A 115,343-nucleotide genomic window follows, 5' to 3' on the forward strand; every position below is an offset into this window, starting at 1 on the left:
TGGTGGCGGGCTCGCGGTTTCCCTACGCCTGGACGCTGCACGACTACTCGCCGGTGTGCCACCGCAACCACCTCGTGCAGCCGGACGGGCGCTATTGCGGTCTGGCGGCGGTGTCCGAGTGCCGGGGCTGCCTGGCGCGGGACGCGGACGGGTTCGAGGAGCCGGATCCGGGGGAGCGGCGGGCCACGTTCGGGCGGTTCCTGGGCGGGGCGGCGCGGGTGTTTGCGCCGTCCGCCGACACGGCGGGGCGGATCGCGGGGGTGTACCGGGATCTGGGTATCACGGTGCGGCCGCACGCCGAGCCGGAGCGGGCGGTGCGCTCCACTGCGCTGTACCGGCCCGGCCGCATCCGGCGCGTGGCCGTGCTGGGCGGCATCAGCATGCCCGAAGGCGGGCTGGTGCTGCAGGCCCTGGCGACCGATGCGCGCGCGCGCGGTCTGCCGGTGCGCTTCACGATCGCGGGCTTCTGCGACCCGGCGCTGGAAGGCGGGCTCGAACGCGCCGGCGTCACGCAGTCCGGTCGTTACGCCGCCGACGATCCGACCCTCGATCGCGAGGCGCGGGCGGCCCTTCAGATCGCCCGGACCGACCGGCACTGGGAGGATGACGAAATCCTCGACACGGTCACGCAGGTCGCGGCGGACCTGATCCTGCTGCCGGCGATCTGGCCGGAGACCTATTCCTCCACGCTGACCCTGGCCCTGCGCACCGGACTGCCGGTGGCGGCCTTCGACCTCGGCGCCCCGGCCGACCGGCTGCGCGCCGATCCGGACAGCCACCTGCTGCCCGTCGCCCTGGCCGACGACCCGTCCGCCTGCAACGATCGCCTGCTGGCGATCCCGCTCCCGCCGCCGGGTCACGGGCGCACCACCATCGAGGCCGCCGTCTATGACGACCTGATGGCCGATTATTACGGCCTCCCGGCATGACGCGGCCGGCCCACCGGGCCAACCTACTTTGGCCCATTTTGTCGTGGAGTCAGGCGCGGCAACGCAGAGGTCGCGCCGATGTTCGCTGTCCCGACGGCTCAGACGCAGAAGAGCCCGATCGAGTCCTACCTTCACGTCCTGTACGCGCTGATCCTGCGCGACATCCGCACGCGATTCGGGGCCTCGCTCTGGGGCTACGGCGTGATCGTGCTCTGGCCATGCGTGCACGTCTTCGTGCTGATCGCGATATACACGTTCCAAAAGTTGCCGGCACCGTTGGGCGACGAGCGGGCTCTGTTCTTCGCCACCGGCGCGGTTCCAGTCCTGGTTTTTCAGTACATCTCTCGCGAGGTGATGAAATCGGTGATGATTAATCGACCATTAACTTATTACCCTCAGGTAAAAATGTTTGACCTGATTTTCTCAAGAATTCTCGTCGAAATTGTTACAGGGTTCCTCGCTCTTTTAGTCGTTAGCTCCGTACTGATGGCTATCGGCGTCAATCTTATTCCAGCTCAGCCACTGACGGCCGTAACTGGGTACTTGGCAGCAATTATTCTAGGCATAGGTGTTGGAACGATCAACGTCGCAATTATTGGCTTTTTTCCCGGATGGTTGATCGGCTACGCTCTCTTTAGCATCATCCTATACATTTCGAGCGGGGTGATGTTTTTGCCGAGCTATATGCCTGAGCAGATCTATTATTGGATGAAATTCAATCCGGCTATGCAATTAGCGGAGTGGGTGCGGTCCGCTTATTATCCCTATGCTAACATTCAAGTCGATTACCTGTATGTCGTCATGTTCGGCCTGACGTCCGCGAGCATCGGCCTGTTCCTGATCAAGCACATCGTCAGCAAGATGCAGGCGTAACCGAACCTAGGATCCGTCATTCCTGGCTCTTGAGCACCCTGTCCGATCGCCATACGGTCGGACAGGGTGTACCGCCTTTGCCGGAACACGCCCGTTCGGCCCGAAGCAACCCTCGGTTGCCAAGGTGCCGAGGTGCGACGTAAGGGTTGCTCAGCCATCGACACTGGCCGCTGCCCGAACCGTTTCCGCCCGGGGTCAGAGCGTTCCCATGACGAGACAAGCTGCGACGCGCGCTGCGGCACAGGCCGTCGACACGAAATACATCCGCCTGATCCAGCAGCAGCAGATCGCATTGGCGCTCGTCCGGGCCGAGCGCGACGCGGCCCTGCGCGAGCGCGACCTGGCCCGGGCCCGGTCGAGCGCCGCGGCGACGCTCCTCGACGCCGTCGTCGAGAGCCTGCGCCCCTATGGATTCGGTCGGAAGCGCTTCCTGGCCAGGATCCGCAGGGCCGCCCGCCTGATCCCCGATCAAGGTCCCGACGCGGTTCAGCACGTTCTTCTGTACGAGGGATCGAACCGCATCCTGGGCCGGCAGACCTTACAGCCGACGCCCACCGGGCCCGCCTAACGGCCGCGATCGAACCGCCCGCCCAACCGAGCCCGTCACGAGGTGGATCAGCGCACGATGGATGTGGAACTCCTCACGGTGTTCAATGCCGTGATCAATCTCCGGGACAATCTCGAGGTCCGGCCGCACATCCTGACCGGGGAACTCGATTTCCTGTCCTTCGCCACACGAATGGCCCCCTATTCCAACGCGCAGCTGCTGCAGGATCTCTGGGTTCTCTACGAGCTGAAGGAAAAGCGCGCCGGCTACTTCGTCGAGTTCGGCGCCTGCAACGGCATCAGCCTCAGCAACACGCTTCTGCTGGAGAAGGCCTTTGGCTGGCAGGGCGTCCTCGCCGAGCCGGCCAGGGCCTGGCACGTGGCCCTATACAAGAACCGCGCCTGCTACATCAGCGAGAAGTGCGTCTACAAGACCGACGGGATCGAGGTTCTGTTCAATGAGGTCGATATCGGCGAGTTGTCCGGCATCGATGACTTGGTCGCGGGCGATTTCCACGCGGATTTCCGCCAGGAGGCGCGGCAATATCCCGTCGCCACCATCTCGCTGAACCGGCTCCTGTCCGAAGCGCGGGCGCCCCGGCGGATCGATTATCTCAGCATCGATGTCGAGGGCGGCGAGTTCGACGTCCTGCAGAGCTTCGACTTCTCGGCCCACGACGTCGCCCTCATCAGCGTCGAGCACAATTTTTCGGACAACCGACACAAGATCTACGACCTGCTGACCCATCTCGGCTATCGTCAGAGATTCAAGCAGCTGTCCCTGTTCGACGATTGGTACGCGCGGCCCGATCTCGTCGCCTCGCAGGATTCCGCGCCGTGAGGGGCCTGCAGTGTCGCGCACCGAAGCGGCCTCCGCTTCGGCTGCACGCGTTCCGGTAGGGGCCCCATGTCCGCGCACGCCGCGATCGAAACCCTCGACTCGCTGTTCGACATCTTCAAGCAGATGGGCGGGGGCATCGCCCTCGACCTGCACTGGCTGGCGATCTCCAGACGCCTGCAGCAGGTTCGCGCGGAGGCCGACTGGTCCGCGGATCTCGATTTCGTCGCCGTGCGGCTGAAGGCGCAGGCCGCGTTCTACGTGATGAACTACCGCCCGAGCGACGGAACGGCGCCGATCCGCCCCGCCGACGCGGCAAGGCTTGAGAAGGTCGTCGAGCAATATGCGCTGCTGCGCGCGCACCTTGAGCAGCAGGTGGGTGCGCGATGACCGCATCGTCCGGCCGATCGGGGCGGCCTCACGGGCGAGCCTCGTCATCCGGACCGGCCGCCAGTTCGGCGGCGTAGCGCTGCCGGACGTACTGCTCGAAATTCCAATCGTCCTTCGAGGCCCGGAACACGAAGCGCTCCGACATTTCCGTCAGCACGAGGTCCGGACGCACGCGCTCGACGTGATCGTAATCGAGCTGGGTGCTCCAGACGAAATGCAATTCGCGGAACGTTTCGGCCAGCATGATCGTCAGGCCGATCGGCGCGAAGTTGGCATAGCTGTCGCCGAACAGCAGGACGCGCCGGGGGTCGGCGGCGCGCGCGTTCCGATAGATCACGTGCGCCCCGGTATGCAGCGTCCCCGACTGCCCGCGCCGCTCCCGGTGTTCGACGATCGGGCTCGCATAGACGCGGACCGCGTCACGCTGCAGCGCGTGCAGCATCGTCCCTTCGTAGCGCGGGGGATCGAAGGCCGTCCCCAGATCCCCGACCCAGCCGGCGTGATAGAGGGCCGGGCGCTCGCCGAAATCCCGCACCGGCTCGGCCCCGACCGCCCGGCAGATCTCGCGATAGGCCAGCAGCCGGCCGGCGAACGACAGGTGGCTGTCCGTCCGATGGAAGAGATCCTGCAGGTCCCGCTGCTGCCGCATGGGCGCGATCAGGTCGACCAGCGTGGACCGCCACCGCAGGTTCCGGCGGACATATTTGACGATGTTGAGGCGCCGGAGCGGAAACAGCCTGTAGTACTCGTCCTCGTGCAGGAGCCTGTACGCCGGCGACAACCGCCAATCGATGTGCAAACCGTCCAGCAGATGATCGTAGATCGTGATCTTCTCCGGCATCAGGACATGCTTGTAGGGGATGCCCAGCGCCCGCAAGCGCCGCTCGCGCTGGGCGATGATCAGGCGCCAATGGATCAGCAGAAACTGCGCTTCCGGCGACCTGACATATTGCGAACTGACGTTGTTGGTCCCCTGCAGCAGGAAGAGCCAATCGTGCTTCCCGATATGGACCTCGTCTGACGTCGCCATAAACCCGTGCTTGCTCGCGATCGAAGCGGGCCTCACAACCCGGACGAGGAACGCCCCTGAAAGGCCCTGAGACCGGCTCCGGAGTCACGCCTCGAACGAACGGACGTCGCGTGCGCGCAACTTTTCACCGCCCAATCGTCCTCTAGAACCGTTCCGGATCGCGTTGCAATCGGAGCCGGCCGGGCGCCTTTTGCGCTCGGCTTGGCGAAATGGTAGGGCGGCCGGGCCTGGAGGGGTTCGAGGAACAGCGGCGACCCGCCGAACCGTCGTCGACGATTCGAACGGCGTGCGCCGAGCCGGATTGCGACCTGAGAGACGATCAGAGCCTCACGTGCGTTTCTTCATCGATCACGACGACGGCCACTCGATCCGTGGCTGGATCGTTCCCGACAACCAGCTCGCGATCAGCCGCGTCGTCGTCTCCGTCGCGGGGCGCCGCGTCGCCGAGGTCGCGGCCAGCCATATCGATGCGACGTTCCAGAAGAACGGCTGGCACGCGACCGGTCAGTGCATCTTCCTCGTCACCGAGGCCGAGGTGCCGGGCCTCGCGGCGCTGGAGCAGCTGGAGCTGTACGACGCGGACACCAACGTGCTGGTGCACCGGCGCATCCCGTCCGACGGGACGGTTCAGTGCCGCGCCTGCCTGATCAACACCGGCATCGAACCCGAGACGGTCCTGCAGAGCACCCTGTTCCCCCATTTCGGGCGCAGCTACTTCGGCATGCACCGGATGTCGGACGAGATCCTGACCAGCATCTTCCTGAACCCCGCGCGCTCCCTCCTGCTCTCGGGCTCCGTGGTAATTCCGCGCTACGAGAATTACCTGACGCCGGACCTGATGATCACGGCGCTCCTCGTGCAGGATCCCTATCTCGAGATGGCGACGCGCATGCACTGGCTGCAGGCGCGGGCCGACGATGCCGCCGATCCTGCGCGCAGCTGGCGCCTCGGCGCGCTGGCCGAAGCCGCGGCCTTCAGCAAGGATTACGATCTCACGGACGCGAAGAGCCTCAAGCGCTTCTTCCGCATGATGCCGGAACCCGCCTACCGCCTGCTGTACAATCCTCTGACCCGCCAATTGGGGACCCGCATGCCGGAGGATCGGCTGCACCCGGGCAATTCGATCGCGGCGATCGAGGTCCTGTCGCGGGTCGGCATCGTCGGGCACCGTTCCCGGTTCCAGGCGTTCGCGCGCACGCTGTTCGATCAGCTCTACCTCGACATCCCGCTCCCGACGATCCGCGAGCCGTCCGCCGCGGTGCGCGATCTGGCCCAGCAGCTGCGCAATCTCCGCCCGGTCGACGAGATGCTGGTGTTCGACGTCGCCATCTCGGATGCCGTCCAGGACATCGTCGACAAGCATTGGAATGCGTAGGCGGGCAACACGCGCCGCTCTCGCCCCCGCGGCAATCCACAAGGCTCGCACACCTGCGCCGACGCGCGCAGCCCCCGACCCGTGTCGTGACGCGCTCTCCGAAGTCCACCGCGGCGATGCGCGAACCTGCATGACCTCGGGCCGGGGCATTGAGATCACCTGGATTTCGCGGCATCAGTCGCACGAGATCGACCTGATCCGAGACGTGGAATCGCCGTGAGCAGCCTCAAATTCGGAACCAGCGGCCTGCGCGGTCTCGTGACGGATCTCGTCGGCGGGCCGAGCTACGCCTATGCCCAGGCCTTCTTCCGTTCGATCGCGGCGGGTGACGACCGCCGCGCGGTGGTGATCGGGCGCGACCTGCGCGACAGCAGCCCGGAGATCGCCGCGACGGTGGCGAGTGCCGCGGCCGCGACGGGCTTCACGGCGATCGATTGCGGCGCGCTGCCGACGCCGGCGCTGGCCCTCGAAGCGCTGCGGCGCGGCGCCTGCGCCGTCATGGTCACGGGCAGCCACATCCCGGAGGATCGCAACGGCCTCAAATTCTACCGGGCCGAGGGGGAGATCACCAAGGCCGACGAGGCGGCGATCCTGGCGGCGCTCGGCGATGTCGCGGCATCCGGCGCGGTACCCGAGTCCCCGCCGGCCTCGCCCGAACCCGACGCCATCGCCCGTTATCGCCAGCGCTACGGCGCGGCCTTCGCGCCCGATCTCCTGCAGGGCCTGCGCGTGGCGGTGTACCAGCAGAGCTCGGTCGCCCGCGACCTGCTGACCGACCTGCTCGCCGGGTTCGGCGCACGGGTGACGCCGATCGGCCGGTCCGACAGCTTCGTGCCGATCGACACCGAGGCGCACCGCCCGGAGGACGTCGCGTTCGTCGCCGAAACCATGGCGTCCGGCGCCTACGACGCCCTCGTGACCACGGACGGCGACGCCGACCGGCCCCTGATCGCCGATGGCGCGGGGCGGATCCTGCGGGGGGACGTGCTCGGCCTGATCACGGCCCGGTTCCTCGGGGCCGAGACGGTGGTGGTTCCGGTCACGGCCGGCTCGGCGCTGGAACAGGCGGGCGGCTTCCGGCAGGTCCTGCGCACCAAGGTCGGCTCGCCCTTCGTCATCGCCGGCATGGAGCAGGCGAAGGCCGCCGGGGCGAAGATCGTCGTCGGGTTCGAGGCGAATGGCGGATTCCTGCTCGGGTCGGACGTCACCCGCGACGGCCGGACCCTGCCCGCCCTCCCGACCCGGGACGCGATGCTGCCGATCCTGGCCACCCTCGCGGCGGCCCGCGCGGCCGGCACATCCCTGTCGGACCTCGTGACCTCCCTCGACGCCGGCGAGATGGCGAGCGACCGCCTCCCCAACACACCCTCCGAGCGAAGCGGCGCCTTTCTCGCACGGCTGGGCGAGGCCGGCTTCCGGAGCGATTTCCTGAAGCCGGTCGGCGTGCCGCAGGATGTCGACCAGCAGGACGGGGTCCGGATCGGGCTCGACGGCGGACGCGCGATCCATTTCCGCGCCTCGGGGAACGCGCCGGAGCTGCGCTGCTATGCCGAGGCGAAATCGGCGCGCGAAGCCCAGGACCTCGTCCGGTGGGGCCTCGGGGCCGCCGCCGCCGCCATGGCGGACTAGCCGGGACGATCGGGGTTTTCAAAGGGCTCGCCCTTTGGCGGGGTGTCGGGGCGGAGCCTCGACGATCGGGTTCCGCCCGACGATCGGGCTCTGCCCTGCACCCGCAAAAAGTCCCGGACCTGTTGAAACCGGGACTTCCGGATCGGTCACCGTTGACTAGGACACTCCGGGTCCGGTCTCCGCCCCGGCCTCGCTCGACCGGTAGACCTGCTTCAGGAAGGCGATGAACGCCCGGGTCTTGGCCGGCACGAAGGCCCGGCTCGGATAGACCGCGAAGATGCCGGCCGAGGCCGCCGCCGCATAGGCGGGCAGCACCACCTCCAGCGAGCCGTCGCGCAGCTCCGCGTGGACGTCCCAGGTCGAGCGCAGGGCGATCCCGAGGCCGCCGAGCACCGCCTCGCGTACCACCTCGTTGGAATGGGTCCGCAGCGGCCCGGACGCGCTCACCGTGCAGGGCCCCTCCGGCCCGACGAGCCGCCAGGGATTCTGGTTCTCCGTGGCGAGGCAGACATGGCCGCGCAGGTCGTCGAGGGTCTGCGGCCGCCCCGCCGCGTCGAGATAGCCCGGCCGCGCGCACAGGACCCGCCGCACCGGGGCGAGGCGCACCGCCGTGAGCCCGGAACTCTCCAGGGCGCCGACCCGGATCGCGAGGTCGTAGCCGCGCTCCACGATCGATTCGAAATCGTCGCTCAGCTCCAGATTGAGCACGAGGTCGGGATGCAGGGCGAAGAAGGCCCGCAGATGCGGGACGATGTGCAGCCGCCCGAAGGAACTCGGTGCCGTCACCCGCAGGGTCCCCCGGGCGCGGGTCGCGTTCTGCGAGACGAGGCTCTCGGCCTCCGCGATCGCGTCGACGATCGGGGCGATCCGCTGGAAGAATGCCTCGCCGACATCGGTCGGCGCGACGCGGCGGGTGGTCCGGTGCAGCAGGCGCACGGCCAGCCGCTCCTCCAACCGCTTCAGCCGCTTCGACACCACCGCCACCGACAGGCCGAGTTCCGACCCGGCCTGGGTCAGGCTGCCGGTGCGGACCACCCGGGCGAAGATCTCCAGATCGCTCTGATCGTACATTCTCAACGCTGCGGAAAGAATCAAATCCCTTTTGCGACCTTTTTCGAGGGTGCCAGACAAGCTACATCCGGAGACATCAAAAAAATTTCACCCGCCGTTCGATTTTTTCTGACGGCCGCATCTCACGCTCAGGAGATCGCCATGTCGACGCTCGTCATCGCCGAAGACCTTCGCACCTTCCTGGCCGAGGAGGCGCTGCCCGGGACGGGCGTCTCGGCAGACGCCTTCTGGTCGGGGTTCGAGGCCATCGTGCGGGACCTCGCCCCGCGCAACCGGGCGCTGCTCGACCGGCGCGACGGCCTCCAGGCCGACATCGATTCCTGGCACCGCGACCATCGCGGCCAGCCGCACGACCCGGCGGCCTACGCGACCTATCTGACCCGGATCGGCTATCTCGAGCCGGAGCCCGGCGCCGTCCGGGTGACCACCGAGAACGTGGACGCGGAGATCGCCGAGATCGCCGGCCCGCAGCTCGTGGTGCCGATCTCGAACGCCCGCTACGCGCTCAACGCCGCCAATGCCCGCTGGGGCAGCCTCTACGATGCCCTCTACGGCACCGATGCGATCCCGCAGGACGGCGACCTCGCCCCCGGCAAAGGCTTCAACCCGGCGCGCGGCGCCGCCGTGGTGGCCAAGACCAAGGCGTTCCTCGACGCGACCGCGCCGCTCAGCGTCGGCTCCTGGGCGGATGCCGTCGGCTTCTCGGTGACGGGCGGGCGCCTCGCCGTCGATCTCGGTGCCGGCCGCAGCGCCGGCCTGACCGGCACGGCCGCCTTCGCGGGTTACACCGGTGACGCCGCGGCGCCGACCGCGCTGCTCCTGCGCCACAACGGCCTGCACGTCGAGATCGTCATCGACCGGACGAGCCCGATCGGTCGCACCGACCCGGCCGGCATCGCCGACGTGGTGCTGGAATCTGCCCTCTCGACCATCATGGACATGGAGGATTCGGTCGCCGCCGTGGATTCGGCCGACAAGGTCGCGGTCTACCGGAGCTGGCTCGGCCTGATGCGCGGCGACCTCGTGGCCAGCCTGTCGAAGGGCGGCCGCACGATCGAGCGCCGCCTTGCCGCGGACCGGACCTACACGGCCGCCGACGGCGGCAGCCTGACCCTGCCGGGGCGCTCGCTGATGCTGGTCCGGCATGTCGGCCACCACATGGTTACCGACGCCGTCACCCTCGACGGCGCCGAGATTCCCGAGACGATCCTCGACGCGGCGGTGACCGCGCTGATCGCCCGGCACGACCTCGACGGCGCCCGGCGCAACAGCCGGACCGGCTCGGCCTACATGGTCAAGCCGAAGCTGCACGGGCCGGAGGAGGTGGCCTTCGCGGTGGAGCTGTTCGGCCGGGTCGAGGCCCTGGTCGGCCTCGCGCCGCGGACCCTCAAGATCGGCGTGATGGACGAGGAGCGGCGCACGACGCTCAACCTCAAGGCGGCGATCGCGGCGGCCTCCGACCGGCTGTTCTTCATCAACACCGGCTTCCTCGACCGGACCGGCGACGAGATCCACACCTCGCTGGAGGCCGGGCCGGTGGTCCGCAAGGATGCCATGAAGGCGACCGCCTGGATCAAGGCCTACGAGGACGGCAACGTCGATGCCGGCCTCGCCTGCGGATTGCCGGGCCACGCGCAGATCGGCAAGGGCATGTGGGCCGCCCCCGGCCGGATGGCCGCCATGCTGGAGGCCAAGGGCGGCCATCCGGAGGCCGGCGCCAACACCGCCTGGGTTCCGTCCCCGACGGCCGCGACGCTGCACGCGCTGCACTACCATCAGGTCGATGTCCGCGCCCGCCAGGCGGAACTCCGCGGCCGGACGCCCGCCACCCGCGCCGCCATGCTGACCCTGCCGCTCGCCGATGGTCCCTTCGCGCCGGAGGCGGTGCGGGAGGAGCTCGATAACAACTGCCAGGGGATCCTGGGCTACGTGGTCCGCTGGATCGACCAGGGCGTCGGCTGCTCGAAGGTGCCCGACATCCACGAGGTCGGCCTGATGGAGGACCGCGCCACCCTGCGGATCTCCAGCCAGCACATCGCCAACTGGCTGCGCCACGGGATCGTGGACCGCGATCAGGTCGAGGCGGCGCTCCGGCGCATGGCCGGCGTGGTCGACCGCCAGAACGCGGGCGATCCGGTTTACCGGCCGATGGCACCGGCCTTCGACGGCCCGGCCTTCCGGGCCGCGCAGGCCCTGATCTTCGAGGGGGCGCAGCAGCCGAACGGTTACACCGAGTTCGTGCTGCACCGCTTCCGGCGGGAGGCCAAGCGCCAGGGCGCTTGAACCGCACCCGCCGCGGGCCCAGGGGAGCCCGCGGCCGGGACGTCGCCTCCGGGCCAGCCTATGCCCGGGCCGGGGCGCCGGTCCGGAGATACGCAAACATGTGCGGCACGTAATCGGCCTTGCCGATCGCGATGCCCTGGCTCCGCAGGATCGCGTAGGCGCTGATCACGTGGAAGTAGAACTGGGGCAAGGCCCAGTCCCGCGCATACTGCTCCCCCGTCAGGTCGAAGGCGAGGCCGTCCGGGAGATTGAGGGCGATGGCCAGCCCGGCTCCGGCATCGAGGGCATCGGGCGCCAAGCCGTCGAGACAGGCGAGGGCCTCGTCGAGCCGCCCCCTGGCCTGCGCGATCGTGCCGGGATTCGCGCCCGCGTCGCGGCCCTCGGCGGCGACCCGGTGCAGGCTGTCGGGCCACGCGGCGTCCGTCAGCCGGTACACCGCCTCCTGGGCCTGAAACGCCGCGAACCGGATCTGCGAAGCGAGCGGATACATGTCCGGCGCGAGCCGGGCGGCCAGCAGGTCCTCGGCCGGGCCGTCCGGCCGCTGCGCCTCGGCCTTGTCGAGCAGGCCCGCGAGGGTTCGCAGCATCTGCGTGTAGGTCGGCACCAGCAGGGACGTCAGCGACATGGTGGTTTTCGCGTCTTGGGCAGAGCGCCCGACAGGATCCCGGTTCGAACAGGCCGAGCCGGTCAGCGGCGCTTGCGCGTCATGACGTAGACGAGGAGATTGGCCACCGCGCGGTAGAATTCCGCCGGGATGGTCTGGTTGATCTCCACGTGGTCGTACATCGCCCGCGTCAGGGCCTTGTCGATCACGACCTCGATCCGGTTCTTCTCGGCGATCTCCCGGATGCGCAGGGCGATCAGGTCCGTGCCCTTGGCCAGCACCATCGGGGCGTCGTTCTCGTTCTGATCGTAGCGTAGCGCGATGGCATAGTGCGTCGGGTTGGCCAGGATCATCGTGGCGCGGGGCACCGCGGCCATCATCTGCTTGCGCATCCGATCCCTGGCGATCGAGCGCATCTTCGCCTTGACGGCCGGATCGCCTTCGGTCTGCTTGAACTCGTCCTTCAGCTCCTGCTTCGACATCCGCAGGTCGCGCTGCCATCGCACCCGGGTCCAGACCAGATCGCCCGCCACCAACGCGATCGTCGCCACGCTCACCGCCGAGACGAGGCGAACCGACAGGGTCAGCAGGAATTCGGGCAGCCCGATCGGATCCATAAACATGACATTCACGATCTCGTGCCGGTCGGCACTCAGCACCATGAACGACATGCTGCTGATCGCCAGGAATTTGAACAGACTTTTCCCGAACTCAACGACAGCTTGCAAACTGAACATCCGGCCCCACCCGCTGAAGGGTGAGATTCGGGACCATTGCGGCTGGATGCGATCAAACACGATCTGAGGCACGTTCTGAAAGACGGAGGCCGCGATCCCGGCGACGAGCAGCATCAGCAGGACCGGCAGCAGGAAACGCCCCATCTCCAGCGACAGCGCGTAGATCAAGTGCGTGGCATCCCGGCTGGTCTCCACCCGGAAATTGCGCGGCTGCTCGAGGATCAGGGCGAGCCGCTGCAGGAGTGGGACACCCTGATCCCGCGCCACGAACACCAGAAACAGCAGCAGGCCCAGGATCGAGGCGAAAACCGGCGCCTCCCGGGAGAACGGAATGTTGCCCTGCGCGATCGCCTCGCTGATCTTCTTGTCGCTCGCGGCCTCGGTTTTGCTCTCCTTGTCGTCGGCCATCGCGGCAGCTCGGTCTCATGCGCCCGCCACGGAGGTGGCGGCCGCTTCGGCGGGGGAGGGTGTGGGCCGGCCTGGGCGCAGGGCCGGCCCCGGCGGCAGGGCGATCGCGCACGGCACTAGCGGATGTAGGTGTCTTCCGTATCGGACGCGTTGAGTTCGATCTCGCCGCGGGCCGCCATTTCCAGGGCCTGGTCGGTGATCGCGCGCCGGGCCTCGAGCACGTCCCGCTGGGAGGCGGGCTCGCCGCCGTCGAGTTCGTGCTCGACGAGGCGCCGGGCGCGGGCGGTCAGGCCGCTGAGCACCACACCGCGCAGCTGGGGATTCGTGCCCTTCAGCGCCAGAATGACCTTCTCGTGCGGAATCTGATCGAACAGGGCCGTGCGCGCCCGCGGGGTCATGTTGATGATGTCGTCGAACGTGAACAACAGGCTTTTCAGGATCTCGGCCGACTTCGGTCGCGACTGCGAGAGGTTGTCGAGAACCTCCTCCATGTTCTGGCGCTCCATCTTGTTGATGATGTCCGCCATCCGCGAGTGCGTATCCGCCGCGGCGTTGCGCGCGAGGTTGATCATGAACTCCTCGTGGATCGTCTGCTCGATCATCTTCATCGTCGCCTCGACGATCGGCTTGAAGGTCAGCATCCGCCGCATGACCCCGTTGCGCAGGCCGGCCGGGAATTGCGCCATCACCTTGGCGGCACAGGCCGGCTTGACCTTCGACAAGACGAGCGCAACCGTCTGCGGATGCTCCTTCATCAGGTAGGACGCCAAAGCGGTCTCCGACCCGTTCGAGATCCGGTCCCAGATCGAGCGCTCGCCCGCCCCGAGGACGTCGGACATGAGTTCGGCGATCTGCTCCGGCGGCAGGACCCCGTCCAGGAGCTTCTCCATCTCCCGGGCCGTCCCGATCAGATTGGCGCCGTCGGCGAACAGGGAGGCGACCTGCTCGATGAGCACTTCGAGCTGATCGCGCGGCACCGGACCCAGCTGCGCCACGGCACGCGTGATCTGCTTCAGCTCCGTGGCGTCGAAGTATTTGACCAGCCGGCTGGAGGTGCTCTTGTTCATCGCGATGAGGACGGCGGCGACCTCCTCGGACGGCGTCAGGACCCTGACGGCGGACTTGGACACGGGACCTGCGGCCATGAAGGTGCGTCCTGTCAGCCGGCGGCTTCGGCCGGGGCGGAGCCGACGATCTCGGTGAGGGATACGCCGAAGCGCGAATTGTCGTCCTCGACCACGACAACCTCGCCCCGGGCGATGACGCGCCCGTTCACGACGACATCGACGGGCTCGCCGACCCGGTGATCGAGCGGGACGATCGCGCCCCGCCCCAGCTTCATCAGGTTGGCGACCGGCATCGTGGCCGAGCCCAGGACCACCTGCATCAGCACCGGGATCCGCAGGATCGAATCGAGGTTGCGGCCGCTGCCCAGGCGCTCGTCCTTCGCCTGCTGCTCAACGGCATGGGCCTCGATCTTCGCGAACAGGCTGTCGCTATGGCCGGATCCGGAATCGGCAGCGGGCTGGTCTGGGGGCGGTGACATCGGGCACTCCTTGAGAGGGGGACGGCCGCGCGGCCGAGGGGAGGGCCCCCGGGGCAGGGGAGCCGCCGGGGCGCTGGTCTCAGGCGCCGGTCAGGCCGGTGCCAACCGCCGGCCCCTGGGCCGGCGCGGCGGGCTGCGCAGCGCTCGTCAACCTGAGCCGCTCCGCCCTGAGCTCGTCGAGGGCCGCCTTCGCGGACTCGATCTCGCGGCTCAGGTCCTCCAGGACCATCCGCCCATCCTGGGCGAAGGACTGCACGGCATTGCTCGCCCCGACCAGGGCGGTGGCGCTCCAGTCGACCATGTCGCGATACTGGGCATGGTAGCGATCCAGGCGCTTCAGCCGCATGTACATGGGCACGAGGCAGGCGGTCGTCGCCACCAGCGCGGCGAAGAGCAGGGCCTCAGCGGGCGAGAACATCGTCGATAAACTCCTGGTCCTGATCGATGTAGCGGTCCACGCGCAGGACGATGCCGCCATCCGACTGTCCGACGTCGCACCAGAACAGGTCGCGGTCGTTGCCCACGAGCTTGGCGCGGCTGCGCGGCGTGGCCCGCAGTTCCAGCACCTGCCCGACCTTCAGATCGGTGATCTCACCCAGGGTCAGGGGCCGCTCCTCCAGGATCGCCTTCAGCGTCACCGGGGTCTTCTGCACCTCGGTGGCGATCTGCTTGGTCCACTTGGAATCCCGGGCCGAGGTCTCGCCGACCAGGATCCGCGCCAGGCTCTGGCGCATCGGGTTCAGGACGGATTGCGGGATGATGATGAACATCTCGCCGCCGCGGTTGAGCGCTTGCAGGAGGAAGCTCGCCGCCACCGCCTGGTTGTTCCGGCGGCCGATGACCGCGAAATCCATCCGCAGTTCGGTCCGCTCCAGCTTGAACGGCGTGTCGGCCACCAGCGAGAAGGCCGTCTGCATCGCCTTGCCGATCTGCTCGAACAGGCGTTGGGCAATCCGCATCTCGATGCTCGAGAACGACCGCTCCTCGTTCAGCGGCGGCTCGGACCCGTCGGAGCCGAGCAGGACCTCCACCATCGTGAAGATGAAGTCCCGGTCGAAGCCGACCAGCACGTGGCTGTCCCATTCCGCCGCGTGGAAGATGCCGGCGATGGCGTTCGACTCGTAGGGTTCGAGGATGTCGCCGAAGCGCTGGGTGTCGACGTTGCTCAGCGAAAAGTAGATCGGGGACGCGGCGAAGTGCCGGAGCTGGTCGGCGCAGGCGGTCGCGACCCGGTCCAGGATCACGTGCAGCATCGGCAGGCGTTCGAGGGAGAGGCCGGCTGCGTCCAGCAGCCGGTCCCGAATGTCGGCCGCGGCGGCCTGTTGCTTGTCCATGATCAGGCCGCCTCGCGCGCGGCGTCGCCGCCGCGCGATCCGCCCGTGATCGTGGCCTGCTCGACCTCGTCGATCGTCGGCCGGTAGGCGGCCGTGATCGCCTTGCGGCCGTGCTCGACGGCGATCTGCGGCAGGGCGCCGTTCATATAGGCCAGCAGGGTCTGCTTCACGATGATGTAGACCCGCGCCTGCGTCTCGCGGACGACCTTGATCTTGGTGGCGACCGGCCCGATCAGGCCGTAGGACACGAAGATGCCGGTGAAGGTGCCCACCAGGGCCGAGCCGATCAGGCCGCCCAGCAGGGCCGGGGACTGATCGAGGGCGCCCATCGCCTTCACGATGCCGAGGATCGCCGCGACGATGCCCAGCGCCGGCAGCCCGTCGGCCATGCCGGTCAGCGCGCTGTAGACCTTCAGCTTGTCGCTGCGGTGGATGGCGATCTCCTCCTCCATCAGCGCCTCGATCTCGTAGGAGCGCGCGTTGCCGATGAGGATGAGGCGCACGTAGTCGCAGATGAACAGCTGCAGTTCCGGATCGCGGGTCACCTTCGGATAGGCCTTGAAGATCTCGGAATTCGCCGGATCCTCCAGATGCGCCTCCACCTCGTTGCGCGGCTTGGAGCGCAGCTCCCGGGTCAGCGCGAACATGAGGCCGAGCAGCTGGAGGTAATCCTCCTTCTTGGGGATCCGGTTGAGCGCGCCGTCCATGATCGCGTTGCCCGTACCCAGGACCACCTTGGTCGAATTGGCGACCACGTAGGACCCGACGGACGCCCCCCCGAGGATGATGAACTCGAAGGGCTGCCAGATCACCGTGAGGTGGCCGCCCATGGCGGCGAAACCGCCGCCCACGCAGACGACCGCGATCAGCAGGCCGATGATGATACTCACACGTGGTGTCCTCAAACCCGGGCCGACAGGATCCGGCTCCTAGAGCGCCATGCTTGCGCAAGGCTGGAGCAGCTTTTCAGGGCAAGCGCACATTCTGACTTCCGGTTTGTGCAAGGTTCTGTCAGGATGGGCCACAGAAAATCCAGCCCATACCTCCAGTTGAAGGACCCACACCATGTTCTCGACCTTCACTGATTACAGAATTTTAACTTCGAATTTCTCAGCATCCGTCACAAAAAAAGCCTCAGAACCTGCAACCAAGAAGGACATTCAGTATTTTCAGGACAACATCGGCAAGGTCAAGACGATCGACGATTTCCTCGGCAATCAGCGCCTCTATACCTTTGCCATGAAGGCCTACGGGCTGGACGACATGATCCCCAACAAGGGCTTCATACGGAAGGTCTTGCTGGGCGAAGCCGACGCCAACGGGCGCATCCTGGTCAACCGGCTGCAGGATTCCCGCTATCAGGACTTCGCGGCGGCGTTCAACTTCCGAGAATACGGCGATGACCCGGCCAAGCCGATGAAGCTGGACGACGAAACACGGGCGCTGATCGACCAGTTCGGCGGGCTCAAGACCGTACAGCAAAAGCGCGGCGAATACGACATTGAGACTGAAAATACGGTTGATTACGTCTATAAATTGGCTGAATATACCAAAACTCCGGAAGACATTGCCGCAGACTCTAAGCTGTCGGCCTTCGTCCGTACGGCCGTCGGCCTGCCTCCGGCCTCGGCGGACGACGACGCCTGGACGCAGGCCCGGCAGATCGAGAGCAAGTTCGACGCGACGACGTTCCAAGATCCTGGACTGATGGTCGACGTGATCGACCACTACCGGGCGGCCCGCCAGGCGGGCCGCAAGGCCATCATCGATCCGTATTACCGGCCGGTCGGCACCTATGCGGCGTCGGGCGCGGAGATCGGGAAGTTGAAGGATTATGTCCGGGTCAAGCTCACGGCCGCGCATTCCGCGCAGGACATCGTCAACGACCCCATCGTGACCAACGTCCTTGCGAACGTCCTCGGTCTTCCCGCCGATATGACATCACGCAAGACCGAGGATCAGGCCAAGCTGATCGGCCAGAAGCTCGACGTCGCAAGCCTACAGGACCCGAAGAAACTCAACGGCCTCCTCGACAAGTTCACGGCCCTGCGCGACGACGCGCGTACCGCGACGGTCAACAGCTATATCCAGCAGTCGATGGAGGACGATGCCGGCGCCGAGAACGAGGGCACTCGGCTCGCGCTGTATTTCCGGCGCAAGGTCGGGACCGTCAAGTCGGCCTACGGTCTGCTGGCTGATCCGGCCCTGGCCGAAGTCGTGCGGACGGCGATCGGCCTGCCGGCGGAAGCCGCCAAGAGCAGCATCGAAACCCAGGCCCGGCTGGTCGAGCGCAAGATCGACCTGAGCAGCCTCAAGGATCCGGCCAAGCTCGATCAGTTCATCAAGCGCTTCACCCTCCTGTGGGATTCCAAGCAAAACGCGTCCCCGGCACCGGCCTTCGCGTTGCTGACGAACTCCGTTTCCGCGCTCGATTCGGACGTACTGCTCAGCCTGCAGAACATCCGCGGAGGCTTCTGAGATGCAGTCGTCGCTCTATGTCTCGCTGTCGGCCCAGCTGGCGCTCGAACAGCGCCTGAATACGGTGGCGACCAACGTCGCCAATCTGGGGACGGCGGGCTACCGCGCCGAGGAGGTGAAGTTCGGGACGATCCTGTCGCAGGCGGGCAAGCGCGAGGTCGCATTCGCCACGCCGGGGGACACGTTCCTGTCGCGCCGGGGCGGCCCCCTGACCAAGACCGATTCGCCCCTCGATGTCGGGCTCAACGGCGACGGCTGGCTGGCGGTACGGGGGGGCCAGGGCACGGTCTACACCCGTGACGGCCGCATGCAGATCTCGGCCGCCGGCGATCTGCAGGATCTCAGCGGGCGCCCGATCCTGGACCCGGGCGGGTCGCCGCTCACGGTGGATCCGGAGGGGCCGCCGATCACGATCGGCCTGGACGGGATCATCACCCAGGGCGTCAACCAGATCGGCGCGCTCGGCGTGTTCCGCCTCGATCCGGCCGCGACGCTGACCCGCGTCAACGGCGGCGCGGTGGCGTCCGACCGGCCGGGGGTGCCGATCCTCGACTTCAATCAGCGCGGCGAGACCACGGTCCGGGTGCAGCAGGGTTTTCAGGAGGGCGCCAACGTCAATCCCGTGATGGAGATGGCACGGCTGATCGAACTCACCCGCACCTTCCAGAGCGCGGCTGCGGCGGTCTCGGAATCGGAATCCTCGCTGCAGGACGCGATCCGCGGGCTCGTCGGATCGGCCGCGTAGGCGGCCGGATCGGCGCCGGGGGCCTTTGGGGATCGCGATGAACGCGCTGGATCGCCTCGCCGACGGGCTGGAGGATCGGGACGAGCATCCCCTCGTCCGGGTCGGCGGCACCGTGCGGGAGATCGGGTTCGGCCATTGCCGGATCCGCATCGCCACGCCGCTGCTGCGGCTCGGCGACCGCATGCGGATCGAGGCGGCGGGGCGTCCGCTGGACGGCGAGGTGGTGCGGATCGACGAGGATGGCGTGATCCTCAAACCGTTCGAGGGCCGGATCGAGGCCGGCCTCGGATCGCCGGCCTACCGGGTGGCGACCGTGGCACCCCGGCCCTGCGAGGGCTGGAAGGATCGTGTGATCAACGCCCTCGGGCAGCCGATCGACGGGATGGGGCCGCTGCCCCGGGGCGAGCGCGCCATGCCGCTCGACGCCGACCCGCCCCCGGCGATGCGCCGGGGGCGGGTGGACCAGCCGCTGCGCACCGGGGTCCGGGCGATCGACCTGTTCACGCCCCTCTGCGCGGCCCAGCGCATGGGGATCTTCGCGGGCTCGGGCGTCGGCAAGTCGACACTGCTGTCGATGCTCGCCCGGTGCACCGGCTTCGACGCCGTGGTGGTCGCCCTGGTGGGCGAGCGCGGGCGCGAGGTTCGGGAATTCCTGGAGGGGCCGATCCTGGAGAGCCGCCCCCGCTCGGTGGTGGTGGTGGCGACCGGCGACGAGAGCCCGATGATGCGCCGGCAGGCCCCGAAGCTCGCGGTCGCGGTCGCGGAGTATTTCCGGGATCAGGGCCAGTCGGTGCTGCTCATGGTCGATTCGGTGACCCGATTCGCCCACGCGGCCCGGGAGGTCGCCCTGGCGGCGGGCGAGCCGCCGGTGGCGCGGGGCTACCCGCCGAGCGTGTTCGGCGACCTGCCGCGCCTGCTGGAGCGGGCGGGGCCGGGCCTGGAAGGCGGGGGCACGATCACCGGCATCTTCTCGGTGCTGATCGACGGCGACGACCACAACGATCCCGTGGCCGACAGTATCCGCGGGACGCTGGACGGGCACATCGTCCTCGACCGGGCGATCGCCGACCAGGGCCGCTACCCGGCGATCAACCTGCTCGGCTCGATCTCGCGCCTCGCCGAACTGGTCTGGACGCCGCAGCAGCGGGAGCTGGTCCGCACGCTCAAGGGCATGATCGCCCGGTACGAGGATTCCCGGGACCTGCGCCTGATGGGCGGCTACCACGCGGGGACCGACCCCGAGCTCGATCAAGCGGTCGCGCTGATCCCCAAGATCTACGCCGCCCTGCGGCAGGACCCGACCGAGCCGGAGAGCTACGACGCCTTCCTGGACCTCGCCAACGCCCTGCGGGGTTGACGCGCCTCGGTGGGGAAAGCCTCGCGCAAGCGAACCCTGTTCTGAGTTCAAGCAAGTTTTTCGACGAGGAGTTCTGACCATGGGTCTGTACGGGGTGCTGAACGCCGGCGTGTCCGGAATGAACGCACAGACGAACCGTCTGGGCGTTGTGGCGGACAACATCCAGAATCAGAACACGGTCGGCTACAAGCGGGGGAACACGCAGTTCTCGTCCATGCTGACCGATTCGAACGCGGGCTCGTACAATGCCGGCTCTGTCAGCACGACCGTGCGGTATGGGATCGGCGGCCCCAACAATCAGGGCACGACACAGCAGACGACCTCCAGCACCGATCTGGCGATCCAGGGGGAGGGGTTCTTCATCGTCAAGGATCGGGGTGGCACCCCCCACCTCACCCGGGCGGGCAATTACGTCATCGACGGCCCGACGGGTAACCTCATCAACGCGGCCGGCATGTCGCTGCAGGGCTATAGTCTAGCCAACGGCGATCCGAAGGTGTCGCTGAACAGCTATGACGGGCTCGTTCCGGTCAACATCTCGAACCTTGCGGGTAAGACGACGCCTTCGACGGCCGGAACGCTGGCAGGCAATCTCAATATCGACACCCCGATCGGCGGGGCGGTCAGCGACAAAAATTACGCGAAGACCTATTCACTTACGACTTACGACAATGCCGGTCGATCATCCATGGTCGACCTCTATTTCCAAAAGTCGGCTGACGGCGCGTGGCAGGCGGCAGCTTACGACCGCACCACCGGCAAGCAGCTCGGCAATACGGCGACGATGACCTTCGACAGCTTCGGCAAACCAACCAGCAGCCAGAAACTGAGCTGGACCGTTACCAACGGCCAGCCCTTCACCCTCGACCTGTCGTCGATCACGCAGAACGCCGGCAAGTACAGCATGGAGACGACCGCCATCGACGGCAACGCGCCGAGCGCCGTGAAGAGCGTGGATGTGGCCGCGGACGGAACGGTCTACGCGGTCTACGAGGACAGCTCGCGCTACGCGGCTTACAAGATACCGCTGGCGACGGTTGCGAGCCCGGACAACCTCACCCCGCGCGCGGGCAACGTTTACGATGTCAGCAGCACGTCCGGACTTGCGCGCACGGGCTTCCCCAATATCGGCGGCCGCGGTTCGATCCTCGGCAGCAGGCTCGAGCAATCCACGGTCGACCTGGGCGACGAGCTCGCGACCATGATCGCCTCGCAGACCAGCTACGGCGCCAACTCGAAGGTGTTCCAGACCGGCACCGAGATGCTCGAAACCCTGGTCAACCTGAAGCGCTGAGCCGAGGATCGAGAGGACGCGCGAGATGAGTCTCTCCGTTGCCCTGAACACCGCACGCGGCTCCCTGTCGGCGAACGGGCTGCAGACCGACACCGTGTCCCGCAACGTCGCGGGGGTCGGCGACGCGGCCTATTCGCGCAAGGTCGCGTCGCTGGTCACGACGGACGGGCCCGTCCGGGTCGTCGTCAACCGGGTCAGCAACACGGCCCTGTTCGACAAGATGATCAACAGCACGTCGGATCTGGCCGGGCGCAAGGCGATCCTCGACGCCCTGAAGAGCCTGGAGCAGACGGTCGGCGACACGGAGGCGGACGGCTCCATGGCCGCCAAGCTCAGCGCCCTGAACCAGGCGCTGAGCAATGCCGCGAATCAGCCCAACGACCAGAACCTCGCCAAGGCCGCGGTCGCCGCCGCGAAGGATCTGGCCCGGGCGATGAACGAGGCCAGCACCACGGTCCAGTCCGTGCGCAAGAACGCGGACGATGAAATCAACGATTCCGTCGTGACGATCAATGACCTGCTGACGCAGTTCGACAAGGCCAACCGGGCGGTGATGACCGGGACGGTCACCGGGGCCGACATCAGCGACGCGCTGGACAACCGCGACAAGATCCTCGCGCAGCTGTCGCAGGAACTCGGTATCACCACGGTGGTCCGGGCCAACAACGATATGGCGATCTACGCCGACAACGGCTCGCCGCTGTTCGACAAGACCGCCCGGTCGGTGACGTTCCAGCCGACCTCTGTCTTCGCGCCGGGGACGACGGGCAACGCGGTGTTCATCGACGGCGTGCAGGTCACCGGCAGCAAGTCGCTGATGCCGCTCCAGACCGGGCGCATCGTCGGGCAGATGACGGTGCGCGACGAGGTCACGATCACCTACCAGAAGCAGCTCGATGCGATCGCCGGCGGGGTCATCAGCGCTTTCGCCGAGACGAACATCGACGCGACCAAGCCATCCCTGGCGGGCCTTCTGACCTATACGGGCGGGCCGACCCTGCCGACGGCGGGCGCGGTGGGACTTGCTGCCAGCATCCGGGTGAACGCGAAGGCGGATCCCGAGCAGGGTGGGAACCCGTTCACCGTGCGGGACGGCGGCATGAACGGGGCGGGTTACACGTACAACACCTCGGGCGACGCGGCCTTCTCGGACCACCTGCGCGCGCTCCAGGCGACATTCCGGGCGGATCAATCGTTTCCGACCGATTCGGAACTGCCGACCACGGCCTCGGTGATGACGGCCGCCCAGGCTTCGGCCAGCTGGCTTGAGGCGGCCCGTAAGGCCGCGTCGGCGCAGGTGGATACCGAATCGGCCGTCCTGAGCCGCACCTCCACGGCCCTCTCGAACGCCACCGGCGTGAACCGGGACGACGAGGTCGCCACGATGCTCCAGCTGGAGAAGTCCTACGCGGCCTCCGCCAAGCTCATCGCGACGGTCAACGCGATGCTTCAATCCCTCCTCGATGCGGTGAGGTAGCGCCATGCAGACGACCTTCATCTCGACGGTCAACTTCCTGAATACGCCGCGGTCGACCATGAACCGCCTGCAGGCGGATCTGGACAAGGCCAATTCCGAGAGCACGCATGATGGCCGGTACGCCGATGTCGGTCTCGAGCTGGGATATCGGACCGGGCTCACCCTCGATCTGCGCCAGGGTCTCGACGAGATCGAGGCGCAGGTGACGCGCAACGGGCTGACCGCCACCCGGGTCAACAGCGGCTATCAGGCCCTCGACCGGGCCCGGTCGGACGGGGAGGCCTTCATGGCGACCCTGACGCCCGGCAAGCTGAACGACGCCAGTGCGACCACGATCGCGCAGGCTGCATCCTCCAAGCTCACGGCGTTGATCGGCGAGCTGAATACGCAGACCGGCGGCCAGTACCTCTTCGGCGGAATCAATACCGCCCAGGTGCCGGTCAAGGATTACGAGACGACCTCGGGGACGTCGGACGCCAAGCAGGCCTTCGTGGATGCGTTCAAGGCCGAGTTCGGCTTCGAGCCCGGCACGCAGCCGGGATCGAGCACCATCACCCCGACGCAGATGCAGGAGTTTCTCGCGGATGGCGGCCCGTTCGCGACGCTCTTCTCCGACACGGCGTGGCAGAAGAACTGGTCCCGCGCGTCCGACAGGCCGGTCCGCAGCGAGATCGCCCGCAACGAGACGGTGAACACCTCCGTCAGCGCCAACGTCCAGCCCCTGCGGCAGCTGGCGATGCTGTACTCGCTGGGCTCCTCGATCGGCCTGTCGAGCCTGTCCTCCACCACGCAGGCGGTCGTCTACGATAAGCTGCGTAGTCTCGCCGGCACGGCGACCTGGGGGGTCACGGGGATCCAGGCGGATGTGGGTGCCGTACAGGCCCGCATCACGACCATCGGGACGCAGATGGATATTCAGAAGACCATCCTGAAGGAAGGCGTCAGGAATCTGGAGTACGGCGATCCCGTCGAGGCTGCGGGGCGCGTCAAAAATCTGACCACGCAGCTGGAGATTTCCTATTCCCTGACGAATCAGGTCAATAAACTGAGCCTGATGGATTACGTTCGATAGATTAGATTTCTTCTGAACCGATAGAGCGCGGACGAGACTTTGTCCGTGCCGAGCCGACACACAGATTAGACACAAGAGGCATTCCTGCGATGTACGGCGCGTCTTACGCGGAGATGATGGATGAATCGCCCGCGCTCGCCCGGGAACGGGAACGGGAGGCCTTCGATCGGGCCATCGAACTGATGAAGCAGGCCGCAGGGGCCAACACGCCGCTGGAGGTCCGCCAGGAGGCGACCAGTTTCCTGCAGCGCCTGTGGAGCCTGCTCATCGAGGATCTGGCCAATCCCGAGAACGCTCTGCCGATGGAACTGCGGGCGGATCTGATCTCTATCGGCCTGTGGAACATGAGCCGCGCCGATCAGATCCTGCAGGGCGATGCCAGCGGCTTCGAAGCCCTGATCTACGTGAACACGCTCGTTCGGGACGGTCTGCAATGAGCCGCTCGATCAACCTCAGCCTGCGCGGCAACGAGCGGATCTTCATCAACGGCGCCGTCCTGCGGGTGGACCGCAAGGTCACGATCGAGTTGCTCAACGACGCCACGTTCCTCATGGAAGCGCATGTGCTGCAGGCGGAGCAGGCGACCACGCCGATCCGCCAGCTCTACTTCATCGCGCAGGCGATGCTGATCGATCCGAGCAATGCCGACCAGGTCCGGCACGCCTACGCCGAAGTCGACAACGCCATCGTGGCGAGCGATCCCGGCGCAGAGGTCACTTCCGCCCTCGCGGCGGCCCGGAACTTCCTGACGGCCGGCCGGCCCTTCGAGGTCCTGCGGATCCTGCGGGGTCTTTTCGGATCGGACGGTTCACAGCCCTCCCAGGGCGCGGGCGCGATCACCCATCAGGTCGCCTGAGGGCGCGGCCTTGTTTTGACCCGCTCTCCGCCGGGCCGGCGTTCATCGCGGCGGAGAGCGACCAGCGGCCCGAGCAACCCCACAGGAGGGAGATCAAGTCATGTCCTCGTCAGCAGCCATCAACACCGGATCCTCCGACGCGGCCGCAGACGCAGCGAAGGCCGCCGCAGCCAAGGCGGCCGCCGAAAAGAAGGCGGCCGCGGCGAAGCAGACGACGCTGAACTACGACAACTTCCTCAAGTTGCTCATGGCTCAGATGAAGAATCAGAACCCGACCGACCCGATGAAATCGACGGAGTACATGGGGCAATTGGCGACGTTCTCGCAGGTCGAGCAGAGCGTCAACACCAACAGCAAGCTCGACGCGCTGCTCGCCTCCTCGGCCATGTCCCAGGCCGGAAACCTCGTCGGCCGCAGCGTCACCTCCGCCGACCGGACGACCACCGGAACGGTCACCTCGGTCGAGATGACCAAGGACGGGCTGGTCGCGCATCTCGATAGCGGCAAGGATGTGCCGTACGAGGTCGGGATGACCGTGTCGTAGCGGTTCTCGCCGCCATGAACGAGATCGATGCCCTGGAACTCGTCCGCACCGCCATCTGGACGATCATCGTCGCCTCCGGGCCGGCGGTCGGAGCCGCCATGCTGGTGGGGATCCTGATCGCCCTGTTCCAGGCGCTGACCCAGATCCAGGAGGTGACCCTCACCTTCGTGCCGAAGATCGTGGCCGTCCTGGTCGTCATGATCCTCACCGGCTCCTTCGTCGGGGGTCAGATCTACGCCTTCACCGAGATGGTCTACGGCCGGATCGTCTCCGGTTTCTGAGACGCCGCGCGAACCGGACCCCGCGCCGGGCGGGGCCGGCGCAACCCAGGCGCAAGCTTGCTGAGCCAGAAGCGGCCTTCATACGGAGAGGGGCGAGAGCGTGGCAGCGGGCGTTGAAGCGCTGGCGCCGGAGAGCAAGGTCCGGCGGGATGTGTGGTTCGCGATCGGGATCATCGCGATCCTCGCGGTCCTGTTCCTGCCTGTCCCGGCGGTCCTGATCGATATCGGGCTGGCGCTCTCCATCGCCTTCTCGGTCCTGATCCTGATGGTGGCGCTCTGGATCCGGAAGCCGCTCGAATTCTCGTCCTTCCCGACCATCCTCCTGATCGCGACCCTCCTGCGCCTCGCGCTCGGGATCGCGACCACGCGCCTGATCCTGTCCAACGGCGATGCCGGCGTCGACGCGGCCGGTCACGTGATCCAGGGCTTCTCGCAGTTCGTCATGGGCGGCGATTTCGTGATCGGCCTCGTGGTGTTCGCCATCCTGATCACGGTGAACTTCCTGGTGATCACCAAGGGCGCCACCCGCATCGCCGAGGTCGGAGCGCGCTTCACCCTCGACGCGATTCCCGGCAAGCAGATGGCGATCGACGCCGATCTCTCGGCGGGCCTCATCGACGACAAGGAGGCGCAGCGGCGGCGGCAGGAGATGGAGGAGGAGAGCGCCTTCTTCGGCTCCATGGACGGAGCGTCGAAATTCGTGCGCGGCGAGGCGGTCGCGAGCCTGATCGTCATCGCGGTCAACATCTTCGGCGGGATCATCATCGGCGTCACCCGCCACGGCCTGCCGCTGGCGAAGGCGGCCGACGTCTTCACCAAGCTGTCCGTCGGTGACGGCCTCGTTGCGCAGATCCCGGCCCTGATCGTGTCGCTGGCGGCGGGCCTGCTGGTCTCGAAGGGCGGCACGAAGGGCACCGCCGAGCAGGCGATCGTGGGCCAGCTCGGCGCCTATCCGCGGGCGCTGTTCGTCTCCGCCGGCATGATGGGCCTCTTCGCGGTCATGCCGGGGATGCCGTTCGTGCCCTTCGCGCTCCTGGGCGCGCTGATGGCCACCATCGCCTACCTGATCCCGCGCCGGATCGCCGACGCGCGATCGAAGGTCGAGGCCGAGGCGCAGGCCCAGGAGGAGCAGCGCCTGCTGGAGAGCCGCGAGAGCGAGGCCGTCAAGGACTCGCTCAGGACCGCCGAGATCGAGCTCCGGCTCGGCAAGCACCTCGCCGTGCAGATCCAGGGCGCCCGGCAGGAGCTGGCCCACCGGGTCGGCCGGATGCGCCGGAAATTCGCGCAGCAATACGGATTCGTGGTGCCGGACATCAAGCTGGTCGAATCGCACACCGTCGGCAGCAAGACCTACGAGATCGCCATCCACGGAACCGTGATCGCCGCGCAGCAGGTGCGCCCCGGCGAGATGCTGATCGTGGTGGGCGACGGGCCGCTGCCCACCATTGCCGGCGAGGAGGTGCGCGAGCCGGCCTTCGGCATGCGGGCCGTCTGGGTCCCGGAGGGCTACGCCCAGGAGGCCAAGCGCGAGGGCTTCAGCCCGATCGACTGCAACTCGGTCATGCTGACCCATGTCAGCGAGGTCATCCGCAACAACCTGCCGCAGCTCCTGTCCTACAAGGACCTGCGGATGCTCATGGACCGGCTGGACTCCGAGTACAAGCGCTTGGTCGACGACATCTGCCCGTCGCAGATCTCGTATTCGGGCCTGCAGGCGGTGCTCAAGCTGCTGCTCGCCGAGCGGGTGTCGATCCGCAACCTGCACCTGATCATCGAGGCCATCGCCGAGATCGTCCCCCATGCCCGCCGCGCCGAGCAGATCGCCGAGCATGTCCGGCTGCGCGTCGCGCAGCAGATCTGCGGCGACATCGCCGAGAACGGCGTCCTCAACGTCCTGCGCCTCGGGACGCGCTGGGATCTCAGCTTCCACCAGGCCCTGAAGCGCGATGCGAAGGGCGACGTGGCGGAGATCGACATGGATCCGCGGCTGATCGAGCAGTTCGGCGTGGAGGCCTCGGAGGCGATCCGGGCCCATATGAAGACGTCCCACAAATTCGCCCTGGTCACCGCGCCGGAGGTGCGCGGCTACGTGCGGATGATCATCGAACGCCTCTTCCCGACGATCCCCGTGCTGTCGCATGTCGAGATCGCCCGGGGGGTCGAGATCAAGTCCCTCGGCACGATCTCCTGATCCGGATGATCCCCGAGACGCTGCTGGGCGTATTCATGATCTTCTGCCGGATCGGCGGCTGCCTGATGATCACCCCGGGCCTGTCGAGCCAGCGGGTGGCGCAGCGCGTCCGCCTGTTCGTCGCCCTGACGGTGACCCTGGCGGTGTCGCCGCTGCTCCTGCCGAAGTTCGGCGCGCAGCTGCGCGATGCGGCGCCGGCCGACACGCTGTGGTGGATCGGCTGCGAGACGCTCACCGGGCTCGCCATCGGCTTCTTCGGCCGGGCCTTCTTCTTCGCCCTCGAGACGCTGGCGACCGCCGTGGCGACGATGATCGGCCTCGGGGGCATCCCGGGCAATCCGGTGGCCGAGACCGAGGGGGCCTCGCTGGCCGGCTCGCTGATCTCGATGGGCGCGACGATGCTGGTCTTCGCCATGGATCTGCACTGGGAGTTGTTCCGCGGCCTGATCGCCTCCTACGACCGCATCCCGCCCGGAGTCCCGTTCGGAGCGGGGCCGATGCTGGCGGGGTACGTCGACCGGATCTCCGAGGCCTTCGTCATGGCCGTGCGGGTGACGAGCCCGTTCGTCATCTACTCGGTGATGGTGAACCTCGCAATGGGACTCGCTAACAAGTTGACGCCGCAGATCCCGGTCTTCTTCATCGCGACGCCGTTCGTCCTGTTCGGCGGCATGCTGCTGCTGATGGTCCTCTACAAGGACATGCTCGCGCAGTTCATCCTCGCCTACGAGCACTGGCTGCGGTTGGGTTGAGGGGAGGCCGGGATGCAGTCGCGACTCGATCGGGCGACGCGGCTCCTCCGCGTGCAGGACCGGATGCGCCAGCTCGCCGAGCGGGAGCTCGCCAACGTGGAGCGCCGGGTGCAGGCGGCCGACACCGCCCAGGCGGACCTGATTCGCGCGCTCAACGAGGCCTCGGCGTTTCACGAGCCGCTCCGCGCCACGGCGCTCCACCGCCTGAAGAACCTCGCGGTCACCGCGCAGGAAGCGCGCGCCGAGCGGGAGGTCCGGGCGCGGCAGCTCCTCGACCGGGCCACGCAGCACAAGCGGACCGAGCACTGGGTCGGCCGGCTCGAAGTCGAACAGCAGCGGGCGCGGGAGAAGCGGGACTGGGCCGAACGGCTCGACCTCCTGTCCCGCGCCCCCGCCGAGGCAAGCCTCCCGCCAGCCAAACCGGTTAGTGCGGCGGATGAGCCCGATGTTTCCGCGGCCGCGCCGGGACCGGCCGGTCCCGAGGACCGGACCGGCCGCGGCCCCACCCATCCGGATACGAGCACGCCGTGAGCGTCCAACCGCCCTCCGATATCGTCCTCGACGTGGCGCGCGCCGCCGATCCGGCCCGCTATCAGGCCGCCGTGACCAAGCTGTCGCAGGGTTCGCCCGCGACCTTCACCGACGCGCTCGGCGCGGCTGCGGCCGGACGGGCGGGTCTCCCCGCCGTGGCGCAGCCGAGCGCCGACACCGTGCTGACCCGCTTCCGGACCGCCGCGACGCTGGCGGCCCCCGGCCCCAAGGGAACGCCGGCGCAGCAATTCGAAGCCTTCGTCCTGCAGAGCTTCGTTGAATCGATGCTGCCCCAGGGGGCCTCGGCGGTGTTCGGCAAGGGCAATGCCGGGTCGATCTGGCGGTCGATGCTGGCCGAGCAGCTCGGCGCCCAGCTCGCCAAGTCGGGTGGGGTCGGCATCGCCCGGATGATCGACGCCGCGCATCCCGGCGCGGCAAATCCCGAAGCCGCCGCGCGCACGAAGGTCTAGAGCCGTGCCCGACCGCGTTGCGCGCGCGAACGGCTCTCAGGCCTTGGTTTGACGCGCCCGCGCGCGCCGAGCCGGTATCCACCTCGGCGGAGAGCGCTTTGAGCCCCGCCAACGGACGCGAATCATGCTGCTGTCATCCCTGGGCCGCCTCGAAGCGATCATCGATGCCGAGACCGCCGCGCTCACGGCGCATGACCTGCAGGATCAGGACGATTTCAACCGCCGCAAGAGCCAGAGCCTGGTGGAACTCGCGCGGCTCGGCCGGGCGGTCGATCCGGCGCAGCTCAGCGCCGATGAGATCGACTGCCTGGAACGGGTCCGCGCCAAGCTCCGGCGCAACCACGAACTCCTCGGCATCCACCTGCGCGCCATGCAGGAGGTCTCGGACATCGTCTCCACCATGATCCAGAGCGCGGAATCCGACGGCACCTACTCCGCCGCCCTGCGCTATCAGGAGTGATCGCCCATGGCCCGGATCGTCATCACCGGACTCTGGATCTGCGCGATCACCGTCCTGTCCAGCTTCGCGGTGATCACCTGGATGCCGGCCTTTCCGAAGCCGAAGGCGGAGGAATATCTGGAGGGCCTCACCTACCAGAAGCTGAAGCCCCTCAATATCCCGATCATCGCGGAGGGCAGCGTTCAGGGCTACATCATGGCCACGATGATCTTCACGGCCGATTCGCACCTGATCAAGGGCATGGGCGTCACGCCGGCGCCGTTCGTCATGGACGAGTCGTTCCGGCAGATCTACGGCGACGGCGACCTCGATTTTCGCAATCTCAAGAAATACGACATCACCAAGCGCCTGGAAGAGATCAAGCGGCGGGTGAATGAACGGCTGGGCTCCGAGGTCGTCAAGGACGTGATGATCGAGAACTTCAACTTCGTCACGAAGAAGGACATTCGAAGCTAGGGCGCCGCGCAACGGGACGCCGGTTCGGCGCGCGGGAACACAGGCTTGGAGCCGCGCACGGCGGCGCCCAGGCAGAGCCCTGGCGCGGCCCCGCGAGATCAGCCTGCCAAGGCGCGCCGGACCGGCTCCCCCTCGACCGCGCCCAGCAGCCGAGCCAGGCCCTCCGCGGACGTGGCGATCAGCAGGCCGCCGGCCACGCACCGCACGCCCGAGAACCCGTACCGTAGCACGGTGCCGGCCTGCCCGCACCGCACCGCGAGGTCTCCGAACTGGCCGGCGACCGCGTGCGCCACGATATGCAGCCGCCGCTCCCCGTGCAGGGCGAAGACGCGCCGGGAGGCGTCGAGGGCGACCGCCACGGCGGCGTCGAAGTGCAGGAACCCCTCCGTCGAGAGGGGGCGGTCCCCGGCCACGAACCGATCGAGGACGGCGACGCCGGAGAGATCCTCCAGCAGCACGAAGGCCCGGACATGCCGGTAATCGGGCCCGTGAACGCTGGTCTCGATGCGGTGCAGGACTCCGTCGCCCAGGCTGACCGGCGCGTGGGCGAACCCCGCGCCCGCGCCGGGCTCGCGGCCATCCGGAATCACGACGTTGTGCGCCCGCGCCGCCGGCAGATGCCGCCCTTCCCCCTCCGTGATCCAGCGGAAGCCCCCCGCCGCGAAGGTGAAGGCGGTGCAATCCCGATGGTCCTGCGGATGGACCTGCTCGGAGAAATCCGCCGTGAAGGCGGCCCATCCGGTTCCGTCATCCGGCCGGCGCAGGCTGAGGACATTGGGCCGCCCCGGCCGCGGGTCGCGCCCGCGAGGCCGCCAGCCGTTTCAGCCAGCCGACCCGGTCGGGATGGTCCGGCGCATCGTCGAACGGGGGCAGGGCGCCGTCCGGCTCGAACAGGGCGGCGAGGCCGGCCCAGGCCCCCGGGACCCGCTCGTCCAGGAGGGTGCCCAGGGCGGCCAGATCGGGCCGGGCATTCAGGGTGGGCAGGAGCACGAGGGCGAGGGTGAGGATCTCGAGGCGGCGGTGATACGAGGGCTCGACGATGCCCCCCAGGGGATCGATCAGCGCCTCGAAGCCGCGCCGCAGGGCGATCATCGCGAGGCCGGTCCAATGTCGTGCCATCGGGAAGGACGGGAGGGCGAGGCCCGCCGCCAGCAGGGCGGAGGCGACCTGGACCTCCAGCGGCGAGCCCGCCACCGTGTGCTGAGCCAGGATCTCCGCCAGCGCCGCGGCATGCCGGACGACCTCGCCACCCAGGATCCCGACGGCTGCCTCGTCCCCCGCATCCTGCACGGCGGCGGCGAGCAGGCCGAGCAGGGCTTCCAGGCGCAGCGCCATGCAGGCGGGGTGCAGGCTGAGGCCATCCGCGGGCCGGCCCCAGGGATTCGCCCGCGACCACGAGACCGCCGTCGCCACCGCCCGGTCGCGGATCGCGCGGTCCGGGCTCTCGGCGCCGCCGCAGGCCCAGGCCAGGGACTGGAAGGCGAGGCGCCACGCCCGCGACCGGTACGGATCGGCCGCCCAATCCGGCGCGTCCGGCAGCGCCCAGGCCGGATGGGGCGCGATCCGGATCGCGCCCTCGGCGAGGATGCAGGCATCGGGTCCGTCGCGCAGGCGCGTGACGTCGCGCAGCGGGGAGGGCCGTTCCGCCAGGGCGGCGGGATCGAGATAGGGCCGGATCGACGGCGCGCCGGGGCCGCCCTTCGCGGGGGAACCGCCGATGCGGCCGAGCAGCCGGGCCAGGAAGGCCGCGGCCCCCGGATCCGTGTCGTCCGCCAGGTCCGCCAGGCGCAGATCGTCGTCGAGCAGGACGTCCGGCACGCCCGCCAGGGCGAGGTCCGAGCCCGCGTCCCAGGCGGCGAACCCGATCGCCACCGTCGCAGCCCCGGGCGGCGGCGCCAGCTTCAGGGTGAAGCGATAGGCCTGCCGATGCACCGGGATGTCCAGGAAGGCGGGCATCGTCAGGGTGGCCAGGGTGCCGGGGTAGGGGGGCGGGATCGGGCTGCCGGCCGCGTCCCGATAGGCGATCCGGGCGAGGGCGCCTTCCGTCCCACCCCGCGCGATCACCTGCCCCTTGAACACCAGGGGGCGGCCCGGAATCAGGCCGTGCCGGAACCAGACCGGCTTCGCCGTGAGGGCGATCCGGCCGTCGCGCCCCAGCCGACCCTGGGGCGCCACCCCGGCCCCCGGGATGGCCGCGCCGGGTCCGATGGGCCGGATCGACGGATCGACGATCCGGAACGGCTGCGCGTTGCGCCAGCTCCGGATGACGACGGTCACCTCCGCGGCGGGCACCGGGAGGAAGAAGCGGCGCCGGAACAGGAGGGCGCGGGCGTCGGCGCCGGGACCGGGCCGGGCGGGGCCGGCAATCCAGTCGCCGTGCGCATCCATGGAGGTTCGGGCCAGACCCGGGACATGGGCGAAATCGACCTCGGACCGGTCCTGCGCCAGGAACGCGAAGCCGATCGCCGCGAAGTCCTTGGCGGCGGCGGCCGTCTCCGCGGCCGCGCAGATCATGCATGCGCCGAACTCATACCATTGCCCGGGGGCGAGGCCGGTGAACACGAGGACCGCCCGGGACCACCGATTCCTGTTGCCGACGATCGGGTCCCCCGCGGGAGGCGCAGCCCCAGGGTCCGCCCGCACCGATGCGGGCGGCATGGCGTGTTGTTCGTGCATCGGATCTGGCAATTCTCGAAGGACCAGCGTCGGCTGAGCAGCGCGCGGTCGCCTGAGCGGTACCGCAGCATGGCAAAATTGTTTTGTCCATGGGCGATGAAGATCTGTAAAATTTGCTTCAAACCGCCTCATAGATCCCGATCAATTTTCAATATTCTGACCTCATGCACCCGGACGTGAACTAGGCTGCGACCTGACAAATTGTTGACCCAATCCTCGACTTAGGTCACCGTGAACCTGCAGTTAAGATTTCTATCGTTCACAGAACTATCAGGTCGCTATACACGGACGCAGCGGAAGGAGCTTGGTGACAATGTACGTCATTGTCGACGATAGATCGATCGTCACGGAAGGATACGTCGCCAATTTTACTAGAGAAGGTGTTTCATCGGTCGGATTACTGTCTTCTGAATTCGAAGACTGGCTGCAAACGGCCCCTTCGGCCGATCTCGACGCGGTCCAGGGCTTCCTGCTGGGCGACGGTGAGCAGCGGTCCGACTGGCCGGATCTGATCCAGCGGCGGTCCCGCGCGCCGATCATCGCGATGATCGAGACCCGCTGCCTGACCGAGACGCTGCAGCTCTTCAGGGCCGGCATCGACGATGTCGTTCGCAAGCCCGTCCATGTCCGGGAAATCCTCGCCCGGACCGAGGCCGTGTGGCGGCGCGCGCAGCGCGAGGCCGCCAAGGACACGGCCGTGGTGGACCGGACCGCGCGGCTGAAGGTGTATTTCGACGGCCGCGACCCGGACATCGACGGGGAGAAGATCGTGCTGCCGCGCCGCGAGCGTCAGATCCTCGAGTTCCTGGTCCGCAACCGCGGGCGACGGATGACGAAGGAGCAGGTGTTCAACGCGGTCTACGGCGCCTTCACGGACGACGTCGACGAGAGCGTGATCGAGGGCCACATCAGCAAGCTTCGCAAGAAGCTGCGGCAGAAGCTGAGCTTCGATCCGATCGAGGTGCGGCGCTACCTCGGCTACGCGTTCGTGAACTGACGCGCGACCTGAGGCGGCGGGGCCGTCGCGACCGGCAGGCCAAGCGGCCGGCGGCACGCCTCCGCAAGCTTCGGACAAGACAGTCCGCGCAAAGATCGGCGGCCAAGCAACTGCCACGCTGTAGCGGACCGTCCCTTCAACGCGGCGGCCAGGGTCAGGTTTCCGGGATCCGGGGCCTCCCCGCCGCCGTCCTTGCCAAGCCGGAAAGCCGACAGGTCATGAACCCGATCTTCCTCTTCAATCTCGCCTCCCGGCAATTGCACCACCTCACGGCCCGCCAGGCCGTGATCGCCGGCAACGTCGCGAACGCCAACACCCCGGGCTATCAGGCCCGGGACCTGACCCCGTTCCGGGATGTGCTGAACAAGACGGCGCTGTCCATGGCGGCGACCCATGCCGGCCATCTGGGGATCGACGGGCCGAGCGCGCGGCCCGCCCGGGCGGCGGCGTCCGACGGCTGGGACGTCGTGCACTCCGGCAACTCGGTGAACCTGGAGGAGCAGCTGATGAAAGCCGGCGAGGTGAGCCGGGATCAGGCCCTCAACAGCGGCATCGTGAAGTCCTTCAACCGCATGCTGGCCATGAGCGTGAAGTCCGGCCAATGATCGATCCCCTCGTCGCCTCCTCGCGAATCGCCGGCTCCGGCATGGGTGCGCAATCCGAGCGGATGCGCGTCATCGCGGAGAACATCGCCAACGCCCAGTCGACCGGGCAGACGGCGGGCTCGGATCCCTACATCCGCAAGACGATCACGTTCCGCACGGCCCTCGACCGGGCTTCGGGAACCGCGGCCGTGGCAGTCCGCCAGATCGGCGAGGACAAGGCGCCGTTCAAGGTCGAGTACGACCCCGGCAATCCTGCGGCGGATCAGAACGGCAACGTCAAGCTGCCGAACGTGAACATGCTGATCGAGATGGCCGACATGCGGGAAGCCAACCGCTCGTACGAGGCCAATCTGCAGATGATCAAGCAGACCCGCTCGATGGTCTCCAGCATCATCGAACTCCTGAGGTCGTGATGATCCAGTCCCTCGCAGCCCTTGCGGGTACCTCCGACAAGACTTCGGTCTTCGGGCCGGGCGAGCTCGGCCTGGCGATGCCGGGGGTCCGGCAGACCACCCCCTCGGCGGGCGCCGCCTCCTTCGGCGATCTCATGTCCCAGGTCGCCGGCCAGATGCGCGACACCGTGAAGACCGGTGAGGCGACCGCGATCGCCGGGATCCAGGGCAAGGCTTCGACCCAATCGGTGGTCGAGGCCGTGATGTCGGCCGAGCAGACGCTCCAGACCGCGGTGGCGATCCGCGACAAGGTCGTCTCGGCCTACCTCGAGATCGTCCGCATGGCGATCTGACGCGGCCGCCGGGGCGCCGCCCGATTCGGGGCTGCGCGCCGCCGGCACCCAGACACGGATCTCCCCTTCTTTCCGGCAAGGACCTGATCATGAGAGCGCTCGCCATCGCGGCCACGGGCATGAACGCCCAGCAGTTGAACGTCGAAGTCATCGCCAACAACATCGCGAATCTGAACACGACGGCGTTCAAGGCGGCGCGGGCGGAGTTCAAGGACCTGATCTACCAGGCCGAGCGGCCCGCGGGCGTGCCGATCCAGGCCGGCGAATCGGGGATCCCGGAAGGGGCGATGCTGGGGCTCGGCGTCCGCAACACGGCGATCCGGAACCTGCATCGGCAGGGGCCGCTGACCAACACGACGAACCCCCTGGATCTGGCGATCAACGGCCGGGGCTGGTTCCAGGTCACGATGCCGAACGGCGAGATCAACTACACGCGCGCCGGCTCCTTCAACAAGAACGCAGACGGCCGCCTGGTCACGGCCGAGGGCTACAGCGTCGATCCCGCGATCATCATCCCGCAGAACGCCGTCGACGTGATGATCAACGAGACCGGGCAGGTCATGGTCAAGGTGGACGGCCAGCAGCTGCCGCAGACGATCGGCCAGCTGCAGCTCGCCAACTTCACCAACGATGCCGGGCTCGAGCCCCTGGGCAACGGCCTGTACCGCGAGACGGCGGCCTCCGGCCTGCCGGTGACGGGCTTCGCCGCCGACCCGGGCTTCGGCAAGGTTCAGCAGGGCTATCTGGAGCTGTCCAACGTCGATCCGGTCAAGGAGATCACCACGCTGATCTCGGCGCAGCGGGCGTTCGAGATGAACTCGAAGGTGATCCAGGCGGCCGATGAGATGGCCGGCACGATCTCGAAGGGCATCCGCTAAGATCATGACCCGAGACGCTCGCCCCGTGCGGATCGCGGCGCGGATGATCCGGGCCCTGGGGGCCGGCCGCATGGTCGGGGCCTGGGCGCTCGGCCTCGCCGCCTGCCCCGCCGCCGCCGCGGATCAGGTGCTGCCGGTGCCGGTGGCGACGATCTACGCGGGCGACGTCATCAAGCCGACGATGCTGCGCGACCAGACGTTCCCGGAGAATTACAGGCCGCGCCTGCCCGTCGTCGATTCGGCGGCGCGGGCGGTCGGCAAGATCGCGCGGCGGACCTTGCTGCCCGGCGAGACGATACCGTCGATCGCGCTGGAGGAGGCGAAGCTCGTGACCCGCGGCGCGCCGACCACCATCGTGTTCGAGGAACACGGCGTCGCGATCTCGACGCTGGGCACCGCCCTGGCGAACGCCACGGTGAACGAGGCCGTGAGCGTCCGCAACACCGCCACGGGGCGGGTGATCCAGGGCATCGTCCAGCCGGATGGCCGCGTCCGGACGGGGCAGCCGTGATGCGCAGGCCGATTCTCCTGCTGGCCGGGCTGGTCCTGGCGGGGCTCGCCCTCTGGCCGGCCCCCGCGGCGGCGACGCGGATCAAGGACATCGCCGCGCTGCAGGGGGTGCGCGACAACCAGATCGTCGGCTACGGACTGGTCACCGGCCTGCAGAGCACCGGCGACACCCTGCGCAACTCGCAGTTCACTGAGCAATCCCTGCAATCGATGCTGGACCGGTTGGGCATCAACGTGCGCGACCAGCGGCTGCGGACCCGCAACGTCGCGGCCGTGATGGTGACGGCGAATCTCCCCGCCTATATCGAGCCGGGCTCGCGGGTCGACGTGTCGGTCAACTCCCTGGGTGACGCGACCTCCCTGCGCGGCGGCACCCTGCTGATGACGCCGCTCGCGGGGGGCGACGGGCAGGTCTACGCCGTCGCCCAGGGTGCCCTCGTGGTCTCGGGCTTCAGCGCCACCGGCCAGGCCGAATCGCTGATCTCGGGCGTGGCGACGGCCGCGCGGATCCCCAACGGCGCGCTGGTGGAGCGGTCCGTGGCCGGCACGTTCCGCGACCTGCCGGGCATGTCCCTCGAACTGAAGAACCCGGATTACCGCACCGCCGTCCTGATCGCGGACGCGATCAACGCGTACACGCTGCAGAAATACGGCCACCTTGCCGCGAGCCCGCGCGACTACCGCACCGTGGTCCTGTCCCGCCCCGGCCATGTCGGGCGGACGCGGTTCATGGCCGAGATCGGCGAGTTGCAGGTCCAGCCCGACATCCCCGCCAAGGTGGTGATCGACCAGCGGACCGGCACGGTCGTGATCGGCCGGAACGTTCAGATCTCCACCGTGGCGGTGACGCACGGCGATCTGACGGTGCGCATCACCGAGACGCCGCAGGTGTCCCAGCCCGCCCCGTTCTCGGACGGCCAGACCACCGTGGTGCCGCGGACCGACATCCAGGCGGGCGAGCAGACGGGCCGGCTGGCCATCGTGTCGGGTCCCGACCTCCAGACCCTGATCCGCGGCCTGAACAATGTCGGGATGAAGCCGACGGACGTGATCGCGATCCTCCAGGCGGTGAAGACAGCGGGCGCCCTGCAGGCGGAGCTGGTGATCCAATGACCGGTCCGGTCCTGGGGCGCCGCTGGCTCGGCCTTGCCCTCGCGGTGGCCGCAAACCTGGCGGCCGCACCGACGATCGCCCAGCAGAAGCCGGCCGATGCCAAGCCGGCGGAGCAGGGGCAGCCGTCGCAATATTGCACGGGCATCGCCAACGCCGCCGCCGATGCCCGCTTCACGTGGCAGAAGGAGACGCTCGCGGCGCTGGCCAAGGATGTCGAGGCGCGGATCGGCTAGCTGGAGGCCAAGCGCGCCGAGTACGAGACCTGGCTCAAGCGCCGGCAGGCCTTCCTCGCCAAGGCGGACGAGAGTGTCACGGCGATCTACGCCAAGATGCGCCCCGAGGCCGCCTCCCAGCAGCTGACCGCCATGGACAGTGAGGCGGCGGCCGCGATCCTGACCCGCCTCGAACCGCGTGTCGCCAGCGCGATCATGAACGAGATGGATCCCGGCCGGGCCGCGCGCCTGGCCAACGTCATCACCAACACCCCCCCGAAGGAGCCGGTGCCGTTCCGGCCCGATGAGGGCCTCAAGCCGCCCCCGGAGCCGCGTTCGGAGACGGGGAACGGCCGCCCGCAGAACAGCGAGAAATCAGGATGACGCGGCTCGTGTGCACCCCGCCGCAGGGCAACCCGAACGCATGCCGGCGCGCCGCGCGCGCGGGATCGACGACGATCCGGCTGGCGGCGCGGTCGGGCGCGGTGCTCGCCGCCGTCGCGGCGCTGACGGCGCTCGGCGCCTGCGCGACGCCGATCCAGGAGATCGGCCGGGCACCGGCCCTGAGCCCCGTGGGCTACGGCATCGATCCGAGTCACAACGCGGTGCCGCCGCTCGCCGTCGCATCGGCGGCGCCTGGCTACCACTCGACCTGGGCCCAGCAGAGCGCCGACCTGTTCCAGGACCCGCGCGCCAAGAACGTCGGCGACGTCCTCACCGTGATGATCGCGATGAACGACAAGGCGCAGTTTGACAATTCCACGGACCGGTCGCGCGATTCGCGGGCCAAATCGAGCCTCGATTTCCAGTTCGACCTATTCGGTCTCTCGCCGGAATCGAAGAACCACTACGAGGTCAACGGCAACACCTCGACCAAGGGGCAGGGCACGATCGACCGCAAGGAGCAGCTCCGGCTGTCCGTCGCGGCCGTGGTCACGCACGTCTTCCCCAACGGCAATCTGATGATCAGCGGCTCCCAGGAGGTGCGCGTCAACTACGAGGTGCGCGTGCTGAACATCGCCGGCATCGTGCGGCCGCGGGACATCTCGCGCACCAACACGATCGACTACAACAAGATCGCCGAGGCGCGCGTCTCCTACGGTGGCCGGGGACGCCTCATGGAGGTGCAGCAGCCGGCCGTGGTCCAACAGGTCTACGACCTCGTCGCCCCGTTCTAGGCCCAGCCCGCAGAGGCGAGTGCCGGTTCGGCGCCCGGGGGCGCGCCAGATCCAGAGGGGGCGCTTCGCCCGATCGCGGCGTGATCGGGCGAAGCGCCCGGACCGCGTCCTGTCGGTCCGGGCACAGGCGCTTCGGTCACAACACAGGCGGAGAGAGCCTCCTCGCCGAGGCGGAGACGATCGATGGCGTCCGATTCCGAAGCCCCGCGCAAGGGCCGCTGGCTGTTGCTCCTCGCGGTCCTCACGGTCCTGGCGATCGGGGTCGGGGCGGCGAGCGGCATCTACATGATCACCAGGGTCGAGAAGGCCGTGGACGAGCGGAAGAAGGCCGAGGAGGAGAGCGTCCAGCGGGTGATCACCTATGATGCGGGCTTCACCGTGAAGAGCATCGGGACCGTGGTGACCAATCTCGCCAACCCGAGCGACGTCTGGGTCCGCCTCGAATCGTCGATCGTCGTGAAGAGCGGGGCCTTCGCCAATCCCGAGGCCGTGGCGGTCGAGATCCGACAGGATCTCCTCGCCTACATGCGCACGGTCTCGCTCTCGCAGATCGAGGGGCCGAGCGGCCTCAGCCACCTGCGGGAGGACCTGGCCGAACGGGTCCAGGTCCGCAGCAAGGGCCAGATCCGCGACTTCTTCATCGAAACGCTCGTCGTCCAGTAGGGCGACCGGCCGGCCCCCTGGCCCGGCCGAGCATCATCAGGACCGGTCTCGCCATGCTGCGTCGCGTCTCTCTGGCGGGCCTGCTGCTCCTCGTCGCCACGGCCGCGAGCGCCCAGGGCTTCAGCCTCGATCAGGTGCTGCCCCCCGGGAACGGGTCGATCAGCGGGCGGATGATCCAGCTCATCGCGCTGATGACGGTGCTGTCGATCGCGCCGGGCCTGCTCGTGATGGTGACGAGCTTCACCCGATTCGTCGTCGCCCTCTCGTTCCTGCGCTCGGGCCTCGGCCTGCAGAGTTCCCCGGCCAACCTCGTGCTGATCAGCCTGTCGCTGTTCATGACCTTCTACGTCATGGGGCCGACCTTCGACCGCGCGTGGCAGGACGGCGTCCGCCCGCTGACCGAGAACAAGATCACCGAAGAAGAGGCCTTCGCCAAGGTGACGGCGCCGTTCCGGGACTTCATGCTGGCCCATGTGCGCCCCAAGGACCTCGACACCTTCGCCGACATCGCGGCGGCGAACCTCCCCAACGCCCCGGACGGGGGCCGGACCGACCTGCGCGTCCTGATCCCGGCCTTCATGATCTCCGAATTGCGCCGGGGGTTCGAGATCGGCTTCCTGATCGCGCTGCCGTTCCTGGTCATCGACATGATTATCGGCATCATCGTCATGTCGATGGGCATGATGATGCTGCCTCCGACCGTCATTTCGCTCCCATTCAAGGTCCTGTTCTTCGTTCTCATCGATGGTTGGAACATGATCATCAGCGGACTCGTAAAATCTTATTTCTGATTTCTCAAAATCCCGACCTGACTCGATTCAAAAATTCATACCCAGCGAACCAAATCCCCAGACGCAGGTTGACTTGTGCTTTGAAATTCTCCATGTGACGCACGTCAGAGCGCAGAAATCGAAACACCGGCAACAGGTGCCCCGATGTTCTGCTTGTCTGACCCATAGCAGATTGACTCCCGTGCTTTGCATGTCGGGTCAAAGGCATGATGCCGCTCTGCTATGCCGGTGAAAACCCGGCATGTCCCACTTCCATGACTGATGAAGGGACATCCTTATGTCGAGCCTATTGACCAACACCGCCGCGATGACGGCGCTCACCACCCTCAAGACCACCAACCAAGACCTCGAGAAGTCCAGCAACCGCATCGCCACCGGCCAGAAGGTGGCGACCGCCGCCGACAACGCCGCCTACTGGTCGATCGCCACCACAATCCGCGCCGATAACGGCTCGCTGGGCGCCGTGAAGGACGCCATCGGCCTCGGCCTCGCGACCGTAAACGCGGCCGTCTCGGGCCTCGAGAACGTCAAGAACTCGTTCCTCGAGATCAAGAACCGCTTGACCGCGGCCCTGAACCCGAACGTCGACCGCAACAAGCTCCAGACCGAAATCGCCGCCCGCCAGAACGACCTCCGGACGGTCGCCTCCAGCGCCGCGACGAACGGTGAAAACTGGCTCGCCGTCGATTCGGGCTCGGGCAACTACGTGGCCGAGCGCAAGATCGTCGCCTCGTTCAGCCGCGTCCAGGGCCAGATCGCGGTCGGCACCGTGACGGTCAACGCCGACGAGACGAAGCTGTACGACGCCAAGTACTCGGCGGGCTCGACCGGTACCGGTGCATCCGATGCCGGAAACACGGCCAGCGGCATCGTCAAGACCTACACCGACGCCAAGACGGCCTACGACACGGCGACGACCACGTTCAACGCCAGCGACAAGGGAACGTCCGCGCTCGCGACCTACGAGACGGCGCAGAAGACCTGGAACACAGCGCAAAAGACCTTCTCCGACAACGTCGTGGCTCAGAACAAGACTGCGGCGACCGGCGGCACGGCTACGGCGGGCAAGGACGGCACGGGCGGTATCCTCAACAAGGAATACGCCGTCTTCGGTGCCGACGAGAACGGCCTCTACAAGAGCTATTCGCTGAGCGTCGACAAGATCGACATCTCGGCGATCCAGAACCAGGACCTGTCCAAGCTGCGCGCCTACGTCAACCTGGCCGACAAGGTGCTGAGCAACATCACCGACGTCGCCACCAAGCTCGGCGCCGTGCAGGCGCAGATCCAGACGCAGTCGAACTTCGTCGACGTCCTGATGAAGGGCAACGACAAGAGCGTCGGCATCCTGGTGGACGCGGACATGGAAGACGAGTCGACCAAGCTGAAGGCCCTCCAGGTCCAGCAGCAGCTCGGCGTCCAGTCCCTGTCGATCGCCAACCAGAGCACGCAGCAGATCCTCAGCCTGTTCCGCGGCTAAGGTCTTCCGCTCACCAAACCGCATCCGCCCCCGGGCGGATGCCGGCCGCGCGCTTCCGGGCGCGCGGCCTTTTGCGTGGCACCGGGCCGCCGGCACCACCATCCCCACACAAGATTGATGCGCCACCCTGGCGTCCCGCTCCCGCGGTGGAGGTCTGAGTCCCGTCGATGCCCGGTCGCGCGCATTTCGAGAAGCTTTGGCAGAACATCCTCGAGCTCGGCCCCCGGCGCCTGATCGCCCTGGGGCTGGTCGGGCTGACCGTGTTCCTGGCCGTGGGCCTGGGCGCCTATTATCTGAGCCGCCCCCTGCGGGAGACCCTCTATGCCGGCCTGAACCGCGACGACGTCACCCGGATGGGCGCCGTGCTCAAGGATGCCGGCATCCCGTTCGACGTCAGCTCGGACGGCACCGCCCTGCTGGTCAGCTACGGGCAGACCGCCCAGGCGCGCATGCTGCTCGCCGAGAAGGGCCTGCCCCAGAGCAGCAAGGCGGGCTACGAGCTGTTCAACGACCTGGGCTCCCTGGGCCTGACCTCGTTCATGCAGGACATCACCCGGGTCCGTGCCCTGGAGGGCGAGATCGCCCGCACGATCCAGACGCTCAAGGGCGTCAAGGCGGCCCGCGTCCACATCGTGATGCCCGATCCCGGCTCGTTCCGCCGGGAGCAGCAGCCCGCCACGGCCTCGGTGGTGGTGCACACGGAGCCGGCCAACGATCCCACGGTCGCCCCGGCGATCCGGCAGCTCGTGGCCGCCGCCATCCCCGGCATGAAGCCCGACAAGGTCACCGTGCTCAACACCGACGGGACCGTCCTGCTCGCGGGCGACGACGCCACCACCGCGCCCGCCGGCCGGCTGGCAGGGCTCGAGCAGACGATCAACCGGGAGATCCAGGACAATATCCGCCGGACGCTCACGCCCTATCTCGGCCCGAACAACTTCGAGGTCAGCGTCGTCGCGCGGCTGAACACCGACAAGACCAAGACCGACGAAACGATCTACAATCCCGATCAGAAGGTCGAGCGCGCGCAGCGGACCATCAAGGAATCCGAGAGCTCGCAGAACCGCGCGCCGCAGAAGCCGACCACGGCGCAGCAGAACGTGCCCGGCCAGAACGTCCAGGCCTCCGGGAACGAGAGTTCGAATTCCGAGAGCCAGCGCCGTGAGGAGCAGTCCAACTTCGAGATCTCCACGAAGAAGGTGGAGACGATCAGCGACGGCTACTCGGTCAAGAACCTGTCGGTCGCCGTTCTGGTGAACCGGACGCGGCTCGAATCCCTCGCCGGCGGGGCCAAGGATGCGCCGAAGGACGGCGCGAAGGACGCCGCCAAGATCGAGATCGAGCCGCAGATCACCGAGATCGAGCAGCTCGTGGCCTCGGCCTCGGGCTTCAACAAGGCGCGGGGCGACCAGATCAAGGTGGCGGCGGTCAGCTTCGTGAATGACGGCCAGCCGCTCACCCCCGTCCCGGCCCTCAGCTTCAGCGAGGTGCTGATGCGCCAGTCCGGCACCCTGATCAACGCGGCGACGATCCTGATCGTCGGGTGTCTGCTGATCTGGTTCGGCCTGCGCCCGGCGGTGAACGCGATCCTGGCACGCTCGCCGGAGATGGAAACCGAACTCGCGCTGGCGACGCCGGACGAGGAGGCCGCCCTCGCGGCCCTGCAGGCCGAGCAGGCGACGGCGGCGGCGGAGCCGCCCAACCTCATCGAGGACCTGACGGATCAGATGGCCCGCTCGCCGATCCGCCGGCTGGAGCAGCTGGTCGAGCTCGATGAGGAGCAGGTCGCCAACATCCTGAAGCAGTGGCTCACCCGCGAAGAGGCCGCGTGATGGCGGTCTCGCCCCCGGTCTGGACGGTCTTCTCGGGCACCGGCCAACGCAGATCCTCCACCTTCGCGGCGCTGACGCCCAAGCGCGCCGATGCGGAAACGTCCCCGTCCCCGCCCCCGTCACCGCCGCCGGATCTCGACGCCATCGCGGCGGCGGCCCGGGCGGAGGGCCGCCGGGAGGGCGAGGCGGCGGTCCGCGAGGCCGTGGAGGCCGCCGTCGCGGCGGAGCGGGAGACCGCAGCGGCCGCGCTCGCCGCGGCCCGGCAGCAATGGGTCGAGGCGGAATCGACGGTTCTGGCAGATGCGATCGCCGAGCAGGCGCGCGGGCTTGAAGAGCGCTTGGCGCAGAGTCTGGCGCGCGTCCTCCGCCCGTTCCTGTCGGAGGCCCTCCGGCAGGAGGCGATCCGCGACCTGCACGCGACGCTCGCATCCCTCGTGGCGGATGATCAGGCCGCGACGCTCGCGGTGACCGGACCGTCCGATCTCGTCGAGGCGCTGGTGCGCCGCCTCGACCTGCCGTCGGAGCGCGTCACCGTCACCGCCGAGGGGGGTCCCGACTTGCGGATCCGGTTGAACGGAACCCGGGTCGAGACGCGGCTCGGAGCCTGGGGTGAGCGCGTCGCAGCCCTGATCGAGGAGGGCTGAGCATGTCTGAAGGTGGAGAGATCATCATCGTCCGTCGGGTCGCCGACGAGGAGCACGAACATCACGGCGGCGTCTGGAAGATCGCCCTCGCCGACTTCATGACGACCCTGATGGCGCTCTTCCTCGTCCTGTGGCTCATCAAAGCCTCGAACGAGGAGACGAAGACCAGCATCGCCAACTACTTCAACCCGATCAGCCTGTCCGAGGCCCTGCCGGCCAAGAAGGGCGTGAACGATCCGAAGCCCGCCTCGGTGGATCCGAGCTCCGGCAACCTCGCGACCGATCCGGTGCGGAGCCAAGCCCCCACCACGTCCGAGGCCGAGGCGCGGGACAAGAACAGGACCCTGCCGCCGGGCTCGGTGGCGCGGGAACGGGAGCTGTTCCAGGATCCCTATTCCGTCCTGGCGACGCTCGCCACCGAGGTTGATCCGGACAGGCCGCAGAGCGCCACGATCGGCGACATCGGCGAGACGGGCCGGCGCGGCGGTGACGCGCCGCGCGATCCGTTCGATCCGCTCTATTGGCAGGTGACCAACCTCGCGCCCGCGAAGACCGACCGGCCCGCGCCCAGCGGAATCACGCCGCCGCCGGAGCAGACCCAGCCCGATGCCCGCGCCGCCGGGGTCACAGGGCCCAAGGACACCGACGCCAAGGACACTGCCGCCAAGGACACCGCCGCCAAGGCCACGGCGACCAAGACCACCGACGCCAAGGCCGCGGCGAAGGCGGGCGAGAGCCAGTCCGGAGACGGCAAGGAGGCCAAGGCCGCGGCGGCCGCCACCGGGACCGGACAGGGCCCGGATTCCGCGGCCGGCCAGGCGGCCCTGAAGGCCGAGATCGCCAAGATCTTTCCGCCCAGTGCAGTGGGCCCGCATGTCGAGGTTCAGGGGACGCCGGACGGCCTCTTGATCAACGTGACGGACGACCTGAACTTCAGCATGTTCGCGGTGGGCTCGGCGGAGCCCCGGCCGGAGATGGTGCGGGCCATGGAGCGCCTCGCCAAGGCGCTCGCCTCGCGCCCGGGACGGATCATCGTCCGCGGCCATACCGACAGCCGGCCGTTCCGCTCGGAGGTCTACGACAATTGGCGGCTCTCGACCGCGCGCGCCCATATGGCCTCCTACATGCTGACCCGGGCCGGCATCGGCGAAGGCCGGATCTGGCGCGTCGAGGGGGCCGCCGATCGGATGCCGCGCAACGCGGCGGATCCCAAGGCGCCCGAGAACCGGCGGATCGAGATCCTCCTTCAGGGGGCGCCGGGATGAGGCCGATGCTGCGCACGCCCCGGGCCGCCCGCCTCGGCGTTCTCGTCGGCCTGCTCGCCCTGGGATTCCCGGAACCGGGCGCCGCGGAACCGGGCGCCGCACCGGCGGCGCAGGCGGACCATCCCGCGCATGCGGATCCTGCGCCGGCCGATTCCGCCCCGATCCCGGAGATCCAGCCCCGCAAGGACGGCCCGGTCACGTGGGTGCGCACGCTGCAATTGCTGCAGGACCGGATCGCCGCCGGCTCCCTCGCCGCCCATGAGGGCCAGCTCGTGTTGATCGGCCGGATCAACGGCGATCTCCTCAATGCGGCTCCCGAGGTCTGGACCGACCCGAGCAACGTGCGGGCCGCGGTCGTGTTCGCTCTGAGCGGCGGCGGCCCCGCCATCCTGCGCCGTCTGGTCAAGCAGGATGGGCTCGGCGAGCCGGAGGTGACGCTGGCGCGCGGAGCCCTCGCCTATGTCGAAGGGCGGGAGGCCGAGGCGAGCCGGCTGCTCAAGGATATCGACATCGCCACCCTGCCGCCGACGCTGGCCGGCGCGATCGGCCTGACGCAGGCCTCGCTCGCCGTGACCGATACCCCGGTCCGGGCGATCAGCCTGCTCGATCAGGTCCGCCTACTCCTGCCGGGGACCCTGGCGGAGGAGGGCGCCCTGCGCCGGGAGATCTTCACCCTCGGGCAGACGGGCGTCCTGAGCAAGTTCAAGACCCTGGCGGTCCAGTATCTCCGCCGCTTCCCGCACTCGATCTACGCTGGCAACTTTCGTCAGCGCCTCGCTTATCAATTGACGAAGCTGGATGTCGGCCAGGATGGCGGGCGCTTCTCGGCGATCAGCGGGATCCTGGACGAACTCGACGGCGACAGCCGGAAGACCCTGTACCTGCTGATCGCCCGGACGGCGATCGAAGAGGGCAAGGCGGGCTCGGCCTCCAAGGCCGCCGACCGGGCGCTCGCCCTCTCCGCCCCCGGGAGCCCGGAGGCGACCCAGGCGCGGCTTTACCGGGCCGCGGCCGAGATCGTGAACCTGGCGACGTTCCAGTCCGGGCTGCGGACGCTGAGGGCCCTCGACCGGACCCATCTGCCGCCGCGCGACAGCCGCCTGCTCGAGACGGCGCTGGCGACCGCCGAGGAGATCCGGCGGGGGCTCACCAGCAAGCCCGGCCTGCCGGAGGCCGACACCCCCGTGCCGAAACCGGCAGAGACTACGGCGAACGCCGCCGATGAACCCGCCAAGCTGATCCCCCAGGCCCAGGCCATGATCGATCGGATCGATCTGCTTCTCAGGAAGACGAACCCGTGACCGCGATCTCTGCCACGCTTCCGAAGCCGACCCCGCAGCCCGACCGGGATGTCGCGCCCCAGTCGGAGGCCGAGGGATCGAATCAGTCAGGCACCGGCGCCAGGGGCGGCTTTGCAGATGCCCTGCGGGCGGCCTCGGGGAGGCCCACCAAGTCCGGCGGCGCGGCCGATGAACGCCAGAAGGCCGGGTCGGACGATGCGGCGGCCGGGACGAGCGACGCCGCGCAAGCGGCCCCGGCTATCCCTGTCGACGCGCCGGTCGCGGCCGATCCGACCAACGCAGCCGCGGCGATCCTGGCCAGCATCCTGAATGCGGCCTCCCCGTCGATCCACACGGCGGCAAACCTGCCGGCTGTTACGGTGACGGTCGCGAGCGATGTCGTCGCCGAGGACGGGGCGTCCGCGCCGGCCTCGACCGGCGGATCCGGTTCGCTCGCGCCGGGTGGAACCGAACTCGCGATGACGAACGCGGCCCGCCAAGCGGCATCACGGGCTGACGGGACCGATCCGGCCGGAACATCCGCGGGCAACCTGCCCAAGGTCGCGGTGCTGGGCAGTGCGGTTCACTTCAAGCCGGTGCTCCCGCAGGCGCCACGCGAACCGACGCTCGCCGCCGCTGCGGCATCAGCACCGGTTCCGGTGCCCCCCGCAGCCGCCGAATCGCCGTCCGTCCAGGCCGGTCTGCCGAACCCGAGCGGCGCCGCGCTTCGACTGGACCGGACCGGGTTGCCGAAGCCGGCCGCCGCGACGCTGAGCGCGCCTGCCACCGGTCAGCCTCAGCCGTCTCCGGACCCGGCGGGCGCGGCAGCCCGCGCGGCCGGCGCCGGGCTGGAGAAGGCGGACGTCACCGCCCTGGCCGACACCCGCGCGGTCACGGGGATCGCCCGGGCGGTCCTCGCCTCCGCCGGGACGCCCGAGGCGGCGCAATCCTCCGGTTCGGAGGAGCCGGCCGGGGCCGTGCCGGGCCTGCCCGCCGGCACCCTGCCGACGATCGCGGCCTCCATCAGGGACGAGCTCGATCGGGCGGCCGGCACCGAGGCGGCGGCCCGGACGTCCCAGGCCGATCAGGCGGCCCAGACCGCGCCGGACGGGCCGCTGCGCGTCCTCAGGATCCAGCTCAAGCCGGAGGATCTCGGGACCGTCACGGTGGAGTTGCGGCTCGTGAACGGTCAGCTCGAAACGCATCTGCGCGCCTCGCAACCCGAGACCGCGGCCCTCCTGCACAGGGACGCCGTGATCCTCGGCGACCTGCTGAAGCAGGCCAACTACCAGGCGCAGGTCACCGTCACTGAGGCCCGCCCGTCCGATTCGGGCGGCTTCTCCGGCAACGCCCCGTCGCAGCAGGGGCAGTCCGGCTTCTCCGAAGGGGGCGCCCGCCCGGGCCAGGGCGGGGACAGGCAGCGACAGGCGGAGCAGGGCCCGGCCGCCGGCAGACGGGAGGGAGAGCGGGGGGATGAGACGACACGTCCTCGCGACGGCGGCGTTTATCTGTAGCGCGGTCCCGGCCGCGGCGAATGTCTGCGAGGCCGAGATGGGCCGCGCCTCCGCACGCTACGGCGTGCCCCTCGGCGTGCTCTACGCCGTCGGTCTCACGGAGACGGGAAAGCGCGGCTCGCTTCAGCCCTATGCTATGAACATCGCGGGCAAGGCCTATTTCGGGACCGGGCCGGGGGACGTGATCGCCCACTTCCGGGAGGCGCACCGCAAGGGCGTCCGCCTGATCGATCTCGGCTGCATGCAGATCAACCACCTCTACCATGGCGGGAAGTTCGGCTCGATCGAGGCCATGATCGACCCGCACGCGAATGTCGAATACGCGACTCAGTTCCTGAAGGAGCTGAAGCAGCGGGAGGGCAGCTGGACCCTGGCGGTGGCCCGCTACCACGCCGGGCCGAACAACAACGCGGCCCAGAAGGTCTATATCTGCCGGGTGATGACCAACATGGTGGCGACGGGCTTCGGGCAGTGGACACCGGCCGCGGCCCGGTTCTGCCGATAGGCCGGGCGCCGCGACGGACCAGCCCGGATCACAGGCCCCGACAACTTCCGGAACTGACCTTGATCTCCGTCCGATCCTCCGGGTTCAGCTGCGCCTCGACGAAGTTCAGCTTGTTGAGATCGATCAACAGGAAGTAGACGCCGTTCTGGCACTTGACCGTGTTGCGCGGCGAACGCTCGTTCAGCCGCGGCGATGCGGGCTGGCACTCGTAGTAATCCGAGCGCCCGGCCGAGATCACGGTGAGCAGGCCGCCGCTGGTGACCAGTGAGAAGGTGCGGGCCTTCTGCGGCTTCGCGCCCTCGGGCAGGCTGGGGGTTGCGAGACCGACCGAGGCCTCCTCGGTGCACGTCAGGGGGCGACGCAGCTGGGCCGCCGCGGGTGCGACGCTCAGCAGGAGAAGCGCACCGGCGAGCGCGACCCGATCGGCCATCATCGGTGCGGCCTCCGTGACTCGTGGGTAGTTTCTACCGGCAAGCTAGACCGTTGGCGCGCCGTGTAAATGCGGCACGTTCGGCTGAGCGGCTCAATCAACAGTTTCACTGGACCCTGCCACCGGCTCGACCCGGCGCCGGGTCGTCAATTCGGGCTTTCGGGTGGGATTCTGTCGGGCAACGCGGTCTTCGTCAGCCGGATGCTTGCCGGAAGCGGGCGATGCGGCTGAGCGCAGCTCAATCCTCGGCCTCGTCGGGATTGTCGTTGGCCGGGCGATCCCCGTCCTGGCGCGCCGCGATCTCGAACCCGATCTCCATCATCAGCAGCCGCGACAGCAGTTGCATCGCCGGCGTGCCGTGGGAAGCCACCAGTTGATGGGTGCGGATGGCGGCTCTCACCATGCGGTCAAAACCGGCGTCGTCTGGCATGGCGATGCCATACCCCGATCGAATGTCGGGATACAACCTCAGCTTTATATATTGCTTCAACGTCCCCCGCAGAAGCGGAGGGAACCGAGCGACATCCACCGGTGCGCATCCGCCCGGGGAGAGCCCGGCGGCGTGCCGGGCCGGATCGCCGCGGCGGGCTACGGCGCGGGCGTCAGCGAGGCCGCCGCGAAGGTCGGGACGGAGACGGGGGCGACCGTGTCGGGCTTGGTCTCGGTCTTGCTCCCGGACTTGCTCTCGGACTTGCCCGCGCGGGTATCGCGCTTCTCGTAGAAGGCGTTGCCGCCCGCGACGGCCACGTAATGCATGTTGTTGTAGGGGTAGTGCCGTCCGGCGGTGTGGAAGTACATCGCCTTGCCGACCTGCGGGTGGCGCTCGCCCGCCAGGACGGCGTCGGCGGCGTCGGCGACCTTCTGCAGATCCTTCTCCTGCATCGGCTTGGTCAGGACCCCCGCGGCGAACTGGCCGGGCTGGCCGACCACGGCGCAGATGCCGCCGGGGAAGATCGCGTTTTCCAGCCGGTTCATCACCACGGTGCCGACCGCGATCAGCCCGCCCTCATCGCTCCGGTTCGATTCGAAATACATGGCCCGGCCCAGGCAGTCCCGCTCGGTCTCGCTGACGACCATCGGCGGCGCGCGGCCGGCGATCGATCCTGTCGTGAGCACCGGGGTGGACGTGTTGCACGCGCCCAGGCCGCAGGCCGCGGCCGCCGCCATCAGAACAGGACCGATTCGCGTCCGCTCGCTACCCTGCATGCAGATCTGCTCCGTGCTGTTCCAGCCGCATCGTGCCGTCCGGCGGGCCGCCCGCTCCCGGCCGGCGCCCGCCGCGATCGGGCGTTCGGCAAGCGTGACCGTACGTTCGCGGCGAGGATGTGGCAGGCGGGCCCGGAGCGGTCATCCGGGGTGGACGCGGAACGTTGCCGCACAATCACAGGGGCGGAGAACCGGTCCGGGCGTGTTGACGCCGACCGAGCGTCCGGTCGATCCTGAACAGGACGGTTCCCTTCGGGGATCAAAAGGGAACGCGGTGAGGGGCTCGCCCCGAAGCCGCGGCTGCCCCCGCAACTGTAAGCGGTGAGCCTTCTCGTCACCACGTCACTGGGCGGCCTCGCCCGGGAAGACGACGGGAGGGCGGCGACCCGCGAGCCAGGAGACCTGCCGTCAGCCGTGGTCACACGCGAGGTCCATCGGGCGGGGTGTTCCGGGGGATGCCAAGACGGCCGCTGCGGCGGCCGGCGCGGCCTCGTTCGCGGTGACGTGCCACTGCCGCCGCCCGAGGTAACGTGTTCCGTCAACCTGCGCGCACCGCGCTGCCCCTCCTCGCCGCCGCCGCGTCGGCGGCCCTGATCGCGACCGCTTCGGCCCAGGCGCGGGGCGGTCCGGAGCCGGCCGCCGAGGCGCGGCTCGACGAGATCTCGGTCACGGCCGAAGGCGCCGCGCCGATCCCGGCCGCCGGTCCGGTGGCCAGTGCCGGCTTCGTCGGCGGCGTGACCGGAATCGGCGGCCCGCTGCTCAGCGTGGACGCGGCCAGCGCCGGGATCCTCACCGGGGCGCAGATCAACAACCGACCGGTGACCCGCCCCGGCGAGGTGCTGGAGGCGGTGCCGGGCCTGATCGTCACGCAGCACAGCGGGGAGGGGAAGGCCAACCAGTTCTTCCTGCGCGGCTTCAACCTCGACCACGGCACCGACATCGCCCTGTTCCTGGACGGGATGCCGCTCAACATGCGCACCCATGCCCACGGCCAGGGCTACGCCGACATCAACTTCCTGATCCCCGAACTCGTCGGCGCGGTGGAGTTCCACAAGGGGCCGTACTTCGTGCGGGACGGCGACTTCGCCTCGGCGGGCTCGGTGCGGATCGACTACCTCGACAGCGTGCAGAGGAACCTCGCGCTGACCTCGATCGGGTCGTTCGGCTACAAGCGCGCGCTCAGCATCGCCTCCGCGCCGCTGGCCGAGGGCACCCTCCTGGTGGCCGGCGAGGCGCAGGTCTACGACGGTCCCTGGGTGGTCCCGGACGCGCTGCGCAAGATCAACGGCGTCGCCCGCTACAGCCAGGGCACGGCGCTCGACGGATTCTCGGTGACCGGCATGGCCTACGCGGCCCGCTGGACCGCCACCAATCAGATCCCCGAGCGCGCCGTCGTCTCCGGGCTGATCGGCCGCTACGGCACGCTGAACCCGACCGATGGCGGGGACACGTCGCGCTTCTCCCTGTCGGGCCGGTTCAGCAGCACCGACGACACCGGCGTGACCCGGGCCTCGGCCTACGTGATCCGCTCGCAGCTCAACCTGTTCAACGACTTCACCTACTTTCTCAACGATCCGGTGAACGGCGACCAGTTCCATCAGCTCGACCAGCGGATCATCGGCGGCGGCGAGGCCCTGCACATCTTCCAGGGCGACCTGTTCGGGCGCCCGATGGAAACCGAGATCGGCGTGCAGACCCGCACCGATTCGATCCGCGTCGGCCTGTTCAACACGACGCGCCGGCAATACCGCTCCGGCGTGCTCGACGACCGGGTGCTGGAGACGAGCGGCGCCGTCTATCTCGACACCCGCGTGCGCTGGACCGAGTGGCTGCGCACCAGCGTCGGCGTCCGGGCCGACGGCTACTCCGCGAGCGTCGTCTCGGACAATCCGGCCAATTCCGGCCGGGCGCGCGACGGGATCGTCAACCCGAAGCTCGGCCTGACGCTCGGGCCGTGGTTCGACACCGAACTCTACGTGAATTATGGCGGCGGCTTCCACTCGAACGACGTGCGCGGGGTGACCGCCACGGTCGATCCGACGTCGTCGCTGTTCAACACCACGCGCTCGCCCTTCCTCGTGCCGTCCACCGGCTACGAGATCGGGCTGCGCAACCGGTCGATCGCGGGGCTGGAGACGAGCCTCGCCCTGTTCCGGCTCGACTTCGCCTCCGAGAACCTGTTCCAGGGCGACACCGGCACCACGGAGCCGAGCCGCCCGACCCGGCGCTTCGGCGTGGAATGGACCAACCGCTACGCGCTGACCCCCGTCCTGTCGCTGGAGGGGGATCTGACGATCACCAACGCCCGCTTCTCGGATATCGACCCGGTGGGCAACCGTGTGCCGGAGGCCCCCACCACCATCGCGTCGGCGGGCGTCACCTTCGGGGAGCCGCTGGGCTGGTTCGGGTCGCTCCGCTTCCGCTACTTCGGCCCGCGCCCGCTGATCGAGGACAATTCGATCCGCTCGCGCCCGACGGCGCTGTTCAACGGCCGCGTCGGCTACAACTTCGAGAACGGCGTCAGCGTCTCCCTCGACGTGCTGAACCTGACGAACAGCAAGTCCGACCAGATCACCTACGCCTACGTGTCCCGGTTGCCGGGCGAACCCGCCGAGGGGCTGATCGACCGGGTGTTCCATCCGGTCGAGCCCACGGCCGTCCGGCTCACCATCGCCGGGCGGTTCTGAACCGCGGCCCGGCCCTCGGAACGGCCCCAGAGGCCCGGCGGCACGCGAAGCTCGCCCGAGGCCGCGTCAATCGACCTTGTACAGGGCCACCTGCCCGATGCCGTCGAGGCCGATCCGCCGGGCGCTCGCCCGGGACAGGTCGATCGCGTAAGGGCGCTTCATCTTGGTGCGTTCATTGGTGCGGTCGGTGATCCGGACGACGACCGATCGGCCATTGGCCTTGTTGACGACCTTGACCAAGGTGCCGAACGGCAACGCGTGATGCGCCGCCGTCAGCGTGTCGGGATTGTAGATCTCACCGCTCGCGGTCCTGCCCGAATGCTGATACCAGCTGGCCCGGCCGCTCCCGATCAGCTTGGCCTTGCCGGGATTGACCTGCCGCTCGCTGACCGGTCCGGTTCGGCGCTGCTCGTCCGCGCCCGCCGGGGCAGGATCGGCCTTCGGACCGGTGCTGCCCGTCCGGTCCGCCCGATCCTGGCCGGCCACCGCGTCCGAAGCCGGCGAGGATGGATCCGATGAGGCGGCTTCACCGCGGTCCGCGACGTCGGATGCCGGTGCCAGCGGTGGCAGCTGCGACGTGAACTGGCGGTACGTGAAGACCGGTGCCTCGCGCTGCAGGCCGGCGGCTTGAGCGAAGACATCCTGGCCCTGCGTCTCCGCTGCCTCGGCCATGCCGATCCCAAGGTTGGGCACGAGAACCGCGGAGGCGGCGACCAGCGCGTGAGCCAGCCGATATCGTTTTGAACCAGCCGACGCAATCATGGCGTTCACCGAAGATTATCCATACCCATCGCGGGCATAAATCATCTCGGGCGACTCAGTTCCCGATGATTGATAAAGGCACCGAATTCCAGAGTTTTGAGCTTCGAGATCGGTCCTTCAAGCCAAGCCTGGCCGCTGTTTACACGGCACTACGCCGCAACCAGCCGTGCGGTCTTCGATTCATTTGCGCCGCGCCTCGCGGGCCGGATCCCGGATCGCCCTGCACCCGCGGTCCTGGCCTCGGGCGGGCGCGCATGGGGCGCAGGGCCGAATGGGGCTCACGGCTGCCCCTGGCCGGCGGCCAGGATGGTCACGCCGACGGTGATCACCCCGATCCCCACCAGCATCGTCGGGTTCACGGCTTCGCCGTAGAGCCACGCGCCGCCGATCGCGGCCCCGATCATGCCGATTCCGGACCAGATCGCGTAGACGACCCCGATCGGCAGCATGTCCATGCTGCTCGACATCAGCCACAGGGCGGTCCCGTAGCCCACGGCCACGATCAGCGTCGGGATCGGTCGGCTCAGGCCGTCGGAGGCCTTCAACGCCAGGGTGGCGGTGACCTCCGCGCCGATGGCGAGCCCGAGGATCAGGAACGGATTCATGACGGGGTGAACATCCTGGGCAAGTCGGTTTCGTGAATGCGAGCCGGAATCGGTGTAGAGATCTGCCTGGGATCAGAAAGCTCCGGCCCATGGCGGGTCGAACCCCGCAGGCTAGTCTGCTTCGGTCCGTCCGCAGGACTTCGCGGGTCCCGGCTTGCGACCGTTCCATGGAATCCATGAACATTTCCGAACCGGCGCCCTGACGGGAAACCTTCGCGGATCGATTCCTCATCGACGGCGTGGAGCTTTCCTTAAGTCCTCCCGATCATGGTGGCGCCCAGCGCGACGCCGACTCCGCGACCCTGACGATCCAGAGCGACTCAAACCCGACATGACCGCGTCCTCCGCGATCCCGGACGATCCGGCGCGCCCGCACCGGCGGCGCCGTTGGGGCACGATCGCGGCGGCCGGCACCGCCGCCATCGCGGGCTGCGCCTGGGCGGCCTGCGCGTTGCTGAACGTCCCCAATCCCGTCACCCTCGCGGCGCTCGCCGTGATCGAGCCGTCGTCGGTGGGGCCGTGGTTCCCGAGCCGAGTGGTGAAGGCCCCCGATCAGGCCCGCGACCTGCCGTCCCGGCCGCGCGCGATCCTCGACCGGGTCCCCTGGAAGGGGCGGACCGTGCCGCTCATGGACGTGCTGGCCGCGACCCACACCAACGCGTTCCTGGTGGTGCAGGACGGGACGTTGATCCACGAGTGGCAGCGGCCCGGCACCGGGCCGGCGACGCTGTTCCCGTCCTGGTCGGTGGCGAAGTCGATCGTCTCGCTGCTGGTCGGCGCCGCGGTGGTGCGCGGCCAGCTCGCGGAGACCGACCGGGTCTCCGCCCTGCTGCCCGAGCTGAAGAACGCCGCGGTCTTCAGCCAGATCACCGTGCGCAACCTCCTCGACATGGCGAGCGGGATCGCCGTGCCAGAGAATTACGATCCCAGCCGCCCCCTGACCGGCACCGCCGGGATGTACCTGACACGGGACATCACGGGCTTCGTGCGCGACCACGCGCACCTCGCGTTCAAGCCCGGCAGCGAGGGCCGCTACCGCAGCATCGACACCGAGCTGCTCGGCCTGATCCTCGCCCGGACCGAGGGCCGGCCGCTCGCCGACATCCTCTCGGAGCGGATCTGGAAGCCGATGGGCGCCCAGGCCGACGCCACCTGGAACCTCGACCGGCCCGGGGGGATCGAGAAGGCGTTCTGCTGCATCAACGCCACCGCCCGCGACTTCGCCCGCCTCGGATTGCTCGTGGCCGATCAGGGCCGGGCCGGGGGCAACCGCATCATCCCGGCGCGCTGGATCGAGCGCATCATGACCCCGGCCCGGCGCGCGGTCGACGGCTGGCCGTACTCGGCCCAGTGGTGGCACGCGCCGGGGGGCGACGACGACGACATCTCGGCGATCGGCGTCTACGGGCAGTACGTCTACGTCAACCGCCGGACCGGCACCGTGATCGTCAAGCTCAGCGACCACGGGGCCGAGCAGGACGAGCTCGACACCCTCGCGGTGATGCAGGCCATCGCGGCAAGCCAGGGGCACTGAGCGTGTCCGGTCCCCCCTCCGGCGGACCGGGATCGGGCGCTGACCCCGTCGTAGTTTCCAAAGGACGCGTCCTTTGGCGGGTGCAGGGCAGAGCCCTGCTGTACGGATCCCGAGCCCCGGAAGGGGCCCAGGATCCGGAGGCCGGGGCTTCACCCCGACATCCCGCCCAAGGGACTCGTCCCTTGGGAAACCCGTCTCATTCAAGACGACGTGCGGTCGGTCAGGCCTCTCTCGCCCCGGCATCCGGCAGGGGCGGGCGCCCGGTGAGCTGGTGCAGCCGGGCGAGGGACCGCGCCCGCCAGGTGCGGACGAGACGCCAGCCCACGCGCCGCCACGCGATGGTCGGCACCGGCGAGGCCGGATCGATCAGGGCGCTGAGCGCCCGCGCGTAGTCGAGCACGAGGCCCGGGGTCCAGGTCATCGACCGGGCGCCGGTGCGCATCAGGGCGGCCGCCCAGAATTCCGGGGTGGTCAGCGCCGCGAGCAGCTGGCGCCAGGGATGGCCGCCCCGGCCGAACGCGCCCTCGACCGCGACGTCGAGCGCCTGGGCCGTCGTGGTCGAGCAATTGCGGCTGATGAAGTTGTAGGTGGTGTCCTGGCGGTAATCCGCCCAGAACGCCCGCAGCCGGGCCGCATCGACACCGTTCAGGGTGACGGCGACGGTGGGCGGACACCAATCGGCGACCTCCGCCGCGTGGGAGGGCAGGAAACGCCCGGGCACGTCGTTCTCCGGCCCGGCGCGCAGGCTTGACCGCAGGTTGTCAGGCGAGCGGTCGATCTCCACCGCGGGATAGTGGCTGATGTAGAGGTCGTCCCCCTGTCCCAGGGCCGCGTGGCCGGTCGAGAACCGGCCGGCCTGATCGACCGAGGCGACGTAGCGCCGGATCAGGCGCTGGCTGGCCGGCGTGGTCGCCTGCCCGGTCGGGGTCCAGACATAGACCGTCAGGCTGCCGGGCTCGGCCGCCAGCGGCGGCGGCGCGGCGCGGCGCATGTGCCGCGCCCGGAGGCCGATCAGCGTCAGGTTGGCACCGCTCAGGATCAGGAACATCCCGATGCAGTAGCCGACCGTGCCGGCATACCAGGTCGGCCAGGGCTGGAGGTGGAACAGACCGAACGCGACGCTGAGCGCGCCGAGCGCCACAGAGATCCGCCAGCCGGTGAACGTCAGGAGGCTCGCGATCGTGATCCGGACGAGGCCGTCGACCGTGAAGGCGATCCCGAAGATCATGGCGAGCAGGAAGTTGCTGTGCCGCGTGGCCATCAGGATCAGGACGGCCATGAGGGTCAGGAGCAGGCCCTGGAGCAGGCGCATCCGGCGCGCGGTCCCGGTGACGGTCGCGCCGACCGCCAGCGAGATCAGGCCGTCGAGCAGGAGGATCACGCCGAACCACCGGTCCGGGACGTGGATCGCCCCGTCGAGGGAATCCACCAGCACGACGACGCCGGCGAGCGCCCACAGGAGGCCGACCGACAGGAGGCGGCGCCAGTGCCGGCCCACCTCCGCGCGGCCCACGAGCAGCAGCCAGAGGGGCGCCGTCCGGCCGCCCACCGGATCCGTGACCCCGGCCCCGGTCGGCGCCGCGGGGGGGCGCGGAAGAGACGTCGAACACGGTCCGGACATGAAGGGTCGCCTTCGAGAGTGCGCAACCAAGAACCTCTCGCACAGACGCGACCGCACCGGAATAGCGGACCGCAAGCCGGCACGATGATCAGAGGTTTCGCGAGTTTCTCATGATACAACTTCCACAGGGATGCTGAGGGCTTTCTTAATCGAACGCCGCCCCGGGAGCCTCCGGGCCGTTTCGAACGCGATAGTCTTTACGGGATCTGAAGAGTCGCCCCGTCGCCGGATCCGAACCGCCGGACATCTTCGCGCTCGCCGGCGGCCGACGCCGCGCATCACGCCTGAACCGTCCGCGATGCTGAACGGCTGGCCGGGCCCCTGTCCGGCGCGCGAGGCGTGACGCGAATAAATTAGAATAGCTCCAGATAGCCGCAGGATCGAAGCAGCCTCAGCGCACCGCCATCCCGGGCCCGATACGGATCACCGCAGCCCATCTCCATGACTGATTCGCGCGTTCACAGCCGGTCATCGCTTACCCATTTGAAGTCATTTTTTTCCTGAAGCCGCTCAATCGCGAGACGTGCACAATATTTGTTTCAATCTTCACGAGGGCAACCTCATGTTGACAAAGAGGATCAAAATCTGTTCAAAGATAATCCTTAGATAAACTCTAGACATTTAGTCCACTTTTTGTATCATTAGGTGCCAATGTTGGCGGGTTCGAAGCAGTTCGGCGAGGGTAGGGTGGGGGAAATTCGATTGCATCATCGGTTTCCGCTCCTCGCCGGATTGCTTTGCTCCATTTTTTGACTGGGGGGACCATCATGAACACGATTGATCTTTATGAGAAATCTTCAGATCTCAATACAGATCTGATCAAGTGCACGGCTTCTTTGGTCGCGGCCTACGTCTCGCGGAATGCAGTCGGTGTCGGGGAACTGCCGGTTCTGATCGATCAGGTCCACACGGCCATCACGGTTCTCCAGAACGGCACGTCGGGCGCTGGCTGGACCGGCCCGAGCGCGGCTCAGATCGAGGCGTCGATCCAGCACGACGGCCTGATCAGCTTCATCGATGGCCGGCCCTACAAGACCCTGAAGCGCCACCTCACCGCGCATGGCCTGACGCCCGAGCGCTATCGGGCGAAGTACGGCCTGCCGGCCGACTATCCGATGGTCGCCCCGGGCTACGCCGCCAAGCGGTCCGAGATCGCCAAGGCGATCCAGCTCGGCCACAAGGCCGCCTGAGGGCAGCGGAAGCCCACGCGCTCGCGACGCGACCGGCCCAGGGCTCGATCCGGCGGCCGGCGCGTCGAACGCGGGCGGCCCGCGACGGGACAGAGCGGCCAAGACCAACGCCGCTTTGATCCGGACTTCGAACGGACCCAATCCTTCGGCCGGCGCTCAGGGTGCCCCCCCGAGACCGCGCCCCCGGACTTCAGCCTGGACACGCGGACGGCCCCGGTCTTTCGAGACCACGACGTGAGCCACCCACGCGATGCGCAATGCCGCGTGCGTCCGTCGAACATGCGATCAGCCGGGTCGCAGATCTTGGCCGCGAAACCGGAGCGACGCCCGCGAGCGCCGCTCAGACCCGGCCGACCGACACGGCCACGGCTCCATCGTCCAGGACGATGAAGCGTATGCCGGCGCGGCGCAGGGCCTCCACCGCCTGGAGACGCGAGCGGCTGCCGCGATGCTCGCTGTCATCCTCCAGGCGACGGACCGTGGAATGCGACAGGCCGCTCGCCTGGGCCAGATCCATCATCGACCAGTCAAGCATGGCCCGCGCGGCGCGCAGATGGTGGCCGGTCACGGACTGCTCGAGGCCGGTGCGCACGGGCGCCGGCAACAGGAGACCGGCAGCGACCGGATACTTGAGCCCGCATCGCCCGAGATAGGCCCCTTCGGGATCCCAGACCGGGAAGGTGAGGATCCGGAAATGCTCAAGTTCCCCGTCGGCGAGGCGCTCGTGGGCACTTCTCTGGAACAGCGTCTGCTGCCTGATGTGCTCCTCGGCCATCGCCTGGAAGGCCGCACGCTCCTCGGGCACGATCATGAGGTAGGGATCGACGCAAATCTCCTCGAACGGCAGGCCGTGAACCTCGGCCATCTCGAACGGCAGCTCGCGGACGCCGTCGAGGCCCATCCAGAAGCTGGCGACGCGCTTCGTCAGGTAGAGCGCCCCCCGCCGCCGCCGCTCGTTGTGCCGCGCATGGGCCATTTGCTCGCGGTCGCTCACGTCGAGGGCCGTGCCGCTGACCGCCACGGGACGTCCTTCGGCCGAGAACCGCGCCTCCATCGTCAACGACAGGGTGCGCTGCGTCCCGTTCGGGCGAATCACCCGGACGACCACCTCCCGCGGGACCCGACCCTCCCGGACCTCGGCCAGGGTCGGGAGCCGGTGCCGGTCATCCGGATGGACCAGGGAGAGCAGCAGATCGTAGCTCGCCTTCGTGGCGTTGGGCACGAGACCGAGCAGGCGGTAGAAGCCCGGCGACCAGATCTGCTCCCCACCGGCGAAAACCCAGCTCCAGGCGCCGCTGACGCCCCGGCCTTCGGTGATGGTGAGGAACTCCCCCGACGAAAATGTCAGGGCGTTCAAGGCTGAATGAAACATACCAGAATGCCTGGATCGTTCGAGCGACCGACCCGACGGGATCGGATCGGCTCAGGGATGGAACGCCGACACGACACGTTCCCGATGTCGATCGACGTCGAGGCGAAGGCTATCGAAGAGCGCTCCCTACGATCGACCAACCTACGCCACCGCGCAGGTCAGTGGCGTTCCGATCCGCACCAGCCAACCAAGGCTGCGCGCCTCCGAAATGCAGAGACCACTCTCGATCCCTCCGCCCCTTCGACGGGCCGAACATCGGATCGGGCCGCATCGGCGGAACGCCGGGCGGACCGCGACGGACCGTCTATAACGCATACAAATGCGCCTGACACATCCGGGATCCCTCTCTACGAAACAGATTCATAATTCTTCGATGCCGTCTCGGCCCGTCGGCGCGGCATTGGCATGGTGTATCTCGATTTGCTTATGCCAAAGGGCGTTTTTCAGGATGCATTTGATCGAACGCTCGCCGACCGCGAGGCACAGACTGCGCCCCCGCGCCGCGACGGGCGCGCCGTGCACAGGCGAACGGGCGGTTGACAGGCCCGTCCGGACGGTGGGGATGGGGATGGCCAATCGGGGAGTAGCCGCATGAGCGTCGCCTGCGTCGGCGAGTGCATGGTCGAATTGTCCGAGCAATCGGATGGGAGCCTCGTCCGCGGCTTCGGCGGCGACACGCTGAACACCGCGCTCTACCTCGCGCGCCTCGGCGTCGCGGTCGACTACGTGACGGCGCTGGGGGACGATGTCTGGAGCGACGAGATGGCGGCGGCCTGGGGCCGCGAGGGGATCGGGCTCGATCAGGTGCGGCGCCTGTCCGGCCGGATGCCGGGCCTCTACATCATCCGGACCGACGAAGCCGGCGAGCGCAGCTTCCACTACTGGCGCGATCAGGCGGCGGCCCGGGACCTGTTCGCCGAGCCCGGCGGGGCCGCCACGCGGGCAGCGCTCGCGGCCTACGACCTCGTCTACGTCTCCGGCATCAGCCTCTCGCTCTACGGCGAGACCGGCCGCGCGGCCCTGTTCGAGACCCTGGCGGCCCTGCGGGACCGGGGCGGGCGCGTCGCCTTCGACACCAATTACCGGCCCCGCGGCTGGCCCGTCTGGGAGGTCGCCCAGGATGCGTTCCGGGCGGCCCTGGCGCAGGCCGACCTGATCTTCGCCTCGGTCGAGGATCTGGACTGGCTGTTCGGCGCGGCGGGCGAGGCGGAGGTGCTGCGCCACCGGGGCCGGGCCGAGATCGTGCTCAAGGCCTCGAACGGGTCCGTGCCCGTCGCCCGGGTGCTGCACGGGACGTCCGACACGGTGGTGCCGGCCGAGCCGGTCGCCCGGGTCGTCGACACGACGGCCGCGGGGGACAGCTTCGCGGCGGGCTATCTCGCCGCCCGCCTCGCCGGCCTGGATCCGGAGGCGGCTGCGGCCCGGGCGCATCGCCTCGCCGGCGCCGTGATCGGGCATCGCGGCGCCGTGATCCCCCGGGCGGCGATGCCGGCCCTCGATCGGCCCGGCTCGGGTGCCTGACCGGCGCGGAGGACGGTCCACTCGAGAGAGCCGCCCGAGCGAACCGCCCTTGAGACCGGCAAGCGCAGCCGCTACCTGTGCCATTGCGGGATGTCCCCCGCAGCAGGATCGCCGCACGCCGTGCGGCCGAGAGGGCACCCGTGGCGTCGAGTCCCCCGCCCATCCAGGTCCCCGAGCCCGACGCCCCCGCGCCCGGCAGCGCGACGCCCAAAACCCGGGTCAGCGCCCGGGGCCGCCTGCGCACCTACTTCCTCACCGGCATCATCGTGGCCGGGCCGCTCGCGATCACCGCCTACATCACGTGGTGGTTCATCGCGCTGATCGATTCGTTCGTGAAGCCGCTGGTGCCGGCGAGCTACCTGCCGGACCATTACCTGCCCTTCTCGATTCCCGGCCTCGGCCTCGTCATCGCGTTCCTGGCGGTGACGCTGCTCGGCTTCCTGACGGCCAACCTCGTGGGCCGCTCGGTGATCGAGTTCGGCGAGGTGCTGCTCGCCCGGACGCCGGTGATCTCCGGCCTCTACAAGGGCCTGCGGCAGATCTTCGAGACCCTGTTCTCGGCCAACGGCACCTCGTTCCGCACGGTCGGGCTGGTGGAGTTCCCCGTGAAGGGGACGTGGTCGGTGGTGTTCCTGTCGGCCCCCGCGGCGCCCGAGGTCGAGGGCGCGCTCCGGGCCCGGGGCGCCCCCGCGGACGAGATGGTCGGGGTGTTCCTGCCCTGCGCGCCCAACCCGACGACGGGCTTCTTCTTCTACCTGCCCCGGGCCGAGGTGGTGGAACTCGCCATCAGCGTCGATGACGCCGCCAAGCTGGTGATGTCGGCGGGCGTGATCCAGCCGGAGGACCCGCAGGGCCGGCTCAACGCCATGGCGGCCTCCCTGCGGACCGCGCACCACGCAGGCGCCGCGCATCGGGAACCGCAGGACGCCTGACGACGATTCCGGGTTTCCAAGGGGCCGAAGCCCTGAGACGTTCCAGGGCTCTGCCCTGGACCCGCGAAAGGGCTCGCCCCAGCCCTTTTAAGGTGTTTGAAGCTGTACTATCGCGTAGGAGCGCTGCCCCCCAGGCGCAGCGCTCTACCCGAAAACACTTTCCTGTGCAGTGGCTTGGTCGCTCCTCGACGATGCTGTTTCGGAGCGCGCCGTCCGGGATCAGCCGCTCGGGCGTAGAACGGCCGCGCTAAAGGCTCAGCCGCGCGCGTTGAAGCAGGCAAGAGAGAAGGGCCTGATTTCGTTCACAAGAAGCGCTCGCCCCTGCCCCGACTAAACACCTTAAAAGGGCTGGGGCTCGCCCTTTCGAAACGCTGACGCGCGACGCGACGATCAGCCGGCTATCGCCAGCCAGAGGCCGAGCAGCGCCAGCACAAGCCCGCCCTGGAGCCAGCAGGCCGTGCGGTAGAGGACCAGCGCCCGGGCGATGTCGTCGGCCGTGGCGTCGGCCCGGCCGTCGCCCATATGGGCGTCGGGCACCAGGGTGCCGTCGTAGACCCGCGGCCCTGCGAGCTTCAGGCCGAGCGCCCCCGCCATGGCGGATTCCGGCCAGCCGGCATTCGGCGAGCGGTGATGGCCGGCGTCCCGGGCCATCGCCTTGAACGCGCCCCGGGCGTCGGCGCCGCGCAGGAGCGCCGCCCCGGCGATCAGCAGGCCGGCGAGCCGCGAGGCCGGCAGGTTCACGCCGTCGTCGAGCCGGGCCGCCGCCCAGCCGAAGGCCTCGTAGCGGGGTGTGCGGTGGCCGATCATGCTGTCGGCGGTGTTGATGGCCTTGTAGAGCGCGCCGCCCGGCAGGCCGAGGCCGCCGATCCAGAAGGCCGGCGCCACGATCCCGTCGGAAAAGTTCTCCGCCAAGCTCTCGATCGCGGCACGGCAGACCGCCGGCTCGTCGAGGCGCTCGGGATCGCGGCCCACGATCATCGCCACGGCCCGGCGCCCGGCCTCCAGGCCGCCGCCGCGCAGGGCCCGCTCCACCGCGGCCACGTGGTCGTGCAGGCTGCGCTGGGCCGGCAGGCTCGCGCAGGCGAGGCCCAGCAGGGCCAGGGCGGGGAGGGGGCCGGCGAGGCCCGCGAGGGCCGTCAGGATCAGCGCCGGCAGCCCGACGGCGACGAGCAGCAGCGCCAAGGCGAGGCAGCCCGCCAGCCGGCGGCGCCGCGCGGAGCCGCGGTTCAAGCCGCGCTCCAGGGTGGCGATCAGCCGGCCGATCCAGGTGACAGGGTGGCCGGCCGCCCTGTAGAGCGCGTCCGGATAGCCGGCCGCGGCCTCGATCCCGAGGGCGAGGGCCAGCACGGCGAGCGTTTCGGGCGGATGGACCATTCGGTGTGGCGTTTTTCCGCGCGCGAGCCCGCCGGGATCGCCCATGGCGGCGATCTCGGCGGGCTCCGCAAAGCCTGTCCCGACGCGCCGAAGCCCTGGCTCGACCTCTCGACGGGGATCAACCCGATCCCGTATCCCGTACCGCCCGTGGAGGCCAGCGCCTGGATGCGGCTCCCCGAGGCCGCCGAGGTTCACGCGCTGCGGGCGGCCGCCGCGACCGCCTACGGCGCGCCGAGTGACGCCCATGTCGTGCCCGCCCCCGGCACCCAGATCCTGATCGAGACTCTGCCCCGGCTCCTGGCGCCGACCCGCGTCGCGGTCCTGGGCCCAACCTATGCCGAGCACGCGGCCGCCTGGACCCGGGCCGGGCACGCGGTCACGGAGGTCCCGAGCCTCGACGCGATCGGCGACGCCCCGGTGGCGGTGATCGTCGATCCCAACAACCCGGACGGGCGGACCTTTCCCCTGGCCGAGCGCCGCGCCCTGGCCGCAACGCTCGAAGCCCGCGGCGGCCTTCTGGTCGCCGACGAGGCGTTTGCGGATCTCGAGCCCGTGGCGAGCCTGTGCCCGCAGGTCGGGCCGGGCCTCGTGGTGCTGCGCTCCTTCGGCAAGACCTACGGGCTCGCCGGCCTGCGCCTCGGCTTCGCGGTCGCCGAGCCCGGGATCGCGGCGCGGATCGCGGAGGCGCTGGGACCCTGGGCGGTGTCGGGACCGGCCCTGGCGATCGGGACCGCCGCCCTGTCGGATGGGGACTGGCGCGCAAAGGCAGCCGAGGCGCGGGCCGCGGATGCGACCCGGCTCGACCGGATGATCGTACGGGGCGGCGGGCAGGTCGTCGGCGGCACGTGCCTGTTCCGGACCGCGGAGTTTCCGGACGGGCCCGGGCTCTACCGGCGCCTGGCAGAGGCCGGGATCGCGGTGCGCCGCTTCGCCGAGCGCCCGGAGCGCCTGCGCTTCGGGTTGCCGCCCGACAGGACGGGCTGGTGCCGGCTGTCGCGGGTGCTCAAATAGGCTGGAACAACCCCAACGATCTCAATATTTTGGACGGATATCCCAAGACATCGCGTCAAGTCGTCCCGCACCGGCCCTTTCCTGGGCGCATGCAGCGTCGGCGGAATGCGACCCGGGAGCCAGCATACGAGGCCGCGAAGCGTCCGTCTGGATCAACCCGTGCCGCTCCCGCGGCGCTTCTTGTGCAGGGTCCCGGATCAGGTTCCGCTTTCGCTACACCTGTCCGGGAAAGGGCGCGCGCTGAGCCTGGGCGCCGATCCCGCACTGCGCTCACAGCCAGTCACCTCGAAAGGGCCGGGAAGCCTGCCGGTTCTACGGGCCGCGCCCGTGCGGATCGCGCGCCGCCACGATCACCGCCAGCGCCGAGAACACGAGCCCTACGGCACAGACCCCCGGCCAGCCGATCAGCAGGAACGCCTGCGAGCCGGCATAGGCGCCGAGCGCGCCGAACACGAACAGGGTCGTGAACAGCACGGTGTTGATCCGCCCCCGCGCCCCCGGGACCAGGGCGTAGGCCCGGGTCTGGTTGGCGATCAGCGCGCCGTTGATGCCGATGTCGATCAGCAGCACGCCGAGCGCCACGGCGATCAGCGACCACGTGCCCCCGGCCCACAGCACCACGAAGGACAGGGCGACCATCAGGCTGCCGCCGAGCACCACGGGCTTGGCGCCCTTCCGATCGGTGAACCGTCCCGAGAGCGGCGCCACGAAAGCCCCGCAGACGCCGATCACCCCGAACAGCCCGGCCCCCGCCGCGGTGAGCCCGAAGGGCGGCCCCTCGACGAGCAAGGCCAGCGTCGCCCAGAAGGCGTTGAAGGCCGCAAACAGCAGCGCCTGGGACAGGCTCGCCGTGCGCAGCACCGGCTGGCTCCGGGCGAGGTGGAGGATCGACAGCATCAGCGCCCGGTAGCGCAGGGGATGCGTCTGCGGCGTGTGGGGCAGGGTCGCCCGGGCGATGCCCGCCATGGCCAGCGCCAGCACGGACGCGACGAGGAAGACCGGCCGCCAGCCGAGATGCGCCCCTAGGAACCCGCTCACCGTCCGGGCGAGCAGGATGCCGGTCAGGAGCCCGGTCATCACCTGCCCGACCACCCGCCCGCGACTGGCATCCGGCGCGAGCTCGGCCGCGAACGGCACCGCCTGCTGGGCCGCGCAGGCGAGCACGCCGACCACGAGATGGGCAAGCGCGAGGCTCGCGAGGTTCGGGGCGAGGCCGACCGCGAGCAGCGCGACGGCGAGGCCGAGGCATTGCCACACGATCAGGGCGCGCCGCGGCAGCGCGTCGCCCAGCGGCACGAGCCCGACGATGCCGAGCCCGTAGCCGACCAGCGCCGTGGTCGGCACCCAGAGGGCCGCCCGGTCGCCGAACTCGGCCACGATCAGGCCGAGCAGCGGCTGGTTGTAGTAGATGTTGGCCACCGCCCCGCCGGCGATCAGCGTCAGGCCGAGGCGGGCCTTCGCGTCGAGGGAGGTGGTCACGGCCGGGTCGAGGGCAGGTCGGTTCGCCGCCGCGGAAGAGCCATGGTTCAGTCCGGATCGTCGGGAGGCAGGGAAAGTCCGAGGCGCCAGCCTGTACGGGCAGAGGGCGCCGGGCAGCAAGCTGCGGCGATGCATCCCTGCCGGCACGCGCCGCGCCCCTTCACGGGTGTCCCCGGAGCCCCATATGCGATCGACACGGTTCGCGGCGACCGCCTGCAGTCCCGTGCTGCGGGCCGGTGTCGCGCAGCACGGAAATCCGGACCCCGGCTTGATAGCCGTCAGAATCGGATACGGGCGAAAGGTCGGTTTCGTTCCGTGCAGGCGGGCCGAAAGCCGCCGGAACAGGGAGTACGGAATGCCGAATTACCGCGTCGACTTCGCCAAGGAGATCCTCGGGGTGCCGTTCACGGTCGGCTCCGTCGAGATCATGCGGGCCCGCGATCCCGAGCGCGCCCGCCGCGCGGCCGAGCTCCGCTTCGCCCGCCAGCACGGCGTCGGCGACTGGCGCGAGCGGGCCGACCTCGCCACCGTGGCCGAGCGCGCCTGACGCCGGACGCCGCCGTCCGTCACACGCGTTTTGCACGGCTTCCGCAAGGTCGTTCTTCGCACTCCGCCACCGGTCAAGCTCTGGTCGCGGCAGCCACGTCGCCGTAAGATGCCCCGCAGGATCGGGGTGCCGATCCGGGCTCGCCAGGCGGGCACGGCGGCACCGCAACCGGTCGCACGCGTCCGAACGGCGAGCCGGCGTCGCGGGGCGGGACGCGCTTCGAATCCGGGTCGGCAGGGGTCAGTGCGAAGGTCATGGCGGCGATCTCCTTCTTCGGCGACCTGCTTCAGACCATCAGCGAGCGCGGTCGCGACCTGATCGGCATCGGCCGCGGCGACCTCGCGTCCCGGGCCAATGCGGGCGATCTCGTCAAGTTGTGCGAGGACCTGATCTCCCGGCGCGGCGAGGCCTCCGGCGTGGCCCTGGCCCGCCTGATTCTCGACCGCTACGCGAGCTTCGGGCCGACCGAGCGGCACGCCTTCCTGCGGGCCATCGCGCTCGATTTCGATGCCGACCATGCCGCCGTCGACGAGGCGATCGCCGCCTACCGGGCCGCCCCGTCACGCGCCAAGCTCGGCACCCTGCATGAGGCGGCCGAGCCGCGCAGCCAGGAGCTGATCCGCCGCCTCAACCTCGCCCGGGGCGGCACGCTCAGCCTCGTGCGGATGCGGGAGGATCTGTTCGACCTGCGCCACGCCCTGCGCTCCGGCGAGGCGTCGGATCCCGCCCTGCTGGATGCGGTCGACAGCCTGGATTCCGACTTCGAGCACCTGTTCGCCTCGTGGTTCAACCGGGGCTTCCTCGTGCTGCGCCACGTCGACTGGACCACGCCGGCCCACATCCTGGAAAAGATCATCCGCTACGAGGCGGTGCACGCCATCGCCGATTGGGACGACCTGCGCGCCCGGATCGAGCCGCCGGACCGGCGCTGCTTCGCGTTCTTCCACCCGGCGCTCGCCGACGAGCCGCTGATCTTCGTCGAGGTGGCGCTCACCGAGCAGATCGCGCCCGCCATCGCGCCGATCCTGTCGCGGGAGCGCAAGCCGCTCCAGCCGCAGGCGGCGACGACCGCGATGTTCTACTCGATCTCGAACTGCCAGAAGGGGCTCGCGGGCGTCACCTTCGGCAACTTCCTGATCAAGCAGGTGGTCGAGGACCTGACCCGCGAGGTCCCGACGCTCAAGACCTTCGTGACGCTCTCGCCGGTGCCGGGCTTCGCCGCGTGGCTCGCCCGCGAGCGCAGGGCCGACAGCCCGCAGGGGCTGCTCCCCGAGGATGTCGAGACCCTGCGGGCGCTGGACGATCCCGACTGGCACACCGACAAGGCGAAGGCCGAGGCGGTGCGCAAGGCGCTGATCCCGGCCGCCGCCGCCTATTTCCTGCGCGCCAAGAACGCCCGGGGGCGGCCCCTCGACCCGGTGGCCCGGTTCCACCTCGGCAACGGTGCGCGGCTCGACCGGATCAACTTCCTCGGCGACACCTCGAAGAAAGGCCTGTCGCAGGCCCACGGCCTGATGGTGAACTACCTCTACGACCTCGCCGCGATCGAGCGGAACCACGAGACCTACGCCAATCTCGGCACGGTGGTGGCGTCGCCCGCGGTGAGCCGGGAGCTGCGCGCCAAGCTGCCGCCGCCGCGCGCCGTGGTGCTGGCCGAGGCGTGAGCGTCAGTCACCCGCCGCCAGCCGGGCGAAGGCCAGGGTGATCCGCTGGGCCGTGTCCTGCGCGGCCTCGCCCTCCAGGGGCACCCGGCGGTCGAGGATCAGTGCGGCGAGACCGTGCACCAGGGACCAAGCGGCGAGGGTCAGATCCGCGGCCGCCATTCCCGAGCCCGCCAGGGCGGCCGCCCGCCGCTCCAGGATCGCGTAGGCCCGGGACCTGTCCGATGCGCAGCCCGGCCCCATGAACATGAGCCGGAACAGGGCCGGGTGCCGGCAGGCGAAGGTCACGTAGGCCGCCCCCTGTGCGGCCAGGGCTTCGGCGCCCTCCGCGGAGGCGTCGGCCGCCTCCAGGGTCACTGCGAGCGCCTCGAAGCCGCTGGCCGCCACCGCCTCCAGAAGCTCCTCCTTGCCGGCGAAGTGGCGGTAGGGCGCCATCGCGGAGACGCCGCAGGCCCGCGCCACCGCGCGCAGGGAGAGGGCCGCCGCGCCGCCGGCCTCCAGCTGCTCCAGGGCCGCCGCCACGAGGGCCGCCCGCAGGTCGCCGTGGTGGTAGCTCTTCTCCGCCTCCGATGTTGACACCGTACACAACCCGTCGCATGTTTACGCTGCATACAAAGCGTAGGAGACGGCGTCATGCAAGCTGCCCCCGTCCGCCGATCCGTGGATCTCTCCGCCTATCCCGACCTCGTGGTGGTCTATCTCGGTTTCCGGGTCACCCGCTGGCGCGGCCTGCTGGCGCTGGTGGGTCTCGGACGCGGCATCAGTGCGGCGGTCCGGTCGCGGCCGGACGGGCTGCTGGCGCATGAAAACCTGTTCTTCGGGCTGAGCCATGTCGGCATGCGCCAGTACTGGCGCGATCTGGAGAGCCTGGAGCGCTTCACCCGCTCCGAGCCGCACCGCACGTGGTGGCGGGCGTTCTCCCGGGATTCCAAGGGCTCCGGCTTCTGGCACGAGGCCTATGGCCGGGGCGGCATGGAGGCGATCTATGTCGGCATGCCGGCGCCCACCGGCCTCGGCCTGTTCGCCCCCGAACGGGCACCGGAGGGGGCCTTCCTGTCATCGCGGCAGCGACTCGCCGCCTGAAAGGGCTCGCCGGGAGGCCCCTGAGGCGGCTATGGGTGCGGGAGACACGAAGGCCCGCAACAGCCCAAGCCGCCACAGCCCAAGCCGCCCGATGACCAACCATCTCTTCTCCCTGATCCGCGACGGCGTCCCCGATCCCGCCAAGACCGTGATCGAGACGCCGGAGGGCCGCCGCTACACGTACGCGGATCTGATCGCCCGCGCCGGCGCCTACGCGGCGGCCCTGCGGGCGGCGGGTGTCGCGCCCGGCGACCGGGTGGCCGTGCAGGTCGAGAAGAGCCCGGAGGTCATCTTCCTGTACCTCGGCGTGGTCCGGGCCGGCGGCGTGTTCCTGCCGCTCAACACCGCCTACACCCCCGCCGAGATCGGCTACTTCCTGGGCGACGCGGAACCCGCCGTCTTCGTCTGCGACCCGGGCCGGCGCGAGGCGCTGAGCGCGGCGGCCTCCGGTGTCCGCACGATCTGGACGCTGGATGCGGCGGGCGTCGGCAGCGCCGCCGAGGCCGCCGACCGCCAGGACGGCGATGTCGCCGACGTCCCCCGCGGGCCGGAGGATCTGGCGGCGATCCTCTACACCTCGGGCACGACCGGGCGCTCCAAGGGCGCCATGCTGACCCACGACAACCTCGCCTCGAACGCCCGGACGCTGGTCGATACCTGGCGCTTCACCGCCGACGACGTGCTGATCCACGCCCTGCCGGTGTTCCACACCCACGGGTTGTTCGTGGCCACCAACACGGTGCTGGCGAGCGGCGGCTCGATGCTGTTCCTGCCGCGGCTCGATCCCAAGCTGATCCTGAGCCTGATGCCCCGGGCCACCGTCCTGATGGGCGTGCCGACCTTCTACACACGCCTCCTCAAGGAGCCGGGCCTGACGCCGGAGGCGGCCAGGGGCATGCGCCTGTTCGTGTCGGGCTCGGCGCCGCTGCTCGCCGAGACCCACCGGGACTGGCAGGCCCGCACGGGCCACGCCATCCTCGAACGCTACGGCATGACCGAGACCAACATGAGCACCTCGAACCCCTATGACGGCGACCGGGTCGCCGGCACGGTCGGGTTCCCGCTGCCGGGCGTGTCCCTGCGGGTGGTCGAGCCGGAGGGCGGTGCGGCCCTCGGCCCCGATACGGTCGGGATGATTGAGGTGAAGGGCCCGAACGTATTCCAGGGCTACTGGCGCATGCCGGAGAAGACGGCGGCCGAGTTCCGGGCCGACGGCTTCTTCATCACGGGCGATCTCGGCAAGGTCGACCCGCGGGGCTACGTCCACATCGTCGGGCGCGGCAAGGACCTGATCATCTCAGGGGGCTTCAACGTCTACCCGAAGGAGGTCGAGACCGAGATCGACGCGCTGCCGGGCGTGGTCGAATCGGCGGTGATCGGCCTGAGCCATCCGGATTTCGGCGAGGCCGTGACGGCCGTGGTGGTGGGCGGCCCGGGCTGCCCGGACGAGGCGGGCGTGCAGGCCGCCCTGGAGGGCCGTCTCGCCAAGTTCAAATGCCCCAAGCGCGTCCTGTTCGCGGACGAGCTGCCGCGCAACACCATGGGCAAGGTGCAGAAGAACCTGCTCCGCGAGGCGCATGCGGGGTTGTATCGCGATTGATCCGGACGCTCGGTTCGGTCCGCCTGAACGAGCACGTTTCCAGTTCGTCTGAGTGAGCGAAGCAATCCAACGGCGCCACGGGTCTAGGTGTGGCCGCGGCCCTGGGTCACTTCGCTCTACTCGTGATGACGGTGCAGTTTCGACCCGCACCGTAGGCCTGAACCCGAATCAGAGCGTGTGCTCTTTCCGCTCGCCTTCCGGCGGCTTGTGCCCGTCCGGATCCACCACCTTGCGGGCGGCGGCGTTGAGATTGTCCGGATCAAGGGCGGATTCGACGAACTCGCGGCCGATACTGGTCACCTCGCGGGCGTAGCGCAGGCCCTGATCGCGCATCTCGTCGGCCCAGGGGCCGATGTTGCGGTCCTCCTGGCGGGTCCGCGGCAGCAGGGCGCCGAGCAGCAGGCCGGCGGCGACGCCCACCACGCCCACGAGGAGCGGGTTGTCGTCCACGAAACGCTCGACCGCGGTGCGGCCGCGATGCAGCCCGTCGATGCCCTGGCTGGTCAGGTCGTCGAGCGCCCGCATGTTGCGCCGGTGAAGCCCCTCCGCACGCCCCCGCACGTCGTCATAGGCCGCGGAGGCGCGGTCGCGGGCCTGATCGGCCGCGCCGCCCAGGCGGTTGCCGATATCGTCGGCGAAGCTGGAGACGGTCTGGCTGGCCTGACCGGCGAGGTCGGCGGCGCGGTCGCCCGCCGCGCGGACACCGTCCTTCACGGTGGAGGCCGGATCGGAGGCATGCGAAGCGCCCCCCGAGATCCCACCGGAGGAGAGCGGCGTGCCGCCATGTGGAAGCGGGTCGTGCAGGCCGCGGGGATCGGGCCGCAGGGTGAAGTCGCCCGCCGCCGTGCCGGGCGCGCCCGGATCGCCGAGGCCGGCCGGATCCGGGCGCAGGCCGGTACCGCCGGACCCGTGCGGCATGCCCGCCTCGGCGGCGATCTGCTCGGGGGTGCGGGAGGAGGTGGAGGGGGTGCCCGGCTTGTCGGTCATGGCGGTGTCCTCGGATGTCCGTCTCGGCTGCGCGGCCTCAGAAGGCAGCGCCGTTCCCTCCGGCCTGCCGGCCGGCTTGGTGCGTTCGCGTCCGGTTTGAGCAGGTCTTCAGATCTCGGTCTTGTCCAGCGGATCGTGTACCGGGCGGGCGGTGGGCAGATCGGGGTCGTAGGTACGCGCCGCGCCGGTGTTGAGGGTGGGCACGCGCGCAGCCGCGACCTCGGTGCGACGGCGCTGGGCATCCTTCGCCATCCGGTTGAACAGCAGGCCGACGCCGGCCGCGATCAGCAGGACCGGCACGGGGTTGCGGCGCACCGCCTCCAGGGCCGAATCGTAGGTCGTGTTCAGGGCCGGCACGCGCCGGGCATTGCCCAGCATCTCGTCCACCAAGTTCGGCACCGAGAGCCGCCCCTGGATGCGGTCGATCGTGTCGTCGAGCCGGGCGCGGCTCTCCTCGATCTCCTTCTCGAGGTCGTTCATCGAACTCATCCGGACACGCGCTCCGACAGGGCCTGGGCATCCTGGCGGACTTGGCGCGTAGTGCGCTTCGGAGCCAGGGTGGAGAGGGAGAGGACGCTGCGCGCCCACAGGGCCATGCCGAGGGCCAGCACCAGCAGCACGCCGCCGACGATCAGGGCCGAGAGCCACTCGGAGCCCACGATCGTGGCGAGCCATTTCACGAAGGCGCCGATCAGCACAAGCAGGGCGACCACGGCGAAGACCGCCGAGCCGACCATGCAGGCGAGGCCGACGATGAGCTGGCGGATATTGCCCGCCATCTCGGCGCGGAACAGCGCGATCTCCTTGCGGGCGAGCTCGTTGGTCTCGCGCAGCGCATCGCCGATCAGGCTCTGGATGCTCGAAGCACCGGTGGCACCGGCAGACGGGCCGGCAGATGGGCCCGCTTGGCGCGGATCAGTCCCCTGGGCCATGGCGTCAGGCCCGGAAGCTGTCGCGGGCGTCGCCATCCGGCGCCTCCGGCGGCAGGCTCGACGACTTGATGAACCGGGCGGCGATCAGGCCGGCCACGAAGGTGCCCACCGCAACCGCGACCGGGGCCCGGCGGGCGAGGGACTCGGCCTCGCTGTAGAAATCCCCGAGGCTGCGGCGCTCGATCGAGGAGCCGAGCTGCTCCAGACCATCGGCGGCGCTGTCGAAGAAGGCGCGCACGTTCGGCTTGTCGCCCAGATCACGGCCGGAATTGCGGATCGTCTGAGCGAGATCGTGGACCGACTGCGCGGCGTCGCCCTTGCGCTGCTCGACGTAGCTCTGCGCCTGGAGGCGCGCCGCATCGAGGAGGCCGCGTCCGCGCTCCGCCGCCACGTCGGCCAGACCCTCGACATCGCCCTGCAGGGCCCGCCACTGTGCGCGCTCGTCGGCGGCCGCATGGGAAGCGCCCTGCGGGGCCTCATGCGCGGCCCCGTGGAGCGCGTCCTTGAGCGTATCCTGGGGTAACTCGTTGCCGGCCATCTCGAAATTACTCCTCGCGCCGCGGGGTGGGTACCGCTCACGACGGCCGCGGCCCCCGCGATGGCTGAGTAACCGACTCAGCTGTGCCCGGTTCCGGTGCCGCATGCTGCGAACCCGATTCAGGTTCACCGGATCCCCCGAACGGTGCGACTCGGCGCAGCGGTCAGTTCCTGTTCAGCCAAGGTCTGTCAGAACCGCCACGCTTCGACAACGGCCATCGCTCGGCCCTCGCCGACTCGTGCACGCGGGGTCGGCTGGTGCGCCGCACGGTGCCGGGACGGAGTGGCCGCCCTGTCCCGGAACGGTACGGGAACGACTTGACCCGCGCCCGGCTTCACGCTTGGGTCGTGCCACCTTGGGTCGCCCCAACTCGGGTCGATCAAGACCAACAAAGGATCGCGCAGGGTTCCCGCGCGTTCTGACATATAGTTGATGTCCCGATGCAGGCGCGGCGAGATCCTCGACCCGACCCGCGCCCCTGATCCGGAGCCGACCCGCGTGGCACGCCTTGTGATCGTATCGAACCGCGTCGCCGTCCCGGAGGAGGGCGGCAAGGCGGTGGCGGCGGGCGGCCTCGCGGTCGCCGTGAAGGAGGCCTTCACCGCCTATGAGGGGCTGTGGTTCGGCTGGAGCGGCACCATCACCGAGGAGCCCTCCGAGGAGCCGACCCTGATCGACCGGGGCCGCGTCCAGTACGCGGTGGTCGATCTCTCGCCCCAGGACCACCTCGAATATTACGCCGGCTTCGCGAATCGAGCCCTGTGGCCGATCATGCATTACCGGCTCGGGCTCGGCGCCTTCTCGCGCTCGGATTATGCCGGCTACAGCCGGGTGAACCGCACCTTCGCCCGGGCGCTCGCCAAGCTGGTCGAGCCCGACGACATCATCTGGGTGCACGATTACCACCTGCTGCCGCTCGCCGCCGAGTTGCGCGGCCTGGGGCTCGACAACCCGATCGGCTATTTCCACCACATCCCCTGGCCGGCCGCCGACGTGTTCAACTCGCTGCCGGCGAGCACCGAATTGCTGCGCGCGATCGTGGATTACGACCTGATCGGCCTGCAGACCGAGGCGGATGTCCAGAACCTGCAGCGCAACCTCGTCGACACCCAGCGGGCGATCCCGCTCGGCGGCGGCTCGCTGATGGTTGATGGCCGCCGGACCCGGATCCGCGCCTTCCCGATCGGCATCGACGTGGCGGGCTTCAAGGAGGCGGCCGAGAAGGCCGGCGCCAACAAGGTCGTGCGCGAGACCATGGCGGGCCTGCGCACCCGCAAGCTGCTGATCGGCGTCGACCGGCTCGATTATTCCAAGGGCGTGCCTGAGCGGATGGAGGCGGTGGAGAGCTTCTTCGCCTCGAACCCCGACCAGCGCGGCAACGTCACCTACATCCAGATCACGCCGAAATCCCGCAGCGAGGTGCCGGAATACGAGCAGCTCGCCCGCGACGTGAACGAGAAGGTCGGCGAGATCAACGGCTCCCTCGGCGACCCGGCCTGGACGCCGATCCAGTACATCACCAAGGCCTATCCGCGGCCCGTGCTCGCCGGCCTCTACCGGGCGGCCCGGGTCGGCCTCGTGACGCCGATGCGCGACGGCATGAACCTCGTCGCCAAGGAATACGTGGTCGCGCAGTCCGAGGACGATCCGGGGGTGCTGGTCCTATCGAAATTCGCCGGCGCCGCCCGCCAGCTGCCCGAGGCGCTGCTGATCAACCCCTACGACAAGTTCGAGGTGGCGGAGGCGATCCGCGCGGCGCTCTACATGCCGAAGGCCGAGCGGCTGGCCCGCTGGAAGCCGATGGTCGAGCGCATGACCCGCGAGGATGTCGACTGGTGGGCGCGCAACTTCCTGGCGGAGCTCGAGAACTTCCGCACGATCGAGCGCGAGCCGCCCACCAAGACCGCCGCCGCGGCCGAATAACGTCATGGTTTCAAAAGGTCGGGACCTTTTGCGGGTGCAGGGCAGAGCCCTGCTGTCGGGCGGCGCCCGAATGTCGGGCTTCGCCCTGACGACCCACCAAAGGGCACGGCCCTTTGGAAACCCATGATCGCCGTCGATGACGGGGTGCCGGCGCCGCTCGGCGCGCATTTCGACGGGCGGGGGGTCAACTTCGCCCTGTTCTCCGAGCACGCGACGGCGGTCGATATCTGCCTGTTCGAGCCCGGGGAGCGGCACGAGACCCGCACGGTGCGGCTGCCCTGCCGGACCGACGACGTCTGGCACGGCTACCTGCGCGGCGTCCTGCCGGGCCAGCTCTACGGCTACCGGGTGCACGGCCCCTGGGATCCGGCGAACGGCCACCGGTTCAATCCCTCGAAGCTGGTGCTCGACCCCTACGCCCGGGAGATCCGCGGGAAGATCCGCTGGCACGACGCGCTCTACGGGCACCGTCGCGGTGGGCGCGAGGACCGGATCGACCGACGCGACAGCGCGGTCTACATGCCGCGCTGCGTGGTCACGGCCCCCGAGGTGCCCGACCTCGCCCTCGATCCGGTGCGCCGGCCGCTCGCCGACACGGTGGTGTACGAGGCGCATGTCAAGGCGCTGACCCGCACCCATCCCGCGATCCCCGAACCCGAGCGCGGCACCTACGCGGCCCTCGCCCATCCGGCGATCATCGAGCACCTCGTCAAGCTCGGCGTCACGGCGCTCGAACTCCTGCCGATCCAGGGCTTCGTCGATGACCGCTTCCTGGTGGACAAGGGCCTCGTCAATTTCTGGGGCTATCAGCCCCTGAGCTACTTCGCCCCGGATCCGCGCTACCTGGGGGAGGGCGGCCTCGGCAGCCTGAAGGCGGCGATCCGGGAGCTCAACGCCGCCGGGATCGAGACCTGGCTCGACGTGGTCTACAACCACACCGCGGAGGGCGACCATACCGGCCCGACGCTGGCGTTCCGCGGCATCGACAACGCCAGCTACTACAAGCTCGACCCCGCCGACCGGCGCCGCACCATCGACTGCACCGGCTGCGGCAACACCTTCGACGTGAGCCACCCGCGGGTGATGCAGCTGGTGCTGGATTCCCTGCGCCACTGGGTGACCGCCTACGGGATCGCGGGCTTCCGGTTCGACCTCGCGTCGAGCCTCGGGCGCGCGCCCCTCGCCTTCACCCCGCAGGCGGCCTTCTTCCAGGCGGTGGCGCAGGATCCGGTCCTCGCCCGGGTCAAGATGGTGGCCGAGCCCTGGGATATCGGGGAGGGGGGCTATCAGCTCGGCGGCTATCCGCGCGGCTGGAGCGAGTGGAACGACCAGTTCCGCGACGCCACGCGCGGCTTCTGGAAGGGCGATTCCGGAACCCTCGCCAAGGTCACGCAGGGGCTGACCGGCTCCCGGGAGGTGTTCGCGCCCTCCCGGCGCTCGCCCCTCGCGAGCGTCAACTTCATCGCGAGCCACGACGGCTTCACGCTCGCCGACACGGTGGCGTACGAGGCGAAGCACAACGCGGCCAACGGCGAGGACAACCGCGACGGCCACGGCCACAACGTCAGCCGGAATTACGGCGTCGAGGGCGATACCGACGATCCGGCCATCCTGGCGGTCCGGGCCCGGCAGAAGCGCAACATGCTGGCCACCGTGATGCTGGCCCAGGGCGTGCCGATGCTGCTGATGGGCGACGAGCGCTCCCGCAGCCAGGGCGGCAACAACAACGCCTACGCCCAGGACAACCCGACGAGCTGGATGGACTGGAGCGTCGATCCGGACCCCGCGCTGACGGGCTTCGTCGCCAACCTGCTGGCCCTGCGGCAGGCTCAGCCGGCCCTGCGGCGGCGGCGCTTCTTCACCGGCGCCCTGATCGATCCGGACCAGCCCCTGCGCGACGTCCACTGGCTGGCGCCCGAGGGCACCGAGATGGGCGACCGGCACTGGTCCGACGACGGGCTCCAGGCGTTCGGGATGCAGATCGGCAATGACGGCGGCCCGGGCGACCGCCTGCTGATGCTGTTCAACGCCGGGGAGGGGGCTCTGACCTTCCACCTCGCCCCGGCGATCGGCGGCCCGTGGCGGCCGGTCTTCGACACGGGCGAGGCGGAGGGGGTGCTGCTACCGGATGCCGCGACCTACGAAGCCGGTGCCGCGGTGCCGTTGCCGGGGCGGGCGGTTCTGGTGCTCACTGCCCCGAAGGCGGAGGCCGGGAGTCGGGGTGGCTGGGTGCCGGGGGCGTAGCGGTCAGCGCTCGTTTGTGGTCGTGCATCGGTCACGCCGCGAGGCGTGAAGGTTCCGGCTTTAGGGCAGCCATGACCATGGATCGACCGCGGAGAGATCAGGTGACGCGAGAAGCACCCAATCCGGTTGCACCCTCGGCGGCTGATGCGGAATTCGTAAAGGTCTTTCGCAGCCTGCGGGGCTCGGTGGATCCAGAGCTCAACCTCGATTTCCGGCGTGGGGACGGCGATGAGCGTTCTGGTCCGGGACGGCAAACAGCTTCGAAGCTCGTTCAGGAATAAGGGTGCCAGCTCGGTCCGAGGCTCCGCACATGGTGGGCTCTGGATTTACATATCGAGCGTGGCGGTTGCAGCGACAGAACAAGGCGCTGGTCCCCTCTGACGCTCGGGCTAACGGATTCACACTTCTCTTCCGGACGCCAAGGGCCTGAGAAACAAGCGCGTTTCCCCTCCCCCTTGCGGGGAGGGGGCAGGGGTGGGGGTGGCGCAGAAGGCACCGCGCCGCCCGATCCTGAACCACCCCCACCTCCAACTCCTCCCCGCAAGGGGGAGGAGAGCGCCCCGGCCCGCGAAGTTTAATATCGTAGCCCGAGCGGGAGAGGGACATAGTGAGGGATGAGAACTGTCCGAAAGAAGCACGACCCGAAAGCGCTTCGCTGGCGTGCTCAATCCTGAGACTTGTCGACCCTCACCCCAACCCTCTCCCGCACGGGCTTGCGGAGTCACACATCGCGAGCGGCGACACGGCTGCAGGACGAAGCGCAGGTCCCCTCTCCCGTGCGGGAGAGGGACAGGGTGAGGGATCAGGTCCTTCCGGACGAGGCGCGCAGTGACCGCGCGTCGAGGGCGTGCCTCCTCCTGAAAGTTCTCATCCCTCACCCCAGCCCTCTCCCGCACGGGAGAGGGGGTGCGTCGCGCTCGGCCGCCGGCGTCGGTGTCCGAGCGAGATGTGTGCATCCGGTAGCCCGCACGGGAGAGGGGCAGGTTGCGCCTCGACCGTGCCGATGTGCGAACGTCGTAGCCCCTCGGCGCGGGGGAAATACGGACGCTGCGTCCCCCCATTGCCACACACCCACTGCGCCATAGCTGCGCTGCGGGAACCGGATCGACCCCGGGGCCTTCTCCCACGACGGATGATCTGCAGCGCTTGCGCCCTTGGCGCGCGGCCAATGACGAGGAATGTGGCCCGATGCGGCGCGCCCACAGCATGGATTTCGGGGCCGAGATGGTCGGGGGCGGCGTCCGCTTCGCCCTCTGGGCGCCCACCGCGCAGAGCGTCGACCTCGTCGTCGACGGTATCGATCACCCGCTGCCCGAATCCGGCGGCGGCTGGCGGCGCACCGCCCTGCCCGGGGTGAAGCCCGGCGCCCGCTACGGCTTCCGCATCGACGGCGACCTGATCGCCCCCGATCCCGCCTCGCGCTTCCAGCCGGAGGACGTGTCGGGCCTCAGCGAGGTGATCGACCCGCGCGGCTTCGAATGGTCCGACGAGGCCTGGACCGGGCGGCCGTTCGAGGAGGCGGTGATCTACGAGTGCCATGTCGGCACCGCGACGCCGGAGGGCACCTATGCCGGCCTTCAGGCCCGGCTGCCCGACCTCAAGGCGCTCGGCGTCACCGCCATCGAGCTGCTGCCGCTCGCCGACTTCAAGGGCTCGCGCAACTGGGGCTACGACGGCGTGCTGCCGTACGCCCCCGATGGCGCCTATGGTCGCCCGGACGACCTCAAGCGCCTGATCGATGCCGCCCACGGGCTCGGCCTGATGGTCTACCTCGACGCGGTCTACAACCACTTCGGCCCGGCCGGAAACTACCTCCACGCCTACGCCAAGACCTTCTTCACCGAGCGCCACCAGACCCCCTGGGGCGCCGGCATCAACTTCGACGGCAAGGAGAGCGGCGCCACGGTGCGCCAGTACTTCATCCAGAACGCCCTGTACTGGCTGGAGGAATATCATTTCGACGGCCTGCGCTTCGACGCCGTCCACGCGATCCTCGACGATTCGCCCCGCCACTTCCTGGCCGAGCTCGGCGAGACGATCCGGAAGTTTTTTCCGGACCGCCAGATCCACCTGATGCTGGAGAACGAGGCCAACCAGGCCCGCTGGCTGGAGCGCGACGCCGCCGGGCGCCCGAAGATGCACGACGCCCAGTGGGCCGACGACCTGCACCATTGCTGGCACGTCCTGCTCACCGGCGAGGATGCCGGCTATTATAAAAGCTTTGCCGACAAACCCGTCGCGCACCTCGCCCGCTGCCTCGCGGAGGGGTTCGCCTATCAGGGCGAGCCGTTCTCGACCCTCGACAACCATCCCCGCGGCGAGCCCTCCGGGCACCTGCCGCCCTCTTCCTTCGTGACCTTCCTCCAGAACCACGATCAGGTCGGCAACCGGGCGCTCGGCGAGCGGCTCAACCATCTGGCCGACCCGAGGAAGCTCGACCTCGCCCGGGCCGGGCTCCTGCTGGCACCGCAGATCCCGATGCTCTGGATGGGCGAGGAATGGTCGGCCTCGGCGCCGTTCCTGTTCTTCGTCGACTTCGCGCCGGACGAGGAGCTGAACAAGGCGGTGCGCGACGGCCGCCGCCGGGAATTCAAGAGCTTTGCCGCCTTCGCGGACGACACCGGGAAGATCCCCGATCCCACGGAGCGCGAGACTTTCGAGGCCTCGAAGCTCGACTGGTCCGAGCGGGAGCGTTCGCCCCACCGCGAGGTGCTGGCCGAGACGACCCGGCTCCTCGGCCTGCGCCGCGACGTGGTCGTGCCCCTGGCGAAGTCGGGCTACGCGGGCGCCGCCGCCACGCTGCCGCGGGCGGATGTGGTCGATTGCACGTGGCGCTTCGGCGCCGGCACCCTGCGCTTCGTCGCCAATGTCGGGACCGAGCCCTTCGCGCTGGATCCGGGCGGCGCCAAGCTGGTCTGGACCAATGCCCCGGACGGGGCCGGACGCGATCTTCCCTCCTGGACCGGCGTGTTCCTGACGGAGTCCCGCTCGTGAGCGCCGTGAACGTGAGGACTTTGGAGCAGCTCGCCGACCTCGTCGGCGTCGCCGGCGGCTACACCGACGCCTTCGGCAAGCCCGTCGAGACGTCCCTGGAGGTGCGCCGGGGTCTGCTGGCGGCCCTGGGCTTCGCGGTGGACGACGACGATGCGGTCGCCGAAAGCCTCGCCGCGGTGGAGCGCCTGCGCCGCGGCCTGATCCCGCCGCTTCTGCCCGTGGAGGCCCGCCGGGGGGCGCGCATTCCGGTGCGTCTGCAGGAGGGCGTGCCCCACACCCTGGTCTGGCGCCTCGTGGACGAGCGCGGTACGGCCCGGGAGGGGCGGGCGAACCCGCAGGGGTCCGATCCCGGCTTCGAGCTGCCGCCGCTGACGCCGGGCTATCATCGCCTCATCGTGCAGGCCGGCCAGAGCCGCACCGAGGCCTGGGTGATCGCCGCGCCGCAGCGCTGCTGGCGCCCGCGCCCCTACACGGAGGAGGGCGCCTCCGACTGGGGTCTGGCCGCCCAGCTCTACGGCCTGCGCTCGGCCACCAATATCGGCATCGGCACCTATGCGGATGCCGGCGAGGCCGCCCGCGAGGCGGCCCTGCGCGGGGCGGCGTTCCTGGGCTTGAGCCCGGTCCACGCCCTGTTCGGCTCCGACCGGACCAAGATCTCCCCCTACTCGCCCTCCTCGCGCCTGTTCCTCGAGACGCTGTTCATCGCCCCGCGCAGCCTGCCGGGCCTCGCGGGCTCCCGGGCCGAGGCGCTGCTCGCCGAGCGGGAGGGCGCGATCACGGCTTTGCGCGAAGCCGCCCTCGTCGACCACCAGGGCGTGCACGACGTGCTCGATCCGGTGCTCCGTGCCCTGTGGGCGGACTCGCCGGCCCGCGCCGGCACCGATGCCGGCTTCGAGCACTTCCGCCAGGAGGGCGGCGCGGATCTGGAATCCCACGCGATCTTCGAGGCCCTGTCGGAGCATTTCCGGGGGCAGGGGGCGCACTGGCTGGGCGACTGGCCGGAGGACTACCGCCGGGCCGGCACGGAGGCCGTGACGGCCTTCGCGGCGGAGAACGCCGAGTTGGTCGGCTACCATGCCTGGCTGCAATTCCTCGCCGACCGGCAACTCGAGGCCGCCTCCGCGGCGGCGCTCACAGCGGGCATGCGGGTCGGGCTCTACCGCGACCTCGCGGTCGGCGCCGACCGGGGCGGCTCCGAGATCTGGTCCCATCCCGAGCGCTTCGCCGACAAGGTCTCGATCGGCGCACCGCCGGACCTGCTGGCCCCCAAGGGCCAGAACTGGGGCCTTCCGGCCTTCGATCCGCTGGCGATGGAACGCGACGGGCTCGCCGCCTTCCGCGCCCTGGTCCAGGCCAACATGCGCCACGCCGGCGCGATCCGGATCGACCACGCCTTCCAGCTCGCCCGGCTCTACCTGATCCCGTTGGGCGCGGGCGCTCAGGCGGGCGCCTATGTGGCGATGCCGTTCGAGCCGATGCTGGCGGTGCTGCGGCTGGAGAGCCACCGCAACAAGTGCCTCGTCATCGCGGAAGACCTCGGCACCGCACCGGAGGGTTTCTCCGACGCGCTGATGCGGGCCGGCGTGCTGAGCTATCGGATCCTGGCCTTCGAGCGCGAGGCCGACGGCCGGTTCAAGCCGCCCTCGGCCTATCCGCGCGACGCGCTCACCGCCATCACCACCCACGACCTGCCGACCTTCGTCGGCTGGTGGCGCGGGGTCGACACCGACACCCGCCAGTCGCTCGGCCTCTACGACCAGGAGCGGGCCGAGGCCGAACGGGCCGAGCGCGTGGTCGAACGCCGCCGCCTCGCCGAGGCGCTGGCGGGCGAGCAGCTCATCCCCTCCGCCGAGCCGCCGGACGCCGCCCCCTTCGAGGCCGCCGCCCGCTACCTCGCCCGCGCGCCCGCGATGCTCACGGCCGTCCAGTACGAGGACGTGGTCTCGGAACTCGCCCAGGCCAACGTGCCCGGCTCCACCGAGGGCTACCCGAACTGGCGGCGCAAGCTCGACCGGGACCTCGCCGACATCGCCGCCCCCGGCGGCCCGCTGGCGAAGCTCGCGGCCTCCCTGTCGGCTGAAGCGCGAGGCCCGCGTTCGGGCGCTGCGCGGCTGGCCTCGCCGCCGCCGCGCTCGACCTACAGGCTGCAGTTCCACAAGGACTTCACCTTCGCGGATGCGGGCCGGATCATCCCCTACCTGCACCGGCTGGGTATCAGCCACGTCTACGCCTCGCCTCTCCAGAAGGCGCGGCCCGGCTCGACCCACGGCTACGACATCGTCGACCACGGCGCGATCAACCCGGAACTCGGCGGCGAAGAGGGCTTCATTCAGCTCTCCGAGACGCTGCACGCCCACGGGATGAAGCTCCTGCTCGACATCGTCCCGAACCACATGGGCGTCGGCGGGTCCGACAATCCGTGGTGGCTCTCCGTCTTGGAGTGGGGCTCCCTGTCCCCGTTCGCCGACGCCTTCGACATCGACTGGCAGCGGCTTGGGGCCGGGCGCAACCTCGTGATCCCGTTCCTCGGCGACCGCTACGGCGAGGCCCTGGAAAAGGGCACGCTGGAGCTGAAGTTCGACCCCGAGACGGGCGCCTTCAGCGTCTGGCACTACGAGCACCAGCTGCCGATCCGGCCGCTCAGCTATCCGACCATCCTCAACCGGGTGATCGCCGCCATCGGGGCAGTGGACGACGACACCACCGCGGAGCTGCTCGCCATCTCCGAGCGGCTGCGGGCCATGGCGATCGACACCGACGAGACCCGGCGGCAAACCTTCCCCGAGGAGGCCGAGGGGCTGAAGCGCCGGCTCGCCGAGATCTACGGCGTCTCGCCGCTGATCCAGGAGGCCACCGCCAGCACGCTGGCCCTGCTCAACGGCTTCAAGGGCCGCCCGGACAGCTTCGGGCCGCTGCACCGGCTGCTGGAGGCGCAGGCCTACCGGCTGGCCCATTGGCGGGTGGCGTCGAGCGACATCAACTACCGCCGCTTCTTCGACGTGAACTCCCTGGCGGGCCTGCGGGTCGAGCTGTCCGACATCTTCCACCGCTCCCACGAGACCGTGTTCCGGCACGTCCGCGAAGGCCGGATCGACGGGTTGCGCATCGACCACATCGACGGGCTCGCCGATCCGCTGGGCTACGCGCGGGCGCTGCAGGCCGCGGTCGGGCCGGGCTTCTACGTCGTGGTGGAAAAGATCCTGGAGCCGGGGGAGCGGCTGCGGCCCTGGCCGGTGGCCGGGACCACGGGCTACGACGTGCTCAACCAGCTCGACGGGATCCTGGTCGACAAGGGGAAGCGCGGCAAGGTCGAGCGCCTCTACACCTGGGCCACGGGCTTCGACGAGCCCTACGGCTTCCAGCTCCGCGCCGCCAAGGCCGAGATCCTGGAGATCAGCTTCGCGAGCGAGCTGGAGGTGCTGACCACCGACCTCAAGGAGGTCGCCGATGCCGACCGGCGCACCCGCGACTTCACCGTCAACGCGCTCCGCCGGGCGCTGATCGAGATCATCGCGCGCTTCCCGACCTACCGGAGCTACCTGCCGCCGGAGCTGGAGGAGGGCGAGGTCGAGCCCGAGGACGTGCGCCTGATCGAGGGGGCGGTCGCCAAGGCCAAGCGCTGGTCGAGCCTGCCCGACCGTTCGGTCCACGACTTCGCCGCCGACGTCCTGCTCGGGCGGATCGAGACGGTGGGCCCCGGGCGGCCGGACCCGCGGGTGGTTCTGCGGTTCCGCCGCCGGTTCCAGCAGCTCACCGGTCCGGTCATGGCCAAGAGCCTGGAGGACACGTTATTCTATCGGTACAGCTGCCTGCTGGGCCTCAACGAGGTCGGCGGCGATCCGGGGGAGTACGGCATCGACGCGGAGCATTTCCACGACCTCCAGATCGCCCGCGCCCGCGACTGGCCGAGCGCCATGATCACCACCGCGACCCACGACACCAAGCGCGGCGAGGACGCCCGCACGCGGCTGCTCGCCCTCTCGGAGATCCCGGAGGAATGGGCCAAGGCCTGGGATCTGTGGCAGCGGACCGCCGGCCCGCACCTCGCCCGGATCGACGGCGAGCCGGCCCCCGACGCCAACGACCAGTGGATGTTCTTCCAGGCCATCCTCGGCGCCTGGCCCCTGGAGCTGCTGGAGCAGGACGAGGCGGGCGCGATCGAGGATTTCCGCAATCGGCTGATCGCCTACGGCGAGAAGGCCATGCGCGAGGGCAAGCGCCGGTCGAGCTGGGTCAATGTCGACGAGGTCTACGAGGGCGCGGTCCGGAAGCTGTTCACGGCTTTGATCGCCCCGGGCTCGGATTTCTTGGCGCAACTCCGGCCCTTCGCCCGGCGGCTCGCCCATCTCGGCATGCTGGCGAGCCTCGGCCGGACGGTCCTGAAATGCACCCTGCCGGGCCTGCCCGACACCTACCAGGGCACGGAGATCTGGGACTTTTCGTTCGTCGATCCCGACAACCGGCGCCCGGTGGACTATCCGGCCTTGGAGCGGATGCTGGAGCGGGGCGGGACACCCGCGGACTTGCTGGCGCACTGGCCGGACGGGCGGGTCAAGCAGGCGACGCTCACGCGGCTCCTCGCCGAGCGGGCCGAGCGGCCGGACTTCTACGCCAGCGCCGCCCACGAGCCCGTCGACGCGACGGGTCCGCGGGCCGACCACGTGATCGCCTACCGGCGGACCGATCCCGGCCAGGAGGGCGGCGACCTGTTCGTCGCGGTGCCGCGGCTCTTCGCGGGCCTGGCCGGCGAGACCGGCTGGTCGGGCGAGGCTTTTGCCGGCACCCGGGTCGATCTCGGGGCGGGAACCCGCTGGCGGGATCTCGTCTCGGACCGGGTGGTTGAGAGCGGCGGGGAGGGGGCCGATCTCGGCGAACTCCTGCGCGTTCTGCCCTACGCGGTGCTGCGGCGGGAGCCGTGAGGGGAGCCGCCACATCCGGCTCTCCCACCCTCCTCCGCAGCGGGGGAAGGGCATGCGCAGGTGGCAGCCTCCTCCGCAGCCTTGTCACGCAAGTCTGCTGAGAGAACACAGGCCGGATCGCGCGGCACGCTGGTGCGGTTCGAGCGTTACGACACAGGGAACGGGAGCCGAAGGGCCGCATGAACGCACCGACCAAAGCCGCCGCGACGTCCGGAGCCGAGGCCGTCCTGCCGGCCTCGCTCGCGCCCCGGGCCGAGGGGCCGCGGATCTACAACCTGTTCCCGCTCCTGGTCGGGCGCGTCTCGGACTGGACCGCCGAATTGCCGCGCATCGCGGCGCTCGGCTTCGACTGGGTCTACCTGAACCCGTTCCATCAGACCGGCGGCTCGCGCAGCCTCTACGCGGTGGCCGATCCCGAGCGCCTCGACGAGCGGTTCCGCGATCCTGACGGCACGCCCGACGACGAGCAGATCCGCCGCTTCTGCACCGCCGCGGAGGCTTTGGGCCTGTCGGTGATGACCGACCTCGTGATCAACCACACCGCCGACAACGCCCGGCTCGCCACCGAGCGGCCCGACCTGTTCATGAAGGAGCCGGACGGCTCGATCATGCATCCGGCCGCCGTCGATCCGGACGATCCGTCGATCCGCACCGTCTGGGGCGACCTCGCCGAGCTTGACTACCACACGCCGGCCGCCCGGGATGAGCTGACCCGGATCTGGGGCGCCTACGTGGCGCATCTCCAGGGCCTCGGCGTGAAGGGCTTCCGGTGCGACGCCGCCTACAAGGTGCCGCCCGAGACCTGGCGGGTCCTGATCGGGCAGGCCAAGAGCCAAGACCCCGCCTGCCTGTTCGCCGCCGAGACCCTGGGCTGCACCTTCGAGGAGGCCAAGGCCACGGCCGGTGCCGGCTTCGACTACCTGTTCAATTCCTTCGCGTGGTGGGACCTGAAGAAGCCCTGGGCGCTGGAGCAGTACGAGCGCCTGCGGGTGCTGGCGCCCTCCATCGCCTTCCCCGAGAACCACGACATGAAGCGGCTCGCCGCCGAGATCGGCGGCGGCCCGGAGGCGGTGGCGGCCCATCTGCGCACCCGCTACGCCCTCGCCGCCTTCTTCTCGGCCGGCGTGCTGATGCCGATCGGCTACGAGTGGGGCTACCGCCGGGCGCTGCACGTGGTCGACACCACCCCGGGCGACCGCGAGAACCAGACCGGCATCGACATCTCGGCCTCCATCCGGGCGATCAACGCCCTGCGGGCGGAGCTGCCGGCCGCCAATGTCGAGGGCGCGCAGTTCCGGATCTCGGCGCCCGACAGCGACCTCGTGGCGCTCGCCCGCTTCGACACCGGCCATCCGGCCTCGGCGCAGCACGGGCTGATCGTGCTCTACAACCCGACCGACAAGCCGGTGCCGGTGGAGGCCGGGTCGCTCATCGCCCGCACCGGCGGGATGCTCGGCACCTTCGTCGACCGGACCCCGGAGGCCGAGCCGATCGCCTTCCACCCCGGCAGCGCCATCGACCTGCTGCCGGGCGAGTTGCGCATCCTCGCGGCCAGCGCCCAGGCGGTCGCCCGCCAACCGACGCGCGGCACCCCGGACGGGGAGGGCCGCGTGGTGATCGAGGCGGTGACGCCCGAACTCGACGGCGGTCGCTCGGCGGTGAAGCGGGTCGTCGGCGAATCCCTGCGGGTCGAGGCCGACATCTTCTCCGACGGCCACGAGATCATCGACGCCGCGATCCTGTCGCGGGTCGCCGGCACCGAGGCGTCCGGAGGCGAGACGTGGCGCGAGGACCCGATGGTCTTCGTCGACAACGACCGCTGGGCCGGGCAATTCCCCCTGGAGCAGAACGCCCGCTACGAGTTCACCCTGATCGCGTGGCGCGACGCCTTCTCGTCCTGGGTACGCGACACCCTCAAGAAGCGCGCCGCCGGCGTCGACGTGCGCCTGGAGACGATCGAGGGCGTGGCGCTCGTCGAGACCGCCGCCTCGCTGGCCCGCACCCGCGGCGGCCGGGATGCCGAGCGCCTCGCCGCGCTCGTGGCCGCCCTCGCCGCCGAGGAGACGGGTTCGGCCGCCCAGCTCGACCGGATCCTCGCCCCCGACGCGGCGAGCCTCGTGCGGCGCAACGCCGAGCGGGTGAATCTCACCCGCTACCCCGTGACCCTGCCGGTGATCGCCGACCGCCTCGCGGCCCGGTTCTCCGCCTGGTACGAGATCTTCCCGCGCTCGCAGTCGATGGACGTGAACCGCCACGGCACCTTCGACGACGTGATCCGTCGGTTGCCGGAGATCCGCGAACTCGGCTTCGACGTCCTCTACTTCACGCCGATCCACCCCGTGGGCCGGACCAACCGCAAGGGGAAGAACAACACCCTGAAGGCCGAGCCCGGCGATGTCGGCTCGGTCTACGCGGTGGGCGCGGAGGAGGGCGGTCACGAGGCCGTGCATCCCGACCTCGGCACGTTGGCGGATTTCGAGCGGCTGGTCGCGGCGAGCCACGCCTACGGGATGGAGATCGCCCTCGATTTCGCGATCCAGTGCTCGCCGGATCATCCCTGGATCAAGAACCACCCGGAATGGTTCGAGTGGCGGCCCGACGGCACGCTGAAATTCGCCGAGAACCCGCCGAAGAAGTACGAGGACATCTCGAACGTCCACTTCTACGGGGGCGCCCTGCCCTCGCTCTGGATCGAGCTGCGCGACATCCTGCTCGGCTGGTGCGCCCGGGGCGTGCGCATCTTCCGGGTCGACAACCCGCACACCAAGCCGATCCCGTTCTGGGAATGGGTGATCGGCGAGGTCAACGGCCAGTATCCGGATGCGATCTTCCTCGCCGAGGCCTTCACCCGGCCGAAGATGATGAAGAAGCTCGCCAAGGCCGGCTACCAGCAGAGCTACACCTACTTCACGTGGCGCAACACGAAGCAGGAGCTGACCGACTACGCTCTGGAGCTGGCCGGCGAGATGGGCGAGTATTACCGCCCGAACTTTTTTGCGAATACCCCCGACATCAATCCTCATTATCTCCAGACCAGCGGGCGCGCGGGCTTCATCGTCCGCGGCACGCTCGCCGCGACCCTGTCGTCGGTCTACGGCATCTACAACGGCTTCGAGCTGTGCGAGGCCGCGCCGTACCCGGGCAAGGAGGAGTATCTCAACTCCGAAAAGTACGAGCTGAAAGCCTGGGACTACGACCGGCCCGGCAACATCCGCGAGCACATCATCAAGCTCAATAAGATCCGGCGCGAGAATCCCGCCCTCTGGGATTTCCGCAACGTGACCTTCACGGGCGCCTGGAACGACACCATCATCGCCTACGTCAAGGCGACCCCGGAGCGCGACAACTGCGTCTTCACGATGGTCAACCTCGACCCGAAGAACCGCCAGGAATGCACCTACGAGGTGCCGCTCTGGCTGTTCGGCCTGCCGGATGACGGGGCGGTCGAGGTCGAGGACCTGCTCCAGGGCTACACGTTCGAGCTGCGCGGCAAGACCCACCGGATCGCCCTCGATCCGGCCGAGCGATCCTGCATCATCTGGCGTCTTCGGGCGCCGCGGCGGGTTGCGGGTTGAGGCCGACCGTGGCACTCGCTCATGACAGTTGAGGCTGGCGGCGGGCATCCCCGTCACCGGCCCTGGTACCCGCGCGGCACCCGCCAGCCCGCGCCCCGGCTGGTTAACCCGCCGGTCCCGTCCGATTCGACCGATGAGGCAGCGACGCGATGATCGATCGCAGCGACCCGCAATGGTACCGTGACGCCATCATCTACCAGATCCACGTCAAGTCGTTCTTCGACTCGAACAACGACGGGATCGGGGATTTCGAGGGCCTGACCCAGCGCCTCGACTACGTGCGCGATCTCGGCGTCACGGCGATCTGGCTGATGCCGTTCTACCCCTCGCCGCTCCGCGACGACGGCTACGACATCGCCGATTACGAGGGCATCAATCCGTCCTACGGGACCATGGAGGATTTCAAGGCCTTCGTGGCGGCGGCGCACGAGCGCGGCCTGCGGGTCATCACCGAGCTCGTCATCAACCACACCTCGGACCAGCACCCCTGGTTCCAGGCCGCCCGGGAGGCGCCCCCCGGCTCACCCGAGCGCGACTTCTACGTCTGGTCGGATACCGACGAGCCGTACCGGGATACCCGGATCATCTTCCTCGACACCGAGGCGTCGAACTGGACCTGGGACCCGGTCGCCAAGCAGTACTTCTGGCACCGGTTCTACAGCCACCAGCCCGACCTGAACTTCGACAACCCGAAGGTGCTGGAAGCGGTCATCGCGACCATGCGCTACTGGCTCGACATGGGCGTCGACGGCCTGCGCCTCGACGCGATCCCCTACCTGATCGAGCGCGACGGCACGAACTGCGAGAACCTCGCCGAAACCCATGACGTGATCAAGAAGATCCGGGCGGCGCTGGATGCCAGCTACCCGGACCGGATGCTGCTCGCCGAGGCCAACCAGTGGCCGGAGGAGACCGCCCAGTATTTCGGCGACGGCGACGAATGCCACATGGCGTTCCACTTCCCGCTGATGCCGCGGATGTACATGGCGATCGCCCGGGAGGACCGGCACCCGATCACCGACATCATGCGCCAGACCCCGGAGATCCCCGAGGGCTGCCAGTGGGCGATCTTCCTACGCAACCACGACGAGTTGACGCTCGAAATGGTCACCGCCGAGGAGCGTGACTACCTCTGGTCGTTCTATGCCGCCGAGCGGCGCGCCCGGATCAACCTCGGCATCCGCCGCCGCCTCGCGCCGCTGCTCGAGAACGACCGGCGCAAGATCGAGTTGATGAAGTCCCTCGTCCTGTCGATGCCCGGCACGCCGGTGCTCTATTACGGCGACGAGATCGGCATGGGCGACAACATCTATCTCGGCGACCGCGACGGCGTGCGCACGCCGATGCAGTGGAGCCCCGACCGCAACGGCGGCTTCTCGCGCGCCAACCCGCAGCGTCTGTTCCTGCCGGCGATCCAGGACCCGATCTACGGCTTCGACGCGATCAACGTCGAGGCGCAGACCCAGGCCCAGACGAGCCTGCTGAACTGGACGCGGCGCATGATCGCGATCCGCAACAACAGCGTCGCCCTCGGGCGCGGCACGATCCAGTTCCTGTACCCCAGCAACCGCAAGGTGCTGGCCTGGATCCGCGAGCACGAGGACGAGCGGATCCTCTGCGTGGCGAACCTGTCTCGCGCACCCCAGGCCGTGCAGCTCGACCTGTCGGAACTGCGCACCGCGGTGCCGATCGAATTGACCGGCGGCACCGAGTTCCCGCCGATCGGCGACCTGCCCTACCTGCTGACCCTGCCGTCCTACGGCTTCTACTGGTTCAGCCTGAGCGCCGCCCGGTCGGGGGTGATCGGCCCGCAGCAGGAGCCGCCGGAGCTGTTCACCCTGGTGCTCACCGGCGGCATCGAGACCCTGATGTCGGGCCGCGAGCGCGTCGCCTTCGAGCGCACCGTGGTGCCGCCCTTCCTGATGAGCCGGCGCTGGTTCGGCGCCAAGGGCTCGCGGATCAAGGGCGTGAAGGTGATCGACTGCGCCGCCGTCAAGGATGTCGACGGCAGCGCGCGCTTCCTGCTGCCCCGCCTCGACGTGCTGCTCGCCAACGGCGAGACCCACCAGTACTTCGTGCCGGTGGGCGTCGAGGAGGGCCGCGAGGACGAGACCCTGCTGCCCTTCGCGGTGGCCCGCGTCCGCCGCGGCCCGCGCACCGGCCTGCTCTACGGGGCGGCCGGCTCCAACGACTTCGCGGCCGGCCTGATCGACGCCATGCGCCAGGGCACCGAGCTGCCGACGGAGAGCGGGCGGCTCGTCTTCGCCACCACCTCGGCCTTCGATCCGGAGGTCACGGTGGACGTGGCCGATATCCGCCGGCTCTCGGCCGAGCAGAGCAACACCTCGATCGCCATCGGCTCGAAGATGATGCTCAAGCTCCTGCGCCGCCTGCAGCCGGGCACGCATCCGGAGATCGAGGTCGGCCGCTTCCTCACCGAGCAGGCGGGTTTCTCGAATACCCCGGCGCTGCTCGGCACCCTGGAACATGTCGCCGAGGACGGCACCCGCACGGCCCTCGCGGTGCTCCAGAAGTTCGTCATGAACCAGGGCGATGCCTGGACGCTGATGCTGGAGGGGCTGCGCCGGGACTTCGAGACCGTGGTGCTCACCCCGGAGAGCGAGGCCGCGGCGCCCGAGGAGGCGTTCCAGGCCCACCGGCCCTGGGCGGATCTCCTCGGCCGGCGCACCGCCGAATTGCACGCGGCGCTGGCCATCGAGACCGATGACGCGGCCTTCGCGGCCGAACCCTTCGAGGAGGGCGACCTCGCGGTGCTGGCCCGCGACGCCCGCCATCAGGCCGAGCGCGCCTTCCGGGCGCTCAAGGGGCAGGCCGAGCGCGGCCTTGATGCCGGAAGGCCGGCCTGCACGGAACTCGCCCAGCGCCGGGGCGAGGTCGAGGCGCTGATCGATCAGCTCTCCGCCGAGCCGCCGCGCGGCGCCCACAAGACCCGCATCCACGGCGACTACCACCTGGGTCAGGTGCTGGTCGCCGAGAACGATCTGATCATCGTCGATTTCGAGGGCGAGCCGTCGCGGCCGGCCGACGAGCGCCGGGCCAAGTCGATGCCCCTGCGCGACGTGGCCGGGCTGATGCGCTCCTTCGCGTACGGCGCCGAGACGGTGATCCGGGAGATCACCGCCCGGTTCGCCGATTCCGAGGAGCGGGCGCGCAATGCCGCCACCGCCTGGCGCGGCATGATCGAGGCGGCGTTCCTCTCCGGCTACGAGGCCGCGATCGCGGAGTCGCGGGCGGCGGTGACCGATCCGGAGACCCGGGACCGGCTGCTGCGCCTCTGCCTGCTGACCAAGGCGCTCTACGAAGTCGATTACGAGGCCAACAACCGGCCGGACTGGATCGAAATCCCCGCCCGTGGGGTTCTCACCATTCTGGACACGGATCGAAACGAGCCCGGAGCAACGGAATGACGGCGATCGACGAGACCTTCGCAGGACGGGCCGACCCGGAGGTTGGGACGGCGCGGCATGCGGATGTCCCGGGCTCCGGGGCCAATGCGGCGGCCCCGAGCGTCCATCCGGACGCGATCGCGGCCCTGATGGGCGCGAGCCACGGCGACCCCTTCTCGGTGCTGGGCCCCCACCGGGTCGGGCCCGAGGCCTGGGAGGTGCGCGCCGTGCTGCCCGAGGCCCGAGCCGCCACTCTGGTGATGGACGGACGCACCGCGCCGTTCGAGAAGCGCCACCCGGACGGGTTCTGGGTCGCGAAGGTCGAGGGTGAGCACCGGCCGCTCTACGAGATCGAGGTCGAGTCCTGGGACGGGACGAAGCGCCGCCGCTACGACCCGTACGGCTTCGGCTCCTCGATCGAGCAGTACGACGTGGCGGCGCTCCGCGAGGTCGGCACCAACCTCGTCTACCGGATCCTCGGCGCCCAGTCGGGCCAGCTCGACGGGATCGACGGGTTCCGCTTCGCCGTCTGGGCGCCCAATGCCCGCAAGGTCAGCGTCGTCGGCGACTTCAACGACTGGGACGGGCGGCGCCACCCGATGCGCCTCTGGCAGGATGGCGGCGTCTGGGAGCTGTTCGTGCCGGGCCTCAAGGCCGGGGTGCGCTACAAGTTCGAGATCCGCGGGTCCGACGGGTCCCTGATCCCGCTCAAGGCCGACCCGGTCGCCTTCGCGGCTCAGCACCCGCCGGAGACCGCCTCGGTCACCTACGGGGCGAGCGAGTTCGAGTGGCGCGATGCCGGCTGGATGAGCACCCGCGGCGCGAAGGATCCGCGCCATGCGGCGATCTCGGTCTACGAGGTCCATCTCGGCTCCTGGGCGCGGGTGCCCGAGGAGGGCAACCGCTACCTGACCTACCGGGAGCTGGCCGAGCGGCTGATCCCCTACGTCAAGGATATGGGCTTCACCCATATCGAGATGCTGCCGATCACCGAATTCCCGTTCGACGGCTCCTGGGGCTACCAGCCGGTCTCGCTGTTCGCGCCGACCAGCCGCTTCGGCACACCCGACGACTTCGCCGCCTTCGTGGAGGCCGCCCACGAGGCCGGGATCGGCGTGCTGCTCGACTGGGTGCCGGGTCACTTCCCGCTCGACGCCCATGGGCTCGGCCTGTTCGACGGCACGCATCTCTACGAGCATGCCGACCCGCGCCAGGGCTTCCACCAGGATTGGGGCACCTACATCTACAATTTCGGGCGCACGGAGGTCGCGACCTTCCTCGCCGCCAACGCCCGGTTCTGGCTGGAGCACTATCACCTCGACGGCCTGCGCGTGGATGCCGTCGCGTCGATGCTCTACCTCGATTACTCGCGCCGCCAGGGCGAGTGGATCCCGAACCGCTACGGCGGCAACGAGAACCTCGACGCCATCGACTTCCTGCGCAAGACCAACGAGGCGACCTACAGCCACGCGCCGGGCACCATCACGGTGGCGGAGGAATCGACCTCCTGGCCGGGAGTCTCGCACCCGACCTATACCGGGGGCCTGGGCTTCGGCTTCAAGTGGAACATGGGCTGGATGCACGACACCCTGCATTTCATGCAGGAGAACCCGATCCACCGCCGCTACCACCACCACAACCTGACCTTCGGGCTGCTCTACGCCTTCTCGGAGAATTTCATCCTGCCCCTGTCCCACGACGAGGTGGTGCACGGGAAGGGCTCGCTCCTCAACAAGATGCCGGGCGACCGATGGCAGAAATTCGCGAATCTCCGGGCCTATTTCGGCTTCATGTGGGGGCATCCCGGCAAGAAGCTGCTGTTCATGGGCGGCGAGTTCGGCCAGGAGCGGGAGTGGAACCACGACACCAGCCTGGACTGGCATCACCTCGACGACCCGCTGCACAAGGGCGTCAAGGACGTGGTCCGGGACCTCAACCGCCTCTACGTCTCGACGCCGGCCCTCTACAGCCGCGACGTGGAGCACACGGGCTTCCAGTGGCTGGTGGCGGACGATCAGGACAACAGCGTCATCGCCTGGGCCCGCAAGGGCGCCAAGCCCGGCGAGATCGCGATCGTGGTGTCGAACTTCACGCCGGTGCCACGCGAGGGCTACCGGATCGGCGTGCCGCAGGCGGGGTTCTACCGCGAGGCGTTCAACTCGGATGCCGGTGTGTATGGCGGCTCGAACGTGGGCAATGCGGGCGGCCGCCACACCGACGATCAGGCGAGCCACGGCCAGGGCCAGAGCCTGTCGCTCACCCTGCCGCCGCTGGCGACGATGATCTTCCTGCTGGAGGGGTGAGGGCGACGCGCTTCCATCCCCCCTCTGCGGGGGAGGGTGGCCTGCGAAGCGGGTTGGGAGAGGGGAGCACGCTTACGAAAGGGGCGCCGGCTTTCATGAAGGCCAGCGCCTCAGATCTTTGAAGCCGCTTGGCCGAGCTGACTGCGTGGGGTCGGCAACACCCCGGCCGCATGATGCGCGCCCTTTCCCGGACAGGTGGAGCGCCAGCAGAACCTGATCCGGGATCCAGCACACAAAGCGCCGCGCAAGCGGCACAGGTTGATCGAGTCGGGCGCTTCGCGACGTCTTGTGCTGGCTCCCGGGGCGCATTCCGCTGACGCTGCATGCGCCCGGGAAAAGGTCGGCGGAGAAATCCCTACGCCATCCGCCAGCGCAGCCCGACGCTGTTGCCGATCGCCCGGCCGTAGAGCCCGGCATAGTTGTCGGCGGCCTGATCCCAGCCGAAGCGGGCCGACATCGCCCGGCGCCGCATGGCGTTCAGGCGCTTCTTCTGGCCGAACGCCTCCAGCGCCCGCCGCACCGCCGCCCCGAAGGAGGAGGCCGACGGCTCCGCGAAGGTGAAGCCCGTCACCCCGTCCTCGACCGTGTCGGCCAGGCCCCCGGTGCGCCGCACGATCGGCAGGGAGCCGAAGCGCTGCGCGTACATCTGGGCGAGGCCACAGGGCTCGAAGCGCGAGGGCATCAGCAGGAAGTCGCTGCCCGCGAACATCCGCCGGGCCTGCGCCTCCTCGAAGCCGACATGCACGCCGACCGCGTCCGGGTGACGCCTCGCGAGCCCCTGCAGGGCCTGCTCGAACCGGCCCTCGCCCTGGCCGATCACCACGAGCTGGCCGCCCCCGGCCACGATGGACTCGGCCGCCTGGAGGCTCAGGTCGATGCCCTTCTGGTGCACGAGGCGCGACACGATCGCGAAGAGCGGCCCGCGGGAGACCGCCAGCCCGAATTGCCGGCGCACCGCCTCGGCATTGGCGCGCTTGCCCTTCCAGTCGTCGACCTCGAACCGCGTGGCGAGGTGCGGATCGGTGCTCGGATCCCAGGTCTCGTCGATGCCGTTGAGGATGCCGGCGAGCCGGCCCTGTCCGGCACGGGTGCGCAAGAGCCCGTCGAGGCCGCAGCCCAACTCGGGGGTCTGGATCTCCCGCGCGTAGGTCTCGCTCACCGTGGTGACCTGCGAGGCGTAGAAGATCCCGGCCTTCAGGAAGGAGAGCTGTCCGTAGAACTCGGCGCCGTCCACCTGGAAGGCGGAATCCGGCACGCCGAGCCGGGGCAGGGCGTCCCGGGGAAACAGGCCCTGATAGGCGAGGTTGTGGATCGTCAGCACACTCGGCACCCGCCGGCCACGCCATGCGAGATAGGCGGGGGCGAGCGCCGCCTGCCAGTCGTTGAGGTGCAGCAGGTCGGCCGCCCAGTCGGGATCGGCGCCGGCGGCGAGGTCCGCCGCCGCGAGGCTGAGGCGGGCGAAGCGCAGGTCGTTGTCGCCGAAATCGCCGTGCTGGTCGCCGTAGGGCGTGCCGTCGCGCTCGTAGAGGTCGGGGCTCAGAAGGACGTAGATGCGCAGGCCGTCGGCCGCCTCGACCAGGCCGAGGTCGCAGGGCGGAACGCCCGCGAAGCCCTCAAGGCGTGCCACCACCGGGATTTCGGGAAACGCCGCCCGCACCTGCCGGTAGCCGGGGATCAGCACGCGGATGTCGTAATGCGGCACCAGGGCCCGGGGCAGGGCGGCCGAGACCTCGCCGAGGCCGCCGGTCTTCACGAAGTCGGCCATCTCGGGGGTGGCGTAGAGGATGCGGCGGCGCAGCGAGGCCGGTCGGGCCGCCTGGGTGAAGGGCCGCGTGTCGTCGCCCCCGCCGGACGACCACTCCGCGAGGGACCCACCGCCGCGCGCATCGAGCATCGATCTTGATCCTGGCCGGGCGGGATGCCCCGGTCTGGCAGTCGATCGGGCAGACACGGCTGTCACGATCTCAACCACAGATAACGCTCCTCCGCCGCGACGGTTCCGCTGCGACGCACAAAATAGGCCACCCGCACCCTTAAACTTTGGTTACGGCGTAGTGCAATGCGGCATGCGTCGCAGGCGGAAGGCGTCTTTCCGGATCACAAAGCTTCTATTCGGGTCGCGGCGGGCGTTCAGGCGCGGCGCAGGATCACGCCCTCGGCCGGCGCCAGGGCGAGGCTTGCGCGGACCGAATCGCCGGCGCGGCCCGCCCGCGTCGAGAGCAGCAGAGTCCAGTCGCCCTCCGGCAGCGGCAGGGTCTGGGGCGTTGCAGCGAAATTCAGCACCACGCGCAGAACCGCATCACCCGCGAACCGCTCGTAGGCGAACACCTCCGCGGCCCCCGATTCCACGCCGCGATAATCGCCGACCGCCAGGGCCGCGTGGTCGCGGCGCAGGGCGAGCAGGCGCCGGTGCAGGGTGAGCATCGAGGCCGGGTCCGAGCGCTGGCCCTCGACGTTGCGGGTCGCCCAATCCTCCGAGAGCGGCAGCCAGGGCTCGGCCGCGGAGAAGCCGGCGTTCGGGCCGTCGTCCCACTGCATCGGCGTGCGCTCCGGGTCGCGGCCGTGCCCGGGCTCGTTGCGCTCCCAAGGGTCCTGCGCGCGCCCCGGCGGGATCGGTACGTGGCCGAGCCCGATCTCGTCGCCGTAATAGAGGGTCGGCGTGCCCCGAAGCGTCAGGAGCAGCATCGCGGCGATGCGGGCCTGGGCCTCCCCCACCCGGGCGGCGATGCGCGGCTGGTCGTGGTTGCCCAGCACCCAGTTCGGCCAGCCGCCCGGGGGCAGGGCCGCCTCGTAGCGCGCCACGAGCTCGGCCACCGCCTCGGCCCGCCACGGGGTCTGGATCAGCTGGAAGTTGAACGGCAGGTCGGCGCCGGTGAGGTCCGGCCCGTAATAGGCGACGAGCCGCTCCACCGGCAGGTAGATCTCGCCGATCAGCACCCGCTCGCCGTAGGCCCGCAGGACATCCCGCATCCCGGCGATGACGTCGAAGATCTCCGGCCGGTCGGCGGAGTAGACCTGCTGGAACCGGGTGATCTCCGGTGCCCCCGGCGTGTAATCGGGGTTGGCCGGATTGTCGCGGAATCCCGCATCCTTCATCAGGTGCCAGATCACGTCGACCCGGAACCCGTCGACGCCGCGGTCCAGCCAGAACCGGAGCACGTCGTGCATCGCCTCCCGCACCGCGGGGTTGCGCCAGTTCAGGTCCGGCTGCTCCCGCAGGAAGGCGTGGTAGTAATACTGGCCGGTGGCCTCATCGCGCGTCCAGGCCGGGCCGCCGAAGTTCGACACCCAGTTGTTGGGCGGGCCGCCGTCGGGGCCGGGATCGCGCCAGATGTACCAGTCCCGCTTCGGGTTCGTGCGCGACGACCGGCTCTCGGCGAACCAGGGATGCGCGATCGACGAGTGGTTGGGCACGAAGTCGAGGATCACCTTCAGCTTGCGCCGATGGGCCTCGGCGATCAGCGCGTCGAATTCCGCGAGCGTGCCGAACAGCGGGTCGATCCCGCAATAATCGGCCACGTCGTAGCCGAAATCCGCCATGGGGGAGGGGAAGACCGGCGAGATCCACACCGCGTCGACCCCGAGCCAGGCGAGGTAGTCGAGCCGCGCCGTGATGCCCGGCAGGTCGCCGACTCCGTCGCCGTTCGTGTCCTGAAAGGAGCGGGGATAGACCTGATAGACGGTCCCGCGCTTCCACCAGACGGTCTCGGTCATGCCTCAGCCCCTCGCGTTGCCGCCCAGCAGCTAGGGGCCGACCCGCCCGCCGACCACCGGCGCTGCAAACTGCCTACCCGGCGGGTGTGACTGGAATGTCACGAGGGCGTGCCATATCTCCCGTGTCGTGCCCGTGCGCCGCAAAGGCGCAGCGCTGCCACGACTTCGCCGGAAGCCGCCCGCACAGTCGGTCGCTTCGGGGCACGGTTTGCCGCCCGTTCATGAGGCGGCAATCCATCACAAGAGATAATCGGCCCACGATTTCCCCGGCAACGATCCGGGACATAGACTTTGGGGGACCCGCACGTGTTGAATGACGTTCTGATCCGGCCCGGACCTCGGGATACCGCCCGCCAGGATTCGTCCTGCGACACGCACGCACCTGAGGTTTCGGCGCCCGCGTCTTGGACTGTCCCGACGCTCTCCGCAAGCGGCGACGCGGTGGTGGACCTGCGGGAATCGATCCGCGCCAAGCTCACCTTCGGGTTGGGGCGTTCCCCCGAGACGGCGCGCCCGCGCGACTGGTTCGCGGCGACCGCGCTGGCCCTGCGCGACCGGATCGTGGCGGCCTGCATGGAGGCCCAGCGCGGCGTGCCGAACAAGCGCGTCTACTACCTGTCGTTGGAATTCCTGATCGGCCGGCTGATGTCGGACGCGCTGAACAACCTGGGCCTGACCGAGACCGCCCGGGCGGCCCTCAAGGACCTCGGCGTCGATCTCGGCGCCATCGAGGATGCGGAGCCCGACGCGGCGCTCGGCAACGGCGGCCTGGGTCGGCTCGCCGCCTGCTTCATGGAGAGCATGGCCAGCATCGGCATCCCGGCCATGGGCTACGGCATCCGCTACGACCATGGCCTGTTCCGGCAATCCTTCGAGGACGGCTGGCAGCGCGAGGCGCCGGAGACCTGGCTCGCCGAGGGCAACCCCTGGGAATTCGCCCGGCCGGAGGCCGCCTACGCAATCGGCTTCGGCGGCACCGTCACGATGTCGTCCTCCGCGGAGGGGGTGATCCGGCGGCACTGGCAGCCGGCCGAGATCGTGCGGGCGGTGGCCCATGACGTGCCGGTGCCCGGCTGGCGCGGACGCCACGTCAACGCGCTCCGCCTGTGGAAGGCCGAGGCCGGCGAGCCGATCGACCTCGCCCGGTTCAACGGCGGCGACCATGTCGGCGCGGTGGCGGCCCGGATGCGCGCGGAGGCGATCTCGCGGGTGCTCTATCCGAGCGACAGCTCGGCCGAGGGCCAGGAGCTGCGCCTGCGCCAGGAATACTTCTTCACCGCGGCCTCGCTCCAGGATCTCCTGGCCCGCCACGTGGCCGAGCGCGGCGACGTCCGCTCCCTGGCCGACCACGCGGCGATCCAGCTCAACGACACGCACCCGGCGATCGCGGTGCCGGAGCTGATGCGCCTGCTCATCGACGAGCATGGCCTCCCCTGGGAGGATGCGTGGCACGTCACCACCAACACGCTGCACTACACCAACCACACCCTCCTGCCCGAGGCGCTGGAGACCTGGCCGGTGGAGCTGATGGAGCGGCTGCTGCCGCGCCACATGCAGATCATCTACCTGATCAACTGGATGCACCTGGAGGAGCAGTCGAAGCACGGCCGCCAGGGATCGTCGGACGATGCCGCCTACCTCGCCTCGATCTCGCTGATCGACGAGTCGAACGGCCGCCGGGTCCGCATGGGGCACCTCGCCTTCCACGGCGCGCGCCGGGTCAACGGCGTCTCGGCGCTGCACACCGACCTGATGCGCTCCACGGTCTTCTCCGACCTGCACGCGCTCGATACCGACAAGATCGTCAACAAGACCAACGGGATCACCTTCCGCCGCTGGTTCCACAACGCCAATCCGGGCCTCACCCGGCTCGCCGTCGAGACGGTGGGGGCGGGCGTCCTCGACGATCCGGAGCTGCTGCGCGGCCTGGAGGCCCATGCCGAGGATCCGGCCTTCGTGGCGCGCTACGCGGCGGTGCGCCGGGAGCGCAAGGAGGCCCTGGCCAAGATCGTGGCCGAGCGCACCGGCATCGACATCGATCCGGCCGCCCTGTTCGACGTGCAGGTGAAGCGCATCCACGAGTACAAGCGCCAGCTGCTCAACGTCGTCGAGACGGTGGCGCTCTATCAGGCGATCAAGGCCGAGCCGCACCGGGACTGGACGCCCCGGGTGAAGATCTTCGCCGGCAAGGCGGCGCCGAGCTACGTGCGGGCCAAGCTGATCATCAAGCTCGCCTGCGACATCGCCAAGACGGTCAACGACGACCCCGAGGTCGCCGACCGGCTGAAGGTGGTGTTCCTGCCGAACTACTCGGTGAGCCTCGCCGAGGCGATCATCCCGGCCGCCGACCTGTCGGAGCAGATCTCGACCGCCGGCCTGGAGGCCTCGGGCACCGGCAACATGAAGTTCGCCCTCAACGGCGCGCTCACGGTGGGGACGCTCGACGGCGCCAACATCGAGATCCGCGACCATGTCGGGGCGGAGAACATCTTCATCTTCGGCCTGGAGGCCGACGGGGTCCGCGCCCGGCAGGCCGAGCCGGACTACGCGGCCCGGGCGATCCAGGCCTCGCCGCGTCTGGCGGCGGCCCTCGACATGATCGCCTCCGGGCGGTTCTCGCCGGAGGAGCCGGGGCGGTTCCGGCCGCTCACCGACGACCTGCGCCGGCGCGACCAGTACCTGCTCACCGCCGATTTCGACGATTACTGGCGGGTGCAGCGGTCGATCGACGCCGCGTGGCGCGATCCCCGCGGCTGGTGGGCCAAGGCGATCCGCAACACCGCCCGGATGGCGTGGTTCTCCTCCGATCGGGCGATGCGGGAATACGCCGAGGAGATCTGGCGGGTGCGGCTGGGCTGACCGGATGGGGGCGCGGCGAACTGAAAACCGGATTTCCGGTTTGAGCGCAGGGTTCTCCCTCCTCCCTCTGCGGGGGAGGGTGGCCCGCGAAGCGGGTCGGGTCGGGACGAAGTCCCGCAAGGGGGGAGCGACGGCGCAGAACAGAGCGCCGGCCTTCCTGAAGCTCGCCGCTCTTTCCTGAACCCGGGCTCCCCTCTCCCGACCCCTGCTGACGCAGGGGCCACCCTCCCCCGCAGAGGGGGGAGGGAGAGAAGCGGAACCCTTCGCGTCTATCCTTCAACGGACATGCGCGGGTCCGCTACACCGCGGCCCCGTAGATCGCCCCCGCCAGACCCTCCAGCTTCACGCGGTCGACCACCGTGATCCGCCCGCGCCGCGCCCGGATCATGCCGGCCCCCTCCAGCGTGTGGGTCGCCATCGTCACGGTGGGGCGGCGCACGCCGAGCATCTTCGACAGAACCTCATGCGTCAGGGGCAGTTCGTCCTGCTCCAGCCGGTCGTGGGTCATGAGGATCCACCGGGCGAGGCGCGCCTCCACGGTGAGGTCGGCGTTGGCGTAGACGGTCTGGCCCACCTGCACGATCAGGCTCTGCACGTAGCGTCCCAGCACCCGGCGCAGGTCCGCGCTCGCGTCGAGCGCCGCGTGCAGGACATCGGCCGCGATGCGCAACGCCTCGCCGCCGGCCTGGACGATCGCCGTATGGGGCGTGGTCTCGGCGCCCAGCGCCAGCGGCACGCCCACGAACCCCTCCCGGCCCGTGAGGCCGATCTCGATGCGCCCTTCGCGGGTATCGGCCACCAGGGAGACGAGACCCTCCTCGACGAAGTAGGCCTGCGTGATCGGTTCCCGGGGCGCGATCAGCACCTCGTGCAGGGGCAGCGGCACCGGCTCCAGCGCGGGGGCGAGGCGGCCGAACGCGTCCGGCGTCAGGGCGGCGAGCAGGCGGTTTCGGACGGCAGATTGCTGGGGCAGCGCCATGGGGCTCCTCCGGATTCGGGCAGAAGCACGTGTCCTCTTCCGATCACCAGCATCCCGATGTCCAGGCGGATGATGCCCACTGTTCCACACCCCACCGCGCAGCAGTATCGAATAGGTTAGTTTTCGGCGGCCAATCCGTCTGGATTCGGACGTAACCGGCCGTCCTGCACCGGACTCACGCGGTCGAGCCCCCGCGGACGGGCGGCGAGCGTCCCTGAAGCGCGAGCCCGCGGACGCCAGTGCCTAAATATGTGGCACACGACTTGCCTGCCTTCAAACGTCTCAACGAAGACGACGAAGGGCACCGCCGTGAAAGCATTTGGCGTGAAAGCATTTGGACCTTGGGCGTCAGCCGCCGCGCTGGCCGCCGGGCTCGCGATGAGCACGCTGGGGGCGGGCGCCGCCCGGGCGCAGGAGACCATCAAGATCGGCATCCTGCACTCGCTGTCGGGCACGATGGCGATCTCGGAGACGACCCTCAAGGACGTGATGCTGATGCTCATCGCCGAGCAGAACGCCAAGGGCGGCGTGCTCGGCAAGAAGCTGGAGCCGGTGGTGGTCGACCCGGCCTCGAACTGGCCGCTCTTCGCCGAGAAGGCCCGCGAGCTGATCAGCAAGGATAAGGTCGCGGCCGTGTTCGGCTGCTGGACCAGCGTGTCGCGCAAATCCGTGCTGCCGGTGTTCAAGGAACTCGACAACATCCTGTTCTACCCCGTCCAGTACGAGGGCGAGGAGAGCGAGCGCAACGTGTTCTACACCGGCGCCGCCCCGAACCAGCAGGCGATCCCGGCGGTCGACTACCTGATGTCGGAGGATGGCGGCGGCGCCAAGCGCTGGGTGCTGGAGGGGACCGACTACGTCTACCCGCGCACCACCAACAAGATCCTCGAAGCCTACCTCAAGTCCAAGGGCGTCAAGGACGAGGACATCCTGATCAACTACACGCCGTTCGGCTTCTCGGACTGGCAGACCGAGGTGTCGAAGATCAAGGCGTTCGGCTCGGCCGGCAAGAAGACCGCCGTGGTCTCGACCATCAACGGCGACGCCAACGTGCCGTTCTACAAGGAGCTCGGCAACCAGGGCATCAAGGCGACCGACATCCCGGTGGTCGCCTTCTCGGTGGGCGAGGAGGAGCTCGCCGGCATCGACGCCAAGCCGCTGGTCGGGCACTTGGCCGCCTGGAACTACTTCGAGTCGATCAAGACCCCGGAGAACGAGGCCTTCATCAAGAAGTGGCAGGCGTTCAAGAAGAACCCGAAGGCCGTCACCAATGACCCGATGGAGGCCAGCTACATCGGCTTCAACATGTGGGTGAAGGCGGTCGAGAAGGCCGGCACCACCGACCCCGACAAGGTGATCGACGCGCTGCCGGGCATCGAGCAGAAGAACCTCACGGGCGGCACCGCGACGATGCTGCCGAACCACCACATCACCAAGCCGGTCTTCATCGGCGAGATCGAGGCGAACGGCCAGTTCGACGTGGTGTGGAAGACCGACACGCTGATCCCCGGCGAGGCGTGGTCGAAGCAGCTCGAGGGCTCGAAGGACCTCGAGGCCGACTGGGACAAGCTCAAGTGCGGCAACTACAACACCAAGACCAAGAGCTGCGGCGGCGCGTAACCCGCGTCTCCCCTCCCCCTTGCGGGGAGGGGTAGGGGTGGGGGTGGTGCAAGAGGCACCGCCACGCTCGATCCTGCACCACCCCCACCTCCGGCTCCTCCCCGCACGGGGGAGGAGAGTCCGGTCGCGCCAGAAGTGCCATGCTCCGTCTCCTCACCCTCCTGTTCCTGCTGCTGGCCGCCCCGGCGCTCGCCCAGACCGCCGATCCCTACGGCCAGCTCGCTGGCGACGGCTATGCCGAGATCGAGGCCGGCGTCTCCGGCCTCGCCGCCTCGGGCGACCCGCGCGCCGACGCGATCCTCGCGGCCCTGTCGGACGGCCGGCTGCTGGTGAGCCCGGACAAGACCCTGCTGATCCGACAGGGCAGCGCCGTCGTGGATGCCAAGACCGGCGCCGCCGCCGCCGACAGCCCCGACCTCAAGCCCGTGCGTGCCAACAACCGGGTCCGCCGCGCGATCGAGGCCGCCCGCGGGCAGCTCGACCTCGCGAGCCCCGACCCGGGCAAGCGCCACGCCGCGGCCGACGCGGTGTTCAAGGCCCGGGACGCCGCGGCGCTGCCGGCCCTCGACGCGGCGTTGGCCCGCGAGACCAATCCGGGCGTCCGGCAGGCGCTGACCGAGGCCCGCGCCGCCGTGCTGCTCGCCAGGCCCGGCACCGCGGAGACCGACCGGATTGCCGCAATTCCCGCCATCCAGGCCCGGGGCGATGGCGACGCGATGGGCATCCTGCGCGGTCTGGCGGCGGATCCGAGCGAGGCGGTGCGCAATGCCGCCGCCCGGGGCATCGCGGCGATCGAGACGCGGCTCGCGATCCTCGGCGCCCTCCAGAACGTCTGGTACGGGATCTCGCTGGGCTCGGTCCTGCTGCTCGCCGCCATCGGGCTCGCCATCACCTTCGGGGTGATGGGCGTGATCAACATGGCGCACGGCGAGATGGTGATGCTCGGCGCCTACACGACATACCTTGTGCAGGAGCTGATCCGCACAAAGGCGCCGGCCCTGTTCGGCTGGTCGCTGGCGATCAGCATCCCCTGCGCGTTCCTGGTCGCCGGCCTCGTCGGCGTGCTGATCGAGCGGTTCATCATCCGCTTCCTGTACGGGCGCCCGCTGGAGACGCTGCTCGCCACCTTCGGGGTCAGCCTCGCGCTGCAGCAGGGTGTGCGCTCGATCTTCGGTCCGACCAACCGCGAGGTCGGCGCCCCCGCCTTCATGAGCGGCGCCTTCGATTTCTACGGCCTGTCGATCACCTGGGGCCGGATGTGGATCATCGCGTTCGCGCTGGCCGTGTTCCTCGGGCTGCTCTTCGTCCTGCGGAAGACGTCGTTCGGCCTGAAGACCCGGGCGGTGACCCAGAACCGGCGCATGGCCGCCGCGATGGGCATCCGCACGCCCTACGTCGACGCGCTGACCTTCGGGCTCGGCTCCGGCATCGCCGGGATGGCGGGCGTCGCCCTCTCGCAGATCGACAACGTCTCGCCCAATCTCGGCCAGGGCTACATCATCGACTCGTTCCTCGTGGTGGTGTTCGGCGGCGTCGGCAACCTCTGGGGGACGCTGGTGGCGGCGCTGACGCTCGGCGTCGTGAACAAGCTCGCCGAGCCGTATATCGGCGCGGTGCTGGCCAAGATCGGGCTCCTGATCTTTATCATCCTGTTCATCCAGAAGCGCCCGCGCGGCCTGTTCGCGCTCAAGGGCCGGGCGGTGGAATCGTGAGGGTGCCGCGTCCTTCCCTCCCCCTTGCGGGGAGGGACCGAGGGTGGGGGTGGTGCAGAAGGCACCGCCGCGCTCGATCCGGGACCACCCCCACCCCTACCCCTCCCCGCAAGGGGGAGGGGACACGCGTTGCGTCCTCGGGATCCGCCGCATGACCCCCCGCCCCCCCCTGATCGACCGGAAGGGCTGGATCTTCCTCGCCGTCCTGGCCGCGTTCTGCCTCGCCGTGCCGGTGCTGAACCTCGCGGTGCCGGAGGGTTCCGGCCTGCACGTGCCGACCTACCTCGTCTCGCTGTTCGGCAAGTATCTCGCCTACGCGCTGCTCGCGGTGAGCCTCGACCTCGTCTGGGGCTATTGCGGCATCCTCTCGCTCGGCCACGGGGCGTTCTTCGCGCTGGGCGGCTACGCGATGGGTATGTACCTGATGCGCCAGATCGGGTCCCGGGGCGTCTACGGCAACCCGGTCCTGCCCGACTTCATGGTGTTCCTGAACTACAAGGCCCTGCCCTGGTACTGGTACGGGTTCGACCACTTCGCCTTCGCGGCCCTGATGGTGCTGCTGGTGCCGGGCCTGCTCGCCTTCGTGTTCGGCTGGCTCGCCTTCCGGTCGCGGGTCACGGGCGTCTACCTGTCGATCATCACCCAGGCGCTGACCTACGCGCTGATGCTCGCCTTCTTCCGCAACGACATGGGGCTCGGCGGCAACAACGGGCTCACCGACTTCAAGGACCTTCTGGGATTTTCGGTCCAGGCGCAGGGTTTTCGCGTGGGCATCTTCGTCGCCACCGGCATCGCGCTGGCTTTGGGCTATCTGATCGCCCGGGTGATGACGGTCTCGGCGTATGGAAAAATCCTGATCGCCGTGCGCGATGCCGAGAGCCGCACCCGCTTCCTCGGCTACCGGCCGGAGCACTTCAAGACGCTGGCCTTCACGGTCTCGGCCATGATGGCGGGCGTGGCCGGCGCCCTCTACGTGCCGCAGGTCGGCATCATCAACCCGGGGGAGTTCGCCCCCACCAACTCCATCGAGACGGTGATCTGGGTGGCGGTGGGCGGGCGCGGCACCCTGGTCGGCGCGGCGCTGGGCGCCGTGCTGGTCAACTACGCCAAGACCGTGCTCACCGGCGCGATGCCCGACGCGTGGCTGTTCGCGCTGGGCGGCCTGTTCGTGGTCGTGACGCTGTTCCTGCCGCGCGGCCTCGTCGGCACCGCGATCGAGCGCCTCGGCTCCCGGCGCGCCGCCGCCACGCTGCCGCCGGAACCCGAGATCGCCCCGGAACGCGTCGAGCAAGGGCAGGGCGCATGACCACCGACCTCCTCGAATCTCCGGATGCCGCGGCCCGCGGTCCCGCCAACCGGAAGCGGGAGACGGACGCGCTCCTCTACCTCGACGACCTGCGGGTGACCTTCGACGGCTACAAGGCCCTGCGCGGCCTGTCGCTGACGCTGGCCCGCGGCGAGTTGCGGGCGATCATCGGCCCGAACGGCGCCGGCAAGACCACCATGATGGACTGCATCACCGGCAAGACCCGGCCGGACAGCGGCATCGCGCTGTTCGACGGCACCCACGACCTGCTCAGGAGCGACGAGCCGGCGATCGCCGACCTCGGCATCGGCCGCAAGTTCCAGAAGCCGACCGTGTTCGAGAGCCACACGGTGGCCGACAACATCCTGCTCGCCCTCAAGGGCCCGCGCGCGGCCTTCGCGTCCCTGTTCGGCTGGCGCAACCGGGTGGAGGCCGCGCGGATCGACGCCCTGCTGGAGACCGTCGGCCTCCTGGCCCATCGCGGACGGCCGGCGGCCGATCTCAGCCACGGCCAGAAGCAGTGGCTGGAGATCGGCATGCTGCTCGCGCAGGACCCCAAGCTCCTGCTGGTCGACGAGCCGGTGGCCGGCATGACCGACGCCGAGACCGCCGAGACGGCGCGGCTGCTGCGGCGGATCGCGGGCGAGCACGCCGTCCTCGTGGTCGAGCACGACATGCACTTCGTCCGCGACCTCGGCTGCCGGGTCACCTGCCTGCACGAGGGCGCGGTGCTGGCCGAGGGCTCGATCGACGCGGTCTCGGCCGACCCGCGGGTGGTCGAGGTGTATCTCGGCCGATGACCACGATCAGGGTTTCAAAAGGTCGAGACCTTTTGCGGGTGCAGGGCAGAGCCCCGCAGAACAGCTCTCCAGCCCCGGAAGGGGCCGGAGAGCTGTTTGCCGGGGTTTCACCCCGACACCCCACCAAAGGGCTGAGCCCTTTGGAATCCCTGTGTTTGCCCTCACACTCCGATGGTGAAACCCCATGCTGAGCGTCGAGGGGATTGACCTCTATTACGGCGCCGCCCAGGCGCTCCGCGGCGTCTCGCTCACGGCCGAGGCCGGGCAGGTGACGACGGTGCTGGGCCGCAACGGCGTCGGCAAGACCTCGCTGCTGCGGGCGATCGTCGGCCAGCAGCCGGTGCGCTCCGGGGCGATCCGCCTCGACGGCCGCCCGATCCAGGGGCTTGCCCCCTACGACCGGGCGCGGGCCGGGATCGCCTTCGTGCCCCAGGGCCGCGAAATCTTCCCGCTGCTCACCGTGAAGGAGAACCTGGAGACCGGTTTCGCCCCGCTGAAGCGCCGGGACCGCCACGTTCCGGGGGAGATCTACGACCTGTTCCCGGTGCTCAAGGACATGCTGCACCGGCGCGGTGGCGATCTCTCGGGCGGCCAGCAGCAGCAGCTCGCCATCGCCCGGGCGCTGGTGACCCGGCCGAAGCTCCTCGTGCTCGACGAGCCCACGGAGGGCATCCAGCCCTCGATCATCAAGGATATCGGCCGGGCGATCACCTATCTCCGCGGCAAGGGCGAGATGGGAATCGTGCTGGTGGAGCAGTATTTCGAATGGGCCCGCGATCTCTGCGATTCCTACGCCGTAATGGATCGCGGGCAGGTGGTGCTGGCCGGGCCCCGGGCCGACATGGTCGAGGCCGACGTGCTCCGCTGGATGTCGGTGTAGGGCGGGTCCCTCGTCCGGACGGAACAGGGAGCGCGTCGCGCGCGTCGATCCGTGTCAGGTTCCGTACGGAGACGGAAATTTAGGCGTCTATTCAGAAATCACGGGACGCATTCGCGGTACAAACTCCGCGAAAACTGTGAATACACCCCCAGACGGCCAAGGTTAAACCACATTTCGGGGCTGCGATGGCGGCCTGCCGCAGGAGCGCCCCATGACGATCCTCGATCCCACCACCGGCAAGCTGGTCACCATCACCGTGCCGACACCCCGTCCACAGCCCGGTCCGCGCTGACGGAAAGCGGACGCCCCATGGAGACTGTCATCGCTTCAGGCGCCGGTCGCCGGAAGGCACGCGCCGAGCGCGTCCGGGTCCGGACGACGCCGCCCGGCCTGTGGCTGGCCGGGATCGGCCCGGTCTCGGACGAGACGCCGATACCCGCCGCCGATCTGATCGCCCTGGCCCGGGCCGCGCGCCGGACGGCGGCGGACGACCAGTCTGCGGAGCCTGACGACACGCGCCAGGGAGATCTGTGCGAGCCGGCGTTGCGAAGCGTCCCGACGGCCTAAGCGCGTCCGCCGGGGAAGGCCCCGCGTGACGGGCCGACCCCGGCTTCGCGGAGTTCGGGGGTGGGGTTGGTCCGGTGAAGCGCCTGGACGCGCCTCAGCAACCGGAGCATATCGGCTTGGCGGCGCGGTAGCCTTCCTGCTCCAGGCGTCGCATCGCCGCCTCGCGGTTGTACGAGCGGGGCTCGGCCTGCGCGACGGGCCTGCCGCCGACCGCCCCCGTTTCGAACACGCCCAGGCGCGCGACGGCGTCCCTGTTCACCACGAAGGACGGCCGCCCCATATCGGTCGGACGCAGGGTCTGCCAAGCCAGCCGCGCCCGCGTCGAGGCCGCCAGGACATCCATGGGGTTCACGCGCGCGCCCTGGGCCTCGTCCGGGCCCTCGGCGCCGTGCGCCAGGGCGGTGCCCGGGATGCGGATCACCGGCAGGGCCGCCGCGGGGACGGCCGGGCGCGCAACAACCTTCGGGCCGGCATCGTGCTCCACCGTGAGGGCCGGCAGGGAGCTATACGCGGTCGGCACGTTGGGCATTCGGGAACAGGCGGTTGCCGTGAGCAGGACGAGTCCTAGAACAGCGATCCGCGACACCATATTGGCACCTGAAAGCAATACTCAGCCGTTCTGGCCAAGCTTGTTGCCGGTGATATAGCAGCGCGTCCGCAGTGTCCAATGGCCGGGTCGCGCAGGACCGCCCGGCAGGACCGCCCGTTTGGGCCTCCGGCCCGGTGTGGCCGACACGCCGCGCCCGGACATACGGGCCTCTTGCGGCCGGTATTGGGCGGAGGCTTCGTCCTTCGCTCATCGGTTGTGACGGGACCCGGCGCGATGCAACGCGTTGGCGGATCCAAGGCCGATCCAGAAACGCGCCAGATACGAAGCGCCGCCCATCTCGGCGCCCTCATCGCCTGCATGAGCAAGCCGACCACAACCCGACCGGAGGACGACCATGAGCACCCGACGCGACTTCCTGCATCTCTCGGCAGCCGCGACGGCGGCCGGGATCGTGGCGTCGCCGGCCGCCGCGCAGGCGCCCGCCACCGGCCCGGGGCGGCCGATCCCGCCCGCGGGCGGCAACCAGACCGCCCTGCGCCTCGCCACCTTCATCCCGGAGGCCGGCGGCGCGCCGCGGCTCGGCGCCGTGCGCCCGGACGGCCACATCGTCGACCTGTCCACGATCCCGAACCCGGGCTTCGATCCCGCCCGGATGGTCTCGCTCATCGAGGCCGGGCCGGCGGCGCTGGAGCGCGTCCGGCAGGCTGCGGCCTCCGGCGACGGGCCGTCGGTCGAGACCGTGCGGCTCCTCGCGCCGATCCCGGCGCCGACCCGCAACATCTACGCGGTCGGCTGGAACTACCTGGAGCATTTCGCCGAGGGCCAGGCCGTGCGCGGCACCCACGCCGAGTACCCGTCCCATCCGGTGTTCTTCACCAAGGGCGTCAACACCGTGAACGGGCCCTACGACCCGATTCCGTACGATCCCACGGTCTCGACCGCGATCGACTGGGAGGTCGAGCTCGCCGTGATCATCGGCACGGGCGGGCGCAACATCCCCGAGGCCGACGCGATGGGCCACGTCTTCGGCTACAGCGTCATCAACGACACCACCGCCCGCGACATGCAGATCAAGCTCCACGGCGGGCAGTGGTTCAAGGGCAAGAGCCTCGACGGTTACGGGCCGATCGGCCCCTGGATCGTGCCGGCAGCGGATCTCGACCCGGGCGACCTGCGGCTCCAGACCCGGGTCAACGGCGTGGTCAAGCAGGAGGCCTCGACCCAGCAGATGTACTTCAAGGTCGCGCGGATCATCGCCGAGCTGTCGCACGGGCTGACGCTCGTCCCGGGGGACATCATCGCCACCGGCACGCCGCCCGGCATCGGCAACGCGCGCAAGCCGCCGGAATTCCTCAAGCCCGGCGACGTGATGGAGACCGAGGTGGCCGGCATCGGCACCCTGCGCAACGTCATCCAGGCCGTGCCGAGTTAAGCAGGTTTCGCAAAAGTGGCTGCCGGTTTTGCGGCGAAAACCTGCGACCAACCAAGGACCTAAGCGGATGAAGCGTTGGCCTGCCAACGCAAATCTGCTTAGGGCGTACCGGGTTTCGAAAGGGCGAGCCCCAGCCCTTTTAAGGTGTTTGGCGGTCTGATCGGATGCATCACCCTTTTCCCGGGCGCATGCAGCGTCAGCGGAATGCGACCCGGGACCCAGCGCACGACGTCGCGCAGCGTCGATCGGGATCGACCGGTGCCGCTGGCGCGGCACTTCCTCTGCTGGATCCCGGATCAGGTTCCGCTGGCGCTCCACCTGTCCGGGAAAGGGCGCGCGGTGCCGGCGATGCACGCTCGGCCAAACACCTTAACAGGGTTGGGGCGAGCCCTTTCGCGGGTCCCGGGCGGAGCCCGGGTCGATCAGGGGCTCCGCCCCCGAACCCCGCCCAAGGGCTCGCCCTTGGGGAACCCCAGAATGTCCGGTCAGGCCCGCAACTGCGCCACGAAGGCGCGGATGAACGGCGGCAACCCGTCGAGGTCGCGCAGGCACAGGGTGAGGTCGCGCCGCGCCCAGGGGTCGGCCAGCGGCACCACCGCGAGGGCGAGGCCCTGCGCGGCCCGGGCGGCCGCGCTCTCGGGCAGGATGGCCAGGCCGACCCGGGCCTCGACCAGCCGGCACACGGCGTCGAACCCGCGCAGCTGCACCCGCAGCCGCATCGGCCGCCCCTCCCGCGCCGCCTGGGCGACGAGGAACCGGCTGATGGCGCTGCCCCGGTCGAGGCCCACGAGGTCGTGGCCCAGCACCTCCGCGAAGGGGATCGCCCCGCGCCCCGCCAGGGGGTGGTCCCGGGCCGCCACCAGCACGAACCGGTCCTCCCGGAACGGGAAGGTCTGGAGCGAGCCGGTATCCACCGTGCCGGACAGGATGCCGAGATCGGCCGCCCCCTCGGCCACCAGCCCGACGATCTCCTCGGAGGTGCGCTCCTCGACCTCGACGCCGATCCCCCGATGGTCGGCCAGGAACGCCGAGAGCGCGTCGGGCAGGAATTCGGTGAGCGCGTTGGTGTTGGCCAGCACCCGGATCTGACCGAAGGCGCCCCCGGAGAAGGCCGACATCTCCTCGCGCAGGCGCTCGACCGCGGCCAAGACCTCGCGGGCATGGACGAGGAGCGCGCGCCCGGCCGGGGTCGGGCTGACGCCCTGGCGGCCCCGGGTCAGCAGCGCGGCCCCGAGCGACTCCTCCATCAGCCGGATCCGCGTCGAGGCCGCCGCCAGGGCGAGATTCGCCCGCGCCGCCCCGTGGGTGATCGAGCCGGCCTCGACCACGTGCCGGAACAGGCCGAGATCGGTGAGATCGAACCGTATCATCGCCACCGTATCGTCGTCCTGGCCCTCCCCGACACGCCTCCGGCGCCGGACTGCCGGATACGCGTGGGTGCGCGACGGTAGCCTCGGCCCGGCCCCGTGTCAGCGCGTCCGATCGGAAGACGCTCGCCCGCGTCGCGCGCAATCCTGTTCACGGCTGCCGTTCTTGTCCGCCGGTCCGTCCAACCGCACTGTATACTATCTTTCAAAAGTTCTATTTCCGACTTCTGCAGCTCAATGATCCGATACGCCGCCATACTTCTCATTTCTCTGAGGTTTCGTATGAATACAAACCCCCACAGACCCACGATCTTGGGACAATTATTTACGCACTTTTAACGCGCGACGATCCAGATCTATCAGACAGTCGCTGAATCGAGCGCATTCATGATAGATCTTCAGCGCGTGCCCGACCCGGAATTGAGTCCGACACGTTGGCGGCGGCAGGGATCCGCGCCGGGTGCATCGACGCCGCCCGGGAGCCCGTGATGGACGCGCTCCTGGTTGACGACAGCGCGACCATGCGCCGGCGGCTGCGCCGGTTGCTGGAGGCCAAGCCCGATGTCAGCGTGACCGACTACGCCGACCCGGCCGCCGCGCTGATCGAGGCGCAGATCCGGGCCTTCGACCTCATCCTGGTCGATTGCCGCCTGCGCGCCATGGACGGCATCGCCTTCATCCGGTGCATGCGGACCATCCCGCACTACGCCCAGGTGCCCATCGTGATGATGGCCGACGACATCGCGGACGCGGTGCGGCTCGCGGCCCTCGAGGCCGGGGCGACCGACTTCCTCGACACGTCCATGCGGGGCGTCGAGATGACCGTACGGCTGCGCAACGTGATCCGCCTCGCCAAGGCCGTGCGGCGGCTGGCCGAGCAGGCGGCCTGGCTCGACGGCGAGGTCGAGGCGGCCCTGCGCCACATGCGCGAGCGCGAGGAGGAGATCATCTTCCGCCTCGCCCTGGCGGTGGAGTACCGCGACAACGACACGGGGGACCACACGTGGCGGGTCGCCCGCTACAGCCAGATCATCGCCGAGGGGCTCGGGCTCGGCCCGGACTTCTGCCGCAGCCTCTACCTCGCGGCGCCGCTGCACGATGTCGGCAAGGTCGGCGTCCCGGACGGCATCCTGCTGAAGCCCGGGCGGCTCGATCCGGACGAGTTCGCGGTGGTCCAGACGCACACCACCATCGGCCAGCGCATCCTGGGCGGGAGCGAATCCGAGCTGATCCGCCTCGCGGCCGAGATCGCCGCGGCGCATCACGAGCGCTGGGACGGCAGCGGCTACCCGAACGGGCTCGCCGGGACCGCGATCCCGCTCGCCGCCCGGATCGTCGCGGTGGCGGACGTGTTCGACGCCCTGACCACGCAGCGCCCCTACAAGGCGGCGATGCCCTTCGCGGCGGCCCTGGACGCCCTGCGCGCCGAGAGCGGACGCCATTTCGACCCGGATTGCGTCGCGGCCTTCTGTGCCCGCTGGGCCGATATCCGCGTCGCCGGCGGGCAGGCGCGGGCCGCGATCCGGCCGGTCACCGAGCCCTGGGCGCGGGTCCCGACCCTGCTCCGCGAGATCGCCGCCGCGCCACCGGGGCCGTCCGGCTGGCTCGTGGGCAATCCCCAGGACCTCATCGCCCCGGACGACGCGCCGGTGAACCCGCCGCCGGCTCCGCCGTT

At 69.4% G+C, this 115,343-nt stretch carries 98 protein-coding genes, 1 pseudogene and 1 riboswitch; of the genes and pseudogenes, 69 read left to right on the plus strand and 30 right to left on the minus strand.

What is annotated here, in order from left to right:
* From AAHG09_RS14945 to AAHG09_RS14965, 5 genes are all read left to right on the plus strand, one after another.
* Nucleotides 1–929, plus strand: a 929-nt coding sequence (locus tag AAHG09_RS14945; protein WP_459558967.1) for a glycosyltransferase family protein, incomplete at its 5' end; no start/stop codon positions are given.
* A gap of 78 nt (nt 930–1,007) precedes the next feature.
* Nucleotides 1,008–1,802, plus strand: a complete 795-nt coding sequence (locus tag AAHG09_RS14950; RefSeq protein ID WP_342108159.1) for an ABC transporter permease — start codon at nt 1,008–1,010, stop codon at nt 1,800–1,802.
* Nucleotides 1,803–2,010: 208 nt separating this feature from the next.
* Nucleotides 2,011–2,370, plus strand: coding sequence for a hypothetical protein (locus AAHG09_RS14955; RefSeq protein ID WP_342108160.1), 360 nt, complete (start codon nt 2,011–2,013; stop codon nt 2,368–2,370).
* Between the two features lie 57 nt (nt 2,371–2,427).
* On the plus strand, nt 2,428–3,189 hold the full coding sequence (locus AAHG09_RS14960; RefSeq protein ID WP_342108161.1) for an FkbM family methyltransferase: 762 nt from the start codon (nt 2,428–2,430) through the stop codon (nt 3,187–3,189).
* A gap of 66 nt (nt 3,190–3,255) precedes the next feature.
* Nucleotides 3,256–3,576, plus strand: coding sequence for a hypothetical protein (locus tag AAHG09_RS14965; RefSeq protein WP_342108163.1), 321 nt, complete (start codon nt 3,256–3,258; stop codon nt 3,574–3,576).
* A 28-nt stretch (nt 3,577–3,604) separates the two neighbouring features.
* Here the strand turns inward: AAHG09_RS14965 and AAHG09_RS14970 are convergent, their stop codons facing one another.
* Nucleotides 3,605–4,606, minus strand: a complete 1,002-nt coding sequence (locus AAHG09_RS14970) for a hypothetical protein (protein WP_342108164.1) — start codon at nt 4,604–4,606, stop codon at nt 3,605–3,607.
* A 331-nt stretch (nt 4,607–4,937) separates the two neighbouring features.
* On the opposite strand from AAHG09_RS14970, the gene AAHG09_RS14975 reads away from it, so the two are divergent.
* Nucleotides 4,938–5,981 carry a hypothetical protein gene (locus AAHG09_RS14975; RefSeq protein ID WP_342108165.1) on the plus strand — a complete coding sequence of 348 codons (1,044 nt, stop codon included), beginning with the start codon at nt 4,938–4,940 and terminating at the stop codon, nt 5,979–5,981.
* A 216-nt stretch (nt 5,982–6,197) separates the two neighbouring features.
* Nucleotides 6,198–7,610: a phosphohexomutase domain-containing protein gene (locus AAHG09_RS14980; RefSeq protein ID WP_342108166.1), complete on the plus strand. Its 1,413-nt coding sequence runs from the start codon at nt 6,198–6,200 to the stop codon at nt 7,608–7,610.
* A gap of 156 nt (nt 7,611–7,766) precedes the next feature.
* On the opposite strand, the gene AAHG09_RS14985 is transcribed toward AAHG09_RS14980, so the two are convergent.
* A complete protein-coding gene (locus AAHG09_RS14985; RefSeq protein WP_342108167.1) occupies nt 7,767–8,681 on the minus strand; it encodes a LysR family transcriptional regulator in 915 nt (304 codons plus the stop codon).
* 141 nt (nt 8,682–8,822) lie between these two features.
* Here AAHG09_RS14985 and AAHG09_RS14990 point away from each other — a divergent pair, with 141 nt between their 5' ends.
* On the plus strand, nt 8,823–10,964 hold the full coding sequence (locus AAHG09_RS14990) for a malate synthase G (RefSeq protein WP_342108168.1): 2,142 nt from the start codon (nt 8,823–8,825) through the stop codon (nt 10,962–10,964).
* Nucleotides 10,965–11,022: 58 nt separating this feature from the next.
* Here AAHG09_RS14990 and AAHG09_RS14995 read toward each other — a convergent pair whose 3' ends face one another.
* The 7 genes from AAHG09_RS14995 to motA form a co-directional block, all read right to left on the minus strand.
* The gene (locus AAHG09_RS14995; RefSeq protein WP_342108169.1) at nt 11,023–11,589 is read right to left on the minus strand and encodes a DUF1993 domain-containing protein; all 567 of its coding nucleotides are present in this window, start codon (nt 11,587–11,589) and stop codon (nt 11,023–11,025) included.
* 62 nt (nt 11,590–11,651) lie between these two features.
* Nucleotides 11,652–12,713: a flagellar biosynthesis protein FlhB gene (flhB, locus tag AAHG09_RS15000; RefSeq protein WP_342108170.1), complete on the minus strand. Its 1,062-nt coding sequence runs from the start codon at nt 12,711–12,713 to the stop codon at nt 11,652–11,654.
* A 116-nt stretch (nt 12,714–12,829) separates the two neighbouring features.
* Nucleotides 12,830–13,858 carry a flagellar motor switch protein FliG gene (locus tag AAHG09_RS15005; RefSeq protein WP_342108171.1) on the minus strand — a complete coding sequence of 343 codons (1,029 nt, stop codon included), beginning with the start codon at nt 13,856–13,858 and terminating at the stop codon, nt 12,830–12,832.
* Nucleotides 13,859–13,872: 14 nt separating this feature from the next.
* Nucleotides 13,873–14,259 carry a flagellar motor switch protein FliN gene (fliN, locus tag AAHG09_RS15010; RefSeq protein ID WP_342108173.1) on the minus strand — a complete coding sequence of 129 codons (387 nt, stop codon included), beginning with the start codon at nt 14,257–14,259 and terminating at the stop codon, nt 13,873–13,875.
* A gap of 79 nt (nt 14,260–14,338) precedes the next feature.
* On the minus strand, nt 14,339–14,677 hold the full coding sequence (locus tag AAHG09_RS15015) for a hypothetical protein (protein WP_342108175.1): 339 nt from the start codon (nt 14,675–14,677) through the stop codon (nt 14,339–14,341).
* Nucleotides 14,661–15,593, minus strand: coding sequence for a flagellar motor switch protein FliM (locus tag AAHG09_RS15020; RefSeq protein WP_342108176.1), 933 nt, complete (start codon nt 15,591–15,593; stop codon nt 14,661–14,663). The genes AAHG09_RS15015 and AAHG09_RS15020 overlap by 17 nt, the downstream gene beginning before the upstream one ends.
* A 2-nt stretch (nt 15,594–15,595) precedes the next feature.
* The gene (motA, locus tag AAHG09_RS15025) at nt 15,596–16,483 is read right to left on the minus strand and encodes a flagellar motor stator protein MotA (protein WP_342108177.1); all 888 of its coding nucleotides are present in this window, start codon (nt 16,481–16,483) and stop codon (nt 15,596–15,598) included.
* A gap of 175 nt (nt 16,484–16,658) precedes the next feature.
* Here motA and AAHG09_RS15030 point away from each other — a divergent pair, with 175 nt between their 5' ends.
* The 16 genes from AAHG09_RS15030 to AAHG09_RS15105 all read left to right on the plus strand — a co-directional run bounded on the left by AAHG09_RS15030 (nt 16,659) and on the right by AAHG09_RS15105 (nt 30,557).
* The gene (locus AAHG09_RS15030) at nt 16,659–18,071 is read left to right on the plus strand and encodes a DUF1217 domain-containing protein (RefSeq protein ID WP_342108179.1); all 1,413 of its coding nucleotides are present in this window, start codon (nt 16,659–16,661) and stop codon (nt 18,069–18,071) included.
* Between the two features lies 1 nt (nt 18,072).
* Nucleotides 18,073–18,816 carry a flagellar basal-body rod protein FlgF gene (gene flgF / locus AAHG09_RS15035; RefSeq protein WP_342108180.1) on the plus strand — a complete coding sequence of 248 codons (744 nt, stop codon included), beginning with the start codon at nt 18,073–18,075 and terminating at the stop codon, nt 18,814–18,816.
* Between the two features lie 37 nt (nt 18,817–18,853).
* Nucleotides 18,854–20,173, plus strand: coding sequence for a flagellar protein export ATPase FliI (fliI, locus tag AAHG09_RS15040; RefSeq protein WP_342108181.1), 1,320 nt, complete (start codon nt 18,854–18,856; stop codon nt 20,171–20,173).
* A 79-nt stretch (nt 20,174–20,252) separates the two neighbouring features.
* Nucleotides 20,253–21,467 carry a flagellar hook protein FlgE gene (locus tag AAHG09_RS15045; protein ID WP_342108182.1) on the plus strand — a complete coding sequence of 405 codons (1,215 nt, stop codon included), beginning with the start codon at nt 20,253–20,255 and terminating at the stop codon, nt 21,465–21,467.
* 25 nt (nt 21,468–21,492) lie between these two features.
* Nucleotides 21,493–22,944 (plus strand): flagellar hook-associated protein FlgK, encoded by a 1,452-nt coding sequence (flgK, locus tag AAHG09_RS15050; RefSeq protein ID WP_342108183.1) that lies wholly within the window; start codon nt 21,493–21,495, stop codon nt 22,942–22,944.
* Nucleotides 22,945–22,948: 4 nt separating this feature from the next.
* A complete protein-coding gene (locus AAHG09_RS15055; RefSeq protein ID WP_342108184.1) occupies nt 22,949–24,016 on the plus strand; it encodes a flagellar hook-associated family protein in 1,068 nt (355 codons plus the stop codon).
* A gap of 89 nt (nt 24,017–24,105) precedes the next feature.
* The gene (flaF, locus tag AAHG09_RS15060; protein WP_342108186.1) at nt 24,106–24,453 is read left to right on the plus strand and encodes a flagellar biosynthesis regulator FlaF; all 348 of its coding nucleotides are present in this window, start codon (nt 24,106–24,108) and stop codon (nt 24,451–24,453) included.
* On the plus strand, nt 24,450–24,872 hold the full coding sequence (gene flbT / locus AAHG09_RS15065; protein ID WP_342108187.1) for a flagellar biosynthesis repressor FlbT: 423 nt from the start codon (nt 24,450–24,452) through the stop codon (nt 24,870–24,872). Before flaF ends, flbT begins: the two co-directional genes overlap by 4 nt.
* Before the next feature lie 100 nt (nt 24,873–24,972).
* Nucleotides 24,973–25,416 (plus strand): flagellar hook assembly protein FlgD, encoded by a 444-nt coding sequence (gene flgD / locus AAHG09_RS15070; RefSeq protein WP_342108188.1) that lies wholly within the window; start codon nt 24,973–24,975, stop codon nt 25,414–25,416.
* 14 nt (nt 25,417–25,430) lie between these two features.
* A complete protein-coding gene (gene fliQ, locus AAHG09_RS15075; protein ID WP_342108189.1) occupies nt 25,431–25,697 on the plus strand; it encodes a flagellar biosynthesis protein FliQ in 267 nt (88 codons plus the stop codon).
* A gap of 100 nt (nt 25,698–25,797) precedes the next feature.
* On the plus strand, nt 25,798–27,888 hold the full coding sequence (flhA, locus tag AAHG09_RS15080) for a flagellar biosynthesis protein FlhA (RefSeq protein ID WP_342108190.1): 2,091 nt from the start codon (nt 25,798–25,800) through the stop codon (nt 27,886–27,888).
* A 5-nt stretch (nt 27,889–27,893) separates the two neighbouring features.
* A complete protein-coding gene (gene fliR / locus AAHG09_RS15085; RefSeq protein ID WP_342108191.1) occupies nt 27,894–28,640 on the plus strand; it encodes a flagellar biosynthesis protein FliR in 747 nt (248 codons plus the stop codon).
* Nucleotides 28,641–28,652: 12 nt separating this feature from the next.
* Entirely contained in the window at nt 28,653–29,171 is a 519-nt protein-coding gene (locus AAHG09_RS15090; RefSeq protein WP_342108192.1) for a hypothetical protein, read from the plus strand.
* Complete coding sequence (locus AAHG09_RS15095) at nt 29,168–29,641, plus strand: rod-binding protein (RefSeq protein WP_342108193.1); 474 nt, start codon at nt 29,168–29,170, stop codon at nt 29,639–29,641. The genes AAHG09_RS15090 and AAHG09_RS15095 overlap by 4 nt, the downstream gene beginning before the upstream one ends.
* Before the next feature lie 124 nt (nt 29,642–29,765).
* Nucleotides 29,766–30,101 (plus strand): flagellar protein FlgN, encoded by a 336-nt coding sequence (locus AAHG09_RS15100; protein WP_342108194.1) that lies wholly within the window; start codon nt 29,766–29,768, stop codon nt 30,099–30,101.
* Nucleotides 30,102–30,107: 6 nt separating this feature from the next.
* A complete protein-coding gene (locus tag AAHG09_RS15105) occupies nt 30,108–30,557 on the plus strand; it encodes a hypothetical protein (protein ID WP_342108195.1) in 450 nt (149 codons plus the stop codon).
* Between the two features lie 98 nt (nt 30,558–30,655).
* On the opposite strand, the gene AAHG09_RS15110 is transcribed toward AAHG09_RS15105, so the two are convergent.
* Both AAHG09_RS15110 and AAHG09_RS15115 read right to left on the minus strand, forming a co-directional pair.
* The gene (locus AAHG09_RS15110; protein ID WP_342108196.1) at nt 30,656–31,147 is read right to left on the minus strand and encodes a hypothetical protein; all 492 of its coding nucleotides are present in this window, start codon (nt 31,145–31,147) and stop codon (nt 30,656–30,658) included.
* Between the two features lie 157 nt (nt 31,148–31,304).
* Nucleotides 31,305–33,215, minus strand: a complete 1,911-nt coding sequence (locus tag AAHG09_RS15115) for a hypothetical protein (RefSeq protein WP_342108197.1) — start codon at nt 33,213–33,215, stop codon at nt 31,305–31,307.
* Between the two features lie 331 nt (nt 33,216–33,546).
* On the opposite strand from AAHG09_RS15115, the gene AAHG09_RS15120 reads away from it, so the two are divergent.
* From AAHG09_RS15120 to AAHG09_RS15210, 19 genes are all read left to right on the plus strand, one after another.
* Nucleotides 33,547–34,230, plus strand: a complete 684-nt coding sequence (locus AAHG09_RS15120; protein WP_342108198.1) for a response regulator transcription factor — start codon at nt 33,547–33,549, stop codon at nt 34,228–34,230.
* Between the two features lie 218 nt (nt 34,231–34,448).
* Entirely contained in the window at nt 34,449–34,835 is a 387-nt protein-coding gene (gene flgB, locus AAHG09_RS15125) for a flagellar basal body rod protein FlgB (protein WP_342108199.1), read from the plus strand.
* Nucleotides 34,832–35,248, plus strand: a complete 417-nt coding sequence (flgC, locus tag AAHG09_RS15130) for a flagellar basal body rod protein FlgC (RefSeq protein ID WP_342108200.1) — start codon at nt 34,832–34,834, stop codon at nt 35,246–35,248. Before flgB ends, flgC begins: the two co-directional genes overlap by 4 nt.
* Nucleotides 35,248–35,580, plus strand: a complete 333-nt coding sequence (locus tag AAHG09_RS15135) for a flagellar hook-basal body complex protein FliE (RefSeq protein ID WP_342108201.1) — start codon at nt 35,248–35,250, stop codon at nt 35,578–35,580. Before flgC ends, AAHG09_RS15135 begins: the two co-directional genes overlap by 1 nt.
* Before the next feature lie 89 nt (nt 35,581–35,669).
* Nucleotides 35,670–36,458, plus strand: a complete 789-nt coding sequence (gene flgG, locus AAHG09_RS15140) for a flagellar basal-body rod protein FlgG (protein WP_342108202.1) — start codon at nt 35,670–35,672, stop codon at nt 36,456–36,458.
* Nucleotides 36,459–36,462: 4 nt separating this feature from the next.
* Nucleotides 36,463–36,969 carry a flagellar basal body P-ring formation chaperone FlgA gene (gene flgA, locus AAHG09_RS15145; protein WP_342108205.1) on the plus strand — a complete coding sequence of 169 codons (507 nt, stop codon included), beginning with the start codon at nt 36,463–36,465 and terminating at the stop codon, nt 36,967–36,969.
* On the plus strand, nt 36,969–38,081 hold the full coding sequence (gene flgI / locus AAHG09_RS15150; protein WP_342108206.1) for a flagellar basal body P-ring protein FlgI: 1,113 nt from the start codon (nt 36,969–36,971) through the stop codon (nt 38,079–38,081). Before flgA ends, flgI begins: the two co-directional genes overlap by 1 nt.
* Nucleotides 38,078–38,314 carry a hypothetical protein gene (locus AAHG09_RS15155; RefSeq protein ID WP_342108208.1) on the plus strand — a complete coding sequence of 79 codons (237 nt, stop codon included), beginning with the start codon at nt 38,078–38,080 and terminating at the stop codon, nt 38,312–38,314. The genes flgI and AAHG09_RS15155 overlap by 4 nt, the downstream gene beginning before the upstream one ends.
* The gene (locus AAHG09_RS15160) at nt 38,315–38,677 is read left to right on the plus strand and encodes a MotE family protein (RefSeq protein ID WP_342108454.1); all 363 of its coding nucleotides are present in this window, start codon (nt 38,315–38,317) and stop codon (nt 38,675–38,677) included.
* Complete coding sequence (gene flgH, locus AAHG09_RS15165) at nt 38,674–39,471, plus strand: flagellar basal body L-ring protein FlgH (protein WP_342108210.1); 798 nt, start codon at nt 38,674–38,676, stop codon at nt 39,469–39,471. Before AAHG09_RS15160 ends, flgH begins: the two co-directional genes overlap by 4 nt.
* A gap of 183 nt (nt 39,472–39,654) precedes the next feature.
* Nucleotides 39,655–40,134 carry a flagellar basal body-associated FliL family protein gene (locus tag AAHG09_RS15170; protein WP_342108211.1) on the plus strand — a complete coding sequence of 160 codons (480 nt, stop codon included), beginning with the start codon at nt 39,655–39,657 and terminating at the stop codon, nt 40,132–40,134.
* 53 nt (nt 40,135–40,187) lie between these two features.
* A complete protein-coding gene (fliP, locus tag AAHG09_RS15175; protein ID WP_342108213.1) occupies nt 40,188–40,925 on the plus strand; it encodes a flagellar type III secretion system pore protein FliP in 738 nt (245 codons plus the stop codon).
* A 277-nt stretch (nt 40,926–41,202) separates the two neighbouring features.
* Nucleotides 41,203–42,405 carry a flagellin N-terminal helical domain-containing protein gene (locus AAHG09_RS15180; protein ID WP_342108214.1) on the plus strand — a complete coding sequence of 401 codons (1,203 nt, stop codon included), beginning with the start codon at nt 41,203–41,205 and terminating at the stop codon, nt 42,403–42,405.
* 167 nt (nt 42,406–42,572) lie between these two features.
* Complete coding sequence (gene fliF, locus AAHG09_RS15185; RefSeq protein ID WP_342108215.1) at nt 42,573–44,237, plus strand: flagellar basal-body MS-ring/collar protein FliF; 1,665 nt, start codon at nt 42,573–42,575, stop codon at nt 44,235–44,237.
* A complete protein-coding gene (locus tag AAHG09_RS15190) occupies nt 44,237–44,881 on the plus strand; it encodes a hypothetical protein (RefSeq protein ID WP_342108217.1) in 645 nt (214 codons plus the stop codon). The genes fliF and AAHG09_RS15190 overlap by 1 nt, the downstream gene beginning before the upstream one ends.
* A 2-nt stretch (nt 44,882–44,883) precedes the next feature.
* On the plus strand, nt 44,884–46,146 hold the full coding sequence (locus AAHG09_RS15195) for a MotB family protein (protein ID WP_342108218.1): 1,263 nt from the start codon (nt 44,884–44,886) through the stop codon (nt 46,144–46,146).
* 5 nt (nt 46,147–46,151) lie between these two features.
* A complete protein-coding gene (locus AAHG09_RS15200) occupies nt 46,152–47,447 on the plus strand; it encodes a chemotaxis protein (RefSeq protein ID WP_342108219.1) in 1,296 nt (431 codons plus the stop codon).
* Nucleotides 47,444–48,940, plus strand: a complete 1,497-nt coding sequence (locus AAHG09_RS15205) for a flagellar hook-length control protein FliK (RefSeq protein WP_342108220.1) — start codon at nt 47,444–47,446, stop codon at nt 48,938–48,940. The genes AAHG09_RS15200 and AAHG09_RS15205 overlap by 4 nt, the downstream gene beginning before the upstream one ends.
* Nucleotides 48,900–49,445: a transglycosylase SLT domain-containing protein gene (locus AAHG09_RS15210; RefSeq protein ID WP_342108221.1), complete on the plus strand. Its 546-nt coding sequence runs from the start codon at nt 48,900–48,902 to the stop codon at nt 49,443–49,445. Before AAHG09_RS15205 ends, AAHG09_RS15210 begins: the two co-directional genes overlap by 41 nt.
* Before the next feature lie 28 nt (nt 49,446–49,473).
* Here AAHG09_RS15210 and AAHG09_RS15215 read toward each other — a convergent pair whose 3' ends face one another.
* The 3 genes from AAHG09_RS15215 to AAHG09_RS15225 form a co-directional block, all read right to left on the minus strand.
* Nucleotides 49,474–49,878, minus strand: a complete 405-nt coding sequence (locus AAHG09_RS15215; RefSeq protein WP_342108223.1) for a hypothetical protein — start codon at nt 49,876–49,878, stop codon at nt 49,474–49,476.
* A gap of 235 nt (nt 49,879–50,113) precedes the next feature.
* On the minus strand, nt 50,114–50,305 hold the full coding sequence (locus tag AAHG09_RS15220) for a hypothetical protein (RefSeq protein ID WP_342108224.1): 192 nt from the start codon (nt 50,303–50,305) through the stop codon (nt 50,114–50,116).
* A gap of 158 nt (nt 50,306–50,463) precedes the next feature.
* Nucleotides 50,464–51,081, minus strand: coding sequence for a cell wall hydrolase (locus AAHG09_RS15225; RefSeq protein WP_342108226.1), 618 nt, complete (start codon nt 51,079–51,081; stop codon nt 50,464–50,466).
* A gap of 226 nt (nt 51,082–51,307) precedes the next feature.
* Nucleotides 51,308–51,505, plus strand: a riboswitch (cobalamin riboswitch).
* A gap of 106 nt (nt 51,506–51,611) precedes the next feature.
* Here AAHG09_RS15225 and AAHG09_RS15230 point away from each other — a divergent pair.
* Nucleotides 51,612–53,768, plus strand: coding sequence for a TonB-dependent receptor (locus tag AAHG09_RS15230; protein WP_412760044.1), 2,157 nt, complete (start codon nt 51,612–51,614; stop codon nt 53,766–53,768).
* Nucleotides 53,769–53,834: 66 nt separating this feature from the next.
* Here AAHG09_RS15230 and AAHG09_RS15235 read toward each other — a convergent pair whose 3' ends face one another.
* Both AAHG09_RS15235 and AAHG09_RS15240 read right to left on the minus strand, forming a co-directional pair.
* Nucleotides 53,835–54,440, minus strand: a complete 606-nt coding sequence (locus AAHG09_RS15235; RefSeq protein WP_342108227.1) for a septal ring lytic transglycosylase RlpA family protein — start codon at nt 54,438–54,440, stop codon at nt 53,835–53,837.
* Nucleotides 54,441–54,808: 368 nt separating this feature from the next.
* Nucleotides 54,809–55,135, minus strand: a complete 327-nt coding sequence (locus tag AAHG09_RS15240) for a DMT family transporter (RefSeq protein ID WP_342108228.1) — start codon at nt 55,133–55,135, stop codon at nt 54,809–54,811.
* A 331-nt stretch (nt 55,136–55,466) separates the two neighbouring features.
* On the opposite strand from AAHG09_RS15240, the gene AAHG09_RS15245 reads away from it, so the two are divergent.
* The gene (locus AAHG09_RS15245; protein WP_342108230.1) at nt 55,467–56,669 is read left to right on the plus strand and encodes a serine hydrolase domain-containing protein; all 1,203 of its coding nucleotides are present in this window, start codon (nt 55,467–55,469) and stop codon (nt 56,667–56,669) included.
* 220 nt (nt 56,670–56,889) lie between these two features.
* Here AAHG09_RS15245 and AAHG09_RS15250 read toward each other — a convergent pair whose 3' ends face one another.
* On the minus strand, nt 56,890–58,218 hold the full coding sequence (locus AAHG09_RS15250; protein ID WP_342108232.1) for an HdeD family acid-resistance protein: 1,329 nt from the start codon (nt 58,216–58,218) through the stop codon (nt 56,890–56,892).
* 839 nt (nt 58,219–59,057) lie between these two features.
* On the opposite strand from AAHG09_RS15250, the gene AAHG09_RS15255 reads away from it, so the two are divergent.
* On the plus strand, nt 59,058–59,480 hold the full coding sequence (locus tag AAHG09_RS15255) for a Ros/MucR family transcriptional regulator (RefSeq protein WP_342108233.1): 423 nt from the start codon (nt 59,058–59,060) through the stop codon (nt 59,478–59,480).
* A gap of 340 nt (nt 59,481–59,820) precedes the next feature.
* Here AAHG09_RS15255 and AAHG09_RS15260 read toward each other — a convergent pair whose 3' ends face one another.
* A complete protein-coding gene (locus tag AAHG09_RS15260; RefSeq protein WP_342108235.1) occupies nt 59,821–60,852 on the minus strand; it encodes a PAS domain-containing protein in 1,032 nt (343 codons plus the stop codon).
* Between the two features lie 591 nt (nt 60,853–61,443).
* Here AAHG09_RS15260 and AAHG09_RS15265 point away from each other — a divergent pair.
* Nucleotides 61,444–62,373 carry a sugar kinase gene (locus AAHG09_RS15265; RefSeq protein ID WP_342108237.1) on the plus strand — a complete coding sequence of 310 codons (930 nt, stop codon included), beginning with the start codon at nt 61,444–61,446 and terminating at the stop codon, nt 62,371–62,373.
* 140 nt (nt 62,374–62,513) lie between these two features.
* Nucleotides 62,514–63,305 carry a DUF502 domain-containing protein gene (locus AAHG09_RS15270; protein ID WP_342108239.1) on the plus strand — a complete coding sequence of 264 codons (792 nt, stop codon included), beginning with the start codon at nt 62,514–62,516 and terminating at the stop codon, nt 63,303–63,305.
* A gap of 390 nt (nt 63,306–63,695) precedes the next feature.
* Here the strand turns inward: AAHG09_RS15270 and cbiB are convergent, their stop codons facing one another.
* Entirely contained in the window at nt 63,696–64,679 is a 984-nt protein-coding gene (gene cbiB, locus AAHG09_RS15275) for an adenosylcobinamide-phosphate synthase CbiB (protein ID WP_342108240.1), read from the minus strand.
* Between cbiB and cobD the strand changes: the two genes are divergently transcribed.
* A complete protein-coding gene (cobD, locus tag AAHG09_RS15280; RefSeq protein WP_342108242.1) occupies nt 64,671–65,690 on the plus strand; it encodes a threonine-phosphate decarboxylase CobD in 1,020 nt (339 codons plus the stop codon). The two genes, cbiB and cobD, sit on opposite strands and share 9 nt — an antisense overlap.
* A gap of 312 nt (nt 65,691–66,002) precedes the next feature.
* Here cobD and AAHG09_RS15285 read toward each other — a convergent pair whose 3' ends face one another.
* Nucleotides 66,003–67,169: an MFS transporter gene (locus AAHG09_RS15285; RefSeq protein ID WP_342108243.1), complete on the minus strand. Its 1,167-nt coding sequence runs from the start codon at nt 67,167–67,169 to the stop codon at nt 66,003–66,005.
* 355 nt (nt 67,170–67,524) lie between these two features.
* Here AAHG09_RS15285 and AAHG09_RS15290 point away from each other — a divergent pair, with 355 nt between their 5' ends.
* The gene (locus AAHG09_RS15290; RefSeq protein WP_342108244.1) at nt 67,525–67,716 is read left to right on the plus strand and encodes a hypothetical protein; all 192 of its coding nucleotides are present in this window, start codon (nt 67,525–67,527) and stop codon (nt 67,714–67,716) included.
* A gap of 254 nt (nt 67,717–67,970) precedes the next feature.
* Nucleotides 67,971–69,380, plus strand: a complete 1,410-nt coding sequence (locus AAHG09_RS15295) for a malonyl-CoA decarboxylase (RefSeq protein WP_342108245.1) — start codon at nt 67,971–67,973, stop codon at nt 69,378–69,380.
* A gap of 3 nt (nt 69,381–69,383) precedes the next feature.
* On the opposite strand, the gene AAHG09_RS15300 is transcribed toward AAHG09_RS15295, so the two are convergent.
* Nucleotides 69,384–69,956 (minus strand): TetR/AcrR family transcriptional regulator, encoded by a 573-nt coding sequence (locus tag AAHG09_RS15300; protein WP_342108247.1) that lies wholly within the window; start codon nt 69,954–69,956, stop codon nt 69,384–69,386.
* Nucleotides 69,957–70,010: 54 nt separating this feature from the next.
* Here AAHG09_RS15300 and AAHG09_RS15305 point away from each other — a divergent pair, with 54 nt between their 5' ends.
* Together AAHG09_RS15305 and AAHG09_RS15310 are read left to right on the plus strand one after the other, a co-directional pair.
* Nucleotides 70,011–70,460, plus strand: coding sequence for a monooxygenase family protein (locus AAHG09_RS15305; RefSeq protein WP_342108249.1), 450 nt, complete (start codon nt 70,011–70,013; stop codon nt 70,458–70,460).
* A 91-nt stretch (nt 70,461–70,551) separates the two neighbouring features.
* The gene (locus tag AAHG09_RS15310; protein WP_342108251.1) at nt 70,552–72,060 is read left to right on the plus strand and encodes a malonate--CoA ligase; all 1,509 of its coding nucleotides are present in this window, start codon (nt 70,552–70,554) and stop codon (nt 72,058–72,060) included.
* Nucleotides 72,061–72,228: 168 nt separating this feature from the next.
* Here AAHG09_RS15310 and AAHG09_RS15315 read toward each other — a convergent pair whose 3' ends face one another.
* The 4 genes from AAHG09_RS15315 to AAHG09_RS15330 all read right to left on the minus strand — a co-directional run bounded on the left by AAHG09_RS15315 (nt 72,229) and on the right by AAHG09_RS15330 (nt 74,517).
* A complete protein-coding gene (locus AAHG09_RS15315; RefSeq protein ID WP_342108254.1) occupies nt 72,229–73,047 on the minus strand; it encodes a hypothetical protein in 819 nt (272 codons plus the stop codon).
* A 108-nt stretch (nt 73,048–73,155) separates the two neighbouring features.
* Nucleotides 73,156–73,527, minus strand: a complete 372-nt coding sequence (locus AAHG09_RS15320) for a DUF3618 domain-containing protein (protein ID WP_342108255.1) — start codon at nt 73,525–73,527, stop codon at nt 73,156–73,158.
* Between the two features lie 5 nt (nt 73,528–73,532).
* Nucleotides 73,533–73,979 carry a phage holin family protein gene (locus AAHG09_RS15325; RefSeq protein ID WP_342108256.1) on the minus strand — a complete coding sequence of 149 codons (447 nt, stop codon included), beginning with the start codon at nt 73,977–73,979 and terminating at the stop codon, nt 73,533–73,535.
* Between the two features lie 4 nt (nt 73,980–73,983).
* Nucleotides 73,984–74,517: a hypothetical protein gene (locus tag AAHG09_RS15330; RefSeq protein WP_342108257.1), complete on the minus strand. Its 534-nt coding sequence runs from the start codon at nt 74,515–74,517 to the stop codon at nt 73,984–73,986.
* A 498-nt stretch (nt 74,518–75,015) separates the two neighbouring features.
* Here AAHG09_RS15330 and AAHG09_RS15335 point away from each other — a divergent pair, with 498 nt between their 5' ends.
* From AAHG09_RS15335 to glgB, 7 genes are all read left to right on the plus strand, one after another.
* Nucleotides 75,016–76,440, plus strand: coding sequence for an alpha,alpha-trehalose-phosphate synthase (UDP-forming) (locus AAHG09_RS15335; RefSeq protein ID WP_342108259.1), 1,425 nt, complete (start codon nt 75,016–75,018; stop codon nt 76,438–76,440).
* Between the two features lie 123 nt (nt 76,441–76,563).
* Nucleotides 76,564–78,684, plus strand: a complete 2,121-nt coding sequence (glgX, locus tag AAHG09_RS15340) for a glycogen debranching protein GlgX (protein ID WP_342108261.1) — start codon at nt 76,564–76,566, stop codon at nt 78,682–78,684.
* Nucleotides 78,685–79,872: 1,188 nt separating this feature from the next.
* Nucleotides 79,873–81,678: a malto-oligosyltrehalose trehalohydrolase gene (gene treZ / locus AAHG09_RS15345; RefSeq protein WP_342108262.1), complete on the plus strand. Its 1,806-nt coding sequence runs from the start codon at nt 79,873–79,875 to the stop codon at nt 81,676–81,678.
* Nucleotides 81,679–81,689: 11 nt separating this feature from the next.
* Nucleotides 81,690–86,597: a malto-oligosyltrehalose synthase gene (locus tag AAHG09_RS15350; RefSeq protein WP_342108457.1), complete on the plus strand. Its 4,908-nt coding sequence runs from the start codon at nt 81,690–81,692 to the stop codon at nt 86,595–86,597.
* Nucleotides 86,598–86,776: 179 nt separating this feature from the next.
* Complete coding sequence (locus AAHG09_RS15355; protein WP_342108263.1) at nt 86,777–90,172, plus strand: maltotransferase domain-containing protein; 3,396 nt, start codon at nt 86,777–86,779, stop codon at nt 90,170–90,172.
* A 149-nt stretch (nt 90,173–90,321) separates the two neighbouring features.
* Nucleotides 90,322–93,600 carry a maltose alpha-D-glucosyltransferase gene (treS, locus tag AAHG09_RS15360; protein ID WP_342108264.1) on the plus strand — a complete coding sequence of 1,093 codons (3,279 nt, stop codon included), beginning with the start codon at nt 90,322–90,324 and terminating at the stop codon, nt 93,598–93,600.
* Entirely contained in the window at nt 93,597–95,882 is a 2,286-nt protein-coding gene (glgB, locus tag AAHG09_RS15365; protein WP_342108265.1) for a 1,4-alpha-glucan branching protein GlgB, read from the plus strand. The genes treS and glgB overlap by 4 nt, the downstream gene beginning before the upstream one ends.
* A gap of 355 nt (nt 95,883–96,237) precedes the next feature.
* Here glgB and glgA read toward each other — a convergent pair whose 3' ends face one another.
* Both glgA and AAHG09_RS15375 read right to left on the minus strand, forming a co-directional pair.
* On the minus strand, nt 96,238–97,776 hold the full coding sequence (gene glgA / locus AAHG09_RS15370) for a glycogen synthase GlgA (protein ID WP_342108267.1): 1,539 nt from the start codon (nt 97,774–97,776) through the stop codon (nt 96,238–96,240).
* A gap of 236 nt (nt 97,777–98,012) precedes the next feature.
* Nucleotides 98,013–99,596 (minus strand): alpha-amylase family glycosyl hydrolase, encoded by a 1,584-nt coding sequence (locus AAHG09_RS15375; protein WP_342108268.1) that lies wholly within the window; start codon nt 99,594–99,596, stop codon nt 98,013–98,015.
* 444 nt (nt 99,597–100,040) lie between these two features.
* Here AAHG09_RS15375 and AAHG09_RS15380 point away from each other — a divergent pair, with 444 nt between their 5' ends.
* Nucleotides 100,041–102,455, plus strand: a complete 2,415-nt coding sequence (locus AAHG09_RS15380; RefSeq protein WP_412760045.1) for a glycogen/starch/alpha-glucan phosphorylase — start codon at nt 100,041–100,043, stop codon at nt 102,453–102,455.
* Nucleotides 102,456–102,753: 298 nt separating this feature from the next.
* On the opposite strand, the gene AAHG09_RS15385 is transcribed toward AAHG09_RS15380, so the two are convergent.
* Nucleotides 102,754–103,434 (minus strand): Crp/Fnr family transcriptional regulator, encoded by a 681-nt coding sequence (locus AAHG09_RS15385; RefSeq protein ID WP_342108272.1) that lies wholly within the window; start codon nt 103,432–103,434, stop codon nt 102,754–102,756.
* A 378-nt stretch (nt 103,435–103,812) separates the two neighbouring features.
* Here AAHG09_RS15385 and urtA point away from each other — a divergent pair, with 378 nt between their 5' ends.
* From urtA to AAHG09_RS15415, 6 genes are all read left to right on the plus strand, one after another.
* A complete protein-coding gene (gene urtA, locus AAHG09_RS15390; RefSeq protein ID WP_342108273.1) occupies nt 103,813–105,054 on the plus strand; it encodes an urea ABC transporter substrate-binding protein in 1,242 nt (413 codons plus the stop codon).
* Between the two features lie 140 nt (nt 105,055–105,194).
* The gene (gene urtB, locus AAHG09_RS15395) at nt 105,195–106,766 is read left to right on the plus strand and encodes an urea ABC transporter permease subunit UrtB (RefSeq protein WP_342108274.1); all 1,572 of its coding nucleotides are present in this window, start codon (nt 105,195–105,197) and stop codon (nt 106,764–106,766) included.
* 151 nt (nt 106,767–106,917) lie between these two features.
* Nucleotides 106,918–108,072 (plus strand): urea ABC transporter permease subunit UrtC, encoded by a 1,155-nt coding sequence (gene urtC / locus AAHG09_RS15400; RefSeq protein WP_342108276.1) that lies wholly within the window; start codon nt 106,918–106,920, stop codon nt 108,070–108,072.
* Entirely contained in the window at nt 108,069–108,872 is an 804-nt protein-coding gene (gene urtD / locus AAHG09_RS15405) for an urea ABC transporter ATP-binding protein UrtD (RefSeq protein WP_182592930.1), read from the plus strand. The genes urtC and urtD overlap by 4 nt, the downstream gene beginning before the upstream one ends.
* A gap of 184 nt (nt 108,873–109,056) precedes the next feature.
* Nucleotides 109,057–109,752, plus strand: coding sequence for an urea ABC transporter ATP-binding subunit UrtE (urtE, locus tag AAHG09_RS15410; protein ID WP_342108278.1), 696 nt, complete (start codon nt 109,057–109,059; stop codon nt 109,750–109,752).
* A gap of 309 nt (nt 109,753–110,061) precedes the next feature.
* Nucleotides 110,062–110,319, plus strand: a complete 258-nt coding sequence (locus tag AAHG09_RS15415) for a hypothetical protein (protein WP_342108279.1) — start codon at nt 110,062–110,064, stop codon at nt 110,317–110,319.
* Between the two features lie 94 nt (nt 110,320–110,413).
* Here AAHG09_RS15415 and AAHG09_RS15420 read toward each other — a convergent pair whose 3' ends face one another.
* Complete coding sequence (locus AAHG09_RS15420) at nt 110,414–110,839, minus strand: hypothetical protein (RefSeq protein WP_342108280.1); 426 nt, start codon at nt 110,837–110,839, stop codon at nt 110,414–110,416.
* 424 nt (nt 110,840–111,263) lie between these two features.
* Here AAHG09_RS15420 and AAHG09_RS15425 point away from each other — a divergent pair, with 424 nt between their 5' ends.
* Nucleotides 111,264–112,301 (plus strand): fumarylacetoacetate hydrolase family protein, encoded by a 1,038-nt coding sequence (locus tag AAHG09_RS15425; protein ID WP_342108281.1) that lies wholly within the window; start codon nt 111,264–111,266, stop codon nt 112,299–112,301.
* A gap of 485 nt (nt 112,302–112,786) precedes the next feature.
* Here the strand turns inward: AAHG09_RS15425 and AAHG09_RS15430 are convergent, their stop codons facing one another.
* Nucleotides 112,787–113,671 (minus strand): LysR substrate-binding domain-containing protein, encoded by an 885-nt coding sequence (locus AAHG09_RS15430; protein ID WP_342108283.1) that lies wholly within the window; start codon nt 113,669–113,671, stop codon nt 112,787–112,789.
* Between the two features lie 485 nt (nt 113,672–114,156).
* Between AAHG09_RS15430 and AAHG09_RS15435 the strand changes: the two are divergent.
* Nucleotides 114,157–115,245 (plus strand): annotated as a pseudogene (locus AAHG09_RS15435) (HD domain-containing phosphohydrolase); the annotation flags it as partial.
* Nucleotides 115,246–115,343: the final 98 nt, after the last annotated feature.

It is taken from the genome of Methylobacterium guangdongense, assembly GCF_038442355.1.
Taxonomy (GTDB): Bacteria; Pseudomonadota; Alphaproteobacteria; order Rhizobiales; family Beijerinckiaceae; genus Methylobacterium; species Methylobacterium guangdongense.

Bases quoted from the DNA above. Each gene is read 5' to 3' on its own strand.
- AAHG09_RS14950 (WP_342108159.1), top strand. From the start codon at position 1,008: ATGTTCGCTGTCCCGACGGCTCAGACGCAGAAGAGCCCGATCGAGTCC.
- AAHG09_RS14955 (WP_342108160.1), top strand. From the start codon at position 2,011: ATGACGAGACAAGCTGCGACGCGCGCTGCGGCACAGGCCGTCGACACG.
- AAHG09_RS14960 (WP_342108161.1), top strand. From the start codon at position 2,428: ATGGATGTGGAACTCCTCACGGTGTTCAATGCCGTGATCAATCTCCGG.
- AAHG09_RS14965 (WP_342108163.1), top strand. From the start codon at position 3,256: ATGTCCGCGCACGCCGCGATCGAAACCCTCGACTCGCTGTTCGACATC.
- AAHG09_RS14970 (WP_342108164.1), bottom strand. From the start codon at position 4,606: ATGGCGACGTCAGACGAGGTCCATATCGGGAAGCACGATTGGCTCTTC.
- AAHG09_RS14985 (WP_342108167.1), bottom strand. From the start codon at position 8,681: ATGTACGATCAGAGCGATCTGGAGATCTTCGCCCGGGTGGTCCGCACC.
- AAHG09_RS14990 (WP_342108168.1), top strand. From the start codon at position 8,823: ATGTCGACGCTCGTCATCGCCGAAGACCTTCGCACCTTCCTGGCCGAG.
- AAHG09_RS14995 (WP_342108169.1), bottom strand. From the start codon at position 11,589: ATGTCGCTGACGTCCCTGCTGGTGCCGACCTACACGCAGATGCTGCGA.
- flhB (WP_342108170.1), bottom strand. From the start codon at position 12,713: ATGGCCGACGACAAGGAGAGCAAAACCGAGGCCGCGAGCGACAAGAAG.
- AAHG09_RS15005 (WP_342108171.1), bottom strand. From the start codon at position 13,858: ATGGCCGCAGGTCCCGTGTCCAAGTCCGCCGTCAGGGTCCTGACGCCG.
- fliN (WP_342108173.1), bottom strand. From the start codon at position 14,259: ATGTCACCGCCCCCAGACCAGCCCGCTGCCGATTCCGGATCCGGCCAT.
- AAHG09_RS15015 (WP_342108175.1), bottom strand. From the start codon at position 14,677: ATGTTCTCGCCCGCTGAGGCCCTGCTCTTCGCCGCGCTGGTGGCGACG.
- AAHG09_RS15020 (WP_342108176.1), bottom strand. From the start codon at position 15,593: ATGGACAAGCAACAGGCCGCCGCGGCCGACATTCGGGACCGGCTGCTG.
- AAHG09_RS15030 (WP_342108179.1), top strand. From the start codon at position 16,659: ATGTTCTCGACCTTCACTGATTACAGAATTTTAACTTCGAATTTCTCA.
- flgF (WP_342108180.1), top strand. From the start codon at position 18,073: ATGCAGTCGTCGCTCTATGTCTCGCTGTCGGCCCAGCTGGCGCTCGAA.
- fliI (WP_342108181.1), top strand. From the start codon at position 18,854: ATGAACGCGCTGGATCGCCTCGCCGACGGGCTGGAGGATCGGGACGAG.
- AAHG09_RS15045 (WP_342108182.1), top strand. From the start codon at position 20,253: ATGGGTCTGTACGGGGTGCTGAACGCCGGCGTGTCCGGAATGAACGCA.
- flgK (WP_342108183.1), top strand. From the start codon at position 21,493: ATGAGTCTCTCCGTTGCCCTGAACACCGCACGCGGCTCCCTGTCGGCG.
- AAHG09_RS15055 (WP_342108184.1), top strand. From the start codon at position 22,949: ATGCAGACGACCTTCATCTCGACGGTCAACTTCCTGAATACGCCGCGG.
- flaF (WP_342108186.1), top strand. From the start codon at position 24,106: ATGTACGGCGCGTCTTACGCGGAGATGATGGATGAATCGCCCGCGCTC.
- flbT (WP_342108187.1), top strand. From the start codon at position 24,450: ATGAGCCGCTCGATCAACCTCAGCCTGCGCGGCAACGAGCGGATCTTC.
- flgD (WP_342108188.1), top strand. From the start codon at position 24,973: ATGTCCTCGTCAGCAGCCATCAACACCGGATCCTCCGACGCGGCCGCA.
- fliQ (WP_342108189.1), top strand. From the start codon at position 25,431: ATGAACGAGATCGATGCCCTGGAACTCGTCCGCACCGCCATCTGGACG.
- fliR (WP_342108191.1), top strand. From the start codon at position 27,894: ATGATCCCCGAGACGCTGCTGGGCGTATTCATGATCTTCTGCCGGATC.
- AAHG09_RS15090 (WP_342108192.1), top strand. From the start codon at position 28,653: ATGCAGTCGCGACTCGATCGGGCGACGCGGCTCCTCCGCGTGCAGGAC.
- AAHG09_RS15100 (WP_342108194.1), top strand. From the start codon at position 29,766: ATGCTGCTGTCATCCCTGGGCCGCCTCGAAGCGATCATCGATGCCGAG.
- AAHG09_RS15105 (WP_342108195.1), top strand. From the start codon at position 30,108: ATGGCCCGGATCGTCATCACCGGACTCTGGATCTGCGCGATCACCGTC.
- AAHG09_RS15115 (WP_342108197.1), bottom strand. From the start codon at position 33,215: ATGCCGCCCGCATCGGTGCGGGCGGACCCTGGGGCTGCGCCTCCCGCG.
- AAHG09_RS15120 (WP_342108198.1), top strand. From the start codon at position 33,547: ATGTACGTCATTGTCGACGATAGATCGATCGTCACGGAAGGATACGTC.
- flgB (WP_342108199.1), top strand. From the start codon at position 34,449: ATGAACCCGATCTTCCTCTTCAATCTCGCCTCCCGGCAATTGCACCAC.
- flgC (WP_342108200.1), top strand. From the start codon at position 34,832: ATGATCGATCCCCTCGTCGCCTCCTCGCGAATCGCCGGCTCCGGCATG.
- AAHG09_RS15135 (WP_342108201.1), top strand. From the start codon at position 35,248: ATGATCCAGTCCCTCGCAGCCCTTGCGGGTACCTCCGACAAGACTTCG.
- flgG (WP_342108202.1), top strand. From the start codon at position 35,670: ATGAGAGCGCTCGCCATCGCGGCCACGGGCATGAACGCCCAGCAGTTG.
- flgA (WP_342108205.1), top strand. From the start codon at position 36,463: ATGACCCGAGACGCTCGCCCCGTGCGGATCGCGGCGCGGATGATCCGG.
- flgI (WP_342108206.1), top strand. From the start codon at position 36,969: ATGCGCAGGCCGATTCTCCTGCTGGCCGGGCTGGTCCTGGCGGGGCTC.
- AAHG09_RS15155 (WP_342108208.1), top strand. From the start codon at position 38,078: ATGACCGGTCCGGTCCTGGGGCGCCGCTGGCTCGGCCTTGCCCTCGCG.
- flgH (WP_342108210.1), top strand. From the start codon at position 38,674: ATGACGCGGCTCGTGTGCACCCCGCCGCAGGGCAACCCGAACGCATGC.
- AAHG09_RS15170 (WP_342108211.1), top strand. From the start codon at position 39,655: ATGGCGTCCGATTCCGAAGCCCCGCGCAAGGGCCGCTGGCTGTTGCTC.
- fliP (WP_342108213.1), top strand. From the start codon at position 40,188: ATGCTGCGTCGCGTCTCTCTGGCGGGCCTGCTGCTCCTCGTCGCCACG.
- AAHG09_RS15180 (WP_342108214.1), top strand. From the start codon at position 41,203: ATGTCGAGCCTATTGACCAACACCGCCGCGATGACGGCGCTCACCACC.
- fliF (WP_342108215.1), top strand. From the start codon at position 42,573: ATGCCCGGTCGCGCGCATTTCGAGAAGCTTTGGCAGAACATCCTCGAG.
- AAHG09_RS15190 (WP_342108217.1), top strand. From the start codon at position 44,237: ATGGCGGTCTCGCCCCCGGTCTGGACGGTCTTCTCGGGCACCGGCCAA.
- AAHG09_RS15195 (WP_342108218.1), top strand. From the start codon at position 44,884: ATGTCTGAAGGTGGAGAGATCATCATCGTCCGTCGGGTCGCCGACGAG.
- AAHG09_RS15200 (WP_342108219.1), top strand. From the start codon at position 46,152: ATGCTGCGCACGCCCCGGGCCGCCCGCCTCGGCGTTCTCGTCGGCCTG.
- AAHG09_RS15210 (WP_342108221.1), top strand. From the start codon at position 48,900: ATGAGACGACACGTCCTCGCGACGGCGGCGTTTATCTGTAGCGCGGTC.
- AAHG09_RS15215 (WP_342108223.1), bottom strand. From the start codon at position 49,878: ATGATGGCCGATCGGGTCGCGCTCGCCGGTGCGCTTCTCCTGCTGAGC.
- AAHG09_RS15220 (WP_342108224.1), bottom strand. From the start codon at position 50,305: ATGCCAGACGACGCCGGTTTTGACCGCATGGTGAGAGCCGCCATCCGC.
- AAHG09_RS15225 (WP_342108226.1), bottom strand. From the start codon at position 51,081: ATGCAGGGTAGCGAGCGGACGCGAATCGGTCCTGTTCTGATGGCGGCG.
- AAHG09_RS15235 (WP_342108227.1), bottom strand. From the start codon at position 54,440: ATGGCCGAGGCAGCGGAGACGCAGGGCCAGGATGTCTTCGCTCAAGCC.
- AAHG09_RS15240 (WP_342108228.1), bottom strand. From the start codon at position 55,135: ATGAATCCGTTCCTGATCCTCGGGCTCGCCATCGGCGCGGAGGTCACC.
- AAHG09_RS15245 (WP_342108230.1), top strand. From the start codon at position 55,467: ATGACCGCGTCCTCCGCGATCCCGGACGATCCGGCGCGCCCGCACCGG.
- AAHG09_RS15255 (WP_342108233.1), top strand. From the start codon at position 59,058: ATGAACACGATTGATCTTTATGAGAAATCTTCAGATCTCAATACAGAT.
- AAHG09_RS15260 (WP_342108235.1), bottom strand. From the start codon at position 60,852: ATGTTTCATTCAGCCTTGAACGCCCTGACATTTTCGTCGGGGGAGTTC.
- AAHG09_RS15265 (WP_342108237.1), top strand. From the start codon at position 61,444: ATGAGCGTCGCCTGCGTCGGCGAGTGCATGGTCGAATTGTCCGAGCAA.
- cobD (WP_342108242.1), top strand. From the start codon at position 64,671: ATGGACCATTCGGTGTGGCGTTTTTCCGCGCGCGAGCCCGCCGGGATC.
- cbiB (WP_342108240.1), bottom strand. From the start codon at position 64,679: ATGGTCCATCCGCCCGAAACGCTCGCCGTGCTGGCCCTCGCCCTCGGG.
- AAHG09_RS15290 (WP_342108244.1), top strand. From the start codon at position 67,525: ATGCCGAATTACCGCGTCGACTTCGCCAAGGAGATCCTCGGGGTGCCG.
- AAHG09_RS15295 (WP_342108245.1), top strand. From the start codon at position 67,971: ATGGCGGCGATCTCCTTCTTCGGCGACCTGCTTCAGACCATCAGCGAG.
- AAHG09_RS15305 (WP_342108249.1), top strand. From the start codon at position 70,011: ATGCAAGCTGCCCCCGTCCGCCGATCCGTGGATCTCTCCGCCTATCCC.
- AAHG09_RS15310 (WP_342108251.1), top strand. From the start codon at position 70,552: ATGACCAACCATCTCTTCTCCCTGATCCGCGACGGCGTCCCCGATCCC.
- AAHG09_RS15315 (WP_342108254.1), bottom strand. From the start codon at position 73,047: ATGACCGACAAGCCGGGCACCCCCTCCACCTCCTCCCGCACCCCCGAG.
- AAHG09_RS15320 (WP_342108255.1), bottom strand. From the start codon at position 73,527: ATGAACGACCTCGAGAAGGAGATCGAGGAGAGCCGCGCCCGGCTCGAC.
- AAHG09_RS15325 (WP_342108256.1), bottom strand. From the start codon at position 73,979: ATGGCCCAGGGGACTGATCCGCGCCAAGCGGGCCCATCTGCCGGCCCG.
- AAHG09_RS15330 (WP_342108257.1), bottom strand. From the start codon at position 74,517: ATGGCCGGCAACGAGTTACCCCAGGATACGCTCAAGGACGCGCTCCAC.
- glgX (WP_342108261.1), top strand. From the start codon at position 76,564: ATGATCGCCGTCGATGACGGGGTGCCGGCGCCGCTCGGCGCGCATTTC.
- treZ (WP_342108262.1), top strand. From the start codon at position 79,873: ATGCGGCGCGCCCACAGCATGGATTTCGGGGCCGAGATGGTCGGGGGC.
- AAHG09_RS15355 (WP_342108263.1), top strand. From the start codon at position 86,777: ATGAACGCACCGACCAAAGCCGCCGCGACGTCCGGAGCCGAGGCCGTC.
- treS (WP_342108264.1), top strand. From the start codon at position 90,322: ATGATCGATCGCAGCGACCCGCAATGGTACCGTGACGCCATCATCTAC.
- glgB (WP_342108265.1), top strand. From the start codon at position 93,597: ATGACGGCGATCGACGAGACCTTCGCAGGACGGGCCGACCCGGAGGTT.
- glgA (WP_342108267.1), bottom strand. From the start codon at position 97,776: ATGCTCGATGCGCGCGGCGGTGGGTCCCTCGCGGAGTGGTCGTCCGGC.
- AAHG09_RS15375 (WP_342108268.1), bottom strand. From the start codon at position 99,596: ATGACCGAGACCGTCTGGTGGAAGCGCGGGACCGTCTATCAGGTCTAT.
- AAHG09_RS15385 (WP_342108272.1), bottom strand. From the start codon at position 103,434: ATGGCGCTGCCCCAGCAATCTGCCGTCCGAAACCGCCTGCTCGCCGCC.
- urtA (WP_342108273.1), top strand. From the start codon at position 103,813: ATGAGCACGCTGGGGGCGGGCGCCGCCCGGGCGCAGGAGACCATCAAG.
- urtB (WP_342108274.1), top strand. From the start codon at position 105,195: ATGCTCCGTCTCCTCACCCTCCTGTTCCTGCTGCTGGCCGCCCCGGCG.
- urtC (WP_342108276.1), top strand. From the start codon at position 106,918: ATGACCCCCCGCCCCCCCCTGATCGACCGGAAGGGCTGGATCTTCCTC.
- urtD (WP_182592930.1), top strand. From the start codon at position 108,069: ATGACCACCGACCTCCTCGAATCTCCGGATGCCGCGGCCCGCGGTCCC.
- urtE (WP_342108278.1), top strand. From the start codon at position 109,057: ATGCTGAGCGTCGAGGGGATTGACCTCTATTACGGCGCCGCCCAGGCG.
- AAHG09_RS15415 (WP_342108279.1), top strand. From the start codon at position 110,062: ATGGAGACTGTCATCGCTTCAGGCGCCGGTCGCCGGAAGGCACGCGCC.
- AAHG09_RS15425 (WP_342108281.1), top strand. From the start codon at position 111,264: ATGAGCACCCGACGCGACTTCCTGCATCTCTCGGCAGCCGCGACGGCG.
- AAHG09_RS15430 (WP_342108283.1), bottom strand. From the start codon at position 113,671: ATGATACGGTTCGATCTCACCGATCTCGGCCTGTTCCGGCACGTGGTC.